This window comes from Erythrobacter sp. 'gip.4 top 5' (assembly GCF_056495765.1).
In genome coordinates this window covers 1-109,692 of sequence record NZ_CP200270.1, presented here as the reverse complement: position 1 = coordinate 109,692, position 109,692 = coordinate 1, and the positions used below count along the sequence as shown (strand labels likewise).

Genomic DNA, 109,692 nt, shown 5'->3' with positions numbered 1-109,692 from the left:
AACCGTCTGCGCACCGGTGAAGGTTATTTCAACCGCCAGCAAAACAGCTGGACCGACGACTATCCGATGTCCGGTGAAGAGCGCCGGATGTGGGCGCAAATGCGGATGATGCCCACCGACATCATGGACATCGGATCGCCAACCTACACCTTCCTCGCCAATGGCCGCGGGCCGACCGAGGGTATGGAATATCTCTTCCGCGCCGGTGAGCGTATCCGGCTGCGGATTATCAACGGGTCAGCGCAGAGCTTCTTCAACGTTCGGATTCCCGGCCTGCCAATGACGGTTATCGCCGCCGACGGACAGAATGTCCGGCCCGTCGAGGTTGACGAGTTCCAGATCGGCACCGCCGAGACCTATGACGTGATCGTCACGGCGGGCGACGCAGAGGCCTATTCGATTGTCGGCGAATCCATGGACCGATCAGGCATGGCGCTCGCGACGCTGGCGAGCCGTCCGGGCGCTCGGGCGGGCGTGCCAGCGCTGCGTGATCCGCCACTGCTGACGATGGGTGATATGGGCATGAACCACGGCTCCGGGGGTACGGACCATAGCGGCATGGACCATGGCGGATCTGGCGATGGCGCTGCGGCGGGCGGCGTTGCTGGAGCGGCGGCCATGGATCACTCGGCCATGGGCCATACCCCGCCTGCTGCGCCAGCACCTGCGGCCGATGACGCAATGGCCGGAATGGCGATGGGCGGCATGAGCATGGAGGGCATGAGCATGCGAGATACGTCGCTGTTACCGCCCGATGTCGCGATTGGCCCGGGCGTCGACATGGTATCGATGGCACCGGTCGACAAAATGGGCGATCCGGGCCTTGGGCTGCGCGATGTGCCGCACCGGGTGCTAAACTACCGCATGCTCTCCGCCCTCGAGCCCAATATCGTCACGCGCGAGCCGTCACGGCTGCTTGAACTGCACCTCACCGGCAATATGGAACGCTATATGTGGTCGTTCGACGGTCGGATGTATTCGGCCGTCAGCGATGTGCCGATCCGTTTTGCCTGGAACGAGCGGGTTCGGGTAAAACTCATCAACAACACGATGATGGCGCACCCCATCCATTTGCACGGCATGTTCTTCGAGCTGGTGAATGGCGAAACCGCTGCGCATCAACCGCGCAAGAATGTCGTCATCGTTCAACCGGGCGCCAGTGCGCAGTTCGACCTGACCGCCAATGAGCCCGGAGACTGGGCCTTCCACTGCCATTTGATGTATCACATGCATGGCGGCATGATGCAGACCGTGACCGTGGTCGGCCCGGAGGCAGCGTCGTGAACGGGATGGCTACTATCGCGCTGACGATGATTGCCGCTTCTGCGCTGACCACCCCGGCTTTGGCACAGAGCCATGACGACCACGCAGGACATGAGGGGCATGCGATGCCCACATCAACGCCTGCGCCCGTCAGCCCGTCCCCCGATGCTCCAACGCAGGCCGATCCGCATGCGGGCCACGCTATGCCTGCACCGACTGAAACTGCGTCAGTTTCGCAAGACGCTATGGACGGCATGGATCATTCGGCGATGGACCACAGCACGATGGACCACAGCACGATGGACCACAGCACGATGGATCATGGCGCGATGGATCATGGCGCAATGGACCACGGCGATGGGACAGCCTCCGCTTCACCTTCCGTTTCACCTGGGCCCACAATGGAAACCCCGCCGCCGCCCGAGGCGGGCAGCGGTCCGCCGCGTGCAGCCGATGCGATCTGGGGCGCTGATGCCATGCGGGCGTCACGGCGTGAAGCGCAGCAGACCCACGGCGATTTCCCGGTTTTCTGGTTTCAGGCCGACCGCGCAGAAGTTCAGGCGCGTGATGGGGCCGATGGCTTTCTGTGGGACGTACAAGGCTATTACGGCGGGACGACAGACCGGTTCTGGTTCAAGAGCGAAGGTGAAGGCAGTTTTGGCGAAGCGATTGAGGATGCGGAGTTTCAGGCCCTCTATTCACATGCCATTGCGCCCTTCTGGGACCTGCAGGTCGGTGTGCGGCAGGACGTTGCCGGCCCTGACACCACCCATGCGGTAATCGGTGTCCAAGGGTTGGCGCCCTATATGTTCGAGATCGATGCCGCGCTGTTCGCCTCGCACCGCGGCGACATCACCGCGCGGATCGAAGCCGAACTTGATCAGCGTATTACACAGAGATTGATCCTGCAGCCTCGCGGTGAAATCAGTCTGTCGGCGCAAGACGTGGCTGAACTCGGCATTGGAGCGGGTATCGACAAGGTCGAGGTAGGCCTGCGACTACGCTACGAAATCATTCGCGAATTCGCGCCCTATGTCGGCATCGAGCAGAGCTGGCGCGTCGGCGGCAGCGCCGATTTCGCGCGGTTGCGGGGCGAAGATCCCAGCGTGACAAATTACGTCGTCGGTATTCGCTTCTGGTTCTGAAATATTCACTCCATCCCCCAAAGGACACCACTATGAATTTCCGCAAAATACTCCCGATAGGCGCGATGATCCTCGCCTTGGTATCAGCTGCCGTGCCAACTGCCGCATACGCGCACGCGCGCGTCACGGCATCGACGCCGGGCGAGGGCACAACGGTCGCGCGCCCGCGCACCATAACAATTACCTATAGCGAGGCTCTATTGCCGCCGACCGCCGCTGCCAGCATCGTCATGACCGCAATGCCCGGCATGCCGAATCATGGCGAAATGACGATCCGAAATTTCACCACCGCCTGGTCGAATAGCAACCGGACCCTGACGCTCAACCTGCGACAGGCCCTGCGTGCCGGCACCTATGAAGTGCGCTGGCAGGCCGCAGGGTCCGACGGGCACCGCATGACAGGCACCGTGAACTTCACGGTCAGCTGACCGCAGCATGGGGGATTGGCTCGAGCCGGGTTTGCGGGTTCTCCACTATGCGCTGCTGCTCGGTCTGTTCGGGTGGACAGCGTTCCGCGTGATTGGCCTGCGCCAGCTAGACTGGCAAAATCAGACGGAGAACTGGATGGCCCTGGCAATATCGGGCGCGGTGTTGGTACCGCTTGTCTCGATCGTGCTGATGCTGACATCGATCGCCGCGATGATGGGCCAGCCCCTCGCTGCGCTCGACGAGCCAATCGTCGAAGCGATAGTCTTTGGCACGGATCTCGGCTGGGCTTTCCTTTTGCGAATGGCGCTGCTCGGCGCGGCGCTAATCGCGCTGTCGCTGCAGAACCGTCTGGCGTCAGCGTTACCCATTGCTGCCCTGTGTTACGCAGCCGCACTGATCACGCTCGCGTGGAGCGGGCATGCAGCTGCGACCGAGGGCGGATTGGGGCTGTTTCATCGCCTCAATGATGGGCTGCACTTGCTCGCAGCCGGGTTGTGGCTGGGGGCCACCGGCTGGTTCCTCCATCTTGTCATCAGGGCGCATCGCCGGGCTCAGAACGCGCAGGCTCAGACCCTCCTACGCGTGATGCATGGATTTGCGCCACTGGGGCTCACGCTGGTGTCAGTCGTGGCTGTTACCGGCCTGATCAATGCCCAACTTATCTTCGGGATCACGAACAGTGTCGCAGTGCTGACGACCGATTATGGCATATTGCTAGCGGGAAAGCTGGTTCTCGTCTGCGGCATTCTCGCTTTCGCGGCGCACAATGCCCGGATCGGGCGGCGCAGTGCTTCGCCAAATGAGCGTGATGACATCGATAGCCCCGCTTCGCTGGCAGCGCTGCGTCACAGTCTTGCCGGGGAGTTTGGGCTGGCGTTTGGCGTAGTTGGCCTTGTCGCAGTTTTGGGCATGATGTCACCGATGATCATGGAATAGGCTCCGCCCGATCGACTCATCGACTCTCTGCGCTGCCAACGATCCCAAATCTCTGACTTCTGTTTGTCTGTGAAAAATATCCGGCGGCGATACCCCATGGCTTACACTCCATCTTTCCTGAAAGACTAAAGTGTTGCGATGACCATTTGATCCCACCCCCAACAGCAGACACAGCTTCGCGCCGCAATCGTCGAAGCAAAACTTAGACCGTTGCACGAACAATGCTCGCCAGCTATCGACGCAAGGTGTTCCGGTTTCTCACCCTCATTCTGCTCGTCAGCGCGCTTATTGTGCCACGCGCGGCGTGGGGTGCACATTTAAGCGGGCATGACGATCTCTCCACCGCCGGAGCGGTCCATTCGCACCATGACGACGATTCGCATGAGCATGAGACCGGAAAATTTTTAGTAGGCGACCCTTCAATCGACACCGACAGTGAGGGTGAGCAGGACGGTCTGACGCATGACCATTCTCCATCTTTTGCTGTTTCTGCGGCAATTGTCCTTCCTGATGACGCAATATTGCCTGCCTTGAACGTGGTAGCTGCGTCCACCGAAAGCATGGAACGGTCCGGCACTTCGCTTTCACACCCGGATTCTCTTTTGAGACCTCCTCGCGCCATCTGATGCTCTCACCGGGCACGCGCCCGGTTTTCAGATTACGCGGAGGAATCAATGCCCAAAATCCGGATGCGCGATGCATCCCTATCCCTTGCCATGGCGCTTGCCTGCACTGTCCCGGTTTCGGCTTCAGCGCAGCAAAGTGTCAGCGAAGATGAAGCCATCCAGCGTGCGCTGGAGCGCGAGGATATATCCGCGCGCGACAATGCCGACCGTTCAGTCTCGCTAGCCGAGATCGACATCGTCGGGCCGCGCGATAACCCGTCAGTCTGTCCGTCGTCAGAACATTTGGCGCAATGTGCGGCGTAGATTAGCGGAGTGCGGGCCTCGTCTGGGGTTTGGTTTTAGGCGGCGAGCTTGCGGTGTTGCAAGCGCCGATGTTCGATGGTCTGTCGCTTGATCCTTTCGCGCTGTTTGATGATGGCCGGTGCCCTGCCGAAGTAGACGTCGGCGGGCGTCACGTTGCACAGCGCTTCATGGTAGCGCTGGTGGTTGTAGTGCTCGACGAACGTCTCGATCTGGGTCTCAAGGTCGCCGGGCAGGAAGTAGTTTTCCAGCAGGATGCGGTTTTTGAGGGTCTGGTGCCAGCGCTCGATCTTACCCTGGGTCTGCGGATGCATCGGAGCGCCGCGCACATGGCTCATCTTGTTGGCCTCGATGTATTCCGCCAGTTCGCCCGCGATGTAGCTGGGGCCGTTATCGCTGAGCAGTCTGGGCTTGTGCAGCACCGTTGCACTGTCGCATCCTGATGCGGCGAGCGCCATGTCCAGCGTGTCGGTCACATCTGTCCGTCGTCAGAACATTTGGCGCAATGTGCGGCGTAGATTAGCGGAGTGCGGGCCTCGTCTGGGGTTTGGTTTTAGGCGGCGAGCTTGCGGTGTTGCAAGCGCCGATGTTCGATGGTCTGTCGCTTGATCCTTTCGCGCTGTTTGATGATGGCCGGTGCCCTGCCGAAGTAGACGTCGGCGGGCGTCACGTTGCACAGCGCTTCATGGTAGCGCTGGTGGTTGTAGTGCTCGACGAACGTCTCGATCTGGGTCTCAAGGTCGCCGGGCAGGAAGTAGTTTTCCAGCAGGATGCGGTTTTTGAGGGTCTGGTGCCAGCGCTCGATCTTACCCTGGGTCTGCGGATGCATCGGAGCGCCGCGCACATGGCTCATCTTGTTGGCCTCGATGTATTCCGCCAGTTCGCCCGCGATGTAGCTGGGGCCGTTATCGCTGAGCAGTCTGGGCTTGTGCAGCACCGTTGCACTGTCGCATCCTGATGCGGCGAGCGCCATGTCCAGCGTGTCGGTCACATCCTCTGCCCGCATGTTGGTGCACAACTTCCAGGCGATGATGTAGCGCGAGAAGTCGTCGAGGACGGTCGATAGATACATCCAGCCCCACCCGATAATCTTGAAGTAGGTAAAATCGGTTTGCCACATCTCGTTCGGGCGGGTGGTCTTGGTGTGGAACTGATCGGCAGCCTTGATCACGACGTAGGCCGGGCTCGTGATCAGATCATGGGCCTTCAGCAGGCGGTAAACCGTGGCTTCGGACACAAAGTATTGGCGTTCATCGGTAAATCGCACGGCCAGCTCGCGCGGTGACAGCTCGGACTGCTCCAGCGCCATTTCGATGATCTGGTCCTGCACCTCGGGCGCGATGCGGTTCCACACCCGGCTCGGCGCTGACGGTCGATCCGCGAGCGCCTCCAGGCCACCATCGAGGTAGCGGTCATACCAGCGGTAGAACGTCCGACGGGCAATGCCGAGCTTATCCAGCGTCCGCTTGGCGGGCAGGTGCGACTGCTCGACGATCCTGATGATCTCCAGCTTTTCAGAAGCAGGATACCTCATTCGTCGTCGCCCCCATCCGCGATCATGCTTTTTTTAAGCAGGCGGTTCTCGAGCGTCAGGTCAGCTACGCATTCCTTCAAGGCGCGGGCTTCGCGGCGCAGATCCTGCACCTCGCCGGTGGTCGCGGCACGGGCGGTGTCGCCGGCCAACCGGCGCTTGCCGGCTTCCATTAACTCCTTCGACCAAGTGTAATACAGGCTCTGAGCGATGCCTTCCTTGCGGCACAGCTCGGCAATGCTGTCTTCGCCGCGCAGGCCGTCCAGCACGATGCGGATCTTGTCTTCGGCCGAGAAGTGTCGGCGGGTTGCACGCCGGATGTCCTTCACCACTCGCTCAGCAGGGGCCTTCTTGGGAGGGGATTTTTTCAAGGAGGATTGGGTCTTCATCTTCGTTCCTTCGTCACTACGACGAAGCCCCAACCCTCCTTAAATCACAACCTCAAATCTGTGCCATTGGTGCTGACGGGGGACAGGTGCACAACTTCCAGGCGATGATGTAGCGCGAGAAGTCGTCGAGGACGGTCGATAGATACATCCAGCCCCACCCGATAATCTTGAAGTAGGTAAAATCGGTTTGCCACATCTCGTTCGGGCGGGTGGTCTTGGTGTGGAACTGATCGGCAGCCTTGATCACGACGTAGGCCGGGCTCGTGATCAGATCATGGGCCTTCAGCAGGCGGTAAACCGTGGCTTCGGACACAAAGTATTGGCGTTCATCGGTAAATCGCACGGCCAGCTCGCGCGGTGACAGCTCGGACTGCTCCAGCGCCATTTCGATGATCTGGTCCTGCACCTCGGGCGCGATGCGGTTCCACACCCGGCTCGGCGCTGACGGTCGATCCGCGAGCGCCTCCAGGCCACCATCGAGGTAGCGGTCATACCAGCGGTAGAACGTCCGACGGGCAATGCCGAGCTTATCCAGCGTCCGCTTGGCGGGCAGGTGCGACTGCTCGACGATCCTGATGATCTCCAGCTTTTCAGAAGCAGGATACCTCATTCGTCGTCGCCCCCATCCGCGATCATGCTTTTTTTAAGCAGGCGGTTCTCGAGCGTCAGGTCAGCTACGCATTCCTTCAAGGCGCGGGCTTCGCGGCGCAGATCCTGCACCTCGCCGGTGGTCGCGGCACGGGCGGTGTCGCCGGCCAACCGGCGCTTGCCGGCTTCCATGAACTCCTTCGACCAAGTGTAATACAGGCTCTGAGCGATGCCTTCCTTGCGGCACAGCTCGGCAATGCTGTCTTCGCCGCGCAGGCCGTCCAGCACGATGCGGATCTTGTCTTCGGCCGAGAAGTGTCGGCGGGTTGCACGCCGGATGTCCTTCACCACTCGCTCAGCAGGGGCCTTCTTGGGAGGGGATTTTTTCAAGGAGGATTGGGTCTTCATCTTCGTTCCTTCGTCACTACGACGAAGCCCCAACCCTCCTTAAATCACAACCTCAAATCTGTGCCATTGGTGCTGACGGGGGACAGTCGCTTCACTTCCTGCTTCTCAGATCGAAGTCGGCGGTGAAGGCGGACAAGAAGCACTGGCGCGCCTTAAGCAAACTTTTTCGCGCGTGGAATCATCATGGCGTCCTGCGTCGCAGGAGGAGAGCTATGAGATCGTGCGTCGAAGGCTCTTCAAGGATATCCCCGGCGACAGGTATCACCACAAGGACAACACACTAAAGCAATTTGCCAAGCTATACCGAGAGAATTCAAACGACTTCCCACAAGGATGCTCGGACGAGGATTATCGACGTAAGCTTGATAAGGCTTATCCAATCCACCCCGAGCTGTTCGACTTGTTGTACACGAGCTGGGGCTCGCTTGAGAAGTTTCAGCGGACGCGCGGTGTGCTGCGGTTGATGGCGCAGGTCATTCACGAGCTTTGGATGAGCAATGATCCTTCGGTCATGATTATGCCGGGCAGTGTGGCGATCAGTTCTTCACGGGTGGAACCGGAGCTTCTGCACTATCTCGACGTGAACTGGCAGTCGATCATCGCGGGCGATGTCGATGGAGCCAGCTCGACGCCCTATAAGATCGATCAGTCCGCTCCAAACCTCAACCGGTATTCGGCAACGCGTCGCGTGGCGCGGGCTGTCTTCATGGGCTCGGCGCCAACGTATCAGGAAGAAAACCGAGGTCTCGACGACAAGCAAATCAACCTCGGGGTCGTACAACCCGGAGAGCGCCCCTCCATTTTCGGCGATGCTCTTCGCCGGCTGACCAACCAAGCCAAGTTCATGCACAGCGATCTTGGCCGCTACTGGTACTCGATGTCCGCGAGCCTCAACCGGCTGGCAGCAGATCGCGCAGGGCAGCTAGAAGACGCTTTGATCTTGGTCACGATCGATCAGGAGCTCACCAAATACATCAACGGGATAGCAGATCGCGGACATTTCGACGCCGTCCAAGTGGCTCCTGCTTCATCGGCAGAGGTGCCCGATGAAGCAGGAGGAGTCCGCGCTGTTGTGCTCAGCGTGTCCCATCCTCACACCGGGCGTGACGGGTCCGATGCGCAGATGGAAGCCAAAGACATCCTGATGCAACGCGGTTCAACACCGCGTGTTTATCGTAACACCCTGATATTCCTTAGCGCAGAGGCAAGGCAACTCGACGGCCTCAAGGATGCAGTTCGATCTGCGCTCGCCTGGGAATCGATCGTTAAGGACGACAAGCGCTTAGACTTGAAAAAGAGCGATATCGCCCTTGCGGAAGCAAAGCTGTCCGAAGCCAAGGATACGATGAAGACTCGTTTGCGCGAATCCTGGTGTTATCTCATTTACCCGCACCAAGAAGACGCGCAGTCAGACGTCGAGTGGTCGTCAAGCAAGATCCCTGCGCAAGACGGAGTTTTGTCGAGAGCCAGCAAGAAACTTGCGAGCGATGAAGGCCTAATGCCGGAACTCGGCCCCACGAGGCTGGACCGCGATCTCCAGCGCTATCTCTGGAACGGCAAACCACACTTGCCCTTGAGGGACCTGTGGGAATATTTGAACCGGTATACCTACCTCCCCCGACTGAAGGACCAAACGGTCCTTGTTAAGGCCGTCCAAGCGGCCGTCTCAGGGATGCTTCCAGGTCCGTTTGCCTATGCGGAGAAGTGGGATGAAAGCTCCGAAAGCTATCTTGGACTCTTGATTGACAAGGCGACAAGTCCGCACATTATTGTGGATCGCGACAGTATCATTATCAAACCGGATGTTGCCCAGGCTCATCGCCCCGTTCCGGCCAAGCCAGGCGAACCCGCAACCGAGGGCGGCACTCCTGGTGGCGAAGCTGATCCCACCACGGATGAAGGCAAAAAGACTGCCAAGACAGAACCCGATGACAAAGAAACACTCCCGACCCGCTTTGTCGGAACGGTCATGATTTCTCCGGATCGGCCGGCCCGAGACATCCACCAGATTGTCGAAGCTATTGTGGAGCAGCTTACCACAATCCCAGGTAGCGAAGTGACGCTGAAGCTCGAGATAGAGGCCGAGGTCGCAAGCGGCCTTGATCGGTCCAAAGTCCGGACTTTGATGGAGAACGCAGCAACTCTCGGCTTCATCGACAAGGACATACGCTAACCAAGATATCTTGAGGGTGTGGGCGCAAACCGCCGGGTCAGCCAGGTGTCCGTCGTCAGAACATTTGGCGCAATGTGCGGCGTAGATTAGCGGAGTGCGGGCCTCGTCTGGGGTTTGGTTTTAGGCGGCGAGCTTGCGGTGTTGCAAGCGCCGATGTTCGATGGTCTGTCGCTTGATCCTTTCGCGCTGTTTGATGATGGCCGGTGCCCTGCCGAAGTAGACGTCGGCGGGCGTCACGTTGCACAGCGCTTCATGGTAGCGCTGGTGGTTGTAGTGCTCGACGAACGTCTCGATCTGGGTCTCAAGGTCGCCGGGCAGGAAGTAGTTTTCCAGCAGGATGCGGTTTTTGAGGGTCTGGTGCCAGCGCTCGATCTTACCCTGGGTCTGCGGATGCATCGGAGCGCCGCGCACATGGCTCATCTTGTTGGCCTCGATGTATTCCGCCAGTTCGCCCGCGATGTAGCTGGGGCCGTTATCGCTGAGCAGTCTGGGCTTGTGCAGCACCGTTGCACTGTCGCATCCTGATGCGGCGAGCGCCATTGTCCCCCGTCAGCACCAATGGCACAGATTTGAGGTTGTGATTTAAGGAGGGTTGGGGCTTCGTCGTAGTGACGAAGGAACGAAGATGAAGACCCAATCCTCCTTGAAAAAATCCCCTCCCAAGAAGGCCCCTGCTGAGCGAGTGGTGAAGGACATCCGGCGTGCAACCCGCCGACACTTCTCGGCCGAAGACAAGATCCGCATCGTGCTGGACGGCCTGCGCGGCGAAGACAGCATTGCCGAGCTGTGCCGCAAGGAAGGCATCGCTCAGAGCCTGTATTACACTTGGTCGAAGGAGTTCATGGAAGCCGGCAAGCGCCGGTTGGCCGGCGACACCGCCCGTGCCGCGACCACCGGCGAGGTGCAGGATCTGCGCCGCGAAGCCCGCGCCTTGAAGGAATGCGTAGCTGACCTGACGCTCGAGAACCGCCTGCTTAAAAAAAGCATGATCGCGGATGGGGGCGACGACGAATGAGGTATCCTGCTTCTGAAAAGCTGGAGATCATCAGGATCGTCGAGCAGTCGCACCTGCCCGCCAAGCGGACGCTGGATAAGCTCGGCATTGCCCGTCGGACGTTCTACCGCTGGTATGACCGCTACCTCGATGGTGGCCTGGAGGCGCTCGCGGATCGACCGTCAGCGCCGAGCCGGGTGTGGAACCGCATCGCGCCCGAGGTGCAGGACCAGATCATCGAAATGGCGCTGGAGCAGTCCGAGCTGTCACCGCGCGAGCTGGCCGTGCGATTTACCGATGAACGCCAATACTTTGTGTCCGAAGCCACGGTTTACCGCCTGCTGAAGGCCCATGATCTGATCACGAGCCCGGCCTACGTCGTGATCAAGGCTGCCGATCAGTTCCACACCAAGACCACCCGCCCGAACGAGATGTGGCAAACCGATTTTACCTACTTCAAGATTATCGGGTGGGGCTGGATGTATCTATCGACCGTCCTCGACGACTTCTCGCGCTACATCATCGCCTGGAAGTTGTGCACCAACATGCGGGCAGAGGATGTGACCGACACGCTGGACATGGCGCTCGCCGCATCAGGATGCGACAGTGCAACGGTGCTGCACAAGCCCAGACTGCTCAGCGATAACGGCCCCAGCTACATCGCGGGCGAACTGGCGGAATACATCGAGGCCAACAAGATGAGCCATGTGCGCGGCGCTCCGATGCATCCGCAGACCCAGGGTAAGATCGAGCGCTGGCACCAGACCCTCAAAAACCGCATCCTGCTGGAAAACTACTTCCTGCCCGGCGACCTTGAGACCCAGATCGAGACGTTCGTCGAGCACTACAACCACCAGCGCTACCATGAAGCGCTGTGCAACGTGACGCCCGCCGACGTCTACTTCGGCAGGGCACCGGCCATCATCAAACAGCGCGAAAGGATCAAGCGACAGACCATCGAACATCGGCGCTTGCAACACCGCAAGCTCGCCGCCTAAAACCAAACCCCAGACGAGGCCCGCACTCCGCTAATCTACGCCGCACATTGCGCCAAATGTTCTGACGACGGACACCTTGTCGGGCCGACGGAACCTGGCTCACCTTGCGGAAGGTCGTGATGAGAATAAATCGTGAACAACTCGTAGTCAATCGAAAGTTTAGCCTGCAATTACAGAACATTAAAGACAAGTGAGTTCTGTGCGGATCAGCGCAAAGCCGCTCTACTCGCAGACGGGTTGATTCCGCCCAAAACAGAATTTCACAATAAAGTCAGAATGATACGTCCCGAATTCGCGGGGTAGGGTGTGCTCCCTTGTTCCCATATGCGCGAGGGAGGACCAGACAATCAGAGGTATTGATCTCGGATGCCTTTTTCCAACCTCTACGATGGAGCGCGAGCAAAGGTCGCCTGGCAGGTATTCGAGGGCAGTTCGGCCGCTCTTAGGTGCCTTCGCAAAGACAACTGCACCTGCGAAAGAGGCAGCGGCCAAGGGCGCGTGGCAAGCAGGCAAGCGGGACTTGTCGCGGCCATGCTTTTCGCCGCCCGACCTGTTGCCGGTTCGCAAGTGCATGCAGGGCCCGCGAACACATAGCGCCGCACCCTCAGGAGCGCATCGCATGATGCGCGGGACAGAGTGCGTCCATAGCCCTGCTCCTTTTTCGGGCGCCGGCGCACTGCGCACGGTGTCCGTCAGCGCCTCAATGCGTCTGCCATTGATTCGCTTTTACCCCAGGCGAACAAGAAAAAAGGGCAGGAACCGTTCCTGGTTCCCGCCCTGCGGATAGCATCAGAACTCGTCGAGCATTCCCCCGTGTACCGTGTGGACTACCCGCTCTGTGAGATACGCTGGTAATGCATTGTAGTCACCCTCATCGAGGGCAATATATCCAAGCTCATCATCCTCGATAACGTGCTGGTCGAAGAAGCTGTGCAGCGCCCTTTTCTCGGCGGTTTCAAGAGCCTCGAAGTAGCTGCGCGATGGTAGAGCGCAATGTGTAGAACAAGCCATGGTAATCCTCCTGATATCTGTCGTGAGACGACAGGAGGCGTGCGCGATGGTCTTGCGTATTTCGGGTCACAGGATCGCCCGAACGGGCGACCGCGCAAGCGGCGGCGGGGGTAACGATTTTGTCCGATGCCGGATGCAATCCGGTGGCGGTCAAAATGGTGGGGCCCCGCACGTCCTTGAGGCGGGATACGCAAGGCCATCATGCTGGGACAACCGTGAGCCAGGACCCACCACCTCCGCCCCAACTCTTAACGCATGCGAGCTTGGTACGAATGGCCTTTCCTACACCCCTATGACGCGTGCATGGAGTTCACCGGGGGAGCATATCCGAGGGGATGGAAGGACAAGAAAAATGCCCCGAAACACAAGCGCTATTGCCGCCCTGCAGAAGCTCGAAGCGGAGCGCGAGGCGCTCGATGCCAGGCAGTCAGAGCTCGAGGCAAAAGCCGCGAAAGAACTTGGGCAAGTCATTCTTGGCAGCGGCCTCGAGACCTTTTCCAAAAAGGGATTGAGGCAGGTCGCCGAGGCGCTTGGAAAGCTCGGCGAAACAGCTGCAATCGCGAAGCTGGAGGAGCGCAGTGCAGCACGCACGTCAACCGCCTCACCGAGTACCGAGTAACCACAAAAGAAGAGGCCCTGCCGCTTGCGGCAGAGCCTCTTCCAAATGGTGCAATCAGCTGCAGCTTCAGTCGATCGGGGGAGCGTCCTGGTTGTCGCTGCCAGTTGCGCGCGAGAGGAAGTCGACCTTATCAGCAAGGATCTCGCAGCCGTACCGCTTGATGCCGTCTTCATCTTCCCACTGGGTGTAGTGGAGGCGGCCCTGGACCGATACCATCTGCCCCTTGGAGCAGTATTCGCCGACGGTTTTGGCGAGGCCATTGAAGCAGGTTACCCGGTGGAATTCGCTGTCCTTGGCGGTGTAGCCGTTTTCATCCTTGTAGGTTTTGCCGTCCTTGTCCCGCGCTGGGCGGTCGGTGACCACGGTGATGCCGGTAACGCTGGTCCCGCCTTTGGTTTCGCGGGTCTCGGGATCGCGGGCGATGCGGCCGGTGAGGATAACGAGATTGGTCATGATTAATTCTCCTTTAGCTCTCAAACCGGAAACCACTTCCGGCTTGCGAACGTCGAAGAGAAACAGGGCATGGGAGGACTGCACCGCAGGCACTCAGGCAAGCCTGTGGGCCAAGGGAAACCTGTTCATGACGGGTGGTGCGGGCAGCCCGCGCAGCGGGCAACACGGCCGGAAAGGACCAGGTTGCAGCGCCTCAGCTGACCTGGTTCAGACAGGTTCGCAAGGAAAGCCGGAGTGGAGTTCGGTTGGGCATAAAGGTGACCCGGAGATCCAACGTGTCTTCACCCTTTCGCATCGCTTTCGCTTCCCGCGAGAAGGTCCATGAAATTGCGGGCCGCTTCACGGTCATCATCATCTTCGAACGCGACATCGAGGTCAGGGGCTGACCCAAGCATGTGGAGCAAGGCCCATAAGGCGAAGCGCTTTCCGCGATCCTGCTCAAGGCCGAGATTGACCAGGCAGCGTTCAATGCCCGAAGCGAGGGTGTCGGGGCTAACTGACGACACGTCGGTGTCGTAGAAATAGCGGCTGAGCAGGTCATCGAGTTGCAAGATTGTGATCTGATAAGGCCTCTTGTTGGTGGCAAACGTCAGCATCCCGAGAACGCCCCAAGGGACGATATATAATCCAGACATTTAGAGGAGAATTGGCGGACGGTCGCTCAAAAGCGACACAGGACCTGCGTCCCACGAAGGGAGAAGTACGATGCCAGGAAAGCAGCACAAAGCCACAAGGCGATTCGCCATTCAGCCATGTATCGCAACAAGGCCAATCCCGGAGCAAGAAGCGGTAAAACGAGCGGCCGAAGCCGCTCGCCTTTAAGTCGTCTATCAACCGTCAGTGGTGCACCGACGATCGACCACAGTAATCCGCTGAGCCTTGGCCTCGATGACCAGACGCTCGAGCACACCATTGCCGGGAAACGCAATTACGTAACGGGGCTTCAAGCTCAGCATCTGCTCATTGCGCTTGAACCCAGCGCGGGCACCAAGGCGCCTGTCGAGGGAAAATACCAGTTGCTGGATATCGCGTCGCTCGGCCCAGCTGGCTGCTAGCCGATCAACACCTTTGCTGTCGCCGCCATGGACAAGAAGCATGTCAGGAACTTGGTCGTGGACCTTGTCGAGGGTGCCCCAGACGGTTTCAGCGAAAGCTTTGGCTTCGTCGGTGGTTGCAAAGGATGATCGACCGCCTGCAAAAACGATTGGCGTACCTTCGGGTGAGTGAGCGGCTCGGCGCCGTTCGGCACGAGTGCGCAGGAAATCGCGGGCATCAACAACGGCTGATGTGAGCTTGGCGGAGTGGTTCGGCCGGGAGCCGGACATGGGCTTCCATGAGGATCCAATCTCGTCGAGATACAATGCAGCCGCGGTTTCCCGCATCTGTTCAAAAGCGATCATGCTGGCTTCAGCCGCCTGCGCACGTTCAACCTGCTCGTCGAGATTGCTCGAATGGATTTCCGATCCATCGGCGGAGGCAAGCAAGGCTCGGATTTCGTCACTCGCGCGGTCGAGCCGGGACGATTTGCGGCTGGCGGCGCGATGGAAAAGATTGACGAAACCCCAGGCGATATCCTCCGCATCGGCCTCAAGGGCGGTATCTGCAAACATCGCAAAGAGGTCTGACCAGGCTCCGGCAAGCGTCTGATTGATTGCTTCGTCACAGGGAAAGTCGGTCTGGGTAAAAGGCGCGGGCTTGATGCTGAAGCCTGAAAGGTCAAGGCCTGCGAGGTGGTCAATGAAGGTGTCATACATGGTCAAATCTCCTGATCTGTTCGAGGGATTGGAAGACGCGACTTGATTGACTCGCTCCCGATCCGCCGGAGCCCGATCAGGGCCGGGACAAGGGTGAAGGCGCACCGCGTGAGCGGGAAACCTGCGGGCCTAGGCTGGCGCGGGTAACACGGGGCCGACGGGCCGCAGGTTGCGCCTTCCCCCGACCGGCCCAGGGTCTCTCCCGGCGGAACGGGGCGAGACAAATCAGTGGCCCCTTCCCGAAATGGGCAGGAGTCTGACCGTTGCTGCAAATGTGAAACTGCCAGGCAAATATCACGGCGCAGAATTCGCGCGCTCGAAGATCGCCTCGCCATTGGAAAATCGCCCAACGAGATGGAGCTCTCCAAACACTTTGATGAATGTGTCAGACACCTGGGTGAGCCATTGCTGGGCACGGCCCGATCTCGCCTTTCGGTAGTCGGCCTCCCAATAGAGGCTATCGTCGCGTTCAACGATCCAGATAGCAGCGAGACCGCAATAGGTTGAAATCCCGCAATCCGCGAAGGCGTTGCGAAGGAGGATGCGATCTTCACGCCCACGCCAGCAATCAAATGGCTCGAGTGATGGAAGGCAGGATCTGGCCGTGTCGACGATATCCTCAACGAGACATTCATAGGCCCAATCCCAGTCGTCTTCCGCTTCGTCGATCATACGAAATGCGACGATGGCATCCGTCGGATAGCTCACAGAACGTCCCATGGTATGTCTCCTTCAGGCTGCCTGTTCGAGGTTATGGTCGTCTTCAGACGACTGACTCTGCTCAAGACCGCCAAGTCGCATGAGTAAGCTTGCCGCTTCTTCGGCTCTCGCTGCGGCTGTCAGGATATCCGACCAACAAATCCAGACGATAGCATTGCTCGCGTCGCGCCATGGTGACCTGCCATGGCGCGGCGTCGAGGAACAGCGCAACCGCAGTGTCGCCATCGACAGGGAGATCGTTAGGCCCGGTCCAGTTGACCAGCAGGCAGATACCGCCATCGGTCAGGCTTTCGCGGGCGAGCCGGGAAACGTTGCGGATTTCCTCGACGCTGAGGAAATAGAGCACTTCGGATAGGATCACCGAGTCGAATTGCCCATCCGGCCAATAGCTTGGCACCTCGGCGGCGACGAATTCGATACAGTCGGATCCCACTAGCCTTTGCCTCGCCAGTTCGAGCGCCTTTGGCGAAACATCCACCGCGACTATCGCATCGGTGCGGGTCGCCAGAGGTTCGGTCAGCGCGCCGCCCGCGCAACCCACTTCGAGCAGCCGGACAAAGCGCTGCTCGCCCAGCGCGGCGAGCACCGCCTCCCGCTTGCTGCGTTCGTAGTCGCTGGTGTCGATGTCCCAGGGGTCGGGATTGTCGGCGAACAGCTGGTCGAAGCACGCCCGCCGCTCGCTGGGGGTCTCAGCCACGGTAGAAGATCTCCGCATGCGCGGCGAAATGCGCCAGCAGCGGTGCGGGCATGAGAAAGGCCTCTGGGTCGGCGATGAGATCGGTGAATTGCGAGCGATAGGCCTCAAGCGCAAGGCGCTTGCGCTGCAAGAGCGAGGGCGCTTCAAATAGCCGAAGCTCGGTCTCGGGCAGCGCTCGCTCGCCGAAGCGGCCCCAGACCGGCGCGCTCCACAGCGCTGCCCGGCAATGTTCCGCCAGATCGCGCGCAATTGCATGCGCAGTTGCGTGGTCACAATGCGGATCGCTCGCCGAAGTGGTCCAGATCGCTTCCGGATCGGTGGCCTCGACGAAGGCGAACAAGGCATCCCAGCCACCATCGGTCAGATCGTCGCAATGGCTGCGCCCATCGGGAAGGCCGAGCCGATGCACCGCAACCGCCCGGTCCGGGCTGAGGATTTGTAGCGCCGCGTCCAGTTCTGCGTGGCGCACAGCGGCAATCTCGCCCGTGTCACACGACGGATGCGAAGCCTCGCCATCAGTCACCAGGACGAGCGCGATTTTCCTTCTCGCCTCAGCCGCCGCGGCCAGCGCCTGCCCGCAGCACAAAGTCTCGTCGTCGGGATGCGGCATTACCAGCAGCAATCCGCCTGGCGGCGACAGTTCCGCCAATTCCACCGCGGCCGCCCCCTCCGCAGCGCGCAGCAGGCTGCCTTCCGCGGTCGCAGGAACGCTCACAGATCCTCGGCCCGCAACCCGCTCCCGGACAGCGCCCGCGCGGCGCGCTGGCGCTTCGCGTCGGGTTGCGCCTGACACAAGAACAGTCCGAGATCGCGGCGGATCCGCTCGATCGACGTGCCCTCCTCATGTGCCGCCATCCCCAGCCCGCTCTCGACCAGTGCCAGCACCGTGCGGCAATTGTCCTCGGTCACCTGCCGCGCCAGCAGCGAGAGCGTGGCGGTGGCGGGGGACGCCTCGCGCGCCTCGACCGCCTCAGCCGCACGCCACAGCCACAGCCGCATAGTCTCGAGCGCGATTGCGCCGGTCGCGATCCGGTCGAGCTGGTGCGGATCCTCGATCCGGCCGCGCTCGAGCAAGGCCTCGCGGAACCGCGCGAACAGCGCCTCGGCGCCGCCGAAATGTGCGGCGGAATAGCGCCAGATACCGCCCTCGAAATGCGGCTCGCGGACATAATCGCCGAGTTCGCCGAGCACGGCATCATCGGCGAGTTCGACCCCGTTGAAATCGTAGCGCCCTGATCGCGTGGCGCGCATCCCCGAGACGGTCCAACCAGAGGGATCGCAGCGCGAAGGATCGTTGGTCGGCGCAAGTGCCAGCAATGCACCTTGATCACCGTTGATCGCCACCACTGCTTGGCGAACGAGCCAGAGCCCCGAAGCGAAGCGCTTGGCACCGCCGAGCACAAGGACTGCGGGATGGTCTGAGAGCGTCATCGGGCTGCCTGGATCGTCCGCACCCCAAACGCCGAGCAATTCTCCTGCATGGACGCTCTGCGCGAGGCGTTTCTGTGTCTCCTCACGGCCATAGAGCATCACAAGTTTTACCGCATTCATATGGCCTTCAAACAATCGCGCGACAGAAAGATTGACCCGTCCGAGGCCACGCAATGCTGCGAATGCCCCCGTCACACCTTCGGGGGCGCAACCCCAGCCTTCTCCCCCGCGCTCAAGCGGGAGACAGGAGGCCAGCCAGCCAGCGTCATGGAGCGCCGCAACATCCTGGGAGAGATCACCATCCTTTACGTCGCTGGCCGCCGCGCGGCCGCCAATGGCGCCGAGCAGTTCGGCGTGGAGGTCCGGCCAAGGCGCGGTCATGCAGCGGCCCGGAGTGAAAGCATCCGCTTGAGCTCGATTTCGCCGCGTTCGAATGTAACAGATGTGCTGGTAATAGGGGCCCCGTCATACTGACGTTCGGGTGCTTGCTCTTCGATAGCAGACTGAATGCAACTGGCCCGTAATGATTCGTCCGGATCTCTTAAGATGCCCGATTGGAGCTGTTCGATCGGAAATGGCAAGCTTCTCTCCAAGGAATCTCGTAAATCGCTTTGCAATGAAACCGTCACTCGATTGATACCAACGCCTGTCTCACGCTCGGTCATGCTTCGGCGCCCGCTGCGTAAAATTGGCTTGTTGTGTTATTTGGCCTCTCATCGCGAGCAGTGGTCAGGTTCACGACGACTTGGGACATGCGCATCCGGCGATGCTGCAAAGTAGGATCGCGCGCTATCGCATCCTGGAGCTGCGCATATTTTCCTGTGCCCAGCGGCAGACCCGTCCAGATATCCGCAAGGCGTCGCAGCAGAACGAGCGGGACCAGCTGTTCGTCGCAATATGGATCCTCATCCGTGGCCCGGGCGCGCAATGCATCGCCCATCCCGCCGGCTGCTCTTGCAAAAAGTCTTCCGGACGTTTCAACTGTCACGTCACCCGCCATTTTGATGGACCAGCCGCGGCGACGGGCAAGAACGGCCAACGCCTTGTCTTCGCCCACTTGCGGTATCGGCATGCCGCCGATCTCCCGGTAGCGCACGGTCGGCAGCGCCAGGCTGGCACCCATCGCGGCGATCTGGAAACTTGGCGCATCCCTACCGGTCCAACGCTGCCACAATCGTTCAAGCTCCGCTGAGTAAGCTGCTTCAACCTCGCCGCAATGACGAACAGAATGGGGCAGCTCAGCATATTCCTGCGAATTGATCGACACCTTGCCGCACACCAGATCGGCACCTTCGCGAAGATGCCGAAGGTTCGCCGCTGCCCATTCAGGGGCGACAAGTGTGTCGCCATCGGTTGTTAGCAGGGCGCCATTTCCTACCAACAGCGCACCGATATCAAGCCCGATACGCCGCGCATGCGGTGCGTCGGCGATGGCGGGCCGCAGCGAAACGCTTGCGATCACATAGCTGCATCCCGAAGCCTCGAGGAGACTGGAGGCCAACTGCCAAGAGCGGTCAGCGCTGTTGTTGATCAGCAGGACAACTGCCCCGGTTGCGCCGCTGCGTTCAACTGAGTGAACTAGTGATGCAAGAAAGGCTGGTAAAATCCGTTCCTCGTTTTGGGCGGGAACGCAGATGGCGAAATCCACTTCGGCGTGGAGCGACGACGCAATTGGCCCCAAGGAAATTTGATTTTTGAACGGCAAGACGGCAACGGCGTCATCGACAATTGACGAAGCGAAAATGCATTTGGTGCCGACCCGCTTGGTCAAAGAGCCGGCACCCATCGTTATGTCAGCTCTTGGCTTGCAAGTTGACCGATCGTTCCGCCAGATCGGTCATGTTTTCGTCCGCGCCATAGATATCGGCCGTAATGGCATCGAGCTTGGCGGCATGGTCATCCTTTCCGAGGGCTTCAGCAAACGCCTTGGCAGTGCCGAAGCCGCAAATACCGTAATGACACATGCGCTGATATTGCGAGACAATAATCACGTCGCGCACATCGTCATCCTCAATATTCGCTTCGATCACATGTTTTTTCGCTTCTTTGACGAGGCCTTCCATGCCCTTACAATGTTCCTTCTCGCTCTCGCCGCAATCTTTGAGCAGCTCCTGCAAGGTAGCGGTATGGCCCTTAATGCCCTCGGCAGACTTATTCAGCCGTTCCTTGAGCTTGGGATCGCTCGCTTTGTCGGCCAATTGGCCGACCATCTTTAACATTTGATCATTCGCGGACCAGTTGTCGGCCAGTTCTTCCTTGTAACAATCTTCCAGATTTTTCGGTGCAGACACAGTGCGTCTCCTCTTTTGGTCAATGCAAGCTCACGGCGGCTTACTGCTATGGAAACGCTGGGCGGACCGTTTAGTTTCGAGCTTTTCAAATTCAAATCAATCAAGCCGCTGATCGTAATTGAGAAACATATGCAGGAATGGCCCCTTCGGTCCTATTCGACGCCAAATTTGTTCGTCCGCCCAGCGATCCGGCCGAGCCAGTTCCGCCTTGCGCCTTCTTCCCTGCCATCACCGTGATCCAACCGCGTCCTAAAGACTGCCATTTATTCATGCGCGCAGCGGTTGTTGGAAAACCCCACGGAATAATGTCTCCGCCACGCTGGCGAGCACCGCTCCATTTGTTGGCGTAGAGGGTTGCAGCGGCTCACAATATCACGTGCATCAACTAGCTTTACCGCCTCGTCCGTTGGACGGGCGCGCTATCGAGGGTCCAAGGTCAGCGGTCTTCGCTCCCGCCTCGGCCTCCTTCACCACGCCGATGATCTGCTCTTCGGTAAACCTCGTTCTCTTCATCTCGTCCTTCCTTCTGTCAGGACCGGACCCTAATCGAGACTGGACGAAAATCAGGGGGTCACGTCACCGACAGCATCGATTTTACGGCAGCCTCCTGATCTGGTAGGCCGAGGTTAATTCAAGAAACATGGGGATTTACTTATCATGCGAATGGGGAATTACCGCTTCAACGAGGATCTGGCGATGGAGCTAGTCCAGAAGATCGGACTAGCCGTCCTGATCGTCGTCGTCACCTGGCTGCTCGCGCGGGCCGCCAAATGGGCCTTTGCCAAGCTGGTCGACAACGTCCGCTTTTTCCAGAGGGGCACCGGCAGCGGCAGCTCGCTGGGTGAATCGCTCGGCAAGATCGTCAGCTTGCTGATCTGGCTTCTCGGCCTGCTCGCCGTGCTGCAAGTGTTCGACCTTGGCGCGGTTGCCGGGCCGATCGACTCGCTGCTTAAAAACGTCGTGTCATTCATCCCCAATTTGATCGGAGCGGGGCTGATCTTCTTCATTGGCCTGATGGTCGCTAAGATCGTGCGCGATCTCGTCGTCACCGCGCTCCAGACGGTCAATTTCGACAAATGGGCCAATCGTGGCGGTGTCGACACCGTCACCGGCAATTCCACCATCAGCAACACTATCGGGACGATCGCCTATGTGCTGATCATCATCCCGGTCGCGATCGCAGCGCTCGAAGCCCTCAATATCGATACGATTTCAACTCCGGCCAGTAGCATGCTGCAGCTGATCTTCGATGCCATTCCGCGCATCATCGGAGCCGCGATCTTGCTTGGCATCGGCTACGTCATCAGCCGTTTCGTTGTGCAGATCCTCAAGGAGATTCTTGGCGGACTGGGCGTCGATCGCTCGCTCGCGGCGGCCGAGATCCTGCCCGACGGCACCTCGGCTTCGGACATTATCGCCCGCATCGCGCAGGTGGCGATCATCCTGTTCTTCGCGATTGCGGCGACCCGCCTGCTTGGCTTCCCCGAGCTTACGCTGCCCTCGTCATCGCTCATCGTTTCTGACCGCTGATTGCCGTCCTCGTCGGTGAAGACCTGCATCAGGCGTACGGGAAAGCTCTTGGCGAGATAGTCAATGACATATTCACGCGGGGACAAGTCGATATCGAGCGCTTCGCGTTCGTCGTCAGAAAGGTCGGCGAGACGCCGGTCAAGCATGGCCTCTGACGTTGAAACAAGCTGCACGACCACCGAATTCTCCTCGCTAAGCGCCTCTTCCATGGCCGGGATAAGGCTCGGCAGTTTCATCGAAAGCAGGAGCTGCGCAAAGAAGCGCTGCTTGGTGCCTTCAAATATCGAAAGTGCAGCAGATTTTGCGTTTCGGTTCAGCGTATCGCCGCTGTCCTCGTCGACCACCCGGGTCGCTTCAAGCGCTGCCTCTAGATTGCGATGGATGATCGCCCAGGCTTCCGCATAGGCATCGTAAATCTGCACCTGCGCATCACTCAGCCGGCGTTCGAGAATATCATACTCGACCCCGGCGAAGGACAAAGCGCGAGCAAGGTAGAGACCCTGTGCCTTGAGGTCACGGGCGACGAGTTCCATGGCTGCGACCCCGCCGGCCCGGATGTCGCTCATGAAGGCTTCGTGCGTCGGGAATGCGGTTTCCGGGCCCCACAAGCCAAGTCTGGCGGTGTAGCCAAGATTGGCGATATTCGACGCTCCCGTAGCAGATGCATAAAGGACGCGGGCGCGCGGCAAATTGTTCTGTAGCCGGAGGCCCGCCATACCCTGTTCTGAGCCCTTGAGCTTACCGCGCGTGCCCGATGAGCCGAGCGCGTTGGCCATGGCATGCGCCTCGTCAAAAGCAATCACACCATCAAATTCCGCAGCCGCCCAGGCGAGGATTTGATCAAGCCGGGTATCTTCGGCGCGTCCTGACCGCAGCGTCGGGTAAGTTACGAAGAGAATACCCTCAGGCATCGTAACGGGCTGTCCGATTTTCCAGCGCGAGAGCGGCTGGATGTCGAGCGCCATCCCGCCAAGCGCCTCCCAGTCGCGGCGAGCGTCCTCGAGCAATGCTTCGTTCTTGGTGATCCATATATGGCGGCGCTCGCCCGAGAGCCATCGGTCCATGATAACTGCGGCGATCTGCCGTCCCTTGCCCGCTCCGGTCCCATCGCCGAGGAAAAAGCCCTGGCGGTAGGAGCTGCCGTCCTCGGTGAGCTCAAGCATCGTGCCTTCCTGGCTCGGCCGGAATTGACCAGGCAGGTCGCGCGCAAACGCTTGCGCAGCATAGATGAGTGTCTCGCATTGCGCTTCGGACAGCAGGCAGTCTGCCTGCCAGTTTGCAGGAAGAAGTGGACACGCTTCGGGAATCGGGGCCGTGACCGATCCCATAGCGACCGATTCAACGAGGGGTGTCGGATGCGCCGGAGCATTGGCAAACGCAATGCGGCTGGGGCGATAGGGGAGATAGATGCCTGTTTGCTCGGGCACCGGCGCGGGTTCGGTGAGCGCGGTATAGGCCAGTTCGGCCACGTCGGTCGCGGAACGTGGCTGCGTAGCAAACGGCGCCGACGGCCTGATCGCTGAGTGACGCTTTGGCTCTTTGACTTGGGGGCGCAACGCGCTGCGCATCCCCGGATGATGGACTCTTGCGGAAATCGGTGCGCGAGGCGGTAGAAGTGTGAGAAGGTCATCGAGTTCGACAAGGTAAGAGGTATCACCTGTGATCTCCGGAACCGCAGCGCCCGGAATCTTGTCGAACACGACCAGGCGGACCGCAATGCCGGTGCCCGTTCGGGAAAACATCTGCTGCAAGCGGACATCGAGACAGAGCGAGGTATCGCTTTCTGCATCGTGAAAGCGCGATGCGTCGAAGCTGTCGGGCATGATCGCGATGATCCTGCCGCCGGTAGCGCAAGTCCGGAGCGCGCTGCGCAGATGGCGGTGGGCGGTTGCGCCGTCCTTGCCGCGCTCCTGGCTGCGAGCAAAGGGAGGGTTCATCAAAACTACGGAGGGGACCGGACCGCGATGCAAGTCTGCGATCAGCTCGCCATCGTGTGCGGTTATTTGAGCTACTGGAAAGATATGCCTCAAATTGTTCCGTCTGGCGAAATCGATCTCGTTGAGCTGCAAAGATGCCTGATGAGCATGCGTCCAAATCGCAATTGCACCATTGCCGGAAGATGGCTCGAGCACGGAGTCTTGCGGAGAAATGACGGCGGCCTTGGCCATCAGCCAGGCCAGCATCGGCGGAGTTGAAAACTGCTGGAGCTCGACCTGATCCACGCTTCGAACATGCCGGGGCGGCAGTGCCGCATCGAGCCAGTCGAAGCGCGCTTCGGCTTCGCGCATGCCCGTCGTCAGATCAATCCGCGAATGATCGCGCAGCCAAAGCAGAGCTCCGATCTCGGCGGCGTTGTTGTAGTCATCAATCGTCCATGCGCTTCCCCAGTCCTGCACTCCGGTCTTTTCTGAGAACAGGGACGAGATATCGGCACGCGTGAGATGACGGCCAGATGCGAGATGTTCGGCAATTTTCACGCCGACGGCATAGGCCAGCGGAATTGAATGCAGCTGTTGGCTGTCGGGAAATAGGTCTGAGTGAAACATGGCAAATTGTCCTCCTGATTGAGGCATCGGGACATGTGCCCTCTGCCGGATCAGAAATTCAAAAAGCCCTCTCTCCTCTCAATGCGCCGTCTTGCGGCGCAGCCATGCCCTCAGTTCGTCGTTCCAATCGGTATCGCTTGAGCGAGGTTTGCGGACCTGGATCGTCCGACAATCCCGGACATAGGCCGCGAAGCCACGTGTCGCAGCGAGCTCGCCGCCAGCGTCATTGTCCACAAACAGATGAAGCTCGGTCACGCTCTCAGGAATGGTCACGAGACCAAACCGCTCGTTGCCCAGTGTAGCCCAGCACGGAATGCCGGTAAGAGCATAAGCTGACATCGCGCTTTCTATCCCCTCGGCAAGTCCAAGCCTGCCAGCAGCCGGTGGAAAGAGGCGGACAGCCGCTTCGCCGAGAGAACCCAGCGCGCGTTTCGGTTTGTCGAAGGCAGCTTTCGCAGAGTACTGCTGCGACAGGAACGTGCGGTGGATGGCAATTGGCGCCTCATCGAGACTGACTGCAGCAATCATGGCTGGAAGGAAACGCGTGCGACCCTTGGGCCCAAGCGGTGTTCGAGGATGGAAGCGAAGCGCCGGGGACGCAGCCAAAAGCCCGCGACTTTCGAGATAGGCCTTTGCTGGACTGGCACGCAACGGATCGGCTTCGCGCCAGATTCTCAGCGCTGCTGCTGACGGCTTGCGAGACCTGTTTGGCTCGGAATGATCGGTATTCTTCGAGCCTGAAAATAATATTGCCGCGCCGAAACCTTCACGTGCCAGAGCGGAAAGCACAGCCTGCTGATCGCAACCCGCAAAACAATGGAAGAGAATAGCCTTTCGGCCGAGAGTCACGCCGAGCGAAGGTGTGCGGTCTTCGTGGGCGGGGCAGCAGGCCATCCCCTTTGTTCCCGACCATTTTCCGCCGCGTGATTCGCAAAGGCGGCGAGCAGTCTCGGCAAGGGACGAAGTGGGATGAGTTTGGACATACAGGGACATGCGAGCTCCTCAGCTTGCGAAGTGGCCCCCTCAACACGCCTCCTCTCCTCTCCGGTAGGCTAGCATCTGTCGCTTTCCTACAGGCACATGTTCTATGTATGTTCCATTTCGATTCGAAGCAATGGAGCAATGAACGAGATGACAGCCCCCAAACGTTTGACGAGATTAACGATCGCCATTGCGGGCTTGATCGCGACTTCGTTTCACCCAGCCAGTGCTCAGCAGTTCAGCCTCTTCGAACACGCCATCATGCAACCGAAGGCCGAGGAAGTGTCCGTCAGACAGCACCTCCCAGCAATCTATAAAAGTAATCGAGCAGATGTTTCCTACCGGGAAGGTTTGTACATGGCAGCGATCGCCGAGGCTGAACGCCAATACGGTTTGCCAAGCAACCTGCTGCGCGCTCTGATTTGGGCCGAGTCACGGTTCAATCCAATGGCTGTCAGTCCGGCGGGTGCGGCCGGACTTGCCCAACTTATGCCTGGCACTGCGCGGGAACTGGGTGTTCGGAACAGACATGATCCTATCGCTTCGATCGACGGTGGTGCGCGCTACCTGCGCGATATGTTGAAACGCTTCGAAGCGGTCCACCTGGCTTTGGCCGCTTATAATGCCGGTCCGGGTGCTGTGTCCCGATCACAGGGTATTCCGAAAAACGGTGAAACACCGCAATACGTCAGAACAGTGTTGGCAAGATGGCGCGCAATTGGCACATACAATTGACGAGATGGCCTGATTTCTGGCTATTATCTGAGGGCAATTGCACAGTGACATCGGACAGCCCCAGTGAGTGAAGCACCCGGTGATCCGTTCGACTTTCGCCAAGCGTTGAAAACAAAAAAGAGCCGCAAGTTGCGGAAGGAGATTATGTTGGGCTTTGGGGCATTCTCAATAGTAGTTGCTGCAGGGATGCTGGCGCTGAACTGGCCAGGCGGGAACGCGAGCGGTGCAGACGTCGAGCAGCAGCCCCAGCCGTTATTTCAACAAGCAAGCTCCCCACAATTTGCTATCTGCGACACGGTCCGGCGGACATGTGTCGTGGATGGCGATACTTTTTGGCTTGATGGGATCAAGATTCGTATTGCTGACATCGACACTCCGGAAATTGGCCAGCCCAGATGCGACTACGAATATGAGCTTGGAATGCGAGCGACATATCGATTGGTCGATTTGCTCAATGTTGGGCCCTTCGAGCTCAGGACCATCGGAAACCGGGATGAAGACCAGTACGGGCGCAAACTGCGGGTCGTGATCCGCGATGGTCGGTCACTCGGCGATCAGCTGGTCAGCGAAGGACTAGCGCGGACCTGGACTGGAAGACGCGCGCCTTGGTGCTGAACCGCGACCAAGAACTTTGGGCTGTGGCGCTGTGGGTTGAAAAGAACCACGGCGCAGCAGGGCCTGCTTACATGGCAGAGCAAGTCAAACGATTGGCAAACGAGGGCGATGCGGCAGGCGTAGAAACCTGGAAAACAATCGCGGACCGTTTCGATCAGCTCAAATGCCAGAACGCCACAAACTGAGGCCTTTTAGCGATGCGCAAATGGCTTGCAGATCTGGGCGTAAGGATTGAGTTCGGTTTGCTCGCGTCAGTCTCGCTGCTAGGGCTGCTCCTGAGCCTCCAATCCTGTTTTGGCTGACTAGCAATGCAATCCATTCGCTCAGCCTTTTGCAAATTTGGCCTTTATGACTTTTCCTCCTGACCGGAGTTCGTCGAGGTAGTCGCTCCACCACTGGGCCATGCGCACTCGCTCGTCCCAGTGCTTGCCCCGGTGGTAGATGCCGCGCACGACATTGCTATCGCCATGCGCTAATGCGCGCTCGATCGCGTCAGGATTCCAGAGCCCGGACTCGTTCAGAAATGTCGATGCGGTCGCCCTCAAGCCGTGCGCAGTAACTTCCTCCTTCGAGTAATCCATCCTGCGGAATGCTGCGTTCAGAGAATTCTCGCTCATCGGGCGCTGCGATGTGCGCGCAGAGGGGAACACGTAGCCATCTTGGCCCAGCAATTCAGCGAGGTCGGTTAGGTATCCGACGACCTGCGTCGAAAGCGGAACCGCATGCGTCCGGCGCGCTTTCATCTTGCCCGCGGGAATCTTCCAGACCCTGTCCACCAGATCGATCTCGCGCCATTCGGCATGCCGCAGTTCGCCCGGGCGAACAAAGACATGAGGCGCGATCTGCAACGCGAACCTTGTGATCAGATGGCCGGTGTAGTCATCTATCGAACGTAAAAGCCCACCAAGCTCCTTGGGCTCAAGGATCGCTGCGTAATGCGTAGCCCGAGGCGTGATCAGAGCACCTTTGAGCATGCTCGTCGGATCGGATTTGCACCGGGTCGTGGCGACGCCATAACGAAAGACCCTGCCTGCAAAGGAACGAGACTTCTTTGCAGTCTCATGCTTCCCGCTGGCCTCCAGACGCTTAAGCGGAGCCAGAACCTCAAACGGCTCAATCTCATGAATTGGCCGGTTGCCGATGGCCGGCGCAAGCTGATCGAGGAAGTAATTTGCCTTGATGATCGTTCCTTCGGCACGGCCATTCTGCACCATCATCTGTTCGATGTATTCGCGGGCAACGGCTTCGAAGGTCTGGGCAGACAGGAACTCCTCGCGGATCTTTTTCTTCCGCTTGTCGAAGGCCGGATCCCCGCCTGACGCAACGGTCTGCCTTGCTTCGTAGGTCGCGTCGCGCGCCTCTTTCAGGCTGACCTCGGGATAGCTCCCGATTACGAGCTTCTTCTCGAGCTTGCCGAGCCGGTATCGAAATCGCCAGTGCTTCCCACCGGCTGGGGTAACCTCGATATAAAGGCCTCGCTGGTCAGCGACCTTGTAAGGTTTGTCTTTCGTCTTGAGAGCGCGGAGCCGCGTTTCGGTCAGAGGCATTTGCGGGCCTTTTCCAAATGTGGTTTTCGCAAAGGCCCGCAAAAGGCCCGCAAAAATGTCTGGAACCCCCGAGAACAAACGGGACGATCCGGAACTACCAAAGGGCCAAATCCCTAGGGTTTCTGCGGGTTTTATAGATTATCTGGGAGAACAAGAGAAGAACAAATGGTGCCCAGAAGAGGACTCGAACCTCCACGCCCTTGCGAGCGCCAGCACCTGAAGCTGGTGCGTCTACCAATTCCGCCATCTGGGCACGGGACCCCCGACCATGACGGCCGAAGGTTGGGTAGGCGAGGGCGATTAGGCGGGTGATAAGGGGCTGTCAATGCAAAGATTGCCGCTTGTGCACCTGCGCTTTGGGCAAACCTGAGACAGCGAGGTGGAAGCGATGGGGCGTTTGAGATTTTTGGCCAAAGGGGTGCCGCAGCTTGTGGTCTGGATAACTCCGTCAACGATCTGCGCGGACTTGGCAGGGTCGAGGCGCCAGGCAAGGTCGGTCCAGGCGAAAGCGATCGCTTCCCTTCGGTCCTGTGCCGGCGCTTCGCCAGCTGGAACCCTTGCCTCCCCGCCCGCGTTAAAGCAAAGCCATCTCAGATTTTCCCAATGATCAAGAGCACCCACGTCATGCCCACTTCCTCTCCGCTTTCCGGCCAACTGGTTACGATTTTTGGCGGCACCGGTTATATCGGTAATTATGTTGCGCAAAGCCTGCTCGCGCGCGGGGCGCGTTTGCGGCTGGCCAGCCGCTCGCCTGGCAAAGCGCAGGATCTCAAGCCGCTCGCCAATCTGGGCCAATTGCAGCTGATGCCTTGCGACATCACCCGTGAGGCGCACGTTGCGGCGGCAATGGAAGGCGCGCATTATGTGGTGAACCTGGTCGGCGCGTTCGACGGCGATCTGGTCAAGCTGATGGGCGAGGCCCCGGGCACAATTGCGCGGCTGGCTGCTGCAAATGGGGTCAAGGCTTTCGTCCAGATCAGCGCAATTGGCGCGGATGCAAGCTCACCCACGCCCTATGCGCGCGGCAAGGCGCTGGGGGAGGAGCGCGTTCTGGCCGCGTTTCCCAAGGCAACAGTGTTGCGCCCCTCAATCGTGTTCGGCAAGGACGACAATTTCCTCAACCTGTTTGGCGGGATGATCGAGATGTTGCCCGTCCTGCCTGTCTTCGGGCCAGAGGCGAAGTTGCAACTCGTTTATGCCGATGACGTGGCCGAGGCGGTCGCAGTCGCGCTGGAGCACCCCGAACTGCATGGTGGCCGAACTTATGAACTGGGCGGGCCAGAACAGCTCAGCATGATGCAAATCCACGAGCGGATCGCCGCAGCCCAAAGGCGCAGGCGTACTTTCCTCGCTGTACCTGACGGAATCAGCGCGACCTTCGCCGCGCTGCCCGGCACACCGATGAGCCGTGACCAATGGACGCTGCTCAAGCCCGGCAGCACGGTTGCGCCGGGCGCCCTCGGCTTTGCCGAGCTGGGGATCGAGCCCAAGCCGCTCGGCCTTTTCCTCGATAAGTGGATGCTGCGCTATCGCAAGCACGGCCGGTTTGGTGCCGCCCATGAACGAGCGAAGGTGCACAAGACGAACTGAAGCCCGGACCGAATTCTACGCCAGCGCGGCTGCGTAAAGCGCCTTCAAATCCGCCTCACCCCGCGCAGCTGCGGTTGCATCGTAGGCTGGGCTGTCGGCTACCATCCAGCCGTGGTTGCCCGGGAAGACCGTTACGGTGGCGGGGACACCTGCCGTCTTGGCCGCTTCGGCGAATACGGTCTTGTCGGTCGGAGCTTTTGCATCGTCGTCCTGCGCCACCGCAATCAGCAGGCTGGCGTCGACCTTGCCGAGCACCAAGTGCGGGCTCATTGGACTGTCTGGGCGCACTAAGCCACCACCGTGGAAACTGGCTGCGGCCTTGATCCGTCCCGGCACAGCGGCTGCGCTCCAGATCGTGAACGGGCCGCCCATGCAGTAACCCTGCGTGCCGATCCCATGCGCTTGGTCGACCCCTTCCTGCCGATCAAGCCAGTCGACGATAGCGGTAGCATCGCGCATGATTGCTTCGGCAGTCAACTTGCCGCGCCATGGGCCCACCTTTTGGAAGCCTTCATCGGACACAAAAGAGGCGAAATCGGCAAATTGTTCGCCGGTGATGTCGCGGTAATAGGGGTTCACCACCAGCACGGCATAGCCAGCGCCCGCCAGTTTGCGTGCGATGTTGCGCTTGGCTTCGCGGATGCCGGCAATATCGGGCCACAGAATAACGGCAGGGTGCGTGCCATTTTCCGGCTGCACGAAGAACCCGTCAAGCGTTCCGTCGGCTGTTGCAAAGCTCACCGCGCGTTCTTTAAGGACCGATGCTGCTCCTTGTGCGATGCCTTCGCCTTCACCCGAGGCGCAGGCGGCCAATGCCGCTGCTCCAGTCAAGGCGCCAAATTGGCGGCGGCTGATGGTGGTTCGGGCCCATTCGGCCAGCTTGTTTTCTTCGCACATGATTGGCTCTCCTGCCTTCCCCTCGCTGTCCTGATAGGCGCGAGCGGCAGGCATGGACAAGCCCGCACTTACGCGTCAACATGCATCAATGGCGCATGACCCGGCAAAACGGGCAGCCACGCAACGGGGAGAGCGGGAAACATGGATATCAAGCGGTGGGCGTTCAGTGCAGCTGTGTTGCTGTCAGCAGGAACGCTGGCGAATTGCAGTGAAGTTTTCGCGAGCGCGGACGCAGCCGGTGCCGGGATCACCATGGCGATGCTGGTGGGCGCAGATGCCGATTCGGCCAACTGGATCAGCCACGGGCGTACTTATTCCGAACAGCGTTTCTCCCCCTTGGACAGCGTGAACCGCGAGAACGTTGGGGAATTGGGCCTCGCCTGGTTTGCCGACATGGACACGGGCCGCGGGCAAGAAGCGACCCCACTGGTCATTGATGGCAAGCTTTACCTGACCACCGCGTGGAGCAAGGTAAAGGCTTTCGATGCGACCACCGGGGCCAAGCTGTGGGAATATGATCCGCAGGTTCCGGGCGAAACAGCGGTCAAGGCCTGCTGCGATGTGGTGAACCGGGGCCTTGCCACTTGGGGTGACAAGTTATTCTTCGGCACGCTGGACGGGCGCTTGGTGGCGCTCGACCGCGACACCGGCACGGTGGCGTGGGAAACGGTCACGGTCGACCAGTCTAAAAGCTACACTATCACCGGCGCGCCGCGCGTGATCGACGGCAAGGTTATCATCGGCAACGGTGGGGCGGAGTTTGGCGTGCGCGGCTATGTCGCGGCCTATGATGCCAATGACGGCGAGGAGTTGTGGCGGTTCTACACCGTGCCGGAAGGCGGCGATGCGAAAGACCAGCCCGCTTATCTCCAGAAGGCCGCCGAAACCTGGAATATGGATGTGCTGGGCGCGTCCGATGCGATCGGTGGCGGCGGCACAGTGTGGGATTCGATGGCCTATGATCCCGAGCTTGATCTGCTGTATATCGGGGTTGGCAACGGCAGTCCGTGGAACCGCGCCTATCGCAGTCCGGGCGAGGACGGGACGGGTGAAGGCGATAACCTCTACTTGTCCAGCATCGTCGCGGTGCGGCCTTCGACCGGCGAATATGTCTGGCACTACCAGACCACACCGGGCGAAACCTGGGACTTCACGGCCACGCAGCACATTATGCTCGCCGATATGGAGATCGACGGTAAGCCGCGGAAGGTGCTGATGCAGGCACCCAAGAATGGCTTTTTCTATGTAATCGACCGCGAAACGGGCAAGTTTATCAGTGCCAAGCCCTATGTCAGCGTCAACTGGGCCAGCGGCATCGACCCTGTAACGGGCCGCCCGATCGAAAATCCCGAAACCCGCGTCGACAAGACCGGTAAACCCGCCCTAGTGACGCCCGGCGCGCTGGGCGGGCATAACTGGCACCCAATGGCCTACAGCCCTACCGAAAACCTCGTCTACATCCCGGCTTTCGAAGCGGGCATGATGTATGCGCCCGAGGCTGACTGGAAGCCCGATACCGCACGCGGGTTCAATGTCGGCTTCAATCTTGGTGCGGGCGATGTTCCAGCGGATGAGGGTTTCCGCAAACAGGTCGCCGGCTCTCTGAAAGGGATGTTGGTGGCGTGGGACCCGGTGGCGCAAAAAGCGCGTTGGACAGTCGAGCATCCCGGCCCTTGGAACGGGGGCTTGCTCGCCACGGGCGGTGGCCTTGTGTTCCAAGGCACTACCGGAAGTGAGTTTAATGCCTACGACGCGTCCAACGGCAAGAAGCTGTGGAGTTTTGCCGCGCAGACCGGAGTGGTTGCGCCGCCTGTTACCTATACGGTGAAGGGTGAGCAATATGTTGCGGTGCTGGCGGGGTGGGGAGGGGCCTATGCCCTGTCGGTCGATGGCGATCTGATCAACCGCAAGGCGCCGGTGCGCAATATCAGTCGCCTGCTGGTATTCAAGTTGGGCGGTACGGCCCAATTGCCGGCCGAGCCGGAACTCGCCGCGCTCCCGCTTGATCCGCCGCCAAGCAAAGCTTCGGCCGAGATCATCGCCATTGGCCAGACCAAGTATGCTCGATATTGCGCGGTGTGCCACGCGCCGGGCGCAGTGGGTTCAACCGTGCTGCCCGACCTTCGCCGCGCCGGATCGCTTGAAAGCGCGGCTGCGTGGAGCGCGGTGGTGCATGACGGGGTGCTCAAGGACAACGGCATGGCGAGCTTTGCCGGTTCGTTAAGCACAAAGGAGATTGAGGCGATCCGCGCTTACGTGATCCACCGTGCTAATGAGGACAAGACGATGGGAGCCAACCCGAAGGTCGCGCGGCGTTAGGCTTTCAACACCACGGTGCGCCCACCCTTTTGTGAAGACGCATTTCTGCGCGAACATGCTCACCGCGTCGCCCAGAACAGGGCATTTAATGTCGTGGCCCTTGCGCACGACGCCGTCGGGACGGTTAGAATGGGTAACGTGCTCGACAGCCTGACCAATAATCGGGCCTTCATCGAGGTCAGCTGTGAAGAAATGCGCGGTTGCGCTGATAATCTTGATTCCGCGCGCGAAGAAAGGCCCGTGACCTGCGCCGTGATTCCCGACCGGTCAGCACATGCGACGGTAAGGATCAGTGGCGCGGCCACGTCATCGGGTCAGCGCCGTTTCGCACTGGGCCATTAGTTGCGCGATGATGTCGGCGGCAGGTTCTTCCTTTGTCACCATGCCGACCGATTGACCCGCCATTACGCTGCCGTTTTCGACGTCACCGTCCACCACCGCGCGGCGCAGGGCGCCCGCCCAGAAATGTTCGATCTGCAATTGCGCCTCCCGCATGTCGACCGTGCCGGCATCGAGCAGTGCTGCGACTTCGCGCTGTTTGGCGGTGAACTCTTCGGTACCCTTGTTCTTCAAGGCGCGCACCGGGATCACGGGCAGACGCGGATCAACCTGCACGGATGCAATGGCCTCGCGAGCATTGGCGCGGAAGAAGGCTTTCTTGAAATCGGGGTGGGCGATGCTTTCGGTCGCGCAGGCGAACCGCGTGCCCAATTGCACGCCCGCCGCGCCCATTTCAAGGTAACTGGCAATCGCTTCACCCCGACCGATTCCGCCTGCGACGAAGATCAGATGATCCGCGCTTAGGTCGGGCAGGATTTCCTGGGCCAGCACGCTGGTGGAGACTGGACCGATGTGTCCGCCTGCCTCGCTACCTTCGATCACCATTGCATCCGCGCCAGACCGTAACAGCTTTTTGGCCAACGCCTGGGTGGGGGCAAAGCAGATCACCTTGGTGTCGCTGCCCTCCTTGATCGCTTCGACCGAACCCTTGGGCGGGATCCCGCCAGCCAGCACCACATGGGTCACGCCGTGCTTGCGGCACACGTCGATCAAATCGAAGAGTGCGGGATGCATGGTGATGAGATTGACGCCGAAGGGTTTGCTAGTGAGCGCTTTGGTTGCAGCGATTTCGCGGTCGAGAATGTCGGGTGTCATCGCTCCGCATGCGATCACACCAAAGCCGCCCGCATTGGAGATCGCAGCGACGAGGTTGCGTTCCGACACCCAACTCATTGCGCCGCACATGATCGCGGTATCGCAGCCAAGGAAGTCCGTGCCGCGCTGCATCATGGCAGCGGTGTTAGGGTATTGGGTCATGCTCGCGCTTTAGTCGGCGTTGGGAGAATAGACAATCCGCACAGCTTGGGCGGCCCGCTTGGCAAGGTCGACAGCGCCATCTGTGGTTTCAGAGCGCGCTATCGCAACGCCCATGCGGCGCCAGGGGCGGGTCATAGGCTTGCCGAAAAGCCGCACATCGACATGATTTGAAAGGGCGAGTGCATCGGCCAGCCCTTCAAAGGTGAAAGTGTCACTGTCTTGGTCGGCGAGGATCACTGCAGACGCAGCAGGTCGCGCGATAATCTGATCGGGCACCGGCAGGCCCAGAATGGCGCGGGCGTGTAGGTCGAATTCGTTGAGGTCTTGGCTGGCCAACGTCACCATGCCCGTATCATGCGGGCGGGGAGAGAGTTCGGAGAAGATCACCTCCTCGGTGCCGTCCTTGTTGCGGGCAACGAAAAACTCCACACCATACAGGCCCCACCCGCGCCCGCCGCCTTGCAGCGCCATGACCACTTGAGAAGCCATCTCCTGAGCCTTGGCGAGCGCTGCGGCGGACATTGCCGCCGGTTGCCAGCTTTCGCGGTAGTCGCCGCGCTCTTGTCGGTGGCCGATTGGAGGGCAGAAGCTGATGGCGTCCCCATCCTTGGCAGCGTGGCGCACCGTCAACAGCGTGATTTCGTAGTCGAACGAGATAAACTTTTCGAGGATCACCCGCGCGCGGTCGCCGCGCATGTTGGCGACGGCATACTCCCATGCGGCATCCAGTGCTTTGGCATCGTTGACCTTGCTCTGTCCCTTACCCGATGAGGACATCACCGGCTTCATTACCAACGGATAACCGATGTGCGTCGCCACGCTGTGTGCCTCTGCGAGGCTCTCGGCATAGCCATATTGTGAGGTGACGAGACCCAATTTGCTGGCCGCTAGGTCGCGGATTGCGTCGCGGTTCATGGTCAGCTGCGCCGCGCGGGCCGAGGGCACCACGCACCAGCCATCGCGCTCCAGTTCCGCCAGCATTTCGGTACGGATCGCTTCGATCTCAGGGACGATTAGATCAGGTCGGTGCTTTTCGGCTGCCGCGCGCAAGGCTGCGCCGTCGAGCATGGAAAAGACCTCTCGCCCATCGGCCATTTGCATCGCGGGCGCGTTGTCATAGCTGTCACAGGCAATTACCCGCGCACCCAGGCGCTTGGCGGCAATCACAAATTCACGGCCCAGCTCGCCCGAACCGAGCAGCAAGATGGTGGCAATATGGCTCATAGACGCGGTTTAGCCGCCTCCGATGCCAAGTCTAGAGGGAGCTACGCCGCCCGCCGATAACCCGCTGTGACTACCTGCCGTCCGCCGCCGGCCCGCGCCAGCACAAGACCCAATTCCGCTTCCCTCAAGGTCCAGTCAACGGTGCACTCCACGCGTGCCAGCCCGGCGCTGGCCGAAAGCTGCGGTGCCTTTGCAGACACTGGCGCGGCGAGGCCCGAAAAGGTCGTCACGACTTCTTCGGCCCATTCGCGCGCGCCGCGCGAGGTTATTTCGGGCAGCAACACGGCGAACCGCTCACCATCCAGCTGCGCCAATTCGTGGCCCGGCAGCGCCATGGTTTCGAGGAACTTGGCAAAGCCCCATAGCACCTCATCTGCCGTGCGCTGGCCGTAGCGCATCAACAGCGCGCGCATGGCATCGACGGCGAACACCGCAATCACCTGCCCACCGCCCTGCGCGAGATGGCGTCGCAGGTTGGCGCAGAAGGCCTGGCGGTTGGCGAGCCCAGTCAACGGATCCGTGACGGCGCGGGCGTGTAATTCGCCTTCGAGGCTGCGCACGTGCTGGACCGAACGCATCAAGCACATGGCACCATCAGGCACACCGCTAGAATCGATCATCGCCCGCAGATTGAGGGCATACCAGCGTTGGCCTTGGCTATCATAGCACGATTCCCGCTCGATGCAGGCGGTAACGGGAAATTCGGCCCAGCCGATTTGCGCCTGTCCGGCCAAAGCCGCATCTACATGGTCAGCCAAAAAAGCGGCATGATCCGGAGCAGCCAGGTCGGTGATGTGGGGCAGCAACAAGGCATCCGAAAAATCAAAACCCAGTTCAGCGATGTTGGCCGATGTGTGAATAATGAACCCATGGCGATCGAGGCGAATTACGATGTCACCGGAAGATTCTTCCAGCAGTCCGTGCAAGACGTGTCCTTCGACGTCACTCAAACCAATTTTCATGCCGACAGTGCCCCAGCGGTCTAACGATAAATTCGTCAACTTGCTCTCAGTCAGATTTACGTGGTAACTAACGAACTTCGGTTATGTGAAGAAAATTCACTATTTTTTCGAAAATAACTTAAGTTATTGTTAGCTAGGTAAACATACGCGACTAAAAAACGAATCGCCTCCTGATCTTGTTTACCATGTTTTCCGTGTTCGTCAGTCTGTCGAATACCTACCGCGCGCAGTACGTAGCCTCTTTCGGTGAATTCGAACCGAGTGGCGATTACAATTCAATCATGATTTTGACTGCCGCCGGGGAGATTTCACAAGCTTCGGCAATACGTACGCGGCAGGCGGTGATGATTGTCTCGATGTCGCTAGTCTCATGTGGGCTTGCGAGCAGCAGGTCAGGGGCGACATTCAACGTGGCGGCAATCGCTTCGAGCCGCTCGGGCAGGGGGCGGGCCTTGCCCTTTTCCCATGCCCACACGGTCGGCTTGCTAACCCCGAGGGCGGAGGCCACATCTGCAAGCGTCAACCCGGATTCACGCCGCAACCGATTGATCCGTGAACCGAGTGTCTCCCCGGAAAAAATCGACGATGTGGAGCGCGCAGGCTTAGCCAGCGTATCGACGCTGAGGCCCTGCAACTGAACCGCCGCCAACCCTGCCGGACTGATTGCCTGTTCGAAGGCACAGCCGTAAAGCCGGTCGCTGCGCCACACAATCACCGCTCCGACCGCGCCTGCTTGCGGCAGATGGAGTGTGAGCACTTCACCGATCGTCAGTCCTAATCCGGTTTCCAGCAGCAACCCGGCCGCTGACAGATTATGAATGGTGACATTCGCCTCGTGCCCGTTGGACAGTACGCCCTCGGTTTCAAGGAGCAGATTGCGTCGCGCAGTAGCACGCGCATCCGTTTGCCCGTCGGCAGTTTCGAGATGGGCTTCCAAGGCCATGAGGTGCGACTCCATTTAAGCAGAGTGCGCACAGTCAGTCGGGTAAGTTAATATGTCGTTATTACGGTAGGCCCGGCTGCGACAATTCGCCGGTTCGCCGGTAGGACGGAAAAGCGGGTCCCTTACAATTATGTTAGCGAGTTGCATCCAGCCCGTAAGCTGTGTGTAACACACGCACGGCAAGTTCGGTTTCGTCCTCGTCGATCATCACGCTGACCTTGATCTCGCTGGTGGAGATGGCCTGAATATTGATCCCGCGATCAGACAGCGCGCGGAACATCGTGCTGGCGACACCGGCGTGGCTTTTCATGCCGACGCCCACAACGCTGATCTTGGCGATTTTGCTGTCGGTGATGATGCGGTTGAAGCCGATTGCGTTACGGCGATCCTCCAGCAGCGCCTGCGCGCGCGCTAGGTCCGATTGTGGGACGGTGAAGGTCACGTCTGTCTCACCCTTGTCGCGGCCGACGTTCTGAATGATCATGTCGACATTGATGCTGGCCGCAGCGAGCGGTTCAAAGATGTTCGCCACCGCGCCAGGTCGGTCAGGCACGCGGGTGAGGATCACCTTGGCTTCGTTTTTGTCATGCGCGATGCCGGTTACTAGCTGGCGTTCCATCAGGCCATTCTCCACCAATTCGTCCATTTCCTGTTCGGAGACGATCATCGTCCCGGGCAGATCATCGGCGGGCGGGGCGCCTTCGCCGATAAAACTCGAAAGCACCTGCACCCGCACCTTTTCCTTCATCGCAAGCCCGACCGAGCGGGTTTGCAACACCTTGGCGCCGACCGATGCCAGTTCGAGCATTTCCTCGTACGTCACCGCCTTCTGCTTTCGGGCCTTAGCGACGATGCGCGGGTCAGTGGTGTAGACTCCGTCGACATCAGTGTAGATGTCGCAGCGGTCCGCCCCGATCGCTGCGGCGACAGCGACCGCCGAAGTGTCCGAACCCCCGCGACCCAGTGTCGTGATGCGGCCATCGCCTGACACGCCTTGGAAGCCCGGAATCACAGCGATCTCGCCTGCGTCCAACGCAGCAATCAGCGCCGGCACGTCGATTTCGTCAATGCGGGCCTTGGCATGGGCTTCGATGGTCTGGATCGGCAATTGCCACCCCAGCCAGCTGCGCGCCCTGCAGCCCAGCGCTTGAAGTGTCAGGGCCAGCAAGCCGCTGGTCACCTGTTCGCCGCTGGCCACCACGACATCATATTCCGCCGGATCGTAGAGCGGGTTCGCCTCGCGGCAGAAGTTCACCAGCCGGTCTGTCTCCCCTGCCATCGCGCTGACGACCACCGCGACCGAATCGCGGGTGCCATCGGGCTTGGGCGCGGCTTGTGCGCGCACGAGATTGGCGACGCGGCGGATCCGCTCCGTCCCGGCCATCGACGTGCCGCCGAATTTCATCACAATGCGGGCCAAGATGCAGCTCCTGCTGGTGAGTGTTCGCGCGCGCTGTTAAGGGGCGTTCATGGGAAACGCAAACGTATCAACCAAGAACCTGAATGTAACGATCCGTCCTGAAGAAGCCGAATTCTTTGCCGGCCTCGCACGCGACTGGTGGAATCCGAAGGGGCCGATGGCATCGCTCCATCAGGTCAATCCTGTGCGGATGGCGTTTATCCGGGACGCTATTGATGCGCATTGGCCGGATGCGGCGGTGCAGGCAAAGCCGCTGGCAGGCAAGTCGGCGCTGGATATCGGTTGCGGCGCTGGGCTGGTGTGCGAGCCTTTGGCGCGGCTCGGGGCGAGCGTGACGGGCGTGGACGCAGCGGCGGAGAATGTTTCGGCGGCATCTGCCCACGCGGATGGCATGGGGCTCGATATCCGCTACATGGCGGGGGAGGTCGCGGGGCTGGATATCGGCACCTTCGATCTGGTCACCTGCGTCGAAGTGATCGAACACGTCGCTGACAAGGCCGCCTTCCTGCGCGATGTTGCCGCGCGGCTTGCGCCCGACGGGTTGCTGGTGATGTCTACCCCCAATCGCACCGCGGCTTCGCGGGTGCTGCTGGTCGGCGCGGCCGAGGCGGTGGGGTATGTCCCCAAGGGTACGCATCGCTGGAGCGATTTCATCACGCCCGACGAGTTTGGGGCGCTGTTGGCCGAAGTGGGACTGATCGTCACCGCAAAGCGCGGGATCGCATGGCGGCCGGGCAAGGGTCTGCACCTTTCGGACGACATGTCGCTCAATTACATCCTGAGCGCGCGGCGGGCCTAGGGTTTTGTCACCCCGTTCGTGCTGAGCTTGTCGAAGCACTGTTCTTTTTTTCCGGCGGTGCGGCAGAAGGTGCAGGCCTTCGACAAGTTCAGGACGTATGGTGTTATCGGCAGTCGCGACCCTTCAACGCGCCATCACTGAACACGCCTGCCACGCCAGCTGCTTCCAGCATTGCAACCAACTTCAGATCGCCGCAGCCGCGTCCTTTGGGATCATCGCCGCTGCGCAAGCTAGAGGGCAGAAACTCATTTTCCGGGCGCAGTGTCCAAGCGTGCACTGAAAGGCCCAGTGTCGTGGCATCGCCCACCAGCGGCGTCGGTGCGCCGTCAGGGGAGAGGATCATCGTAATATTTGCGCCCACCGCATCGGCATATTTGGCCACTTCGACAAGGCCCGTAGGCGTCACCATCTCGGCATAACGCATCGCAGGTTCGTCCGCCGGACCACCTATAGGCGCCACCAATTGCACCAGCTTGAACCCGTCGCCGCGCTGTTTGAGCCGCTGCAAAGGCGCAATCTCGAAGCTCTGGATGAACACCGGATCAGCCGCCGTTATGCCAAGGATACGCAGTTCACGCAGCAACAAATCGACCATGTCGATGCCTTCGTTCTGCAACAGGAACGCGGGGTGCTTCAATTCCGGATACAGTCCGATCTTGCGTCCGGTCGCCGCCTCCTTGGCGCGCACCAGTTGCACGATCTCGGCCAAAGTTGGCACCTGATAAAGTTTGTCAAACCGCGCATTGGCGGGGCGCAGCGAAGGGATACGTTCCTTGGCCCGCAGGGTGCGCAGTTCGGCCAGGGTGAAGTCCTCGGCAAACCAGCCGGCCACCTTTTGTCCGTCAATGGTCTTGTCGCGGCGCCGATCCTCAAACTCTTCGCGGCTCGCGACGTCGGTGGTACCCGACAGTTCGTTTTCGTGGCGCGACACCAGCACCAGATCCTTGGTCGCCACGAGGTCAGGCTCAATATAATCCGCGCCCTGATCGATTGCGAGTTCATAGGCGGCGAGCGTGTGTTCAGGCCGATCGGCACTCGCGCCCCGGTGCGCGATGATCAGCATGTTTTGCGCCGCCAGCGGAGAAGCGGCTGCCAGCATCGCGGCGGCAATTAAAGCAAGGCTGCGGACCATTCGTCTTCCTTGAAACCGACCAGAACGCCGTCGGGATATTCGACGAGCGGCCGCTTGATAATGCTGGGCTGCTGAACCAGCAAAGCGACAGCTGTGTGACTGTCAACCGCCAGCCCCTGTCGGCATCTGACAGCGCACGATAGGTTGTGCCCTTGCGGTTGACGACCAGATCAACGCCCGCTGCGGCAATCCACGCGCCGACTTTGGCATGATCGGCGCCTACTTTTTTGTAATCATGGAAAGCGTAGGCAAGGCCGTGACTATCAAGCCACGTGCGCGCCTTTTTGACGGAGTCGCAATTCGAAATGCCGTAGAGGCTGATTTTTGTCATCGGTCTTCCTTAGTACACACGGCTTAGCGATGGGGGTGAAGCCAGATCCGCCGCTATGAGATGGTCAGGTCTGCTCCCTTTGCATACCGAAAAAAATTCAGGGAGGCCTTCTTCGCTACCGCGACTCTCTGTGCACAAATGACGGGAAAGCCAACTCATGCGATATACACTCTGATGACTATTTCACGGACGAGACGAATCCTCATGAAAAGGGATTTGTTTCCGTAAAAATAAAATATATATTTCAGATCAATGCGCTTGAACAGGCGCAGCATCGCTCTATATGACTAGGTAAGGAAGGTCCAAATCAGTCCTCCTCTTATTTCAAGTGCAAACCTGAAATGAAATATCCCTTAGGGATCAGTCATTCTGCTATTTTTTGGATAGACTGCCCTTTTTAATTGGAATACATAATGTCAAATACTCTTCACGACATCGTCGATACTGCAGTCGCAGCCGGAACATTTAAGACGCTGGTCGCCGCGGTAACTGCTGCTGACCTGGGCGCCACGCTCAAAGGCGAAGGCCCGTTCACGGTGTTTGCGCCGAGTGACGATGCATTCGCAAAGCTGCCCGCCGGTACGGTCGATGATCTCGTCAAGCCGGAAAACAAGGATAAGCTGACTGCGATCCTGACCTACCACGTGATGTCCGGCAAAGTGATGGCTGCAGACATCGCCGGCAAAACGCTGGAGCCGGCCACTGTCAATGGCGAAGCACTTTCTGTGGACGCAACTTCGGGCGTCAAGGTCAATGATGCCTCGGTTGTAACGGCCGACATCGAATGCTCCAACGGCGTCATCCACGTCATTGATGCGGTGCTGATGCCTAAGGGCTGAACGCATTTCAAACGATAAAAGATGCCCGGTGCGTGCGCCGGGCATTTTCGTGTCTGCGCCTTGTGGTGGAAATGTGGTGGAATGGTTTGGGATTATATGCCCCGCCCACCATAGAGCGCATCTCGCCTGGCTTGTGGTTTTCGCCAGCCATGCTGCTGGTCAATCAGAAATCTTCATATAGGGGTTGAACCGACCCAGACTTTGATGCGTGCGCCAGCACCGCGTGCTATTCCGCTTGCCCGCAATCAGCTTGTGGCGCCGTCAATAGCGCGGCGCCAAGTGAGCATCGGCAATGGCGACAGCAAGCGCATCGGCGGCATCGCTTCCGGCGATGATTGTGCCTGGCAGCAGCACCTTTACCATCGCGGCGACCTGCGCCTTGTCAGCCGCGCCTGTGCCGGTGACGGCTTTCTTGACCAAGCGCGCCGCGTGCTCATTGACTGTCAGCCCTGCCGCCCCGCACGCCGCCAATATTGCGCCGCGCGCCTGCGCCAGCTTGAGGGTGGATTGCGGGTTCTTGTTGACGAAGATTTCCTCCGATGCCGCACGCACTGGCCCGTAAGCGACGATCACCTCGCGCACGCCAGCCTGCAATTGTGCGAGCCGCTGGGCCATGGGTGCCGAAACATCAGTGGTTAACTGGCCATTGGCAACGTGGCTGATCCGCGACCCTTCGCAGCGGATCATCCCCCAGCCAGTGGACGTCAGCGAGGGATCAAGACCGAGGATGATCACCCGCCTAAAGCCCGATCCGGATACCGAACCGCCAAAGCATGGCGAGGACAAACGCGGCCCCCAGCAGCAGGGCCAACAGCCATTCCCAACGTTTCAGCCCAGCGTCTCCATCACATCATCAGGGATGTCGTAGTTGCCCCACACGGTCTGCACATCGTCATCATCGTCGAGCGCGTCGATCAGCTTCATCAGTGTGCCCGCCGTATCTTCATCGACTTCCACGGTGAGCGACGGCTTCCATGCCAGCTTCACATTGTCTGCCGGGCCAAGCACCTTTTCCAATTCGCCCGCAACGCCGTGCAGCGCATCGGCAGCGGTCCAGATGGTGTGACCGTCTTCCGAGGATTCCACGTCATCCGCGCCCGCTTCGATCGCGGCTTCAAGCATTTTTTCCTCATCGCCCGCGCCGGCGGGGTATTCAATCATCCCCTTGCGTTCGAACCCATGACTGACCGAGCCTTCGGAGCCCAAGTTGCCGCCGTTCTTGCTGAACGCGGTGCGGACATTGGTGGCGGTGCGATTGCGGTTATCGGTCAGCGCTTCAACGATCAGCGCGACGCCTGCCGGGCCATAACCCTCGTAGCGGATTTCCTCGTAATCCTCACCGCCCGCCATGCTCGCCTTGTCGATTGCGCGCTGGATATTGTCCTTGGGCATCGACTGCGCCTTGGCCGCGTTGACGGCGAGGCGCAGGCGCGGGTTCATGTCGGGATCGGGCATCCCCATCTTGGCTGCCACGGTAATCTCGCGCGATAGCTTGGAGAACATCGCCGAGCGTTTCTTGTCCTGCGCACCCTTGCGGTGCATGATGTTCTTGAACTTGGAATGGCCTGCCATTGGACGAATTTCACCGGAATGTTGGAAATATGAAAGCGCGCCTTACTCCGGCAGGTAAGGGCGATGCAAGGGTGCGTGTGGCGGGCGCGATGAGCCTGCGCGGGCGACTGGCGGACGTGGCGCGGTTTGCCACGCGGCCAAGCTATGTGTCACAGCCGATGGCATGGGGACGCGCAGCGATGCTGGCGCTGGCAGCGATCTTTGCGTTCGATCTCGTGCTTGATACCTTGGCATCGATGCTGACCGGGGTTTGGGATGCGCAGGGCCACTTCCTGCCAGAGCCGATCAACGAAGAAATTCCTCTGGCAGAGAATATGTTCAACGCGTTGCTGCTCGCTCCGCTGTTGGAGGAGGCGCTGTTTCGCGGCTGGATGCGCGGGCAAATCGCCGCGCTGCGGTTTGCGGCCTATGGTTTTGGCGCGCTTGCGCTATTTTCAGGAAACCTTCTGGTGCCGTCGGCTTACGCTGATGTCCTGAACCTTGCTGGGGCCGCGCTGCTGTTTGCAGGCCTCGTTCACTGGAGCCGAACAAAGCATCGCGACACGGCGGTGCCCGCGTGGTTTATTCGCCATTTCCATTGGTTCGTCTGGGGATCAACCTTGCTGTTTGGCGTCATTCATCTGGGCAATTACGAACCGCTGGTGCATCCGTTGGGCCTGCTGGTGGTGGTGCCGCAGACCCTTGGGGGGCTGCTGCTCGCATATAGCCGAACCCGTCTGGGACTTGGTCCAGCGATGCTCCACCACGCCGCCTACAACGCGCTATTCCTATTGAGCGACTACGGCTGGTGGTGAGACCCGCCTAGACCCGCACGGCGGTACCACTGGCACTGACCATCAGCATAGACCCGCGATCTCCGATGACTTCATAGTCGAGATCGATCCCGACCACAGCGTTGCCCCCGAGCGCGGCAGCTTCCGCCTGTAATTCCTCGATCGCCTGCTTGCGAGCGTCCGCCAGAATGCGCTCATATGAGCCTGAACGTCCGCCAACGATGTCGCGGATATTGGCGAACAGGTCGCGAAACAGATTGGCACCGACGATCACCTCGCCGGTCACGATGCCGAGGTAGTCCTGGATGGGACGGCCTTCGAGCGTCGGGGTGGTGCTGACAATTACGCCGCGCGAGTCTTTCCATGGGGATGCCATTAGCCTTATCTCCTCCCAAGCTGTCTTATCGACGTAAGACAGCTTGGTGCAATTTCAATGACAGAAAGACGCCGACGCTCCGACTTACGCCATGCCGAGCGCGGTCTTGTACGTCTCCAGCAGCATGTCCTGTTCGCTGCGATCGTCAGGTTTCATTTTTCGCAGACGCACGATCTGGCGCATGATCTTGGGGTCATAACCTACAGCCTTGGCCTCCATGTAAACGTCGCGAATGTCGTCAGCGATGCCCTTTTTCTCTTCTTCAAGGCGCTCGATGCGCTCGATCAGCAGGCGCAGGCGGTCATCGGTGGAATTGGCGTTATCGCTCATGGGGAAGGCTCCATCGGAATAAGAATCAGTTATGGCGTGCGATAGCTAGCCGCACGCCAAGGGTGAACCGCCGCGGCAAATTATTCCTGTGCGTTCTTCGCCACACTTGCTTTCATCCGTGCGATCTGCGCCTCTGTCGCGGAGGTTTGACGCGTTGCCTTCCATTCCGCACTCGGCATTCCGTGTATCATTTCGCGCGCTGTGTCTTTGTCACCGGGGAAGCCAGCATCGCGGATCCAGTCGGCCAGACAATTGCGGCAAAATCCGGTGAGACCCATCAGGTCGATGTTTTGCGCATCATGGCGGTGGCGCAGGTGGCGCACCAGTCGGCGGAACGCGGCCGCGGCCTGAGCATCGTCCAGCGAATCGAGCGGATCGGCATTGCTATTCATCACGGCTTTACCTTGAGTTGAAAAACGGGTGTGTCATAGCGCGCGGCAACCAAGGATACCCAAGAAATGTCACGACGCGATCAGGCACGGATCGACCCGCGCGGCCGCAAGGTCAAGATTCTCGCCACCATCGGCCCGGCCAGCCGCTCACCCGAAATGCTTGAACGGCTGATGCGTGCGGGCGCCGATGCCTTTCGTCTCAACATGAGCCACGGCACCCATGCCGATCACGAAGCGGCTGTCACGGCCATCCGCGCCCTGGAAAAGCAATTTGCGCGGCCGATTGCGATCCTGGCCGATCTTCAGGGCCCCAAATTGCGCGTGGGCACCTTTGCGACCGGGCAAGCGGTGATCCGCCATTCGGGTCACTTTGTACTCGATCGGGACGAAACGCCCGGTGACGAAAATCGCGTTTGCCTGCCGCACCCCGAATTGTTCGGTATCATGGAGCGCGGGCAGCGGTTGCTGATCAATGATGGCAAGATCCGCCTGAAGGTGCTCGAAGCATCGGGCAGTCGCATCCTCTGCTCAGCCGAAGTCGGCGGGGTGATTTCGGATCGCAAGGGCGTGAACGTGCCCGATGCCGAGGTGCCGATCCCGGCCATGACCGAAAAAGACCGCCGTGATCTGGCCTTTGCCACGGCACATGCAGTGGACTGGATCGGCCTCAGCTTCGTCCAACGGCCCGAGGATATTGCCGAGGCAAGAAAGCTCATCGGTACGCATGGCACGGCGATCTGCGCCAAGATCGAAAAGCCGCAAGCCATCCACCGGCTCGATGAAATCATCGAATTGGCCGATGGGATCATGGTTGCACGCGGTGATTTGGGCGTTGAGCTTGAACCCTATGAAGTGCCCCCGCTGCAGAAGCGCATGGTCAATGCTGCACGCCGGGCGGGCAAGCCGGTTATCGTGGCGACACAGATGCTCGAATCGATGATCGAGGCGCCGACGCCGACCCGCGCCGAAGTTTCCGACGTTGCCAACGCAGTCTATGACGGAGCGGACGCCGTCATGCTTTCAGCGGAAAGCGCGGCGGGTGCCTGGCCGGAAGAATCGGTCGCGATGATGGATCGCATTGCGGTGCAGGTGGAACGCGACGAAGGCTATAAAGAGCGGGTGCGCTTTCTTGACACGCCGCCCGATGCCACCACGTCCGACGCGCTGGCCCACGCCTGCATGACTATCGCCGATACCGTGCCAATCAGCGCGATCACGGTGTTCACCACCAGCGGTTCGACCGCACGGCGGGTGGCGCGCGAACGTCCGGCAACGCCTATGCTGGTGCTTACGCCCTCTCTTCGCACCGCACGGCGCATGGCGCTTTTATGGGGCGCTCATGCGGTAGCGACACAGGATATCGGTAGTTTCGAAGAGATGATCGGCAAAGGCAAACGCATGGCCCTGCGTCACAAATTTGCCCAAGCGGGCGCAAAACTCATCGTGCTTGCCGGGGTGCCGTTTGGAACTCCGGGGTCGACCAATCTGCTCCATGTCGTGAGCGTGACCGGCGATGAACTCGACAAGCATGAGAACGAGGTGTGAGAGCGGCTTTCACAGACTTACCCGCTGGGATTTCATGCGCGTCTAGCCCTGATAAGCCTTGGCTCCAAACGACGGGTCGGGCCCGGTTGTAAAGTGGAAAACTTATGCAGAACGAAGTGACAGCACGGATGTGTGTGTTCGCCGGAACAGCGATCATCATTCTGTCAGGTTGCGCTGTGGACAGCGGTGCCAATGGGACCGAACGCCCAGAGCGCGTGCAGCCGCCGTCCGTGGCAATGATGTGTAATTCCGCGCCTGTGCAAATTCACGTCGGCCAAGGCGCCAGCGAGGCGATTGGAGGGGTGATCGTCAAAGACAGCGGCGCGCGCAGTTTGCGCTGGGGTCCGCCCAACGCGGCATGGACAATGGACTATCGTGATGACCGAGTGAATGTTCGTTATGATGCGAAGATGACAATCGTCGAGATTACCTGCGGATGAATAGGGAAGGGCGGCCCGGTGCCAATTGCGCCGCCCGGATGGATCAGTTTGCAATCTTCGCCAACCGCCCCTCGATCAGCGTGGTCAGTGATGGAAGATCGGGGAGGGCATCAAGTTCTGCGGCGCTCACCAACACTTCAGGAACGGCGCTATTGTCGCCAAACAGGACTGCCGGAAGCGGCACGTCACGATCATCTATGTCGGCGCGGAATTCGTCTCGATAAAGAAACAGGCTACCGATCCCGATGCGGCTCAAAAATTCCCGCCATTCGTGCCGCATCGAAAATGCGCCATAGGTAAGCGCGCACAACGAACACGGATAGGTGCGAGGTGATACGATCTTGTGCACCATATCGCCGAGTGCAGACGGTAACCCGCCCTTGGCGTTGTACACGAAGATCAGCGTCGGCTTTGCAGGTGTCATCGTAATAATACGCCTGGCTTGCACCAGTGGATTTGGCAGAAAGACAACATCAGCAAATTTCTGCGCCTCGCAATCCTCCGACGCCCTTTTCGAGGACGCACAAGGTGGCTAGAGGGTCTGCCATGCATGGACAATTTCAACTCACCGATGATCAACTCGCCATCCGCGAAGTCGCTCAACGCTTCACCGCTGATAACATCACACCCCGCGCCGCCGAATGGGACGAGAAACACATCTTCCCCAAGGACGTGATCCAGCGCAGCGCCGAGTTGGGCTTTGGCGCGATTTATGTCTCCGAACAATCGGGTGGGATCGGATTGGGGCGCCTCGAAGCGGCGCTGATCATGGAGGCGATGGCCTATGGCTGTCCTTCGACATCCGCGTTCATCTCGATCCACAACATGGCGGCCTGGATGATTGACCGTTTCGGTGGGGATGCGGTCAAGGCGAAGTATCTGCCTAAGTTGATCACGATGGAGCACATCGCCAGCTATTGCCTGACGGAGCCTTCGAGCGGATCAGATGCTTCGGCACTTCGTACCACGGCGCGACGCGACGGCGATCATTACGTCCTTAACGGCACCAAGCAGTTCATTTCCGGCGCAGGCGCTAACGAAATTTATGCCGTGATGGTGCGCACGGGCGAGGATGGGCCGAAGGGCATTTCGTGCATCGTGATCGAAAAGGATATGCCCGGCGTCAGCTTCGGTGCGAACGAGAAGAAACTCGGATGGCATTCGCAGCCAACCGCGCAGTTGATCCTTGAAGATGTGCGTGTGCCGGTTGAAAATCGTGTCGGCGGCGAAGGCGAAGGCTTTGGCATCGCAATGATGGGTCTGGATGGCGGACGGCTGAACATCGGCGCGTGTTCGCTCGGCGGAGCGCAGCGGTGCTTGGATGAGGCGATCAAGTACACCAAGGAGCGCACGCAGTTCGGCCAGGCCGTGGCCGAGTTCCAGAATACCCAATTCATGCTCGCCGACATGGCGACCGATCTGGAAGCGGCGCGCGCGCTGCTCTATCTGGCGGCGGCCAAGGTGACCGACAACGCGCCCGACAAGACGCGTTTCTCCGCGATGGCCAAACGGTTGGCGACCGATAATGGTTCGTCCGTCGTTGATCGCGCGCTGCAATTGTTTGGCGGTTATGGCTATTTGCAGGATTACCCGATCGAACGCTTTTGGCGCGACTTGCGGGTGCACTCGATCCTTGAAGGGACAAACCAGATCATGCGCATGGTGGTGGGTCGGGACTTGCTGCGCCAGTGACAGGGCTGTGCCTAGCCATGGCGACATTGTTGGTGCCCGATTACGACGCAGGGATCACGTTTTGTGTGGATACGCTTGGCTTCGGTCTCATTGCGGACAATGATATCGGCGGCGGCAAGCGATGGGTCGTAGTCGGCGGCGCGCTAGGCGGACGACTGTTGCTCGCCAAAGCGGCCAATGCCAGACAATCCATAGCGATTGGAAATCAGACGGGCGGACGTGTCGGCTTTTTCGCCCATACAGATAACTTTGCAGGTACCCAGGCTCGCCTCATCGCGGCAGGGGTGGAGTTTTACGAGCCGCTGCGCCACGAACCTTACGGCACGGTGGCCGTTTTCAGCGACCCGTTCGGCAATCGCTGGGACTTGATCGAACCGAAAGAACCAACCTAATGACGGACGACGTCCTGATCCGCACCAATGGCCCGATCGGCCACATCAGCCTGAACCGCCCCAAGGCGCTCCACGCGCTGACGCTTGAGATGTGCCATGCCATGAGCGCGGCGCTCACTGACTGGGCGGATAATGACAGCATTAAGGCCGTAATTCTCGATCACGATGAAGGCCGAGGGTTCTGCGCGGGCGGCGATATCGCCTTCTTGCGCAATTCGGCGCTGAATGACGGTGGCGTATCGGGGCGCACGTTCTTTCACGATGAATATCAACTCAACCATCAGATGTTCAGCTATGCAAAGCCGATCGTGGCCTTCATGGATGGCATTACGATGGGGGGTGGCGTGGGCATATCGCAGCCCGCCAAGTATCGGGTCGCAACCGAAAACACCCGTTTCGCCATGCCGGAAACCGGGATTGGACTTTTTCCCGATGTCGGCGGCGGTTGGCATCTTTCCAGACTGGGGCGGCGATTGGGGCAATTCCTTGCGCTGACCGGAGCGCGGCTGGATGGGGCCGAGTGCCTTTGGGCGGGGCTTGCCACGCATTATGTGCCGCACACCATGCTCGAGGATATCAAAGCGCGAATCCATGACCACCCTGAGCGGATCGCGGGCATCCTGAGCGAACCCGTCGGTACCCCGCCCAAGGCGCGGATCGAAGCGAATGCCGACAAGATTGCCAAACACTTTGCGTCCGATTCCTATGAAGACATTCTAGCCAGCCTTGAGGCGGCAATCGAAGCAGGCGACGATTGGGCCATCAAGGAGCGTGACACGCTGGGCACCAAGAGCCCGCAGACCTGCAAGGTCGCGCTGCGACAGCTGGCGCAAAGCGCCGGACTCACCGATTTTGCCGACAACATGCGGATGGAATACCGCATTGCCAGCCGCGTTCTGACCCGCCCGGATTTTGCCGAGGGGGTGCGCGCGGTGATCGTCGACAAGACCAATGACCCCAAATGGAACCCGGCGACGCCCGAGGAGGTCAGCGAAGACCTGATCGACGCCATCTTCGCGCCACTACCTGTCGATGAGGAATGGAAACCGCTATGAGCTTTGAGACCATCACCGCCGAGACCGACGCGCAAGGGCACAAGGGCGTCACCCTCATCACGCTCAACCGACCGCAGGCGTTGAATGCGCTCAATTCCAAGGTGCTGGAAGAGCTGATCGCAGCCTTTGCGGCCTATCAGACGGATGGTTCGCAGCGGTGTGCGGTGCTGACCGGCAGCGGTGACAAAGCATTCGCTGCGGGTGCCGACATCAAGGAAATGAGCGATAAGGCGGCGGCCGATTTCTTTCTCGACGATTTCTTCAGCCCATGGACGGCCGAGATCGTCAAGAAGACCCGCAAGCCGTGGATTGCGGCGGTCAACGGGTTTGCGCTTGGCGGCGGGTGCGAGCTTGCGATGATGGCGGACTTTATCATTGCCAGTGACAAGGCGAAGTTCGGCCAACCCGAAATCAAGCTGGGCGTTGCCCCCGGCATGGGCGGCAGCCAACGCCTGACCCGCGCAATCGGCAAGTCGAAGGCGATGGAAATGTGCCTTACCGGGCGGATGATGGGTGCCGAAGAGGCCGAGCGCAGCAACCTCGTAGCGCGCGTGGTGCCGCATGAGGAATTGATTGCCGAGACGCTCAAGACCGCCGCGACCATCGCCGGAATGCCGCCGATGGCGGTGATCGCCAACAAGGAAATGGTCAACGCGGCATTCGAGATGACGCTCGATCAAGGCCTGGTCGTCGAGCGCCGGATCTTCCAGATCCTGACTGCGAGCGAAGATAAGGCCGAGGGCATGGCGGCCTTTATCGAAAAGCGCGAAGGGCAGTGGAAGGGGCGTTGATCTCCGCAATCTGGGTAGGTGTCGGGCTCGCTGGCCTGATCTATGCGCTGAGGTCTTGGCGCCGGTGGGCCAAGCGGGGGAGTGCTGCGCCGCAGCGGTTAGGGCTTTGGCCGCGGATGGCCATCCATGGTATTTTTGGGATGGGTTCGGCCGGGGCACTGGGATTGCTGATGTTTGGGATCGTGGGTGCAATAAGCTGATACGGAGAGTAACATGAAAATCGCCTTCATCGGCCTCGGCAACATGGGCGGCGGGATGGCTGCCAATCTGGTGAAGGCAGGCCATGAAGTCCGCGCCTTCGACCTTTCCGAGCCCGCGCTCGCCGCCGCGCGCGAGGCGGGATGCGAAACTTTCGCCACTGCTAAAGAAGCCTGCGCCACCGCCGAGGCGGTCGTCTCGATGCTGCCCAATGGCGCCATCGTGAGGCAGGTCTATTGGGACGACGTGATCGGCCATGCCCCCGAAGGTGCGATCCTGCTCGACTGCTCGACTATCGACGTTGCCACCGCGCGCGAAGTCATCGAAGTGACCGAGGCGCATGGCTACCACATGGTCGATGCGCCGGTTTCGGGCGGGATTGCCGCCGCGAATGGCGGAACGTTAACTTTCATGGTCGGCGGCACCCCGGAAGCCTTCGCTCGCGCCCAGCCCATCCTAGCTGCGATGGGCAAAGCGGTGATCCATGCAGGCGACGCGGGCAACGGGCAGGCGGCGAAGATCTGCAACAACATGCTTCTGGCGATCCAGATGATCGGCACCTGCGAGGCCTTTGCCATGGCCGAGAAACTGGGGCTGGACGCGCAGACATTCTACGATATTTCCAGCGTTTCATCGGGTCAGAACTGGTCGATGACGTCCTATTGCCCCGTCCCTGGCGTCGGCCCGGTCAGCCCTGCCGACAATGATTACCAAGGCGGTTTCGCCGCCGGGTTGATGCTCAAGGATTTGCGATTGGCGATCGAAGCAGCGCAAGGCGCGGGCGCCAAGGTCGACCTGGGTGAACACGCCCGAACGATTTATGAGGCCTTTGCAGCTGATAATCCGAGTACCGATTTCTCGGGCATTATTCGCAGCCTTTAGCGCGACGCGATCGCGCCACCGGCGTTTTTCTGCATTCTGGATTGCGGCGGTGGTGGCCTAGGCCGGACCCACCACGGTCTGCGTCTGCTTGCGCGGCCAACATTTAGTGAAAAAACGTGCCCCGCCGCTTGGTCAGCCAATTAGTGCGCGGCGGCAATCAGCCGCGCAATGCGCAGGCTGGCGTCTCCGTCACCATAGGGATTGTGGGCCCTCGCCATAGCATCATAGGCTTTCCGATCATCCAGCAACCGCGCTGTTTGCTCGACGATTTGGGCACAATCGGCTCCGACCAAGCGGGCCGTTCCAGCCGTGATGCCTTCGGGTCGCTCTGTGGTATCGCGCATGACAAGCACTGGTTTTCCCAAGGCAGGAGCCTCTTCCTGAATGCCGCCAGAATCCGTGAGCACGAGATCGCAGGCCGACATCATTGCCACGAAATCAAGGTATTCCAGAGGCTCGATCAGGGCGATATTGTCATGGCCTGAAAGAGCTGGGCGCATGACCTCAGCCACCTTGGGATTGGGGTGCATAGGGTAGATGATCGCGACATCATCGCGCTCTGCAAGAGCCTGTAAACCCTTCGCAATCTCGGCCATGCCAACGCCAAAATTTTCGCGCCGATGCGCTGTGACAGCAATGATGCGCCGCTGTGCAAACCGCGATTTAAGCGGGGCGATGGCCGGGGCAAGGGCCGGGTCGGCGGCGATCTTCCGCTGTGCGAACAGCAGGGCATCAATCACGGTATTGCCAGTGATGTGAATGGCGCTTTCGTCGACATTTTCAGCGCGCAAGGCTGCGGCCGCCGTTTGCGTCGGGGCGAAATGCAGATCGGCGATCACGCCGGTGACCTTGCGGTTCACCTCTTCTGGCCAAGGCGAATAGATGTCGCCGCTGCGCAATCCCGCTTCAACATGGCCCACGGGAATGCGCCGAAAATAGCACGCGAGGCTCGCCATCATCGTCGTCAATGTGTCGCCATGCACCAGCACCCGGTCAGGCTGTAGGGCGTCAAGCGCTTCGCCAAAACGTGTAAGCAAACGCGCGGCGAGCCCGTCCAATGACTGGTCTGGCTGCATCAGGTCGAGGTCGAGGTCGGGTCTAAGACCAGCCAAGGCGAGGACGGAATCGAGCAATTCGCGGTGCTGCGCGGTCACAACAACCTTCACATCGAAGCGCCCGGTTTCGCGTAGGGCGGCAACCACCGGAAACATCTTGATCGCTTCAGGCCGGGTGCCGAAGGTGACGAGGATGCGGGGCTTCCCGCGCGTTTCGCTCCCCAAACCGCTCACCGTCGCAGCATACCGCGTGTATCGAACACCAGTTTGCCCGCAAGGTCTTGCGGAGACAGGTGCCTGAACGCGGTGTGATCGACCAGCACCACCACAATCTCCGCTTCCCGCAGCGCCGCGTCAAGCGTCATCAGTAACGCACCGCTGCCGTCAAACGCCTGAGGCAGTTCATCGGTGAAAGGCTCGACAACCAATATGCGATCCCCATGCGTGTGGGAAAGGCTTTCCGCGATTTCGAGCGCGGGGCTTTCGCGGAAATCGTCGATGTCGGGTTTGAAGGCGAGGCCCAGCAAGGCGACCTTCCCGGCAGGCGCGGCATCAAGCAAGGCGCGGACCTTGTTTTCGGTATGGACCGCCTTGTGGTCATTGACTTCGCGGGCGGTCCTGACGAGGCGCGCGGCGGTTGGAGCACCTGAAACCAGAAACCACGGGTCCACCGCGATGCAATGTCCGCCCACACCGGGGCCGGGTTGCAGAATGTTGACGCGTGGGTGACGGTTGGCGAGGCGGATCACCTCCCACACATCCACCCCGATCACATCTGCGATCATCGAAAGTTCGTTTGCAAAGGCGATGTTCACATCGCGGAAGGAGTTTTCAACCAGCTTGACCGTCTCGGCCACGCGGGCCGTGGTGTAAAGGCAATCGCCTTTCACAAAGCTGGTGTACAGCACCGCGGCACGCTCGGCGCAGGCTGCGGTGACGCCGCCGATCACACGATCATTGTGGACCAGTTCGTTGACGATCCGGCCCGGCAAAACGCGTTCGGGGCAGTAGGCCAGCGCAATGTCTGCCTCGGCGTCGCAGCCGTCCCGCGGGACGACCAGATCCGGGCGCACTTCGGCGATGATCGCGGCGACGCGTTCGGTGGTGCCGACCGGTGACGTGCTTTCCACAATCACACACGCACCGGGCAAGATCTTGGGCGCAATCGCGCGTGCTGCGGCTTCGACATAGGTGATGTCGGGCGTGTTGTCCGGACCCAGAGGCGTGGGCACCGCGATCATGTAGAAACTGGCGGTCGGCACTTGCGTCGAGGCGACCAGCGTTTGCGCCGTGATGGCATCGTGGACCAGCTTGTCGAGATCGCGCTCCTCGATGTGAACGCCGCCCGCATTGACCGTGTCGACCACCTTTTGCGAAACATCCACGCCGCACACGCTCCAGCCGTAGCTCGCGAGCAGGGCTGCGGTCGGTAGACCAATGTAGCCCAGGCCGATCACCGCGACCTGATGGTCGGGCATAGGTTGGCCGAGTGCCTTGCGCTCAAGCGCGGCAGTGGCATCGAAAGGAGCGTTCATGCAATCATCGTCCCAGTGTTCTGCCGGGGTAATGGTCGCAAAGCCCTTAAAATCGCGTTAGGCTTGCTGTGGTTTTTACCTTTCGCCGCCTTTCGCGGCTACTTGGTCAGGGCCTGAGTATAGGCGGCCAGCAAGGGTGTGATCTGGTGCTGCCAGTTCAACTCGTTCACCACCCGCTCGCGGCCATAGGCACCCATGCTTTCCCGCGCGGCGGGATCATCAACCAGCGCGGCGATCTTTTCCGCCATGTCGACGGGATTGTTCGCCTCGGCATAGAGCGAGGCATTCTGCGCCGAGAACCGCCCTTCGGTGACATCAAACTGGACCATCGGCTTGCCCAGGCTCATATATTCCATGATCTTGTTCATGGTCGACTTGTCGTTCATCGCGTTCACCCGGTCGGGGTTCACACCGAGGTCCATGGTCGAGAGCACCTCGAACAACTCCTGATCGGGCGCACGGCCGGTGAAGGTGATGAAGTCCGAAAGGCCGCGCTGCGCAGTCATGTCCTTAAGCTCGGCCAGCGAAGGCCCGCCGCCGACGAGCACGAACTGGATGTCCTCGCGGTGCATGACGCGCACCAGATGCTCCACCGCATCGATCAGCAGGTCGATCCCTTCCTGCTCGCCCATCACCCCGACATAGCCGACCATGTGCGCCCGGCCGTTTTTCCAGCTATCCACCGGGGGCACGCGCCTGAGTTTCGACAGATCAGGGCCCGAGCGCACGACATGGACGCGATCGGGTGCCATGCCGCCGCGTTCAATCGCGATCTTGCGGTAGGAATGGTTGGTCGCGATCGAGACATCGGCGGCCTTGAAGGTCAGCTTCTCGAACAATACCATGAGCTGCCAGAAAAACCCGCGCTTGTTAAACTTGGCTTCGTAAAGCTCGGGGTTGATGTCGTGATGATCGAAGATGTAGCGTACGCCCAGCAGCTTGAAGGGCAGCGCGACAAGAAAGATCAGATCGGGCGGATTGCACCCCTGGATCACGTCGATGCGGCGCTTGAAATGGATCTTCCACGCCAGCACCGTCTCCCAGAACAGCGCCGCGCCATATTCCGCCAGAAAGCCGATCGCGCCCTTGGCTTCGAGCGGGAGCGGGTGGCGGTGGATTTCGATGCCTTCGATCACCTCGAAGCGGCTCTCATATCCCTTGCCGGTCGGGCAGATGATCGAAACATGCGCGCCCGCCGCCTTCAAGGTGCGCGCTTCCTGCCACACCCGCCGGTCAAACGGCAGGGGCAGGTTTTCGACCACGATCAAGACATGGCGGTCCTTCAGCGGCTCACCGGGGATGACAGCGGGGATGCCTTCTTCGGCAGACACGCTGGCTGCGAGCGCGGTGTTCATCGTCAGGCGATGGCGCTGGTGTCGACCAGCCGGGCGGTGTCAATGTTGAGCGTGTCGATCAGCCGGTTGGTGGCGATGATGCGCGCATAATCGCCGCTTTCGGCAACCTCCTTGGTCACCATCAACCCGTCAATGCGCGGCAGCACCGAATAGGCATAGCCGAGGTTCTGACCCACCAGATTGTCGGGCGCGACCTTGGGATCGTAAATGTCGAGATCGAAGCCTGCTTCCAACAGCTTGCGCGCCATGTCGACCGCCGGGCTTTCGCGCAGATCGTCGGTTTCCAGCTTGAAGGCGAGGCCGACCAACAGCACTTTGGCTCCCGGTTCCAGCCCTTGCGTGGCAGCGAGGAACTGGTGGTGCTTGTGCGCCTCGTTGGATCGGATCAGCGCATCCACCAGATGGGTGGCGGAACCTGTATCCGCCGCGATATATTGCAGCGCACGCACATCCTTGGGCAGGCATGATCCGCCAAACGCGCCGCCCGGGCGGGTGTAATAGGCCGACAGGTTCAATTTGGTGTCGCTCTTGAAGATCGCGTGGACTTGCTTGGCCGAGATGTCGAGGTTCTGACACACCCGGCCGATTTCATTGGCGAAAGCGACCTTCACCGCGTGCCACGAATTGTCGACGAATTTGGTGATCTCGGCCTCGCGCAGGCCGACTTCGAACACGGGCGCTTCGATCCCTTCGTTCATCCTTGCCATGTTGACCGAAGACCTGCCTCCGAGCGTGCCGATCACGATCTTGGGAGGGTTGAAGAAATCCTCGATCGCGGTGGCTTCACGCAGGAATTCCGGGTTGTAGACCAGTTCGACAGCAGTCTTGGCCGCTGCGCCCAGATGGCCCTCGATAATCGGCCAGATGATGTTCTCGCAACTTCCGGGGCGCATCGTCGAACGGTAGGCCAGGGTTAGCGGAGTGGCGCGGTCAGGCTTCAACCCGGCTGCGATCGCGCGGGTGACCTGCGCAATGTAGCTCATGTTGTGTGCGCCATCGACGCCGCTGGGTGTGCCGACGCAGACAATAGCAATGTCGCAATCGTCGAGTTCGTTGTTGAGAGTGGTGGTGGCGGTGATCCGGCCATCGGCATGGGCGGCGGCAATCAGATCATCGAGACCGGGTTCATAAACCGGCGCGCGCCCTTCGTTAAGGGCGGCAACCTTGGCATCGCTGACGTCGATTCCGATAATTGTGTGACCTTGGCTGGCGATACAACCTGCGGCCGTAGAGCCAACGTAACCCAGCCCGAAAATGGCAACTTTCACGAATATCCCCTAAAAGATGCGACCTTCAGTCCCACTTGACGCCTAGCAAGCGCCCTATGATGTTGCAATGCACAATAGCCAGTCTGCCCCACCCGGACGCTGGCGGGGTCAACGCTGCAGATTTGCTACCTCTGCAAGGACGCGATCAGCCCATTCGGCTCGGCAGATGAGGAGGTCCGGCATGTAGGTGTCGGCCTGATTGTAGATCAGCGGGCTTGCGTCGATGCGCGAACAATGCAGGCCATGCGCAAGCGCCACCGCCACGGGCGCGCAGCTATCCCATTCGTGCTGGCCGCCGGAATGGAGGTACACCTCGGCCTCGCCTCGGACGACAGCCATCGCCTTGGCTCCGGCGCTGCCCATCGGCACCAACGCGCCTCCAAGCGCTTTGGCCACCGCGTGCGCCTCGGGCGCGGGGCGGCTGCGGCTGACGAGAAAGCGCGGGGCCGTTGCCATCGGCAGCAAGGCGCTGGGCTGGTCGGAGCGTAGCACGATGCCGCCATCAAGATCCGGCAGCGCGACCGCGCCAATGGTGGCAACACCGTCCACCGCAAGCGCGACATGCACCGCCCAATCGGCACGTGCTTCACCATATTCGCGAGTACCATCGACCGGATCGACGATCCACACCCGGCTTTGAGTGCAGCGGCGGGTATCGTCTTTTTCCTCTTCGGATAACAGCCCGTCCGCAGGCCGCGCCGCGCGCAGCGCGTCACATAGTAGCCGGTTGGCCGCAGCGTCGCCCGCATCGCCCAACGCTTTGCCGGTCAGGCCCGACTCTGCGCGCACCGCACGCGCCAACCGTCCAGCTTTGGCGGCCAGATGCGCTGCCAGAGCCGCATCGTCGAGATCGGCAGGGCTCATTTGAGCGGCAGGATCTGCTGGATAATGTAGCGCGCCGCCTCATCGGGCGTCATGTCGACAGTGTTGACGCGGATTTCCGGGGCCTCGGGCGGTTCATACGGGCTGTCGATCCCGGTGAAGTTCTTGAGCTGGCCGGAACGCGCCTTCTTGTACAAGCCCTTCACATCGCGGGCCTCAGCCACATCGAGCGGCGTGTCGACGAAGATTTCCACGAACTCACCCGGTTCGAGCATCTCGCGCACCATCTGTCGTTCGGCGCGAAACGGCGAGATGAAGGCGGTGAGCACGATCAGCCCGGCATCCGCCATCAGCCGGGCAACTTCGCCCACGCGGCGGATATTCTCGATCCGGTCGGCCTCGGTAAAGCCCAGATCGCGGTTGAGGCCGTGCCGGACATTGTCCCCATCCAGCAGGAAGGTGTGGCGGTTCATCACGAAAAGCTGCTTTTCGACAGCGTTGGCGATGGTCGATTTGCCGCTGCCCGAAAGGCCGGTGAACCACAGCACCCGCGCAGTCTGGTTCTTCATGCCGGCGTGATCGGCGCGGGTGATTTCGGTGGGTTGCCAATGGACGTTGTCGGCACGGCGGAGGGAGAATTCGATCATCCCGGCCGCCACGGTGGCGTTGGTGAACTTGTCGATCAGGATAAACCCGCCCAGCTGGCGGCTGGCCGCGTAGGGTTCGAACACGATCGGCTTGTCAGTGGCAAATTCGGCCACGCCAATGGCGTTGAGGCCCAGCGTCTTGGCAGCCAGATGTTCGAGGCTGTTCACGTCGATTTCGAATTTGGGTGGCTGAACCGTGGCGGTGACGATCTGGCTGCCGATTTTCAACCAATAACCACGGCCAGGCTTCAGCGCCTCTTCGTCCATCCACACAAAAGTTGCGCAGAACTGGTCCGAGGCCTGCGGCGGATCGCCAGCAGCCGCGATCAGATCGCCGCGGCTGCAATCGACTTCGTCGGCAAGGGTAAGGGTGACAGACTGGCCTGCGACGGCTTCGTCCAAGTCCCCATCAAAGGTCGAGATTGCCCTCACCGTGCTGGTCTTGCCTGAAGGCACGATTCGCACCGCATCGCCAGGCCGCACCACGCCGCTGGCAATCTGGCCTGCAAAGCCGCGGAAATCGAGATTGGGGCGGTTGACCCATTGCACAGGCATCCGGAACGAAGCGCCTTGCGCAGCAGCGGCATCAACCTCGACCGTTTCGAGATGCGCAATCAGCGCCGAGCCAGAATACCACGGTGTATTGTCCGACAGGGCGGTAATGTTGTCGCCTTTGAACCCAGAAATCGGAATTGCAGTGAAATCGGTGATGCCGATACCGTCTGCAAAACCGCGATAATCGGCCACGATTGCATCAAAGGTTGCCTGATCGTAGCCTACCAGATCCATCTTGTTCACCGCCAGCACCACGTGACGGATGCCGAGCAGGTGGACGAGGTAGGAATGCCGCCGCGTCTGTTGCAGCACGCCCTTCCTCGCATCGATCAGGATCACGGCGAGGTCGGCGGTCGAGGCGCCGGTCACCATGTTGCGGGTATATTGTTCATGCCCCGGCGTATCCGCGACGATGAACTTGCGCTTTTCCGTGGTGAAGAACCGGTAGGCAACATCAATCGTAATGCCTTGCTCGCGTTCGGCGGCCAGACCATCGACCAACAGCGCGAAATCGATCTCCTCGCCTTGCGTCCCGTGCTTGGCACTGTCGCTTTCCAACGCCGCAAGCTGGTCTTCAAAGATCATCTTGGAATCGTATAATAGCCGCCCGATCAAGGTCGACTTGCCGTCATCCACGCTGCCGCAGGTGATAAAGCGCAGCAGGCTCTTGTGCTGGTGCGCATCGAGATAGGCGTCGATATCCTCGGCGATCAGGGCATCGGCTTGAAAAGAGGGGGGGGTCTGGAAGCTGGAGGGCGTGTTCATCAGAAGTACCCCTCCGCCTTTTTGTCTTCCATGCTCGCCGACTGCCCCTTGTCGATCGCGCGGCCCTGCCGTTCCGAACCGGTGGCGAGCAGCATTTCCTGGATAATGTCGTTCATCTGCGTGGCATCGCTCACCGTCGCGCCGGTCAGCGGGTAGCAGCCCAGCGTGCGGAAGCGGACGGAGCGTGTCACCGGTGCCTCGCCCGGTTTCAGCCGGAAGCGGTGATCATCCACGACGAGGATAAGACCGTCACGCTTCACCGTGGGGCGCGGTTTCGAGAAATAGAGCGGCACAATGTCAATATTTTCCAGCGCGATATATTGCCAGATGTCAAGCTCGGTCCAATTCGAGATCGGAAAGATGCGGATGCTTTCGCCCTTGGCTTTCTTGGCATTGTAGAGGTTCCACAATTCCGGGCGCTGGTTTTTTGGATCCCACCGATGCGCGGCGCTGCGGAAGCTGAAGATGCGTTCTTTCGCCCGCGCCTTCTCCTCATCGCGTCGTCCCCCGCCAAAGGCCGCGTCGAAACCATGTTCGGTCAGCGCGCGTTTCAGGGGATCGGTCAGCTGGGCCTGGCTGTAGAGCGCGCTGCCGGTGTCGAAGGGATTGATCCCCTGCGCCTCGGCGTCGTCGTTCTGGGCGATAATCAGCTTAAGCCCATATTCGCGCACGGTTTTGTCGCGGTGGGCGAGCAAATCGGTAAAATCCCAACCGCTTGCAACATGCAACATCGGGAAGGGCGGGGGCGCAGGATAGAACGCCTTGCGCGCCAGATGCAGCATCACCGACGAATCCTTGCCCACGGAATACAGCATGACCGGATTTTCCGCCTCGGCCACGACTTCGCGGAAAATATGGATGCTTTCGGCCTCTAGCCGTTCGAGATGGGTCAGATTGCGCATGGTGTGCAGGTAAAGCCTGCGTGCCTGTTCTCAAGCAACTTTGCCTTTGCAGCGCCAAGGCAGGATTTCACTGGTCGCGCTCAGGCGGCGCGAGTGAGCAAGGTGACTTCGGCCAAGCTGAAATCAAGTGCGGCGATCTCGCTCGCCACCAGGCAATCGCCTGCGCTGGCTTGCGCCGATCCGTCCTTGGCGCTGACGGTGCCAACCAGCGGCAACGCCAGCAATGCGCCCGGATAGGCAGTAGCAGTGGCCGCACGGGGCGCCCCTTCGATCCTGTCCAGCCGGAAATGTGGGCCATCGATCAGGACGGTCCCTTCGGCAATGTTCCGGCGGTTCTCGCTGGCGTAGGGTACGCCCGCCGCCACCGCGAGGGCGCGGTCGAAATGCAGTTCGCGCGGGCGGCCATAGTCGTACAGGCGGAAGGTGGTATCGCTGGTCTGTTGCACTTCCACCAGCGCAAGACCGGGGCCAATCGCGTGGACGGTGCCAGCGGGCAGATAGAACAGATCGCCCGCCTTTGCCGGGTGCCACGCAAGCAGGGCTTCAATCGTGCCGTCTTTTGCTGCGGCCGCGATCTCGGCCCGCGTAACTTCGCGGTTGAAACCGATCGCCAGACACGACTCCGGCTCGGCATCAATCACCAGCCAGCATTCTTCCTTTCCAGCCTCGCCTGCAAGCGCGGTGGCATCGGAAGGATGGACCTGAACCGACAGCTTTTCCGAGGTGAACAGGTATTTGACCAGCACCTGCGGGACTTCGGCCGGGGGCTCGAACCAGATCTCGCCGATCCTGTGGCCTGGCGGGGCGATGAAAGGGGCGGGAAGCCGGTCGCGCCCCCAGACCTTTTCGACCATCCGGGTCGGAATGCGGCGGACGGTCACTGATTGACGGCCCGTGGAAGCTTACCCACCGCTTGGGCGCCGTCACGTGTGGTGATGAGCACATCTTCACCCGAAACCACGATGCAGATGTCTTCCAAGCCCACTGCGGAGACACGCGGGCCATCGCTTACCACAAGGACGTTGTGGCATTCTGCCAGATCGGCATGCCCGCGCACGATATTTCCAGCCGCGTCGGCTTGGTCTGCCAATGCGTCGGCAAGGGCCGCCCAGCTGCCAATATCCGACCATCCCATGTCAGCGGGGACCATCGCGGCGCGGCGGGTGTTTTCCATCACCGCATAATCGATCGAATCTCCAACAATCTGAACGAAAGGCGAGGGGGCAGGGTAAAAGCGGGCGCCATCGCTGTGGCCTCCGGCAACCGATTCGGCGACCAGGCGCGCCATGTCGGGCCGAAAGGTTGCAAGCTGATTGAGCAGATGCCCGGTCCGGAAAGCGAAGATGCCACCGTTCCAGCTATATTCCCCGCTGGCAAGATAGGCCTCGGCCCGGACCCGGTCGGGCTTTTCGACGAACTCCCGGATGGCAAAGCCACCCGCCAGCGGCTCTCCGCGCCGTAAATACCCGTATCCTGTTTCGGGCCGATCTGCGGCAATTCCGAAGGATACGAGGTAGTCCTCGCGGGCAAGCGCGGTCGCGGCCAATGCGGCCGCGCGAAAAGCAGTGCTGTCGGCAATATGGTGGTCGCTCGGGCAAACCAGCATTACCGCATCACGAGGGAGCAGCGCTGCGGCCAGAGCAATCGCGGGGGCTGTGTTTTTCGCGGCCGGCTCGATCACCAGTCGCGCACCCGGAATATGGCCCAGTTGCGCCATCACCAGATCGGCATGCGCTGCGCCCGCAACAATGATGGGCGCAGCAAAGCGATCATCCTGCGCCACCCGGCGCAAGGCTTGCTCGAACAGGGTTTCCTCGCTCACCAACGGCAGGAACGGCTTTGGTATCGCTTTGCGGCTGACCGGCCAAAGCCGTGTACCGCTGCCGCCGCACAGGATTACCGGATGGATCGCGGTCACTCGATTATCCCTTCACATAGAGGCGCAGGGTATTAGCATCGCGGTGACAGAAGACCAGTTCGAGAATGCAAAGCTTAAAAAGCATAGCGGCGAAACGCGAAATGCCGGGGGCCTTAGAGCGTGCTGGCCGCAAGCATGTCTTTAGGCTGACACGTCCCCACAATAGGAATTGCAGTGGCGATGACACACAGGCACTGGCCAGGGCGGTCTCTCGTTCACGTGCTGGACGCCTCCGAGATCGCAGCATAAGCCATAGCATAAGGCCTGCGGCGATCCGGGGTTGACTGAAAAAATTGGAAAGCGATCTCACAATGTCTCATCATTTTCACCCGACTGTGCTGCGCGAATATGACATTCGCGGGATCATCGGGGAGACGTTGGGCGCCGATGATGCACGGGCGATTGGGCGGGCGTTCGGAACATTGCTGCGCCAAGCGGGCGGGCAGACCGTGGCGGTGGGGTATGATGGGCGGGTGAGTTCGCCAATGCTTGAGCACGCACTGGTCGAGGGGTTGGCCGCAAGCGGGTGTGATGTCGTGCGGATCGGCCTCAGCGCGACCCCGATGCTGTATTATGCCGAAGCGTCAGCGCAAGAGGTGGATGGCGGCATTCAGATAACTGGCAGCCACAATCCCCCCAATTACAATGGCTTCAAAATGGTATTTCTGGGGCGCCCGTTCTTCGGCGCCGATATCCAGAAGCTCGGGGAACTGGCAGCAGACGGGGCTTTCGCCAGCGGAGTGGGCGAAGTGATCACGCGCGACGTCATGAGCGCGTATATCGAGCGCTTGCTCGAAGGCCTCGCCGGGATCGATCCCGCCAAGCTCGATGGCCTGCGGGTCGGCTGGGACGCCGGGAACGGCGCGGCCGGCCCCGCGCTCGAAGCGCTGGCGGCCCGGTTGCCGGGGGAACATCATTTGCTGTTTACCGACGTTGACGGACATTTTCCCAACCACCATCCTGATCCCACTGTAGAGGCCAACCTTGCCGATTTGCGCAGCCTCGTCGCGGCGAAGAACCTCGATTTCGGAGTGGCTTTCGATGGTGATGGCGATCGGATCGGCGCGATTGACGGCACGGGCCGGGTGATCTGGGGCGATCAGCTGCTGATGATCTATGCCGAGGATGTGCTGAAAACCCACCCGAATGCGACGGTTATTGCCGATGTGAAGGCAAGTCAGGCGCTGTTTGACCGGGTGGCGCAGCTGGGCGGACAGCCGCTGATGTGGAAGACCGGCCATTCGCTGATCAAGTCCAAAATGAAGGAAACTGGCGCCCCACTGGCGGGCGAGATGAGCGGGCACGTGTTTTTTGCCGATGATTACTACGGCTTTGACGATGCTTTCTATGCGGGCGTCCGGCTGCTGGCGGCCTCGGCACGGCTGGGCCGTTCGGTAACGCAATTGCGAGATGTGATCCCGGCGATGCGCAACACGCCCGAGCTGCGGTTTCAGGTGGATGAAAGCCGCAAGTTTGCCGCGATGGCCGAGATTGTCGGGCGTCTGACCACCAACCCCGGCCCGGGCGTCCACAGCGTCAATGCGACCGACGGCGTGCGGGTCAACACCGCTGATGGCTGGTGGCTGCTGCGCGCATCGAACACGCAGGACGTGCTGGTCGCCCGCGCCGAAAGCGCAACACCTGAAGGCCTTGACCGCCTGCTCGCACAAATCGACGATCAGCTCGCGTTGTCAGGGCTCGAACGCGGGGAGAGCGTGGGGCATTGAATGGCCTCGGGCGCAATCTTGTGCGATCCCGTCCGACGGCACTGACGGTTAGCGGGTTGGCTAATATCGGGCTTTCGTGTTGCGTCGCCTGCAAACTTGCGCAAAGTCGCCGGGTGAGGAAGCTGAAGACAAGATCAAGGGCGGCAACATAGCCACGAGCCATAGCCTGCTTGTCTGCAAAAATGAGGTATTCATGAACCTACCAACCGGGCCGCTCGCCGGTCTTCGCGTGCTCGAATTCAGCGGTATCGGGCCCGGGCCGCACGTTGCCATGCTGCTGGCCGATCTGGGCGCGGACGTGGTGCGGATCGATCGGCCCGGCGCAGCGCCGGGCAACCCCGTGGTGGAACGCGCGCGGCACCGGCTGGCGCTAGATCTCAAGAGCGATGAGGGCAAGGCGCAGGTCCGCGCCGCAGCCGCTAGCGCCGACGTGCTGATCGAAGGCTTTCGCCCCGGCGTCATGGAGCGGCTGGGGCTGGGGCCGGACGTTTTGCTCGAAGCCAATCCGCGTCTCGTCTATGCGCGCATGACCGGATGGGGGCAGGACGGCCCGCTGGCGCAAGCGGCTGGGCACGATATCAATTACATTGCCATCACCGGAGCGCTGGCAGCGGTCGGAAAGCCGGGCGAGACAGCGACGCCACCGCAAAACCTCGTCGGGGATTTCGGCGGCGGGTCGATGTATTGTGCCTTTGGGATCATGGCGGCGCTGTATGAACGCGAAAAATCGGGCAAGGGGCAGGTGGTCGATGCCGCGATCGTGGACGGAGCAACCAGCCTGATGAGCTTCTTCTTCGGGGCGCGGCAGGTGCCGCACCTTTCAACCGAGCGCGGCAAGGGGATGCTCGGCGGGGCGGCGCATTTCTACCGCTGCTTCACGTGCGCCGATGGCAAAGAAGTTTCGGTGGGCGCGATCGAGCCGCAGTTTTATGCTGAGTTGCTTCAGCGCATCGGCGCACCAGAGGAACTGGCGCAAGGTCAGATGATCCCGGCCAATTGGGACGATTATGCCGAGAAGCTCGCGGCCTTGTTTGTTACCAGAACGCAGGCCGAGTGGTGCGAATTGCTGGAAGGCACTGATGCCTGTTTCGCCCCGGTGCTCGGCATCGAGGACGTGCGCGATCACCCGCACATGAAGGCGCGCTGCGCCTATGTGGAGTATGACGGGATCTGGCACACCGCGCCTGCGCCGCGTTTCAGCCGCACGCCTGGCGCTATCCGATCAAGCGAAGATGATGGCGCAGACGTGGTCGCCCGTTGGCAGGGAGCCGCATAATGGCGGGAAAGTTTTTCGATGCGTGGGTGATTGGCGAGCAGATCGAACACGAAATCCGCCGCACCGTGACCGAGACCGACAATCTGTTGTTTTCGACGATGACCCACAACCCGCAGCCGCTCCATCTGGATGTCGAAGCGGCCAAGGCGAGCGGGTTTGGGCAGATCCTGGTAAACTCCACCTTCACGTTCAGCCTGCTGGTCGGGCTATCGGTGGGGGACACAACGCTCGGCACGCTGGTCGCCAATCTGGGCTTCGATAAGGTGGTGACGCCCAAGCCGGTGTTTATCGGTGATACCCTGCGCGCCACCTCGCAGGTCAAGGCGTTGCGCGAAAGCCAATCTCGCCCGGACGCCGGGATCGTCACCTGGGTCCACGAAATGTGGAACCAGCGGGACGAGGTCGTGTGCCGATGTGAACGGTCTGCGTTAATTCGGCGGCGCGGCTGAGGCCATCACCTCACCGCCCAAGGCCTGCCACAACACGATCCGCGCACGCTGCGCCCGGCCCAGCGCGGCGGCGGTCCGTTCACCGCTGGCATCGGCGGCACGGCGGGCTTCGAGCACTTCGAGGAAACTGGCGAGCCCGGCGCGGTAGCGTGTATCGGCCAGGCTTGCGGCGCGGATGAGCTGATCGCGTTCACTGACGGAAAGCTGCGCTTCGGTGTCGGCAGCGGCAACCACGCCGTACGCGGCCTCGGCATCGCCCAGCGCTTGAAATACTGCGCCGCGATAGGCGGCAAAGGCTGCGCGCTTGTCAGCGGCGGCGGCGTCAATCCCCGCTTCCACGCGCCCGAAATCCAGCAGTGGTCCGGCGATCCCGGCGGCCAGCGTGCCGACCAAAGAGTCTTCGTCGAAGAAATCTTCGGGATCGAAGGCGAGCAGGCCGATCACGGCGCTCAGCGTAATGCGCGGGAAACGCGCCCGCGCGGCGGCGGCCAGATCGGCATCGCTTGCGGCGAGATTGGCAGCAGCGGCTGCCACATCGGGCCGGTTGGCCAACAACTCAGACGGCACGGCCGCTGGCGCGGGGGCCGGAGCCAAAGCTGGCGCAGGGTTTGCGAGCGCGGCGCGGACACTGGCGCCGTCCTGCGCGGTCAACGTGACCAGCCGCCCGATCAGACGCGCGCGCTCGCTTTCCAGCGCGGCAAGGCGCACAGCGGATGAACTCGCGGTCGCGTCGGCACGGACACGGTCAAAACCCGGAGCAATGCCCGCATCTTCGCGAACCTTGGCCAGCCCGGCGAGTTGGCGTGCGGCGGCGGCATCAGCCTCAATCGCGGCGGCGCGGGCATCGAGCACGCGCCAATCGGTGATACTGGCGGCGATTTCGGACAGCAGGCTCAGCCGCACGCCCTGCGCTTGCGCGCTCGCGGCGTCGATCCGGGCTATCGCTGCGCGTTCCTGCGCTTTCAGGCCGCCGAAGATGTCCGGATCCCAGCTGGCGATGATGTTCGCGCCATACGAGGTCTGTTCGGCCGGGATGAAACCTTGCTGCCCCGCCTGTCCGAACTGCGCGGTGTTGATGCGGTTGCGCCTAACATCGCCATCAGCGGCGATGTTAGGCAAACGCTCAGCCCCGGCGCGGCGGGCGCCGGCGCGCGCGCTGTCAATCCGCGCCACCGCTTCGGCAAGGCTCGGTCCGTTGGCGATCGCTGCCTCGGACAGCGTACGCCAGGCCGGATCGTCGGCGGGCATCAAAGCTGAAAGTTCGGCTCCGATGCTCCCATCGGGCGCAAAGAAGAACGTACGCGGCAGCTCCGGCGCCGGTGTCGCGATCTCGGGCGCAGGGTTCGCCATGCAGGCGGCAAGCGTCAGCGGCAGCAGCGCCACGGCGAGGGAAGGGGGCAGGCGGCGCATCGCCTCAGTTCTCCGGCTTGGCAGGCGTGGTTGGAGACTGGGTGGCTGCAGCACCGGGCTTGGCAGGGATAAAGGCATCGATCTGCTGGCCGACGCGGAAGGCATCCGAAGGGGGCAGAGCGTAGATCAACTGCAGCACGCGCACATCGACGCGCTCGGCCGCGCTGTTGGTCAGCGATCGCTTGGGCACCACCAATGGTTCGGCGCGCACGAAGGTTGCGTTGACATGAAGCTCGGCTGCACCGCGTGGGCTGATGACCGCCGGTTCGCCCAAAGCGACGCGCGCGACTTCGTTTTCATCAATATCGACGCGCACGTGGAGCGGGTTGGTCTCGCCCATCTGAATGAACGGCTGGCTGCTGCCACCCTGTGTGGCGACGAATTCGCCTGGACGGATGTTCACGGCGAGAATCTCGCCCGAAATCGGCGCGCGAACGGTCAGGCGCTCGATTTCGGTGCGGGCGGTAGCTGCAGCCGCTTGCGAGCCGGCCAGCCGCGCACGCGCAAGGCCGAGACGGCTGGCCGCAGCGGCTTCCTCGCCCTCGGCTCTGATGATTTCGGAGCGGCTGACTGCGGCAGGATCGGCAAGATCGCGGTATAAGGCGAGTTGCTGGCGCGCAGTCTTTTGCGCAGCGTTCGCCTCGGCAATGGAGGCGCGCGCTTCGTTGATCGCGGCATTGGCCTGATCGAGGCTGGCACGGGCAGCGCGGGCATCGACGAAGAACAGCACCTGACCCTTGGCCACCCGCTCGCCAGGGCGCACGCGAACATCGGTCACCAGGCCCGACAAGGCCGAACCGATGTCGATCACCTCGCTCGCCGGTTCCACGACACCTGCGCCTGCCACGCGCGGTTGGTTGGCGAGTTTGCCCACGGCTTTTGGCGGCTGCTCAGTCGGCTCAGCCAAAGATCGGTCAGGCTGGCCGCCGAAAATCAGCCAGGCACCGATGGCAAGACCGATGAGCGCGATAATCGGCAGGATCTGGCGGGCAAAGCTTAGATTGCGGAACATGGCGTCCTCGGCGGATTGAGGGAGGAGAGGGAAACAGCGTTCATGGCGGCATCAATGATCATCGGGCATTTCCTTGCCGTCATGCGTGATGCGCCCGTCTTCCAGCACGATGATGCGGTCAGCCAGATCGAAGATGCGGTTGTCGTGAGTGACGATGATGCAGGCGCGGTCCGGCGCAACGGCAACTTCGCGAAGCAGATCCATCACGCGGCGGCCCGAACTTGCGTCCAGCGCGGCCGTAGGCTCATCACACACCACCAGCCGCGGTTCGTGCACCAAGGCTCTCGCGATGGCGACGCGCTGCTGTTGTCCGCCTGAAAGCTGGCGCGGCAGCTTGTCCGCCTGGTCGCCGATATTGAGCTTGTCGAGCAGCACCTTGGCGCGTTCGCGGGCCTCGTCGCGTCGCATCCCTTGCGCGATCAACGGCACGGCAGCGTTGGAGGCAACGTCGATCGATGGGATCAGGTTGTACTGCTGGAAGATGAAGCCGATGTTTTGCAGCCGGAAGTTGACAAGTTCTGTGTCCGATAGCTTGTAAATGTCGGTGCCAAACACCTTCACCTCGCCCTCGGTCGGCCAGAGGATGCCGCACATGATGGAGATCAGCGTCGTCTTGCCCGATCCGCTTTCACCCACGACATAAGTCATCTCGCCCGAGCGGATCTCGGTATCAATGCCGTGGAGCACGCGGATGGTGGTCTGACCAGCCTCGAAATCGCGGGTGATTCCGCGCGCGAGGATCGCGGCATCGGGCGCGTTGGTTTCAACGACTGTCGTGTCTATGGTCATGCTATCGCTCACCGGAACACCGATGCCGGTTCGGTCTTGAGCACGCTGCGGATCGCGATCAAGCCGGTAATGGCAAGGATGATGACCACGGCAATCAAGCTGATCAGCGGGATCTGCCAGGGGATATAAAAGCCCTTGAAGAACGGATTGGCGCTGAACCCCTTGATGAAAACGACGGTGCCGATCACGCCGAGCGCATAGCCGATCAGACCAACCATCCCGGCTTGTGCACCGACCATCTGCACGATTTTGGCATTGGTGACGCCGATCGCCTTCAGGGCGCCGAACTGCTTGATGTTGTCACGCAGAAACAGGCTGAAGGTCAGGCCGACAATGGCAATGCCGACAACGAAGCCAAGAAACACGGTAATGCCGAAATTGGTTGGGATGCCGGTGTTTTCGATGATGAAATTGACCCCGGCTTGTGAAAATTCCTCTCGGGTTTCCGCCTTCAGGCCGGTTTCCGCTTCGATCCGCGCGGCGACTTCTTGGGCGGTTTGCCCCTCGCTCACGCCGACCAGCACGAAGCTCAGCCGATTGCGGGTACCCGGCACGAAGTTCAGCGCGCTGGAGTAGCGGGTGTAGAGCACCACGGTGCTCGTGAAGCTGGGGATGGAATCGGCAATACCGCGGATCACGGCGCGTTGATCGTTAAGCTCCAGCCGCTCGCCAATCGCGCTCGCCCCGTTGGAGAACAGGCGCGTGGTACCGACATCGTCGATCACGACGCTGTCGGGCGCGAACAGCACGGATTTGTCACCGTTTGTCATGCGTTCCGGCATGCCTATCAGCGTAGCATCGTCGACTCCGACGATCCCGACACCCTCTAGATCGCCATCCTTGGTGCGGACATTGGCCTGCGCGCGCAGATGCGGCACGGCCCATTCGACCCCGCGCACCGATCGCACCCGATCAAGCGCAGTGCCCGGCATCGCGTAGCTGACATCGGTGGTCCGGCTGACCGGGTCCATCACCCACACTTCGGCCTCGGGTGCGTTGTAGACGCCACTGGCCCCGCGTTCGACGAGGTTGACGAAAATCGTCATTTGCTGGGTGATAAGCAGAGTTGAAAACCCGATGCCGAACAACAGCCCATAGAATTTCTGGGCGTCTCCGGTGAGCATCCTGATGGCGATCCAAAGCACGTGAGCAGGAACCTTTATCAGCAGACAGGGTTGCGAAAACGGGCGGGCAGGTGCATTAGTGAACGGTATCGTTTAACTGAACGGAGCCGTTCAACTTGTCAATCTGCGGTTCATCTGAACCCGAAAAAAAATCCGCTCGTCGTAAAGTCGGGCGTCCGCTGGACGCATCAAAGCGCGCTGCAATTGTCGATGCGGCGGCGCACCATTTCTTTCATCACGGCTATGCGGCGACCGCGATTGAACAGGTTGCTGCCGACGCAGGTGTGTCAAAGGTCACGATCTACAACCAGTTTGGCGACAAGCGCGCTTTATTTGCAGCTGCGGTGGCGTTTGAATGTGAAAAGATGCGCGGACACTTCTCGATCGAGCATGCATCCGCAGGGCCGATCGGCGAACGTCTGACCGCAATCGGGCAGGCGATGTTTGCTTTCCTGTTCCGGCCCGAGATGATCCAGTTTGAACGCAGGATCGCCGCTGAAACTGAAGCGGAGCCAGCCATCGGAGCGGCGTTTCTCGAGGCGGGGCCGTGGCGTATGAAGCACGGCTTTGCCGCCTACCTTAGCCATGCAGTGGATGCTGGCGAACTGACAATTCCTGATCCGATGCTGGCGGCCGAACAATTCGTGTCACTGTGCAAGGGCATGGGCGATCTTGAACGTCGGTTCGGGGTCATCGTCACCCCCGAGCAACGCGATCAGCGCATTCGGGGAGCGGTCGATATGTTTCTTGCCGCTTACGGCAACGCGCCGCCGCCTCAGCCAATGGATCGATAATTCGCATCACGCTGTTCGAAAATTAGCATGACGCGCAAAGCGGCGCATTATCTTGCCATTCACCGCGCGTGTCCTACATTGTTCACTGACGAAAGGAATCCCCTGTAATGAGTCAGCAAAACGATCCCCAGCCGCAAAGCGATGGCCCCAATCCGTGGGTCAAACAGCTGATGATCTGGGGTGGGATCTTTCTCGCCCTGCTTCTTGTGGTAACTATGTTCAGCAACGCAGGCCAGACCACTGGCCCCGCGATCCGCTATTCCGATTTCCGTGCTGCCGTTGCCGAAGGTGAGGTGCAGGACGTGCAGATGGGTGCGGAACTGATCACCGGCACGCTTAAGAATGGCGAATCGTTCAGCACCGTTCCGGTGCCCAACGATGCCGAAATCACCAAGTTGATGGAAGATAACGACGTGCGCTTCACCGGCAAGCAGCGCGAAGGCCAGAATGTGCTGTTGTTCATCCTGCTCAATTCCCTTCCTTTCCTGCTGATCCTGGGCATTGCTTTCTTCGCCCTGCGTCAGGTCCAAAAGGGCGGCGGCGCTGGCGGGGCGATGGGTTTTGGCAAGTCCAAGGCAAAGTTGCTGACTGAACGCTCGGGCAAGGTGACGTTTGATGACGTTGCCGGTATTGATGAAGCCCGCGAAGAGCTGCAGGAAATCGTTGAATTTCTGCGCGATCCGCAGCGGTTCTCGAAGCTTGGTGGTCAGATCCCCAAGGGCGCACTGCTGGTCGGCTCACCTGGCACGGGTAAGACTTTGCTGGCCCGCGCGATTGCAGGTGAAGCGGGCGTGCCGTTCTTCACCATCTCGGGTTCGGACTTCGTCGAAATGTTTGTTGGTGTCGGCGCCAGCCGCGTCCGCGACATGTTTGAACAGGCCAAGAAGAACGCGCCGTGCATCGTTTTCATCGATGAAATCGACGCCGTCGGTCGCTCGCGTGGCAATGGCCTTGGCAATTCCAATGATGAGCGCGAACAGACGTTGAACCAGCTTCTGGTGGAAATGGATGGGTTCGAAGCCAACGAAGGCATCATCATCATTGCGGCAACCAACCGTCCTGACGTGCTCGATCCGGCGCTGCTGCGTCCGGGCCGCTTTGACCGGCAGGTCGTGGTGCCGATCCCCGATATTGACGGGCGCGAGAAGATCCTTGGCGTACACATGAAGAAGGTGCCGTTGGCGCCCGACGTCAATCCCCGCGTGATTGCGCGTGGCACACCGGGTTTTTCGGGCGCCGATCTTGCCAACCTTGTCAATGAGGCAGCGCTGCTTGCAGCCCGTCGCAACAAGCGGTTGGTGGCGATGCAGGAGTTCGAAGACGCCAAGGACAAGGTCATGATGGGCGCAGAGCGTCGCAGCATGGTCATGACCGATGACGAGAAGAAGATGACCGCCTATCACGAAGCCGGTCACGCGATCGTCTCAGTGTTTGAGGCAGCTTCGGATCCGATCCACAAGGCCACCATCATCCCCCGCGGCCGTGCACTGGGCATGGTAATGCGCTTGCCGGAACGCGACAGCTATTCCTACCACCGCGACAAGATGCATGCGAACCTCTCGGTCAGTATGGGTGGGCGTGTGGCAGAAGAGATCATCTTCGGTCACGACAAGGTCAGCTCCGGTGCTTCCTCGGATATCCAGTATGCCACCAATCTGGCGCGCAGCATGGTAACCCAATGGGGTATGTCGGAAAAGCTTGGCCCACTTCAGTATGAAGAGCAGTCTGATGGTTACCTCGGCATGGGGGCAGCGCAGCGGACCTTCCGTTCGGGCGAAACCAATCAGCTGATCGACAGTGAGATCAAAGGCTTGGTCGAAGGTGCGCATCAGCGTGCGACCGATATCCTCAAGACTAACGAGGACCAGCTCCATCTTCTTGCCCAAGCCTTGCTTGAATACGAGACACTGACTGGTGAGGAGATCAAGTCACTGCTTGAAAACGGCAAGATTGACCGTCCGGATGCGCCGCGCGGTGTCACTGTCCCGACGCAGGTTCGCGGCTCGACCATACCCAAGGCGGGCAAGCGTTTTGGCAAGGGTGATGAAGCCCCGCAGGGCGCCTGACACACTCGAAAAGTGCGTGATTTAAAAACGGGGCGCCAGAAGAAATTCCGGCGCCCCGTTTTCATGTTCGTCCGAGGGCTCTATCCCTGGGTTCAGAACGCGCCCAGGACGCCCAGGGCCATCAGGAACAAGGTCACGGCAATCTGCGTGCAGACCAGCAGGGCGCAGAACCGCCAAATAGCAGAAAAACGGCTGAGGCCGTATGCGTAGCGCAACTGCTTATCGAGGTGCACCGGCGCGGCTACGATGAACAGCAAGGCCGCCCATTCCGCCCCGCTTGGAACCATCACCATGATCGACATGACAATAAACAGCAGCGACATGAAGCTGAGCGAATAGGTGATGAAGACCGCGTGGTCGTATGCCTTGAACTGCCGCCGCCATGCGAACATCAGCCACAGGAACGGAAGGAATAGCGGGATCAGCAGCCAACTGAATTTGTACCCGTTGGACTGCAACTTATACAGCATGAGGCTGGGGTTTTTTTGCCATTTGGCGATGATGCCATCGTCCAGAAATCCAATCCCAGTCTTGGCCAAGCCGATGTTTTCGGTATCGCCGGTATTGGTTAGAATCCGCCGCAGCGCCTTCAGCTCTCCGTCAATAGCATCACGGCGCGGATCGTCCGTGGCAGGCTCATCACGTTCCTGTTCCAGCGCGGTGATCTGGCCCTGGATATTGGTCTGGAACTCGGATGCGCCGGTAGCGCCATCGATGAAGCCTTTACCAAAATCCGTAGGTGCAGTGACGCCAACCATCTGGAAAATTGCGAACATCGCAAAGACAGTGAAGAGGAACATCGACATCGGGCTGACGAACTTGGCGCGCTCGCCGGCGATATAGCGGCGGGTCAGATCGCCCGGCTTGAAGGCCAGCAGCGGCAGCGTTTCCCACAGCTTGCCGTCTAGGTGCAGCACGCCGTGCATGATATCATGCCCGATTGCGCCAAGGCTGCGGTGGAGGTGCGCTTTCTGACCGCATTCAGGGCAATAGTGGCCGGAAAACGGGGTTTGGCAGTTGGCGCAAACGCGCGGCCCGGCGGCGTGGTCGTGGGTCTCGCCGGAGACTGGCTCTGCAGCTTGACCTAGCAGCCCGCCCTCGATCACTGTGCCAATGCCGTCGCTTAGCCCGCTCATCATCCGCCCCCAGAAACCTATTTAAGAGTATAGGCACCTTTCGCGATGCTGCAAAAGCGCCGTTTTTTGCAACCGCTACTTGGTCGCCAGCTTGCGCTCGATTGCGGTCCACAGTTGGGCCATCGCGCGTGTTGCTGGAGAGCGCGGGGCAAAGGCGCCAACAGGTTTGCGCTCGACCGCGCATTGCTCAACCGCGCTGGCGAGCGGTATGATGGGCCATGTCGGGTTCGCATCCCGTACATCCTTGTGCAGGGCGCGGCGCAGATCGAGCATGGACAGAACGGGGAGGATCGGCGGGTGACCCTTGCCGCTTCCGCGGACTTCTTCAACGACCACGTCGAAGGCCCGGGCCGACAGGGGGGAGGGGGGAAGGGGAACGATGATGAGATCGGCAGCCCGGATGATCTGGGCGCTCAACTCATTGAGAACAGGCGGACAATCGAAAATAATCCGGTCGTATTCTCTGGCCAGCGCCGCAGTCAGTTTGGCCAGCCGTTTCTTCTTCCCCAACTGGTCAAGCTGACGATCGAGCGCACGGATGCTTTCGTCGGCAGGTAGCAGGTCGAGGGCCGGATAGGCAGTTGGCTGGATCAGCTTGAAGGGATCACTGCCATCTGCGAAGACACTGTCTGCGCTGCGTTTTTTCTTGGGATCGATACCCAGAAGAAAGCCCGAGCCGTTGGCTGCGTCGAGATCCCACAGCAACGTCTTGCGGCGCGAAATGCTGGCCGCGCACCACGCCAGGTTGACCGCCAGCGTTGTCTTCCCGACCCCGCCTTTGACGCTGTACACTGCAATCGATGCCATTTTTACGCGCTACCCTGCGATCTTACGCAATTGTTACAGCAGCGAGAAATAGCGGCGGTTCGTCCGATGGCAAGCGCTAGTGGACCCCGGTCAAGAAGCGATCAGGCCACGGTCGGGGCGGGTCTAGGCTCCGCCAAAAGCGATCAAGGATGGGGCTGGAACGATCAAGGGGCGCTCTAATCCCGGCCAATCCCGGTCTAGACCGCCCCTTATATCGGACAATTTTATATCAGACCACGATTAGCGCAAAAGCGCTTAGCCGTCGTAATCGCCACCGAGTGACGTTGTGCGGGCCGGCGCCGATGCCGTGATCCGCAGCGCTTCAGCCGACTGGCTGAGCGAGCCGATTTCATCAGCTTCGTCCTCGTCATCGGGCAGGATCTTCTGGAGGCTGGTGACAAGCGATTCATGCAGCGCGCGTGGTCCAACGGTTTCCTCGGCGATTTCGCGCAAGGCAACCACGGGGTTCTTGTCGCGGTCACGATCAATCGTCAGTTCGCCACCACCGGAAATCTCGCGCGCACGCTGAGCGGCAAGCAGGACCAGATCAAACCGGTTCGGGATCTTGTCGACGCAATCTTCAACGGTAACGCGTGCCATGGGCGGCCTTCAATCAGAATCGAAACGGGAATAAGCGCCTGCGGCTACGCGTGACGGGGGGCAAAGTCAAGGAAGCGGGGCCTGGCTGCGATCCTCGACCGCGTTACACGCCTGCGTCAGACCCCGCAGATTTCCGGTTGGTTCAGATCGACGGGCTGAAAGTGGAGCCATTTATTGACCCAATCGGGCAGCAACAGACGATCAATATCCTGCGCAAGACTGGCAGCACTGGCGTCTTCATAACGCTTGCCGTTCCGCGTGAAAGTTGCGGTCTGTTGCGGGTTGCGGTGCAAATATACGAGCACATCGTAATACACCTTGGCGTAGCGCCCGTCGTCAAATGTCACGACATCGTCCAGATAACGAAATGGGCGATGCGTGCCGTTGAAGACCAGATGATTGCTCACGCCTGCCTCAAGCCGCAGATTGGCAAACATGTTCACGCTCTGCGCAGTTTTCAGGCCCATGTAGGGCATGGCGCAATTGGCAAAGAAGATTGCTCCTACCATCAGGCCGATCACTGGTACCCGGCCGCGCCCCTCACCCGCCACTGCACCGTAACACAGGACAGCCCAGCAAAATGGCAGCACGAGTGGCAAGGCCACCAGCGTGACAAACGTGTATTGACCACCAAACGCCAGCGCGGCGAGCCAAACGCCGATGCCGATGATCGCCACCTTATAGATCGGCTCAGCCAGCTTACGGCGGACAAGGCACATGGTCGGCGAATCCAGCGATTTGCGGGCTGCCGCTTCGCTGAGAAACAGACTGTGAAGCGCGATCGAAAGCGTGGTGAACGATATATACATCGCATAGGCGCTCAGGCTCAAAAGCAAATGGAACGCGATGCCCATGGCAATTTCGTAATGCCGGAAACATTTGGTGAGCAACGCGGTGGCAATGGCGCCTTCGATCACGAAGGTCCCATAAATGGCGGCATAGTCAATCACCGGACCCTGCCAGGCGGATAGAGGCCAGGACATCAACCGCCACAAGGTGGTCGCGCAGCTGGTGACAGGATCGAGGAAATCGGCGGTGATCCTGTGGAAAATGCCGAAGAAATTCATCGCCAACAAAGCGGCGCATCCTGCCGGGGCGAAGCGGTCGAAGATCCGATCAAAGGAATCGTTGCGGACCATGGCCGTGACGAAAGACAGTCAGTGACCGAGCAGCGCGGCGGCGCGGACAATCGTGTGGTTCGAATTGACCGGTGCCTGCAAAACCGTGCTGGCCGTACTGATCACCATTAGCGCGAACAGCAATCGGCTGGAGGACGGTCGCAACAGCAGTGCCAGCGCCGTAGCGAGCACCACGAGCATGTCCTAAAAGTGCGGGGAAACCCCGTCCTCGAAGGTGTGGTTGAAGAAGTGGAACAGGGAAAACAGTGCGAAAAAAGCCGAGAAGATCTCTTGCCGCGCCGAATTGGCCGAAGCCTCGTTTCTGATAAAGTTGCGCCCCCTCAAGAACAGAATCACCCACTGGCCCGCCCGCAACACAGGATAAAGCAGCGCGGCGAGTGCAGGCTTGGCAAAGACCCAGCGGTTCAGCCAGTTGAACGCGTCGGACGGCGTGGTCAGCGCAGCGATACACGCCACCGCCTTGTCGCCGCCGTAGCGCGCGCCCGCATCTTCGACCACCATGCCGCCATCAAGATCAAAGCCTGCGGCGATGAGATCATGGCGAATGGTATCATGTTCGCGCAGGTTGACGAGCTGGACCTCGGCACTACGCCGCACTCATCCCACCTTTACATAGCGCGTGCAAAAAGGGCACTCACCATCGTAGGATACGTTGATCACCCACCCGCTCCGAACGCTGTCAGCGCACATTGCGGCGCGCTGTTGGTTTGGAATTAACCATGACAGCCTTTAAAAATGCTCAACATCTGATCGAAGTCAGGGAGCAATTCGCGAAGTCGCTTATGGCGCAACAGCGACTGTTCGCCGCTTGAGCCTGTTACTGTGCCCCGATTTGCCATCAAGGAACACTATGACCACCGCGAAAATCTCCGCCGAGACCCCCGATCCTGCCGCGGGCGCTCCCGATTATTGCGATCTTGACCCATTCAGCACCGCGGCGGCCGGGCACGAATTTACCTTTTACCCGCATGGACGCGATCGTCTCAAGTCGCTCATCGCTATGATCGACGGCGCGCAGGCCCAGCTCAAGGTGTTCTACTACCTGTTCGACAAGGACACATCGGGCACGATGGTGCGCGATGCGCTCGTGGCAGCGGCACGGCGCGGGGTTGAAGTGGCGCTGATTGTCGACGATTTTGGCAATGATGCTGGCGCGGGGTTTTTTGTGCCGTTGACCGAGGCGGGCGGGACTTTCGCGATCTTCGCGCCCAAGCTGTCCAAGCGTTACCTGATACGCAACCACCAGAAATTCGTCATCGCCGACGAGACGCGGGTCATGACCGGCGGCGCCAATGTTTCAGACCATTATTTTGCGCTTCCCGCTGATAATGGATGGTGCGACCTTTCTGTCGAGATCGAAGGCGCTGTTGTCGAACAATTCAGCCAATGGTTCGATCTGCTTGCCAAATGGGTCGCGAGTGATGAGGCTGGGCACCGGGGCCGGCTACGTAGCCTGCGCAAGACCGTAAAAGCGTGGGAGGGCGGCGAGGGCCCGGTGCGCCTGCTTGTCGGCGGTCCGCTGGTCCGCCATGGTCACTGGGCCTGGGTCTTCAAACGGGATTTGCGCACGGCCAAACGGCTTGATGCGGTGTCCGCGTATTTCTCGCCCCCGCGCAGTTTTCGCCGTTTGATCCGGCGGGTCGCCAAACGCGGCCAGGTGCGGCTTATCCTCGCCGGCAAATCGGACATTTCGGCCGCGATCGATATGGCACGGCTCCTTTACGGCAGGTTGCTCCGCGCCGGCGTCAAGATCACGGAATTCGGCGTGTGCAAGCTGCACATGAAGCTGCTCGTGGTGGACGATGCCAGCTATATCGGCAGCGCCAACCTCGACAAGCGGTCGTTCCGCATCAATGTCGAACTGATGGTGCGGATCGAGGATGCCGCCCTTGCGGCCAAGCTTCGCGAGTTGATCGATCACATGGAATCATCAAGCGATGCGATGACACTGGAACGCTACAAGCGCGAAAGCACGCTTTTCAACCGGCTGCGCTGGCGGTTGGTTCACTGGCTGTCACTGGCAGAGTACCGCCTGAGCCGGATGGGCGCGGGCTAGCCTATTCGTACCCGTAATCCGAATAATCCTTGTAGGCCGGCGAGGTGAACTTAGTGATGTCGCTCTGGAAGTGAAGCGGCACATTGCCGGTTGAGCCGTGGCGCTGTTTCGCAACGATCAGCGTGGCGCGGCCCTGAAGCCCTTCGAACTTTTCCTCCCACGCGCGATATTTCTCCTGCGCGTCAGGCGCGCTGCCCGCATCGGGCGTGTCGGGCTTGACCAGCAGGTGATAATAATCGCCCCGGAAGATGAACCACACCATGTCGGCGTCCTGCTCGATCGAGCCGGATTCGCGCAGGTCGGACAGCATCGGGCGCTTGTCCTCGCGTTGCTCGACGGCGCGGGACAGCTGCGAGAGCGCGATCACCGGCACCTGCAGTTCCTTGGCCAGCGTTTTCAGACCCCGGCTGATTTCCGAGATTTCGTTCACCCGGTTATCATTGGCGCGGCCCGAGCCTTGCAGCAGTTGCAGGTAATCGACGATGATCAGGCCGATGTCATGGCGCCGCTTCATCCGCCGCGCGCGGGTCCGCAGGGATCCGATGGTGAGGGCGGGCGTATCGTCGATATACAGTGGCAATTCGGCCAGACGCTGGCTGGCATAGGACAGCTTCTGGAAATCCTCGCGGCTCAGCTTACCGCTGCGCAACGCTTCGGACGAAATCTCGGCCTGCTCGGCCAGGATACGGGTGGCCAGCTGATCGGCGCTCATTTCGAGGCTGAAAAAGGCGACCGGCGCGCCGTAGTTGAACTCGCCCCCGTCGCGCTGCCATTCGAGATGTTTTTCCGCGCAATTGAAAGCAATGTTGGTCGCAAGCGAGGTCTTGCCCATGCCCGGGCGACCGGCAAGGATGATGAGGTCGGAAGGGTGCAGGCCCGCGGTTTTCTGGTCGATATTGGCAAGGCCGGTTGTCTTGCCGGACAAGCCGCCGCCTGATTGCATCGCCGCCTCAGCCAGTTTGATCGCGTGCATCGCGGCTTCGCGGAAGGTGGAGGCTTCACGGCCCGTCGCCGCGCCTTCGGCCACGCGGAACAGATCGGCCTCGGCCTGTGCGATGCGATCCAGTGGCGAGGTGTCTTCCGAGGTATCGAGCGCACCTTCCACCAGCCCGCGCCCGACGCTCACCAATTCGCGCAGCAAGGCGAGGTCATAAATTTGCTGTGCCAGTTCACGCGGGGCCAGCAGGCCTGCGCCGCTGGCGGTCAACTGCGCCAGATAGCTGGTGCCGCCCAGTTCCTTCAGCGCCTCGTCCGCCTCGAAATAGGGGCGCAGCGTGACGGGTGAGGCAGTGGCGTTGCGTTCCAGCAACGCCAGCACGCGGGTGTAAATGCGATCGTGCAGGCCTTCGAAGAAATGGTCGGCGCGAATCGGCACCTGCAATTCTTCCAGAACCCGGTTGTCGATCAGCACCGCGCCCAGAAACGCCGCCTCAGCTTCGAGATTATAGGGCAGCTTGCGCGTTACGACGTCGGCATCGGCGCCAGACGCTTTGATCGGGGTCACTTTTTCGGGTTCGGGCATCGCGCCAAATGGCCGCGAGTGGCGGTCTTGCGCAAGAGCGATCGCCGCCAATATTTATTTATGACGCTGTGGATAGTGGGGAGAGCGTGTCGAAGTGCTTGAAGTCCCGCCCCCCGATCTGCGAAGGCAGGAAAATGGCCGACCCGCCGCCCGATTCCCTGCCCCTTTCGCCTGCGCCCGGTGCCGCGGGATCGCATCGCATTGCCCAGGTCACGCTTGATGAAGCGACGATCCTGTGGCGCAACGCCGATGTCGAACAGGAACGCCGCGTTGCGATCTATGATCTGATCGAGGAAAACAGCTTCAAGCCGTTACGTTCGGCCGAGCGCGGAAACAGTGGGCCTTACCATCTGCATCTGTCTGTCACGGATGGCCGGCTGGGGATGGACATCCGCGATACCGGCGACGTGTTGCTGGAAACGCTGCTGATCGGCATGGCCCGCTTCCGCCGCCCCATCCGCGAATATTTCGCGATCTGCGATTCCTATTATCAGGCGATCCGCAAGGCCACCCCGAACGAAATCGAAACGATCGACATGGCCCGGCGCGGGATCCACAACAATGCGGCCGAATTGCTGCTGGAACGGCTGGACGGCAAGGTCGAGACTGATTTTGCCACGGCCCGGCGCCTGTTCACGCTGATCTGCGTGCTGCACATCAAGGGCTAAGGCGGGGGCGACGGAGGGCAACATGGTGGCATCGCGCGCAAAGGGCGCCAAGCGCCCGCGCACGGCTGCAGGCAAGCGCACGCGCAGCCGTGGCGCGCGTCGGCGGCGCTGGCTGCTGCGGCTGACGGCGCTTGCGGTGCTGGTCGGCATCATCTTTGCGGCATGGTTGTGGTGGGACATGCGCAGTTGGCGGCCTGACGAGTCGCGATACCCTGAGCAAGGTGCGATGGTGCCGGTGAGCGCAGGCGCGGTGGGTTTTGCTACGTTGAAAGCTGTGGGTGCGCAGTTCGTCTATTTGCCGCTGGCGACCGCTTCGCCTGCGGGCTTTGCCGAACGCTTTGCTCGCGCGCGTCAGGCCGATCTACAAGTGGGCGTGGTGCTCGATTTCGATCCGTGCCTAGGGGCTGACACGCAGAGCGGGATGTTTGCTCAGATGGTGCCGCGCGATGCCGATCTGCTGCCGCCCGCAATCAGTCTGACCCGGCTTGCCGATAGCTGCATCCCCACGGTCAGCGATGCGTCGGTTGAAAGCGAGTTGATGACTCTGATCAACCAGATCGAAACCCACGCTGGCCGGCCCGCAATTCTCAAGCTCGGGGCCGGTTTTCAGGACCGCCACAAAACAGCCCATACGATGGCACGCGATTTGTGGCTGGCCCGCGACCGGGCGCGGCCCGACTATGCAGGTCGCCCGTGGCTGCTATGGACGGCCAATTCCGCTTTGGTGACGGAAGCGGCGGAGGAACCAGTTGAATGGGTTGTGGTGCAAAAATGACCCCGGACGATGCGCAGGAACGCCGCCTGATTGCTGCTGCCTTTGCTGCGGCCGAGCACGCCTATGCGCCCTATTCCGATTACCCCGTGGGCGCGGCGCTGCTGTTTGATGACGGCGCAGTGATCACCGGCTGCAATGTCGAAAACGCGAGCTATGGTCTCGCCCTGTGTGCTGAGACGGTGGCGGTCGCCAAGGCCTTTGAAGCCGGGCGCCGTGGCGGGCTGGTGGCGGTCGCCGTGGTCGGGTTGAAGGCGGACCGCGAACCGATCACGCCGTGTGGTCGCTGCCGTCAGGTCCTGAACGAAGTCGCAGCATTGGGCGGCACCGATCCGCTGGTCTTATGCGTCAGCAAGGACGATGTGCGGCGTGTGACGCTATCGGCCTTGCTCCCGCACGCCTTTGGCCCTGCGCACCTGGGCTAAGCGTCCCGCGTTTCCAGCCATTCCACTAGCGCTGCCAAGCATTCGCGGCCCAGCATCTTGCAGCGTTCGGGCGACCAACCTTGTTCAGGCTCGGGAAAATCAGCGAGATCCTTGTACGGCATTTCCAGCGTCATCGCGACAGCGCCGAAACGTTCGGCCAGCTGGTTGGTGCTCATCGCAAGGTTTGCGCGCCCCGGTGAGGCTTTGGGATAGCCCAGCTTGGTCTGAAAATCGGGCGTGCGCCGGTCAAGGATGCCCTGATAGCGATCATAGCCTGCGCCCTGCTTTTCGGTCCAAGACGGAATGCCGTGAAAGCCCGCAATGAACACTGCCGGGATCGCTTCGTCAGCGTGGACATCCATCGCGAAGTCGACACCGGTCTGGTCCATGCGATTGCGGATTGCCAGCACTTCGGGCGACCGATCACGCGTCGGTTCAGCCCATTCGCGGTTGAGGTTGGTGCCGACGGCATTGGTTCGCAAGTGGCCCCTGCGCGAACCATCGGGGTTGCAGTTAGGAACGATGTGCAAACGGCAGTGCTTGCGTAGCGCGCGGGCGACCGGGTCGGCAGGATCGGTGAGGCAGGCAAGCGCGCCTTCCATCCACCATTCAGCCTGGCTTTCGCCGGGATGCTGGCGGGCATAAAGCCACACCTGCGTCGCGCCGTCGCCCATTTCGAGACAATCAATCGGCTGGCCATCAATCGTGGTGCCAAGCCTGACGTAATCGACGCCTTCGCACGTGGCAGCTTCCGCAATCAGATCATGGTGGCGTTCCATCGAATAGGGCGCGAAATAGGCGCACCAGAACACGCCGGTGGCCGGAAGATGGCGAATCGTCAGCGTGCCGCCATCCTCGTCCTTGTCGAAGCTTGAAGCCGCACGGCCCCAATAGGCGCGGTCTTCCGAGACGCAGGCGTCGTAGTCGGGCCAGCCACCCGGATAGGCGCTGGCATTCAGTCCGGTGATCTTGAGAACAACCTCTTCGCCAGCGGGGGCCGCGACGCGAAAGTGGAACCACTGGAAGAATTCGGAAGCCGTGTCGCGCCGGATTGCAAGGCGCGCGGTCCGCCCCTCAATCCCCAGCACATCGATATTCCCGCTGTCGAACTCGGCATCGATATAAAGAGAAGTCATTGGTCCGCCTGTAGATTTTTCACATTGATCGTCACGGTTTCGCCATTGCCACCGGGGAAGTCCTGGAACAACCCGGCAGCGAGCGTGCGGGCGCTGGCGTCAACCTGTGAATAGGGCGACTTGACCCCAGTTGCGAGCTGCGCGCGGCCTTCCCACAAAGTCGCACCGCCGGCTTGCGCAATGCGAACGGAAAGCTCCGTGACGGCGTTAGCCTGTTCGCGTCCGCCGCCCAGATTGATGCCGACCCCCGCGCCAAGGCCCGATCCGAAGCCGCCGGTCTGCCCGCCTACGCCAACACTGACCGGGCCACCACTGCGCACAGGTGCTGCGGCAATCGGAGCGCGGCTGGTGCGGATCGTGGCGGTCTGCCCGGCCTGCGCGCCTGCGGGCACGACTGTGTAGCCAAGCGCGGCGAGTTCACTGCCGACAGCCGCGGCAAAGGCCCGGCGTGCGCTTTCGTTGCTGATTTCGTCGGGGAAAGCGAGCGCGATGGTGCCTTGGCCCAGCCCGGCGGGGCTATCCGCCACGAACCGCGTGACTTCGACGGGGCCGGTGTAAGGCGACGTCGCACAGGCCGACAACGCTAGAGCAGTGGCGGCGGCGAGGGGAGCAAGCAGGCGGGGAGGCAGCATGGCACAGGTTCCTTTTGTGGAAGACCCAATATAGGGTGCGTCGCGCGATGTGCACAGACCCATGGGTATGTGATCCATGTTGAGAAATTGGAAATGGATGACGGGGTAGGGCGCAGCACATGACAACTTCTGGCAAACCCCCCGTACTCGTGACCGGCGGCGCGGGCTATATCGGCAGTCACGCCGTGCTGGCCTTGCGCGACGCAGGCTGGCCTGTCGCCGTGATTGACAATCTGACGACGGGATTTCGGTTCGCGATCCCCGATGGCGTGCCGCTTTACGAAGGCGACATTGCCGATGCGGCGTTGCTGGCGCGGATATTTGCAGAACAGAAAACGCGCGGCGTTATGCATTTCGCAGGCTCAATCGTGGTGCCTGAAAGCGTGGCCGACCCGCTTAAATATTACCACAACAACACCGCCAAAAGCCGTGCGCTGATTGCAGCGGCGGTCGCCGCTGGCGTGCCGCACTTCATCTTTTCCTCCACGGCCGCGACCTATGGCATTCCCGATGTCGCCGCGGTTGACGAAGATACGCCGCAGCGCCCGATCAATCCTTACGGCTGGTCCAAACTGATGACCGAGCAGATGCTGGCCGATGTCGCGGCGGCCCACCCGCTGAACTATGGCGTTTTGCGCTATTTCAATGTGGCGGGCGCCGACCCGCAGGCGCGCAGCGGGCAATCGACTGACGGCGCAACACATCTCATCAAGGTGGCGATCGAAGCAGCGCTGGGCCTGCGCGAATCGGTCAGTGTCTTTGGCACCGATTATGCGACGCCCGACGGGACCGGTGTGCGCGATTATATCCACGTCAGCGATCTGGCGGCGGCCCACGTGCAGACGCTTGAGGCGCTGATGGCGGAGCCGGCGCGCTCGTTGACCATGAATTGCGGCTACGGGCGAGGCTTCTCCGTGCAGGAGGTGCTCGACGCGGTCGACCAGGTGACAAATCACAAGCTCGATCGCCGGATCGAAGGGCGCCGGGCGGGTGATCCCGATTCGCTGATTGCGAACCCCGCGCGGCTGAAACAGACGGTGGGATGGCAGCCGCAGCACGCGCAGCTCGACACGATCATCGCCCATGCGCTGGCGTGGGAGCGAAAACTGGCGGATTTGCGCAAGGCCTGACCCCTGGTGCCGTGCAAGCGCATTGACGCACGCAATGGCCGCCGCTAACGGCCGTGTTCGACTATTCGCGCGTCGGGCTCGATCCGGCGCGTTTTCATTTGAAAGCTGAGAGCCATGAAGATCGTCAACAGCCTCAAGTCGCTTAAGGGTCGTCACCGCGATAACCGCGTGATCCGTCGTCGCGGCCGCACTTACGTGATCAACAAGACCGATCGTCGCTTCAAGGCCCGCCAGGGCTGATTGGCGCGGCTGCCCGGCATGGGCAGCTGATGGAATTGGCGGCCCGCCTCCTTACCGGAGCGCGGGCCGCACGCATTTGAGGAGCGGGCGCGGTGCAAAAGGCGGTGGTGTTTGATGTGGGCCGGGTGCTGTTTCAATGGCAGCTGGGCGCGCTGTTCGAAAAGCTGATCGACGATCCGGAGGAGCTGGCCTGGTTCTTGGCCAACGTGGTGACCGAGGAATGGCATTATGAACATGACCGGGGCCGTGCGCTGGCGGACATGGTGCCGGAACGGATCGCGCAGTTCCCCGCTTATGAATCGCACATCCGCGCCTATCAGTCGCGGTTCAACGAAACCGTGCCAGGGCCGATCGAAGGTTCCCACGCGATCGTGGAGCGGTTGGCGGGTGTGGGCGTGCCGCTGTTCTGCCTGACCAATTTCGGTGACGAGTTCTGGCAGGGCTTCCGCCCGACCCAGCCGATCTTCGATCACTTTGCAGATATTATCGTCTCAGGCGTCGAAAAAGTGGCGAAGCCTGACGCGCGGATCTACGAAATCGTCGAGCAGCGCAGCGGGCGCTCCGGCGCCAGTCTGTTTTTCACCGATGACAACCCCGCCAACATCGACGCTGCGCGCGCACGCGGGTGGGAAGCGCATCTTTTTATCGACGCGCCCAGCCTTGAAGCGCAGCTGCGCGCCGCCGGGCTGCTTTAAGGCTTTCGCCTTCGCCAAGGCGCTCTGCCCAAACCAAAACCCCCGGTCGCGCGCTGTGGGAACAGCGCGCGCCGGGGGCCATGGAGCTCTGTCACGGCTGGAGAGGGTAGCCGCACAGAGAGGGACATCGTCTCAGCCCGGGATCAGCCGTTGCACTTGGCCAGTTCTTCGGCAGCCATGTCCTGGCCATCGACCTTGAAGGTCGTGATTTCCCCGAACTTGCGGTTCAGGCCGCGGCACACGCGCAGCGGACGCGCAGTGGTCTTGTTGGCGACGCAGGTTGCGTCCTTGCAGGCCCATGCCACGCCGTCAGCGACGGCGCGGTTTTCGCTGGCCGGGGCCGAGAGCATCGCGGTGTAGTAAGGTGCGCCAGCCGCATTCGCGGGCGCGGCGCCACTGGCGACGCCAAAGCTGAGGCCCGTGTAGACCAGCGCCGATGCGAGAATCGCGAGCTTACCAGTGCGGGGAATCGAGAGGGTGTTGATCATGGGGGTTGTCCTTGCGTTTCGTTATTGGGGCCGTGGCCCTGTGGTCTCACTCACGACATTTTGCAATGCAACATTTCGATTCGAAACCGGTTGCTAATCGCCACCTACCTAACTAGGTTGTGACTTGCAACTCGAAATGGAAATTTTTTGTGAGGCCGTCAAAAAGCGGCTACACAAGCCTCCGACGGGGAAGGGACCACGGCACATGGGTGAACTGAGAGAACCGCTGCGCGAGCTGATCGAATGCGGCTTGCCGCAGGCGCTGGAGGTGATGGGCGAACGCTGGTCGTTCATGATCCTGCGCGCCAGCTTCAATGGTCTCAAGCACTTCGAAGAATTCCTGAGCGAGCTGGGAATTGCCCGCAACATCCTGTCCAACCGCCTCGCCAAGCTGGTCGAGCATGGCATTCTGAAGCGTGAACCCTGCGCCGATGATCGCCGCAAGATCGAATATCGTCTGACGGAAAAGGGCTTTGATCTGCTCCCCGCAATGCTGGCGCTGCGCCAGTGGGGCCAGAAATACGGCAGCGAAACCGTGGTGGAAGACCCGGTGCTGGTCGATGAGCTGGACCGTTTGCCGATCGGCCCCGTTTCGATCCTCGCGCATGATGGCCGCATTCTGGGCCACCAGGATTTGTTGCTGATACGCCCGAAGAACCTCGGCCAGCGCGCCGATGGCACCATCGCAACCCCCGGCGCGGCGCTGGGCGTCAGCCTGAGCAGGGGCGATGTGATCGATCTTTCCGCCATGAAGACAGCGGCAGCGCGATAAACGCCTGCCCTGTTTTTTGGGCGCCCGTTTTTCCGTCGATAGCGCACGTGCCGCAGGTGCATTGCGTCCGCGCCTTAGGCTAGGGCAGCGGCCATGAGTGTGGTCGCCCCTCCCCAATGCCATGATGTCCTTCGCCGCACCTTCGGCTTTCCCGCGTTTCGCGGACAACAGGAAGCTGTGATTGGCCGGGTGATGGCAGGCGCCCATACGCTTGCGCTTATGCCGACAGGGGCGGGCAAAAGCCTGTGTTATCAGGTGCCGGCCCTGGCCCGTGAAGGCACGGCGATTGTCGTTTCCCCGCTGATTGCGCTGATGCACGACCAGATCCGCTCCGCCAGTGCAGCGGGCATCCGTGCGGCCTCGATGACATCGGCTGATAGCGACAACGCCGCTACCGCCGAGGCGTTTCGGCAGGGCGCGCTCGATCTGCTCTATGTCGCGCCCGAACGCGCCGCGACGCCCGGATTTCAGGCGCTGCTTGAACGGGCGCAGATATCGCTGTTTGCCATCGACGAGGCGCATTGCGTGTCCGAATGGGGCCATGATTTCCGGCCCGATTATCGCGGTCTGCGGCCCATGCTGGATCGCTTTGCCGATGTCCCGCGCCTCGCGCTCACCGCCACCGCCGATCAGGCGACGCGGGCCGACATTCTGCGCCAGCTTGGCATTCCAGATGAAGGCCTGATCGTGGCCGGGTTTGACCGGCCCAATATCCGCTACGCGATTACGCCGCGTGACAATGGCGTACGCCAGATCAACGATGTGCTGGCGCGGCTGGACGGGGCGGGGATCGTCTACGCGCCAAGCCGCAAGGCGACCGAGGATATCGCCGCCCAGATCACCCGCACCGGGCGTGAGGCCGCGTTCTATCACGCCGGGCTTGATCCGGAACGGCGCCAGGCGGTGCAGGCGCAGTTCGTTGCGTCCGAAAGCATGGTGATGGTCGCCACGATCGCCTTTGGCATGGGGATCGACAAACCTGACGTGCGCTTCGTGATCCACGCGGGCCTGCCCAAATCGATCGAGGCCTATTATCAGGAAACCGGCCGTGCGGGCCGCGATGGCGATCCGGCCGAGGCCCATCTGTTCTGGGGTGTGAGCGACTTTGCCCGCGCGCGCCAATGGCTCGGCGATGTCGAGCCCGAACGGCTGGCGGGCGAACAGGCGCGGCTCAACACGCTGGCGCAGCTGGTCGAAGCGCCTGATTGCCGCCGCGCGATCCTGCTCAGGCATTTCGGCGAGCATCCGCCGGCGCGCTGCGGCAACTGCGACAATTGCGACAATCCGCCCCAAGTGCTCGATGCGAGCGAGCTGGCCCGCAAGCTGCTGTCGGCTGTGTACCGCACTGGGCAGAGCTTTGGCATCGGCCATATCGAAAAAGTGCTGACCGGGCAGAGCGACGATCGGATTACCACGCGTGGGCATGATCAGCTTTCCGTGTTTGGCATTGTCGGATCGGGCGAGGCGGCCTTGCTGCGCCCGTTGACCCGCACGCTGGTCGCGCGCGGTATGTTGGCGGCAACCGAACATGGCGGGCTGATGCTGGGGCCGGACGCGCGTGCCGTGTTGAAGGGGGAGGCTGGGGTGAGCATCGCCGAGCCGCCCGTGCGTGCGCGCCGCGCCCGCCGTTCGCGCAGCGGCAATGATGCGCCCAACCCGGTCGGCAGCCCGCTGTTTGAAGCCTTGCGGGCAAAGCGCAAGGCGCTCGCCAGCGAACACGGCATCCCGGCCTATGTGATTTTCCATGATTCGGTGCTGCGTGACATGGCCAATCAGTGCCCTGAAACGCTTGGCGAACTGGGTGCCATCGCCGGAGTGGGCGCCAAGAAGCTCGAAACCTGGGGCCCGGATTTCATCGCGGTGGTGCGCGATCACTTAAGCGGTTAGCGCAGGGCATTCCTGATCGAATAGTCGATCCGGATGCGCACCCAACTTCCGAACTGTTCGCGCCCGCCGATTCGGGCGGGGCGCACGCGAAATTGCCAGGATGCGGCGAGCACGGCGCGCCCCATCATCGACCCTTGCGGTCCCTCGCTCAACAGCTGGCAATCTTCGACATAGTAATCCGCCACGGTCTTGCAGGCGATCAGCGCATAGCCGGGACCATTGGCCGTCGAAAGATAGCCGCTGAGTTCCTGATCGGTTGGCTCGCGGTACCAGCGCGCGGCATAGAGCGGTTCGCCATTGGGCGCGGTGCCAACCTGCTCGCTATCGCCAGCGGTGCGCGGATTGCCCGTGTCGGCCGGCCCCATGGTGCGCCCTGGCCGAATGCGCGCGCCAATCTTGGGCGGCGTGCTGGCCTGCGGCTGGGGTTGCGCCTGGGGCTGGGGCTGGGGCTGAGACTGGGGCTGCGGCTGAGACTGGGGCTGCTGTCGCGCAGGCTCAGGCGCGGGGCTGGGATTGATCGTCAGCGGTGAGGGGCGCACAGGCTCTTCGGCGGGCGCGGTCGTCGGTGGTGTCGGGGTTGGCGGTGTCGGGGTTTGGGGCTGTTCGGGCGCTTCAGGGCTTTCACTGGCCGATTCGGCCTCGTCGGGCTCGGACGGGGCGGCGAACTCGATCGCGGTCATGGTGGTGACGCGTTCGCGCCCATCCTCGTCCCCTGCAAACTGCGTTCCAAGCGTCAGCAGCATCAACAAGATGAGCGCTTCGAGCGCCAGCGCAATGGCAAGGCTGGCCAGCTTGCGCCGCCGCGGCGTGTCGCGCACCGCCTGCCACAGGGCTGCGAGCCCACGCGGCTGCTCTGCCGCCAATACTGAAGGATCGTCCGAAATCGCCAGTGCGCCCTTGATCGGCCGGGAGGGGGAACCGGCCTCTCCGGCTCCTTAACCCGTCATCAGCCGATAGGATAGCGCCTCGGCAATATGAACGCGGCCCGTTGTTTCGGCTCCGGCCAGGTCCGCGATGGTTCGCGCAACGCGAAGCATCCGGGTGTAGCCGCGCGCTGACAGGCGCAGTTTTTCCGCCGCCTGCAACAGCAACTTCCGGCCTGCTTCGTCAGGGGTGGCACACGCCTCCAGCCGCTCGCCCTCAAGTTCGGCGTTGGAGCGCACGCCGCGTACCACCTGCTGCGCGCGTGCAGCGGCGACACGGGCGGCCACCTCGGCGCTGCCTTCGGCGGGCGGGGGCAGGGCCATATCGATCGCGCTGACCGCGCCAACGTGGACATGCAGGTCGATCCGGTCGAGCAGCGGGCCGGACAGCCGCGCCTGATAATCGCCAACGCAGCGGGGATACTTGTTGCAATTGCGCGCCGGATCCCCGGCATAGCCACAGCGGCACGGGTTCATCGCCGCGACCAACTGCACCCGCGCCGGGAAAGTCACATGGGCATTGGCGCGAGCAACATCGACGCGGCCGGTTTCCAGCGGCTGCCGCAGCGAATCGAGCACTGAGCGCTGGAATTCGGGCAGTTCATCAAGGAACAACACGCCCAGATGCGCCAGGCTGACTTCGCCGGGGCGCACTTTCAGCCCGCCGCCGGTCAGCGCCGCCATGCTGGCTGAATGGTGCGGTGCACGGAACGGGCGGGCGCGGCTGATACGCCCGGCCTCCAGCGTCCCGGCGACTGATTGCACCATCGAAACCTCCAGCGCCTCGCCCGGCGTCAGATCAGGCAGGATGCCGGGGAGGCACGAGGCGAGCAGGCTTTTGCCTGATCCGGGCGGCCCGACCATCAGCAGATTGTGCCCGCCCGCCGCCGCGATTTCCAAAGCGCGCTTGGCGGTTTCCTGCCCTCTGACCTGGCGCAGGTCATTGCCGCCCTCGATTTGCGCCACTTCACCACGAGCGGGTTCGGGCAGCATCTGCGAGCCTTTCAGATGCCCCAGCAGGCTGGTCAGATCGCGCGGGGCGAGCACCGGCACGCCGCTGGCCCAGCGGGCTTCCGGCCCTTGTTCGGCCGGGCAGATCAGGCCCGTGCCCGATTCGCTGGCGTGCAGCGCGGCGATCAGCACGCCGGGGCTGGCGACCACCCGGCCATCCAGTGACAATTCGCCCACGGCGATCCAATCGCCCAGCTGCTCGGCATCGGTCACGCCCATCGCCGCCAGCAGCGCGAGCGCGATCGGCAGGTCGTATTGCGATCCGTCCTTGGGCAGATCGGCGGGCGACAAGTTCACCGTGATCCGCTTGGGCGGCAGCGCCAGCCCCATGGCGGAAAGGGCCGATTGCACCCGTTCGCGGCTTTCGCTCACCGCCTTGTCAGGCAGGCCTACGACGGTGAATTTAGGCATCCCGGGCGCAACCTGACACTGCACCTCCACGGCGCGCGCCTCCAGCCCGAGATAGGCAACCGTTCGTACCAGCGCGACCATTTGCTTGCCCCACTACCGCCCCATGTGTGCGTTTGTGCAGGTTTCGCAAGCGCTTGTCGAGCCATTCGCGGCCGCTCGCAGGGTTGATGGAAACCAGCGCCTATCCGTCCCCTCCGCACGAATGCGAAGGATTTTCTAAAGCATAAATCTTTGCAAATTGGGAAAGGCCGCGGGGTCACAACTGCGGGCATGTTCCGTGCCGCCGCCCTCCTGCTTGCCGCCTTTGCGTTGCTGATCCCCGGCGGGGCAGTGTGGGCGCAGCAGGGCGCGCGCGTTGTTGAGCGGGTTAGCTGGGTTGAAGAATGGGATCCGGCCACGCGGCAATGGGTGCGCATCGCGGAGAACCCTGCCGCCATCGCGCCCACTGCCTTCACCTCTTCCGCCACGGTCATCCTGAATCGCGGCGAGGGCGCCATCATTACCGAGACGGTCCACCACGAGCCGACCCGTTTTATCGCGACTCCGCCGCGCCTGCCTGCGCAGCGCACCGGCATTGCCCGCTTCGGCCCGTTCCGCGTGATCGACGGCGCGCGCGCCGCGCTCGTCGCCTCGACCGATGCTGCCAGCCCGCAAGCCTTCGCGCAGATGCTGGCGGCTTATCCGGGTCTGGAAGTGATCGAATTCGCCGATGCGCCCGGCACCAGTCATGATCTGGCAAACCTGCGCCTGGGCCGGGCGATTCGGGCCGCCGGGCTGGCAACCCACGTTCCGACGGGCGGATCGGCGCGGTCTGGGGCGGTTGAGCTGTTTCTTGCTGGCACCCGTCGCACGATGGATGCCGGCGCGCTGTTTGCGGTTCATTCGTGGCGTGACGAAGCCGGGCGAGAGCCTGACGATTTCGCTCCGGATGCGCCGGAAAACCGTCTGTATCTCGATTACTATGCCGAAATGGGTATGAGCGATGCGGAAGCCCGCGCTTTTTATGCGATGACCAATTCAGTGCCGCACGCCGGCGCGCTGTGGCTTGAGGGCGCGCAAATGGCGCGTTGGATCGCGCCCGAGACTGCGCCGCGCACGCCTGCCAGCCGCGCGGTGCCGCAAGGGATTGAGACCGCCGTGCGGGTGGCGCTGGCCCGTGCGGGCCGGGACTGGGCCGATGCGCTGCGTGCGCCATGGCGCCTGCCGCGCGCGCTGCCGGCTGACGTTGCGCTTGCCCCGCGGCTGGCCTACGCCGATGTGAGCGCCGATATGCGGGCCGATTTGGTTCCAGGTTTGCTTGACTCTGTTGCGGCTTTCCCATAACCGCGCCGGTCTGATTTATGGTCGCAGGTGTGTGGCCACGGTGAGCGTGCGGGGATGATCCTGAACCCTTCGCCGGTAGCTTTCGAGGATGATATGAAGCGGACGTTCCAACCCAGCAATCTCGTGCGCGCCCGTCGCCACGGTTTCTTCGCACGCAAGGCGACCCCGGGTGGCCGCAAGGTGCTTCGTGCCCGTCGCAACCGCGGCCGCAAGAAGCTCTGCGCGTAATCCTGGGCGCGCCCGCCTGCGCGGGTGCGATTTCCGTGCTCGTGGGGCGTAAAGGCCCCATTGTTGCGAGCGGCCTGTCGGCCTTGCGGGCTCCCCTTGGGGGCCCGTTGCTGTTTACCGCTTGTGACATCCGGGGCCTGTATGCGCTATCGGCGTCTCCATGATTTCCGCTCTCAGCAAACGTGCCGATTTTCTTCGTGCCAATTCGGGCATCCGCAACGCGCGGGCCGGATTTGTGCTGCTGACCCGGCCCAATGGCGGGCCAGACGGCGGCAAGGGCGTCCGGTTTGGCATCACTGTGACCAAGAAGATCGGCAACGCGGTGGTGCGCAACCGCATGAAGCGGCGCTTTCGCGAATTGCTGCGCGCTTCGCTTCCGACCCAAGGTCTGCCTGATCACGATCATGTGCTGATTGGCCGTGCGGGTGGGGTGGAGCGGGATTTCCATCTGATGGCGGAAGAATTGGCCAAGGCGCTCGAACGGGCGCGTGAGGGCCGGGGCGATCCGTCCGGCGGGCGGCGTCCGCGCAAAGGCAATCGCGGCGCAAGCGGCAAAGGGGCAAAGGGGCGGTGAAGCAGATCCTCATCCTCATCGCGCGCGGTTGGCAGCTTGGCCCGTCGCGGATTCTACCGCTCAGTTGTCGCTATTACCCATCCTGCAGCCAATACGCGATCGAGGCGATCGGAACCTATGGTGCGCTCAAGGGTGGATGGATGGCATTTAAGCGGCTAATGCGCTGCCACCCTTGGGGCGGACACGGGCATGATCCTGTTCCCTGAAGGACAATTTGCGTCGGGGTGGTAACGGGACCGTACTATCCCCATAACACACCTATCGTTGCATCATCTCAAGGCATCACCACTTGGACAATCGCAATCTTCTGCTCGCTGTCGTGCTTTCGGGCCTGCTCATTCTGGGGTGGGACGTGGGGATGCGCTATTTCTACCCTGAAGCGGCGATTTCGTCGCAGGCCATTCCGACCGATCCGCAAGCTGACGGCACGATTGCCGGCGCCGCGCCGGTAGCGGGTGCCAGCAGCCTTGGTTCAGAAGCGGCCGCGACGCCACGCAAGGTCGATCTGGCGGCCGCGCTGACCAGTCCGAACCGCGTGATGATTGATACGCCGCGCCTCGCCGGCTCGATCAACCTTGTCGGTGCGCGGATCGATGACATCGTGCTCAAGGATTACCGCGAAACGGTGGAGAAGGATTCCGGCCCCGTGCGCCTGTTTGCGCCCGAAGGCACGCCGGGTCAGTATTTTGCGGAATTCGGCTTTGTCAGCGGCGGCGCGCGTCAGCCGTCGAACCTCGTATGGCAGGCCGATGGAACCAAGTTGACCCCGGCCACGCCGGTCACGCTGACCCGCACCGATGCCGCAGGCGTTTCCTATGATATCCGTTTTACCGTTGACGCGAATTACATGATCACCGCCACGCAGACCGTGCGCAATGCCAGCACGGCGGCAGCGGTGGTCCAGCCGTTTGCTTTGATCAAGCGCACCAGCACTAACGCCACGATCGATCAGTTTGTGGCCCACTCCGGCCCGGTCGGCGTGTTCGGCGGTACGCTGTGGGATCCGCATTCCTACGATGAGCTGGCTGAACTGGGCGGCGAAACCCCCGAGGGCGCGACCAGCTGGCTTGGCTTTACCGATCAGTACTGGCTTAGCGCGCTGGTGCCCGGTTCCAGCGCCAATGATGGCAAGGGCAATGTCAAGGTCGACAATGCGGCGTTCCGTTCGCTGGGCGATACGCTGTTCCGTGCTGATCTGCTCTATCCTGCCACCACCATTCCTGCCGGCGGCACGCTGACGCAAGCATCGCGTCTGTACGCCGGTGCCAAGGACAGCCAGATCCTCGATCTTTATGAGGATGCCGGCATCACCTATTTTGGCAAGGCGATCAGTTGGGGCTGGTTCGAGGTTGTCGAAAAGCCGATCCTGTGGCTGCTGCGCACGCTGAATGGCTTGGTTGGCAATTTCGGCGTGGCGATCATTCTGCTCACCGTGGTCATCCGCGGCCTGATGTTCCCGATCGCCCAAAAGGGCTTTGCTTCGATGGCCTCAATGAAGGCCGTTCAGCCCAAAATGAAGGAAATCCAGGAACGCTTCAAGGACGACAAGCCGCGCCAGCAGCAAGAAATCATGAAGCTTTACAAGGATGAAAAGGTCAATCCGCTAGCCGGCTGCCTGCCGATGGTGATCCAGATCCCGGTGTTCTTCGCGCTGTACAAGGTGCTGGTGCTGGCGATCGAGATGCGCCACGAACCCTTCGCGTTGTGGATCCGCGATCTGTCCTCGCCGGACCCTGCGCATATCCTCAACCTGTTCGGAATGCTGCCGTATGAAGTGGTTGGCTTCCTTGCCATCGGCCCGCTGGCGATCCTTCTGGGCATCACGATGTGGCTGACTTTCAAGCTCAACCCGGCGGCAATGGATCCGATCCAGCAGCAGCTGTTTTCGATCATGCCGTGGATCCTGATGTTCGTGATGGCGCCGTTTGCGGCAGGCCTGCTTTTGTACTGGGTCACATCGAACGTCCTCACGCTGGCGCAGCAAAAGTACCTGTATTCCAAGCATCCGCAGCTCAAGGCAGCGACGGCGGCGGCGGAACAGAAGGGTGCGGTGTAGGCACGTGACTGACGAAGACGATTATCTGGCGCGCGAGGAAGCCGCATCGAAGCTCTTTTCAGGGCCGGTGGACTTCCTGCGCTCTGCCCCGCAGCTGCAGTTTCTGCCCGATCCGGTGGTGCCGGAGATTGCGTTTTGCGGGCGCAGCAACGTGGGCAAGTCCTCGCTGCTCAACGCGCTTACCGGCAGGCGTGCAATCGCGCGGGCTTCAGTGACGCCGGGACGCACGCAGGAGCTGAACTTCTTTGATGTGGGCCGCCCAGAGGATGAGGGCGCCTTGCCGCTGTTCCGGCTGGTCGACATGCCGGGCTACGGCTTTGCCAAGGCGCCCATCAAAGTGGTCGACAAGTGGAAGGCGCTGGTCAATTCCTACCTGCGCGGCCGTGCGGTGTTATCGCGTACCTTGGTGCTGGTGGACAGTCGCCACGGGGTCAAAGACGTGGACCGGGTGATGATGACCATGCTCGATGAGGCCGCCGTCGGCTACCGCGTGGTGCTGACCAAGACCGACAAGATCAAGGCCAGCGAACTCGACAAGGTTGCCCAGGCCACTGCCGCCGAAATCCGCAAGCACGTGGCCGCCTATCCCGAATTGCACCTTACCAGCAGCGAGAAGGGCATGGGCATCGCCGCCCTGCGCGCCGCCGTGGTGGCTGACGCGTTGGGCGAAGGCTGGGAAGGCTAGGCGGCCGTCCGGGGAGCAGGCCTCGTTGGCCCGGCGTCCCATGAGCAAACGTCTTAGCCAGCGGCTCGCGCGGCGTCGCGGAAACTCACCAGTTTACGCTGGTCTTCATCCCACAACGTGAGCCACAAGGTGCTCCACGCGCTCGTTGCCGTGAAGCGGTTGAGATCATGCAAGGCAGGATGGTGGTCCAGCACCTCGGGCAGGCGGTAGAACGGGATCCGGCTCGCCAGATGGTGCACATGGTGGATCCCGATATTGCCGGTGAACCAGCGCAGCACAGGGTGCAGATCCAGATGCGAACTGCCATGCAACGCCGCATCGTGGAATGACCAATCCTTGGCGCTGTTCCAATGCGCATCGGGAAACTGGTGCTGCACATAGAACAGCCACACGCCCAATGATGCTGCCGTTAGCAGCACGGGAAGGAACACCAGCGCCGTGATGCCCAAGCCCCAGAAATAGGCGGCGGTCCCCAGCAGCAGCGCGGTGACCAGATTGGTGGCAAGCGCGCTGATCCAGTAGATCGAACCTTCTGTCATCAGGCCGATTGGCAACCGGTGACGCAGCAGAAACAGGTAGGCCGGGCCAAAGCCCAGCAGCACCACGGGGTGGCGATAGAGGCGGTAGAGGAATTGCTGTACCGGCGTGCGGTCGCGGTATTCCGCAACGGTCAGCGTATCCACATCACCAATCCCGCGCGCGTCCAGATTGCCGGTGGCTGCGTGATGCAGCGCGTGCGAACGGCGCCAGCAATCATAGGGGGTCAGCGTAAACACGCCCATCGCCCGGCCAACCCAATCATTGCCGGCCCGCGAGCGCAGAAACGCGCCATGGCCGCAATCGTGCTGGATGATGAACAATCGCAGCAGGAACAGGCCGGCCAGCGGCGTCGCCGCCAGCACCCAGACATGGCCTGCACTGACCGCACTGCCAATCAGGGCAAACAGGGCAAGGAAGGGGATCAGCGTGATGGCAAGCTCCCATCCGCTGCGCACAGGCTGCGGATCGCGGAAAGCCTGCAAATCGCGCATCAGCCGGCGGGGATCGATCGGCGTTGTGGCCGTGCTTTGGAAACCGTCAATGAAGGTTTGCTGGTGTTGAGGTGCATTCACGCTTTGACAGCTAATTGGCTCCGACGGGTTTGTCACGCGCGATTGCAGATTGTTGGGAATTGGTCGCCAAACACCGGCGAAGGCGCAGCGGCCGGTCAGGTCGCGAACAGCTTGCCCATGTCGGCAAAGGCTTTGAACTCCAGCGCGTTGCCAGCGGGATCGCGCAGGAACATGGTGGCCTGTTCGCCCGGCTGGCCTTTGAACCGGATGGTCGGTTCGATCACGAAATCTGCGCCGCTTTCACAAAAGCGGGCGGCCAGTGCGTCCCACTGTTCCATACCCAGCACCAACCCGAAATGCGGCACCGGAACGCCGTGCCCATCGACATGATTGTTTGCGCGGTCGCCGGCCTGTCCCGGCGCGAGGTGCGCGACGATCTGGTGGCCGTGGAAGTCGAAATCGATCCATTCGTCGCTCGATCGTCCTTCGGCGCAGCCCATCACCTCGCCGTAAAACGCGCGCGCAGCGGCCAGATCATCAACCGGGAAAGCGAGGTGAAACGGAGGAAGGTTCATGATGGACATATAACGCCCAACACCCAGGCTGAGAAAGGATTTTCCTACGCCGGGCCAATTTGCCAGCACTGCGGGCGCCATGCCACGCCGTATCTCCCGCGCCGAGTTCGATGCCATGGTGGCGCGCTTTTGCCGTACGCCAGTTTCAAACCCTGAACAGTGTCTCATGTGTCTCACTGTTCAGCGTCGACACCGCCGGGATGAACGCCTAGGGCGGCTTGCGAAAAGCGGTCCCGGCAAGGTGGAGCAGGCGGACATGAAAATCATCATCGGCAACAAGAACTATTCCAGCTGGAGCCTGCGCGGCTGGCTCGCAGTCAAGCAATCGGGCCTGCATTTTGACGAATTGACCGTTCCGATCATGGGAGAGGAATGGGATCGGCTAAAGCAGGACATGGGCGAAGTGCAGCCGTCCAGCGGCAAGGTTCCGATCCTGTGGGATGGCGATGCGGTGGTGTGGGACAGCCTGGCCATTCTCGATTATTGTGCCGACAAGGTTGGGCGCGAGCGGTTCTGGCCCAAGGATAATGCCGCGCGCGCGATGGCGCGGGCGATGGTGGCGGAAATGCACTCGGGCTACCTTGCGCTGCGGCGCGAACTGCCGATGAACATTCGTCGCCGCATGGAACTGCCGGGGCTTTCGGATCAGACCCAGCACGACATTGTCCGCATCCTGACGCTGTGGGCCGAAGCCCGCGCCCGCCATGGCCGTGCCGGGCCCTATCTGTTTGGCACCTTTGGCGCGGCGGACATCTTCTATGCGCCCGTGGTCACGCGGTTCGTAACCTACGGCATTGGCGTTCCCGGCTTTGCCCAGGCCTATATGGAGGCGATCCTCGAACATGACTGGATGCGGGAATGGACCGATGCCGCAAGCGAAGAGGAATGGGTGATCGAACAGTACGAGACGCTGGCATGACGCGTTTGATCGCCATGCTGGCCGCGCTGATGACGCTGGCCTTGGCGCTCGCATCAACGCCCGCGCACGCCTGGGGCTTTTTCGCGCATCGCCAGACCGCCGCGATTGCCGAGGCCAATGTCACGCCAGAGGTCCGCGCCAAGATTCGCGCGCTGCTGGCCAAGGAAAAGGCATTGGGCACGCCCGATTGCCCGCTCACAACGCTGGAGGATGCCGCCGTGTGGGCCGATTGCGTGCGGGGCGAAGGCTGGCGCTGGGGCTTCACTGCGGCCTGGCATTATCGCACCGCGCCGATCTGTCAGGCATTCAACCCGCGCGCCAATTGTTCGGGCGGCGCCTGCGTCACCGCGCAGGTCACCCGCGCGCACCGCGTTCTGGCGGACGAGAGCCTGCCCGCTGCGATCCGGTTGGAGGCGTTGGCTTTCATGGTCCACTTTGCCGGCGATGTGCACATGCCGTTGCATTCAGGCGACAACGAGGATCGCGGCGGCAACGACCGCGAGGCCGATTACGGGATTCGGCCAGGCTACAACCTGCATTCCATCTGGGATGGCCCGCTGGCTGAACGCGCCATCACCGATCCCGCCGATCCGGTGGTACGGCGCTACGCGCCCGCCGAACGCGCCGATCTGGGCGGCGGCGGCCCGGACGACTGGGGCCGCGAAAGCTGGGAAATTGCGCGCGACTTCATCTATCCCACCGCCTTTGACACCGATGATGTCTGCGCCGCGCCGCTGCCGGACAAGACGACGCTGAGCCAGGATGACATTGCGCGCGGTGTGCCGATTGCCAAGCGGCGGGTGCAGCAGGCCGGGGTGCGGATTGCCGATCTTCTCACCAGCGCCTTTGCGCCGGGGCCGTTGGTGGTGCCGGAGCCCGATCGGCAACGCTAGGGCGGGCGCTGATCGCGATGAAGGTGCAAGGCGTGTCCGAACGGTTGTGCAGGTGATGGCCATTAACTTCGCCCGCCGAGAAGGCCCCCGGCAACAGCGTGGATGTAGCCCGTTGCCATCAGCGTCAGCCCCGCTGCCGGTTCAAGGCGGCGATACCTGCGCCTTTCGACTGCTGTGTCAAAGGGCGCGGGATAACCGGTCGCATCGGTCTGGGGGATCGCCTCACAATCGCGCTTGGGCATCGCCGGAAACTCCTGCTAGGCATGCAGGATGATCGACCCGCTCGACCTTGCCACGCGCCTGATTTCCGCGCCTAGCGTGACGCCTGCGACAGGCGCCGTGTTCGATGAACTCGAAGCGATGCTGACGCCGCTCGGCTTTGCCGTGCACCGCTTCACACGCGGTGAAGGGCCTGAGGGAAGCGACGAGGCACCGGTTGAAAACCTGTTCGCCATCCGCCAAGGTCCGGCTGGTTCTCGCCATTTCGCCTTTGCCGGGCATCTTGACGTGGTCCCGCCGGGCGAAGGCTGGCTTTCCGATCCCTTTACACCGCAGGTGCGCGGTGACCTTCTGCACGGGCGCGGGGCGGTCGACATGAAGGGCGCAATTGCCGCGATGGTGGCTGCGGTGGCTGAGGTCCCTGCCGAAGCGGGCACGATCAGCTTCATCATCACCGGAGATGAGGAAGGCCCCGCACTCCACGGCACCCGCGCGCTGATCGAATACATGGCGGCAAACGGCCATGAGCCCGATCTGTGTCTGGTGGGTGAACCCACCAGTGTCGCCCGGTTGGGCGATATGGTGAAGATCGGGCGGCGCGGTTCGGTCAATATCTTCATCGAAGTCCAAGGAACCCAGGGCCACGTCGCCTATCCGCATCTGGCCGACAATCCGTTGCCCAAGTTGGTCGCGATCCTTTCGGAATTGGACGCGCTGACGCTGGATACCGGGACCAAATGGTTTCAGCCCTCCAATCTCGAAATCACCGACATCACTGTAGGCAACCGCGCACACAACGTGATCCCCGCTGCGGGCCAGGCGCGCATCTCGATCCGCTTCAACGATCTGCATACTGGCCACAGCCTGTCCGAACGGGTCATGGCGATTGCCGAAACGCACGGCGGGCGCGCGCGCCCGGTAATCTCAGGCGAGCCGTTCCTGACCGAGCCGGGCGCTTTTTCCAAATTGGTAGCAACGGCCGTTGAGGCCGAAACCGGCATTGCGCCCGAACTCAGCACCACCGGCGGCACGTCCGATGCACGCTTTTTGCGTGAGCTATGCCCGGTGATCGAATTCGGTCTGTGCAACGCAACCATGCATAAGCGCGACGAAGCCGCGGCAATCCCCGATCTTGCCGCGCTTGCCCGCATCTACACCCGCATCGCCGTGCAAGCACTGGCACTGGACAAAGGATAACGAATTGGGCGTTTGGCTGCGCATTCCTCTATGGCAGCGCGTCATCGCCGCGTTGATCCTTGGCATCATCGTCGGACGGTTGTGGGGGCCGGAGGCGGAAAGCATCAAGATCTTCGGCGATATCTTCGTCGCTTTTATCAAGATGTTGGTGGTGCCGCTGATTTTCTTCAGCCTTGTCGCTGGCGTCGCCAGTATTGGTGATTTGAGAAAGCTGGGGTCTGTCGGCTGGCGGGCGATGCTCATCTTTGTGGTGACCGGACAGATGTCGGTCTGGCTTGGTCTGACCCTTGGCACCTTCATCGCGCCGGGTTTGGGTGTCGATACCTCGGCGCTCACCTTGGGCGCAGCGCCCGAACCCACCGAGACCAGCTGGCGCGAAATGGTGCTGGGCATGATTCCGCAAAGCCCGGTTCAGGTGATGGCGGACGTCAACGTGCTGCCGCTGATCGTGTTTTCGATGCTGGTCGGGATCGGCATCTTGATGGCGCAGGAAGAAGGCGAGCCCGCTCTCAAGATTTTCGAAAGCGGAAGCGTGGTGATGCAGAAAGTCACCATGATCGTGATGGAACTGACCCCGTTCGGCGTCTTTGCGCTGATGGCGTGGGTGGCAGGCACGCTGGGCTTTGATGCGCTCGCCGCGCTCGGCAAGCTGGTGTTCCTGAACTATTTTGGCTGCTTCCTCATCATCGCGCTCATCTATGGTGGGATGATCAAGTTTATTGCGCGCCTGCCGGTGATCGGCTTCTTTCGCGGCATGGTGGATGCGATTGCGGTGAGTTATTCCACCGCTAGCTCCAACGCGACGCTTCCGGTCACGCTGCGCTGTGCAGAGCGTAACCTTGGCGTGTCGCGCTCGGTCGCCAGCTTCGTCATCAGTCTTGGTGCGACGGTGAACATGAACGGCACCGCGATGTATCTGGGCCTGGCCACGCTGTTTGGCGCGCAGATCTTCGGGGTGGATCTGAGCTGGGGTGATTACGGCATGATCGCGCTGCTGGGCACGTTGGGCGCAGTGGGTGCGGCCGGCATTCCGGGTGCGGGCCTCATTATGATGGCGCTGGTGTTCAGCGCGGTGAACGTGCCGCTGGAAACCATTGCCTTTGTGGCCGGGGTCGACCGGATCATGGACATGATGCGCACCACCACCAACATCACCGGCGATGCGGCCGTGGCGGTGACCGTGGCGAGCCTGACGGGTGAGCTTGACCGGGCCGAACTGATCAGCGCCGACGACATTTAAGCGGCGCTATTCCTTCACATATTCCACCGGTACGAACTCACCCAACGAACAGCCAGCCCCGCGCCGCGGTACGCCGCCGATGTTTTGCAAGGTGTAGATGATCTGCTGCGTGCAGAGCTGGTTGATCGATGTGTCATAAGTGATGGCTCGGTCCCAGCCCAGGCCCGGGCAGCGGTTTGGCAGGGTGCTACGATAGACCTTGGTGCCGTTCATTTCGAAATCGATCACCCGGTCGCTGCGCACCACGGTCTGGCGCACCTGCGAGCGATCAATGCAATTTTGTCCCGGTCCGGACACCGTGGCCTCAGGCGCGGCTGCGATGGCCGCAGCGGCGCGGGTGACGTCCGCCGCAGGATCGTTCGGCGCACAGGCAGCCAGAACGAGGGGCAGGGAGGCTAGGGCAAGGAAGCGCGCGGTCATGGCATGTCCTTCCACAAGGGATGCTGGTATCATCGCCGGCGCGTTTGAACAGCGCCTTAATCCGGGACAGTTTCCGGCGATGCCCGCCCCTTGGGTGGCGCCATCACTTTCTTGCGGAAAGAACACAGATCGGCAACCTGGCAGCGCCAGCATTCCGGCGTGCGCGCCTTGCAGACATAGCGGCCGTGCAGGATCATCCAGTGATGCGAATCGCGCCGAAACGGGGCGGGAACCCGATTTTCCAGCTTGGCTTCGACATGATCCGGGGTCTTGCCCTTGGCCATGCCCGTGCGATTGCCGACGCGGAAGATATGCGTATCGACTGCAAAGGTTTCCTGCCCGAACCAGCAATTGAGCACCACGTTGGCCGTTTTTCGCCCGACGCCGGGAAGCTGTACCAGCGCTTCGCGGGTTTCGGGCACTTCGCCACCGTGTTGGTCCACGAGGATCTGCGAGAGCGCGATCACGTTCTTGGCCTTGGAATTGAACAACCCGATGGTTCTGATATGCGCCTTCAGCCCTGCCTCACCCAGATCGAGCATTTGCTGGGGGTTGCTGACCTTGCCGAACAGCGCGCGGGTGGCCTTGTTCACGCCGACGTCAGTGGCCTGCGCCGACAGCGCGACTGCAACGAGCAGCTGATAGGCATTGCCATATTCCAGCTCAGTCTGGGGTGCGGGGTTGTTTTCGGCCAGACGGCGGAAGAACTCGAAGATCTGATCCTTGGTCATATCAGCGGCGTATCACAGGCCCAGCACGTCGTTCATCGAGTAGCGCCCAGGCTCCTGGCCGACCAACCATTCCCCCGCCCGCACTGCCCCGCGGGCAAAGATCATGCGGTTTTCGGCCGAGTGGGCGATCGTCAGGCGCTCTTCGCTTCCTGCGAAGATCACTGAATGCTCGCCCGCCACGGTGCCACCGCGCAAGGTCGCAAAGCCGATCGCGCCGTGGCCCCTTGCGCCGGTCATGCCGTGCCGCCCGCTTTCCATGTTGTCGGCCAGCGCGATTCCACGCGCCTCAGCCGCCGCTTCGCCCAGCAGCTTGGCGGTGCCCGATGGCGCGTCGACCTTCATACGGTGGTGCATCTCCAGCACCTCGATATCCCAGTCCGGCCCCAGCCGCGCCGCCGCCTCGCGTACCAGATGCGCCATCAGCGTCACACCGAGTGAGAAGTTGCCTGATTGCAGCACCGGCACGGCGCGCGCGGCGTCGGCCAGCATCACGAAATGCGGGTCATCTAGGCCCGTCGTGCCGACCACGATGGGCTTGCCCGCCGCCTGCGCTGCGCCAAGATTGGCGGCCAAGGCATTGGGCGCGGAGAAATCCACCAGCACATCGCATTGGCTGGCGTGCGCAGCGATGTTGCCTCCGGCATCAATGCCCACGCACAGGATGTGGCCCGCGCCCGCAATCGCATCCTCCAGCGCCCGTCCCATCCGGCCCTTGTGCCCGATCACCCCAAATTGCAGCTGTGCCATTGCCTCGCCTCTGCCGAATATGCTTGAAGGCCTCATGGCAGAGTTCAAACGCATCGTCATCCTCACCGGCGCAGGCATTTCGGCCGAGAGCGGCATTGACACCTTTCGCGCCGCTGAGGGCCTGTGGGAACAGCACCGGGTGGAGGATGTCGCCACGCCCGAAGGCTTTGCCCGTAATCCCGATCTGGTTCTCAGCTTTTATGACAAGCGCCGCGCGGCGCTCGCCGCGGCGATGCCGAACCCGGCGCATTTGGCGCTTGCGCGGTTGGAGAGGGCGTTTGCCGGCGATCTGTTGGTGGTGACCCAGAATGTGGACGATCTGCACGAGCGCGGCGGCAGCGCCCGCGTGTTGCACATGCATGGGCAATTGCAGTCTGCGCTGTGTAGTTCCTGCGAGATGCGGGTCCGATGGGACACCGCAATGCTCGATCGCCCCGCCTGCCCGGTCTGTCAGGCGCGAAGTCTTAGACCCGACATCGTCTGGTTTGGCGAGATGCCCTACGAGATGGAGCGAATTTATGCGGCGCTCGAAACGTGCGACCTGTTCGTCAGCATCGGCACATCGGGCGCGGTCTATCCTGCTGCGGGCTTCGTGCAGGAGGCCAGAGCCTCAGGGGCACGGACGCTCGAGCTGAATCTCGAGCCAAGCGAAGGCTCCCGCCTGTTCCATGAAAGCCGCCTCGGCCCGGCAAGCGAGTTGGTGCCGGCTTGGGTTGATGACGTGCTGAGCGGCGCGGGGGCGTAGGGGTGGGATATTTAGGCGCGGGCGAATGGCACCGCACGTCTGCATCAGGTGCGGCCCGCGTTCAGGGACTTCACAATGCCGTAGGGTTACGCGTTTGACCCGCACGCCTTGCAAGTCTGATCCTTCGCGATGCGGATTGTGCGCAAGCCCGGTTCCAGGCCATCCATGATGTGAAGCCTACCCCAGCCCGGTTGGCCCAAGGTGCTCACGCCGCCCAGCAGCACTTTCACCGCCTGAAGCGCAGCAAAGGTGCCCGCCCATCCGGCCATCGCGCCCAGCATCCCGTCATCGGCGCAGGTATCGCAATCTTCAGCGTCGAAGGCGTCGCCCACGAAGCAGCGATAGCACGCCTGGTCGGGCAGATGGCCGGCAAAGGCGCCGACCTGTCCCTGAAAGCGCCCTACTGCGGCTGAAAGCAGCGGGATACCTGCGCCAACGCAGGCGTCTGATACGGCGAGCCGGGTCGCAAAATTGTCCGTGCCGTCGAGCACCAGATCGCATCCTGCGATCAGACCTGCAACATTATCAGCCGTGATCCGCGCATCGGATACGTCAACCGTCAACGAATCATCGAAGTTGGCGAGCCAGCGGCGGGCGGAAACCGCCTTACCATGGCCAACATCGCGGATCGTGAAGATCGTCTGGCGCTGGAGATTGGACAGATCGACTACGTCATTATCGACCAGCGTGAGCCGCCCGATCCCGCTTGCAGCGAGGTATTGCAGCGCGGGGCTGCCGATCCCGCCAAGCCCCATGATCGCCACCTGTGCTTGGGACAGGCGCACTTGCCCCGCACCGCCGACTTCCGGCAGAACGATATGCCGGGCAAACCGATCAAGCCGGGCAGAAGACAACGTCACTCGGGATCCTTGGGCGCCACGCTGCGCCGCTCCTGCCGGAAAGCGCCGATGCCGTTCCACCACAGAAAGCCGATCACCGCGCCCTTGACCGGCTGCAGCGTGACCAGCAGCAACACCACCGCCACCGGCAAGATGATCGCCAGCGTAAGCCATGCGGAAAGCCCAAAGGTGCCGATCATCGCGATCACGACCGGCGCGAGCAGGTGGCCGACTACGAAGATGCCGATATAGGCGGGAAAATCATCGGCCTGTTGGACCGACCAGTCCTGCCGGCAATGCGCGCAGTGTTCCACTGGTTTCAGCCATTTGCGAAACAGCCCGGTTTGTGCGCAGCGCGGACACCGGCCCGTGAGGCCGCGCACCAGAGCCGTCAGTCCCGCGGAAGGCAGATCGATCCGGTCGGAAGAAAGCGGGGTGGATGGCATGGAAAGGCTGTTTACACCCTGTGGAACACCTGTCGACAGATCTGTGGAAAGGCCTGTCGTAAAGGTGGTGCAAAGCTGATGGAAATCCTGGGCGCAAACGCCTTGGGCCGATCAGCTTTCCAGTTGGCGCAACAGGCTGCGCACATCGCCGTCCATGTCGGCATCGCGCTGGCGCAGATCCTCGATCAGACGCACCGCGTGGATCACGGTGGAGTGATCGCGCCCGCCGAACTTGCGCCCGATTTCAGGATAACTGCGCGGGGTCAGCACCTTGGACAGATACATCGCCACCTGCCGCGGGCGGACCACGGCGCGCGCGCGGCGCTTGCTGCTCATTTCCGACCGGTCGATTCGGTAAAACTGGCAAACCGTGCGCTGGATCTCGTCGATGGTGATGCGCCGGCGATTGGCTGACAGAATATCGGTGAGCTGCTCTTCGGCCAGCTGGAGCGAAACCTCCTGCCCGGTCAGCTGGGCATAGGCGATCAGCTTGTTTAGGCCGCCCACCAATTCGCGCACATTGCGGGTGATGGTGCGGGCCAGGAACTCGACCACGTCTGCTGGCACGCTGAGCGGCGCAAAGCGGGTAAGCTTGGAGACAAGGATCTTCTTGCGCAGCTCGATATCGGCGGGCTGGATGTCGGCAACCAGACCCATTGACAGGCGGCTGAGCAGGCGCGGCTCTACACCGTCCAGCGCCTGCGGGGCGCGGTCGGCGGCAAAGACGAGGCGCTTGCCCTCGGCCAGCAGCGCGTCAATCGTGTAGAGCAGTTCTTCCTGTGCGCTCGCCTTGCCGATGATGAACTGGATGTCGTCCACCAACAGCAGATCGAAACTGCGCAGCCGCGCCTTGAATTCGATCGTCTGGCTAGACTTCAGCGCCTGCACGAACTCGACCATGAAGCGTTCGGCCGAACAGTAGAAGATCCGCGCGCGCGGGTGGGTCTGTAAATAGGTGTGGCCGATGGCGTGCATCAGATGTGTCTTGCCCTGGCCGGTAGCGGCCTTGAGATAGAGCGGCGAGAATTGCGGCTGCTCCAGCGCAGCCATGCGCTGCGCTGCGTTGCACGCAAGAATGTTCGCCTCACCAGTGACGAAGGCGGCGAAGGTCAGCGATGCATCAAGGCCCACTGATGAGGTGAAGCTCGCTTCGCCCATGGCGCCGACGGCCATTGCAATGGCGCTGGCGCCGTCATTGGCAGCACGGCGGCCATCATCAAGACGGATGTCAGGCAGTTGACGGCGTCCGGGATGGACCACGATGTTGATCTTGCGCACTTCGCTGCGGGCGATGCTCCAGGCCAACTGAAGACGGTCGTGAAACCGGTCGCGTACCCAGGTCGCGGAAAACTCTGTCGGGAGGTAAAGATCAAGTGCGCCGCTTTCGCGGTTGAGCGAGCCAAGCTGGATGGGCTTGATCCACTGGCTGTGAAGCTGGTGTCCCAGATCCTTGCGGAGACCCTGGCTAATATCGGACCAATCGGCGGCAAGATTCACAGCTTCGGAATCTTCCATCAGATGCTCATCGGCCTGGCGGCCGCCCGTCCGCGCTTTGTCAGTTTTGTGCACAAGATCTTCCCCAATTCACTCACGGCCTGTCGAACCGGATGGTTTGCAGACTCATATTCATCCGATGCAGCAGACAGCAGTTCTCCCGCCCGGAATCGCAACTCCGGGGGACCTCCCTGTCGGCAAGTTCGTAAAGTCACACCGGACTGTCCCGTGCCGGGTGAGAACGATGTAAAGAACGCCGAGGCCCTTTGCGCAAGCGCGGACTTTTAAAAAAAGTGAAATAATCCGATTGACTCGCCCCTGACCCGCAGGCTTGCGTTGAAGTCATTGATTGGCAATGAAAACGCCGGTTTTTGCGACGCGAATCGCGGAAAATCCTGACATTTATGCGGCACACCATTGTCGCATTTGTTGCAAACAAAACGGGCCGCGCTCGTGGAGCGCGGCCCGT

The 109,692-nt window shown here is 61.2% G+C and carries 113 protein-coding genes, 1 tRNA gene and 5 pseudogenes (1 of these 119 only partly in view); 51 read left to right on the top strand and 68 right to left on the bottom strand.

Features of this window, described 5'->3' with window-relative positions:
- From ACRANW_RS00595 to ACRANW_RS00570, 6 genes are all read left to right on the top strand, one after another.
- Positions 1–1,284, top strand: the 3' portion of a protein-coding gene (locus ACRANW_RS00595; protein ID WP_479432649.1) for a copper resistance system multicopper oxidase. 594 nt of this gene lie to the left of the window's left edge; 1,284 of the gene's 1,878 nt are visible here — the last part of the coding sequence; its start codon lies beyond the left edge, outside the window; it ends in the stop codon at positions 1,282–1,284.
- Positions 1,285–1,289: 5 nt separating this feature from the next.
- On the top strand, positions 1,290–2,408 hold the full coding sequence (locus ACRANW_RS00590) for a copper resistance protein B (RefSeq protein WP_479433972.1): 1,119 nt from the start codon (positions 1,290–1,292) through the stop codon (positions 2,406–2,408).
- Between the two features lie 32 nt (positions 2,409–2,440).
- Positions 2,441–2,836 carry a copper resistance protein CopC gene (locus ACRANW_RS00585; RefSeq protein ID WP_479432648.1) on the top strand — a complete coding sequence of 132 codons (396 nt, stop codon included), beginning with the start codon at positions 2,441–2,443 and terminating at the stop codon, positions 2,834–2,836.
- Between the two features lie 7 nt (positions 2,837–2,843).
- The gene (gene copD, locus ACRANW_RS00580) at positions 2,844–3,773 is read left to right on the top strand and encodes a copper homeostasis membrane protein CopD (protein ID WP_479432647.1); all 930 of its coding nucleotides are present in this window, start codon (positions 2,844–2,846) and stop codon (positions 3,771–3,773) included.
- Between the two features lie 221 nt (positions 3,774–3,994).
- The gene (locus tag ACRANW_RS00575) at positions 3,995–4,399 is read left to right on the top strand and encodes a hypothetical protein (RefSeq protein ID WP_479432646.1); all 405 of its coding nucleotides are present in this window, start codon (positions 3,995–3,997) and stop codon (positions 4,397–4,399) included.
- 63 nt (positions 4,400–4,462) lie between these two features.
- On the top strand, positions 4,463–4,702 hold the full coding sequence (locus ACRANW_RS00570; protein WP_479432645.1) for a hypothetical protein: 240 nt from the start codon (positions 4,463–4,465) through the stop codon (positions 4,700–4,702).
- A gap of 35 nt (positions 4,703–4,737) precedes the next feature.
- On the opposite strand, the pseudogene ACRANW_RS00565 reads toward ACRANW_RS00570, so the two are convergent.
- From ACRANW_RS00565 to ACRANW_RS00555, 3 genes and pseudogenes are all read right to left on the bottom strand, one after another.
- Positions 4,738–5,187 (bottom strand): annotated as a pseudogene (locus tag ACRANW_RS00565) (integrase core domain-containing protein); the annotation flags it as partial.
- A 65-nt stretch (positions 5,188–5,252) separates the two neighbouring features.
- Positions 5,253–6,619, bottom strand: a protein-coding gene (locus ACRANW_RS00560; protein ID WP_479432644.1) for an IS3 family transposase whose coding sequence is annotated in 2 segments (ribosomal slippage) — positions 5,253–6,266 and positions 6,269–6,619 — 1,365 coding nt in all. Because the reading frame shifts where the segments join, the coding sequence is not laid out codon by codon here.
- An 85-nt stretch (positions 6,620–6,704) separates the two neighbouring features.
- Positions 6,705–7,615 (bottom strand): annotated as a pseudogene (locus ACRANW_RS00555) (helix-turn-helix domain-containing protein); the annotation flags it as partial.
- 172 nt (positions 7,616–7,787) lie between these two features.
- Between ACRANW_RS00555 and ACRANW_RS00550 the strand changes: the two are divergent.
- The gene (locus tag ACRANW_RS00550) at positions 7,788–9,788 is read left to right on the top strand and encodes an ATP-binding protein (protein WP_479432643.1); all 2,001 of its coding nucleotides are present in this window, start codon (positions 7,788–7,790) and stop codon (positions 9,786–9,788) included.
- Positions 9,789–9,908: 120 nt separating this feature from the next.
- Here the strand turns inward: ACRANW_RS00550 and ACRANW_RS00545 are convergent.
- Positions 9,909–10,328: pseudogene (locus ACRANW_RS00545) on the bottom strand (integrase core domain-containing protein); the annotation flags it as partial.
- An 85-nt stretch (positions 10,329–10,413) separates the two neighbouring features.
- Here ACRANW_RS00545 and ACRANW_RS00540 point away from each other — a divergent pair.
- A protein-coding gene (locus ACRANW_RS00540; protein WP_479431339.1) for an IS3 family transposase occupies positions 10,414–11,780 on the top strand; the annotation gives its coding sequence in 2 pieces (ribosomal slippage) (positions 10,414–10,764 and positions 10,767–11,780; 1,365 coding nt in all).
- Positions 11,781–12,569: 789 nt separating this feature from the next.
- On the opposite strand, the gene ACRANW_RS00535 is transcribed toward ACRANW_RS00540, so the two are convergent.
- On the bottom strand, positions 12,570–12,791 hold the full coding sequence (locus ACRANW_RS00535) for a hypothetical protein (protein WP_479432642.1): 222 nt from the start codon (positions 12,789–12,791) through the stop codon (positions 12,570–12,572).
- A 352-nt stretch (positions 12,792–13,143) separates the two neighbouring features.
- On the opposite strand from ACRANW_RS00535, the gene ACRANW_RS00530 reads away from it, so the two are divergent.
- Positions 13,144–13,410 carry a DUF6437 family protein gene (locus tag ACRANW_RS00530; RefSeq protein ID WP_479432641.1) on the top strand — a complete coding sequence of 89 codons (267 nt, stop codon included), beginning with the start codon at positions 13,144–13,146 and terminating at the stop codon, positions 13,408–13,410.
- Between the two features lie 66 nt (positions 13,411–13,476).
- On the opposite strand, the gene ACRANW_RS00525 is transcribed toward ACRANW_RS00530, so the two are convergent.
- From ACRANW_RS00525 to ACRANW_RS00475, 11 genes and pseudogenes are all read right to left on the bottom strand, one after another.
- Entirely contained in the window at positions 13,477–13,863 is a 387-nt protein-coding gene (locus ACRANW_RS00525) for a single-stranded DNA-binding protein (RefSeq protein ID WP_479432640.1), read from the bottom strand.
- Between the two features lie 281 nt (positions 13,864–14,144).
- Positions 14,145–14,414, bottom strand: a complete 270-nt coding sequence (locus ACRANW_RS00520; RefSeq protein ID WP_479433971.1) for a hypothetical protein — start codon at positions 14,412–14,414, stop codon at positions 14,145–14,147.
- A gap of 279 nt (positions 14,415–14,693) precedes the next feature.
- Entirely contained in the window at positions 14,694–15,617 is a 924-nt protein-coding gene (locus ACRANW_RS00515) for a DUF2493 domain-containing protein (protein ID WP_479432639.1), read from the bottom strand.
- 294 nt (positions 15,618–15,911) lie between these two features.
- Positions 15,912–16,337, bottom strand: a complete 426-nt coding sequence (locus tag ACRANW_RS00510) for a hypothetical protein (protein ID WP_479432638.1) — start codon at positions 16,335–16,337, stop codon at positions 15,912–15,914.
- A 61-nt stretch (positions 16,338–16,398) separates the two neighbouring features.
- Complete coding sequence (locus tag ACRANW_RS00505; RefSeq protein ID WP_479432637.1) at positions 16,399–17,034, bottom strand: class I SAM-dependent DNA methyltransferase; 636 nt, start codon at positions 17,032–17,034, stop codon at positions 16,399–16,401.
- The gene (locus ACRANW_RS00500; protein ID WP_479432636.1) at positions 17,027–17,749 is read right to left on the bottom strand and encodes a PIG-L deacetylase family protein; all 723 of its coding nucleotides are present in this window, start codon (positions 17,747–17,749) and stop codon (positions 17,027–17,029) included. Before ACRANW_RS00500 ends, ACRANW_RS00505 begins: the two co-directional genes overlap by 8 nt.
- Complete coding sequence (locus tag ACRANW_RS00495) at positions 17,746–18,846, bottom strand: acyl-CoA dehydrogenase (protein WP_479432635.1); 1,101 nt, start codon at positions 18,844–18,846, stop codon at positions 17,746–17,748. Before ACRANW_RS00495 ends, ACRANW_RS00500 begins: the two co-directional genes overlap by 4 nt.
- On the bottom strand, positions 18,843–19,130 hold the full coding sequence (locus ACRANW_RS00490; protein ID WP_479432634.1) for a hypothetical protein: 288 nt from the start codon (positions 19,128–19,130) through the stop codon (positions 18,843–18,845). Before ACRANW_RS00490 ends, ACRANW_RS00495 begins: the two co-directional genes overlap by 4 nt.
- Complete coding sequence (locus ACRANW_RS00485) at positions 19,127–20,251, bottom strand: glycosyltransferase family 2 protein (protein ID WP_479432633.1); 1,125 nt, start codon at positions 20,249–20,251, stop codon at positions 19,127–19,129. The genes ACRANW_RS00490 and ACRANW_RS00485 overlap by 4 nt, the downstream gene beginning before the upstream one ends.
- Before the next feature lie 7 nt (positions 20,252–20,258).
- Positions 20,259–20,756, bottom strand: coding sequence for a YciE/YciF ferroxidase family protein (locus ACRANW_RS00480; RefSeq protein WP_479432632.1), 498 nt, complete (start codon positions 20,754–20,756; stop codon positions 20,259–20,261).
- Between the two features lie 432 nt (positions 20,757–21,188).
- Positions 21,189–21,269: pseudogene (locus ACRANW_RS00475) on the bottom strand (transposase); the annotation flags it as partial.
- 144 nt (positions 21,270–21,413) lie between these two features.
- On the opposite strand from ACRANW_RS00475, the gene ACRANW_RS00470 reads away from it, so the two are divergent.
- The gene (locus ACRANW_RS00470; RefSeq protein ID WP_479432631.1) at positions 21,414–22,286 is read left to right on the top strand and encodes a mechanosensitive ion channel; all 873 of its coding nucleotides are present in this window, start codon (positions 21,414–21,416) and stop codon (positions 22,284–22,286) included.
- On the opposite strand, the pseudogene ACRANW_RS00465 reads toward ACRANW_RS00470, so the two are convergent.
- Positions 22,250–23,746: pseudogene (locus tag ACRANW_RS00465) on the bottom strand (strawberry notch family protein); the annotation flags it as partial. The gene ACRANW_RS00470 and the pseudogene ACRANW_RS00465 overlap by 37 nt on opposite strands.
- 1,164 nt (positions 23,747–24,910) lie before the next feature.
- Positions 24,911–25,825 (bottom strand): DUF7146 domain-containing protein, encoded by a 915-nt coding sequence (locus ACRANW_RS00460; RefSeq protein ID WP_479432630.1) that lies wholly within the window; start codon positions 25,823–25,825, stop codon positions 24,911–24,913.
- Between the two features lie 138 nt (positions 25,826–25,963).
- Here ACRANW_RS00460 and ACRANW_RS00455 point away from each other — a divergent pair, with 138 nt between their 5' ends.
- The 3 genes from ACRANW_RS00455 (at position 25,964) to ACRANW_RS00445 (ending at position 27,348) form a co-directional block, all read left to right on the top strand.
- The gene (locus ACRANW_RS00455) at positions 25,964–26,548 is read left to right on the top strand and encodes a lytic transglycosylase domain-containing protein (RefSeq protein ID WP_479433970.1); all 585 of its coding nucleotides are present in this window, start codon (positions 25,964–25,966) and stop codon (positions 26,546–26,548) included.
- A 63-nt stretch (positions 26,549–26,611) separates the two neighbouring features.
- Positions 26,612–27,163, top strand: a complete 552-nt coding sequence (locus ACRANW_RS00450; RefSeq protein ID WP_479432629.1) for a thermonuclease family protein — start codon at positions 26,612–26,614, stop codon at positions 27,161–27,163.
- Positions 27,157–27,348, top strand: a complete 192-nt coding sequence (locus ACRANW_RS00445) for a DUF6961 family protein (RefSeq protein WP_332872437.1) — start codon at positions 27,157–27,159, stop codon at positions 27,346–27,348. Before ACRANW_RS00450 ends, ACRANW_RS00445 begins: the two co-directional genes overlap by 7 nt.
- Before the next feature lie 138 nt (positions 27,349–27,486).
- Here the strand turns inward: ACRANW_RS00445 and ACRANW_RS00440 are convergent, their stop codons facing one another.
- On the bottom strand, positions 27,487–28,710 hold the full coding sequence (locus ACRANW_RS00440; protein WP_479432628.1) for a tyrosine-type recombinase/integrase: 1,224 nt from the start codon (positions 28,708–28,710) through the stop codon (positions 27,487–27,489).
- A gap of 166 nt (positions 28,711–28,876) precedes the next feature.
- Positions 28,877–28,963, bottom strand: a tRNA-Leu gene (locus ACRANW_RS00435).
- Positions 28,964–29,334: 371 nt separating this feature from the next.
- Here ACRANW_RS00435 and ACRANW_RS00430 point away from each other — a divergent pair.
- On the top strand, positions 29,335–30,300 hold the full coding sequence (locus ACRANW_RS00430; protein ID WP_479432627.1) for a complex I NDUFA9 subunit family protein: 966 nt from the start codon (positions 29,335–29,337) through the stop codon (positions 30,298–30,300).
- 15 nt (positions 30,301–30,315) lie between these two features.
- Here the strand turns inward: ACRANW_RS00430 and ACRANW_RS00425 are convergent, their stop codons facing one another.
- The gene (locus tag ACRANW_RS00425; protein ID WP_479432626.1) at positions 30,316–31,251 is read right to left on the bottom strand and encodes a dienelactone hydrolase family protein; all 936 of its coding nucleotides are present in this window, start codon (positions 31,249–31,251) and stop codon (positions 30,316–30,318) included.
- A gap of 87 nt (positions 31,252–31,338) precedes the next feature.
- Between ACRANW_RS00425 and ACRANW_RS00420 the strand changes: the two genes are divergently transcribed.
- Both ACRANW_RS00420 and ACRANW_RS00415 read left to right on the top strand, forming a co-directional pair.
- Positions 31,339–33,516, top strand: a complete 2,178-nt coding sequence (locus ACRANW_RS00420) for a PQQ-dependent dehydrogenase, methanol/ethanol family (protein ID WP_479432625.1) — start codon at positions 31,339–31,341, stop codon at positions 33,514–33,516.
- A 129-nt stretch (positions 33,517–33,645) separates the two neighbouring features.
- Positions 33,646–33,858 (top strand): hypothetical protein, encoded by a 213-nt coding sequence (locus ACRANW_RS00415; protein WP_479432624.1) that lies wholly within the window; start codon positions 33,646–33,648, stop codon positions 33,856–33,858.
- Here ACRANW_RS00415 and ACRANW_RS00410 read toward each other — a convergent pair.
- The 5 genes from ACRANW_RS00410 to ACRANW_RS00390 form a co-directional block, all read right to left on the bottom strand.
- On the bottom strand, positions 33,823–34,833 hold the full coding sequence (locus tag ACRANW_RS00410; RefSeq protein ID WP_479432623.1) for an NAD(P)H-dependent flavin oxidoreductase: 1,011 nt from the start codon (positions 34,831–34,833) through the stop codon (positions 33,823–33,825). The two genes, ACRANW_RS00415 and ACRANW_RS00410, sit on opposite strands and share 36 nt — an antisense overlap.
- Positions 34,834–34,842: 9 nt before the next feature.
- Positions 34,843–36,057 carry a formate-dependent phosphoribosylglycinamide formyltransferase gene (purT, locus tag ACRANW_RS00405; RefSeq protein ID WP_479432622.1) on the bottom strand — a complete coding sequence of 405 codons (1,215 nt, stop codon included), beginning with the start codon at positions 36,055–36,057 and terminating at the stop codon, positions 34,843–34,845.
- A 41-nt stretch (positions 36,058–36,098) separates the two neighbouring features.
- The gene (locus tag ACRANW_RS00400; RefSeq protein WP_479432621.1) at positions 36,099–37,019 is read right to left on the bottom strand and encodes a GGDEF domain-containing protein; all 921 of its coding nucleotides are present in this window, start codon (positions 37,017–37,019) and stop codon (positions 36,099–36,101) included.
- Positions 37,020–37,287: 268 nt separating this feature from the next.
- Positions 37,288–37,962 (bottom strand): helix-turn-helix domain-containing protein, encoded by a 675-nt coding sequence (locus tag ACRANW_RS00395; RefSeq protein WP_479432620.1) that lies wholly within the window; start codon positions 37,960–37,962, stop codon positions 37,288–37,290.
- Between the two features lie 133 nt (positions 37,963–38,095).
- Positions 38,096–39,382 (bottom strand): aspartate kinase, encoded by a 1,287-nt coding sequence (locus ACRANW_RS00390; protein ID WP_479432619.1) that lies wholly within the window; start codon positions 39,380–39,382, stop codon positions 38,096–38,098.
- Between the two features lie 49 nt (positions 39,383–39,431).
- On the opposite strand from ACRANW_RS00390, the gene ubiG reads away from it, so the two are divergent.
- On the top strand, positions 39,432–40,181 hold the full coding sequence (gene ubiG, locus ACRANW_RS00385; RefSeq protein WP_479432618.1) for a bifunctional 2-polyprenyl-6-hydroxyphenol methylase/3-demethylubiquinol 3-O-methyltransferase UbiG: 750 nt from the start codon (positions 39,432–39,434) through the stop codon (positions 40,179–40,181).
- A gap of 103 nt (positions 40,182–40,284) precedes the next feature.
- Here ubiG and ACRANW_RS00380 read toward each other — a convergent pair whose 3' ends face one another.
- Together ACRANW_RS00380 and ACRANW_RS00375 are read right to left on the bottom strand one after the other, a co-directional pair.
- Entirely contained in the window at positions 40,285–41,313 is a 1,029-nt protein-coding gene (locus ACRANW_RS00380) for a glycerophosphodiester phosphodiesterase family protein (protein ID WP_479432617.1), read from the bottom strand.
- On the bottom strand, positions 41,292–41,396 hold the full coding sequence (locus tag ACRANW_RS00375; protein WP_479432616.1) for an arsenate reductase family protein: 105 nt from the start codon (positions 41,394–41,396) through the stop codon (positions 41,292–41,294). Before ACRANW_RS00375 ends, ACRANW_RS00380 begins: the two co-directional genes overlap by 22 nt.
- Positions 41,397–42,057: 661 nt before the next feature.
- Between ACRANW_RS00375 and ACRANW_RS00370 the strand changes: the two genes are divergently transcribed.
- Positions 42,058–42,483 carry a fasciclin domain-containing protein gene (locus ACRANW_RS00370; RefSeq protein WP_479433969.1) on the top strand — a complete coding sequence of 142 codons (426 nt, stop codon included), beginning with the start codon at positions 42,058–42,060 and terminating at the stop codon, positions 42,481–42,483.
- 261 nt (positions 42,484–42,744) lie between these two features.
- Here ACRANW_RS00370 and ruvC read toward each other — a convergent pair whose 3' ends face one another.
- Both ruvC and ACRANW_RS00360 read right to left on the bottom strand, forming a co-directional pair.
- Entirely contained in the window at positions 42,745–43,218 is a 474-nt protein-coding gene (gene ruvC, locus ACRANW_RS00365; protein ID WP_479432615.1) for a crossover junction endodeoxyribonuclease RuvC, read from the bottom strand.
- Between the two features lie 93 nt (positions 43,219–43,311).
- On the bottom strand, positions 43,312–44,055 hold the full coding sequence (locus tag ACRANW_RS00360) for a YebC/PmpR family DNA-binding transcriptional regulator (RefSeq protein WP_479432614.1): 744 nt from the start codon (positions 44,053–44,055) through the stop codon (positions 43,312–43,314).
- A gap of 29 nt (positions 44,056–44,084) precedes the next feature.
- Between ACRANW_RS00360 and ACRANW_RS00355 the strand changes: the two genes are divergently transcribed.
- The gene (locus ACRANW_RS00355; RefSeq protein ID WP_479432613.1) at positions 44,085–44,849 is read left to right on the top strand and encodes a CPBP family glutamic-type intramembrane protease; all 765 of its coding nucleotides are present in this window, start codon (positions 44,085–44,087) and stop codon (positions 44,847–44,849) included.
- 7 nt (positions 44,850–44,856) lie between these two features.
- Here the strand turns inward: ACRANW_RS00355 and ACRANW_RS00350 are convergent, their stop codons facing one another.
- From ACRANW_RS00350 to ACRANW_RS00340, 3 genes are all read right to left on the bottom strand, one after another.
- Positions 44,857–45,204, bottom strand: a complete 348-nt coding sequence (locus tag ACRANW_RS00350; protein ID WP_479432612.1) for a heavy metal-binding domain-containing protein — start codon at positions 45,202–45,204, stop codon at positions 44,857–44,859.
- A gap of 84 nt (positions 45,205–45,288) precedes the next feature.
- Complete coding sequence (locus ACRANW_RS00345) at positions 45,289–45,534, bottom strand: DUF2312 domain-containing protein (RefSeq protein WP_479432611.1); 246 nt, start codon at positions 45,532–45,534, stop codon at positions 45,289–45,291.
- Positions 45,535–45,614: 80 nt separating this feature from the next.
- Positions 45,615–45,926 (bottom strand): DUF1244 domain-containing protein, encoded by a 312-nt coding sequence (locus ACRANW_RS00340; protein WP_479432610.1) that lies wholly within the window; start codon positions 45,924–45,926, stop codon positions 45,615–45,617.
- Between the two features lie 66 nt (positions 45,927–45,992).
- Between ACRANW_RS00340 and pyk the strand changes: the two genes are divergently transcribed.
- Both pyk and ACRANW_RS00330 read left to right on the top strand, forming a co-directional pair.
- Positions 45,993–47,471 (top strand): pyruvate kinase, encoded by a 1,479-nt coding sequence (gene pyk, locus ACRANW_RS00335; RefSeq protein WP_479432609.1) that lies wholly within the window; start codon positions 45,993–45,995, stop codon positions 47,469–47,471.
- 104 nt (positions 47,472–47,575) lie between these two features.
- A complete protein-coding gene (locus tag ACRANW_RS00330; RefSeq protein WP_479432608.1) occupies positions 47,576–47,911 on the top strand; it encodes an I78 family peptidase inhibitor in 336 nt (111 codons plus the stop codon).
- 43 nt (positions 47,912–47,954) lie between these two features.
- Here the strand turns inward: ACRANW_RS00330 and ACRANW_RS00325 are convergent, their stop codons facing one another.
- The gene (locus tag ACRANW_RS00325) at positions 47,955–48,335 is read right to left on the bottom strand and encodes a hypothetical protein (RefSeq protein WP_479432607.1); all 381 of its coding nucleotides are present in this window, start codon (positions 48,333–48,335) and stop codon (positions 47,955–47,957) included.
- Between the two features lie 122 nt (positions 48,336–48,457).
- Between ACRANW_RS00325 and ACRANW_RS00320 the strand changes: the two genes are divergently transcribed.
- The 5 genes from ACRANW_RS00320 (at position 48,458) to mmsB (ending at position 52,921) form a co-directional block, all read left to right on the top strand.
- A complete protein-coding gene (locus ACRANW_RS00320) occupies positions 48,458–49,603 on the top strand; it encodes an acyl-CoA dehydrogenase family protein (RefSeq protein ID WP_479432606.1) in 1,146 nt (381 codons plus the stop codon).
- A gap of 17 nt (positions 49,604–49,620) precedes the next feature.
- Positions 49,621–49,995, top strand: a complete 375-nt coding sequence (locus ACRANW_RS00315; protein WP_479432605.1) for a VOC family protein — start codon at positions 49,621–49,623, stop codon at positions 49,993–49,995.
- Complete coding sequence (locus ACRANW_RS00310) at positions 49,995–51,050, top strand: enoyl-CoA hydratase/isomerase family protein (RefSeq protein ID WP_479432604.1); 1,056 nt, start codon at positions 49,995–49,997, stop codon at positions 51,048–51,050. The genes ACRANW_RS00315 and ACRANW_RS00310 overlap by 1 nt, the downstream gene beginning before the upstream one ends.
- Positions 51,047–51,841 carry an enoyl-CoA hydratase-related protein gene (locus ACRANW_RS00305; protein ID WP_479432603.1) on the top strand — a complete coding sequence of 265 codons (795 nt, stop codon included), beginning with the start codon at positions 51,047–51,049 and terminating at the stop codon, positions 51,839–51,841. The genes ACRANW_RS00310 and ACRANW_RS00305 overlap by 4 nt, the downstream gene beginning before the upstream one ends.
- Before the next feature lie 213 nt (positions 51,842–52,054).
- Complete coding sequence (mmsB, locus tag ACRANW_RS00300; RefSeq protein ID WP_479432602.1) at positions 52,055–52,921, top strand: 3-hydroxyisobutyrate dehydrogenase; 867 nt, start codon at positions 52,055–52,057, stop codon at positions 52,919–52,921.
- Positions 52,922–53,061: 140 nt separating this feature from the next.
- On the opposite strand, the gene wecB is transcribed toward mmsB, so the two are convergent.
- The 9 genes from wecB to ACRANW_RS00255 form a co-directional block, all read right to left on the bottom strand.
- Complete coding sequence (wecB, locus tag ACRANW_RS00295) at positions 53,062–54,210, bottom strand: non-hydrolyzing UDP-N-acetylglucosamine 2-epimerase (protein ID WP_479432601.1); 1,149 nt, start codon at positions 54,208–54,210, stop codon at positions 53,062–53,064.
- A complete protein-coding gene (wecC, locus tag ACRANW_RS00290; protein WP_479432600.1) occupies positions 54,207–55,511 on the bottom strand; it encodes a UDP-N-acetyl-D-mannosamine dehydrogenase in 1,305 nt (434 codons plus the stop codon). The genes wecB and wecC overlap by 4 nt, the downstream gene beginning before the upstream one ends.
- Before the next feature lie 98 nt (positions 55,512–55,609).
- Complete coding sequence (locus ACRANW_RS00285; protein WP_479432599.1) at positions 55,610–56,866, bottom strand: glycosyltransferase family 4 protein; 1,257 nt, start codon at positions 56,864–56,866, stop codon at positions 55,610–55,612.
- 2 nt (positions 56,867–56,868) lie between these two features.
- On the bottom strand, positions 56,869–58,134 hold the full coding sequence (locus tag ACRANW_RS00280; protein WP_479432598.1) for a nucleotide sugar dehydrogenase: 1,266 nt from the start codon (positions 58,132–58,134) through the stop codon (positions 56,869–56,871).
- 108 nt (positions 58,135–58,242) lie between these two features.
- Positions 58,243–58,998 carry a 3'(2'),5'-bisphosphate nucleotidase CysQ gene (locus ACRANW_RS00275; protein ID WP_479432597.1) on the bottom strand — a complete coding sequence of 252 codons (756 nt, stop codon included), beginning with the start codon at positions 58,996–58,998 and terminating at the stop codon, positions 58,243–58,245.
- On the bottom strand, positions 58,995–60,923 hold the full coding sequence (cysN, locus tag ACRANW_RS00270) for a sulfate adenylyltransferase subunit CysN (RefSeq protein ID WP_479432596.1): 1,929 nt from the start codon (positions 60,921–60,923) through the stop codon (positions 58,995–58,997). Before cysN ends, ACRANW_RS00275 begins: the two co-directional genes overlap by 4 nt.
- On the bottom strand, positions 60,923–61,825 hold the full coding sequence (gene cysD / locus ACRANW_RS00265; protein WP_479432595.1) for a sulfate adenylyltransferase subunit CysD: 903 nt from the start codon (positions 61,823–61,825) through the stop codon (positions 60,923–60,925). Before cysD ends, cysN begins: the two co-directional genes overlap by 1 nt.
- A gap of 80 nt (positions 61,826–61,905) precedes the next feature.
- A complete protein-coding gene (locus tag ACRANW_RS00260; protein WP_479433968.1) occupies positions 61,906–62,679 on the bottom strand; it encodes a class I mannose-6-phosphate isomerase in 774 nt (257 codons plus the stop codon).
- A gap of 23 nt (positions 62,680–62,702) precedes the next feature.
- Positions 62,703–63,743: a mannose-1-phosphate guanylyltransferase gene (locus ACRANW_RS00255; protein WP_479432594.1), complete on the bottom strand. Its 1,041-nt coding sequence runs from the start codon at positions 63,741–63,743 to the stop codon at positions 62,703–62,705.
- 311 nt (positions 63,744–64,054) lie between these two features.
- On the opposite strand from ACRANW_RS00255, the gene pgmG reads away from it, so the two are divergent.
- The 3 genes from pgmG to ACRANW_RS00240 all read left to right on the top strand — a co-directional run bounded on the left by pgmG (position 64,055) and on the right by ACRANW_RS00240 (position 67,195).
- Positions 64,055–65,470: a phosphoglucomutase/phosphomannomutase PgmG gene (gene pgmG / locus ACRANW_RS00250; RefSeq protein WP_479432593.1), complete on the top strand. Its 1,416-nt coding sequence runs from the start codon at positions 64,055–64,057 to the stop codon at positions 65,468–65,470.
- Positions 65,471–65,663: 193 nt separating this feature from the next.
- Entirely contained in the window at positions 65,664–66,746 is a 1,083-nt protein-coding gene (locus ACRANW_RS00245) for a CaiB/BaiF CoA transferase family protein (protein ID WP_479432592.1), read from the top strand.
- A complete protein-coding gene (locus tag ACRANW_RS00240) occupies positions 66,746–67,195 on the top strand; it encodes a MaoC family dehydratase (RefSeq protein WP_479432591.1) in 450 nt (149 codons plus the stop codon). Before ACRANW_RS00245 ends, ACRANW_RS00240 begins: the two co-directional genes overlap by 1 nt.
- On the opposite strand, the gene ACRANW_RS00235 is transcribed toward ACRANW_RS00240, so the two are convergent.
- From ACRANW_RS00235 to ACRANW_RS00220, 4 genes are read right to left on the bottom strand one after another with little or no spacing between them, the layout of a single operon-like run.
- Positions 67,175–68,605 (bottom strand): efflux transporter outer membrane subunit, encoded by a 1,431-nt coding sequence (locus ACRANW_RS00235; RefSeq protein WP_479432590.1) that lies wholly within the window; start codon positions 68,603–68,605, stop codon positions 67,175–67,177. The two genes, ACRANW_RS00240 and ACRANW_RS00235, sit on opposite strands and share 21 nt — an antisense overlap.
- Before the next feature lie 4 nt (positions 68,606–68,609).
- Positions 68,610–69,617 (bottom strand): efflux RND transporter periplasmic adaptor subunit, encoded by a 1,008-nt coding sequence (locus ACRANW_RS00230; protein WP_479432589.1) that lies wholly within the window; start codon positions 69,615–69,617, stop codon positions 68,610–68,612.
- Between the two features lie 51 nt (positions 69,618–69,668).
- Positions 69,669–70,406, bottom strand: a complete 738-nt coding sequence (locus ACRANW_RS00225; RefSeq protein ID WP_479432588.1) for an ABC transporter ATP-binding protein — start codon at positions 70,404–70,406, stop codon at positions 69,669–69,671.
- Positions 70,407–70,414: 8 nt separating this feature from the next.
- Positions 70,415–71,551, bottom strand: a complete 1,137-nt coding sequence (locus tag ACRANW_RS00220; protein ID WP_479432587.1) for an ABC transporter permease — start codon at positions 71,549–71,551, stop codon at positions 70,415–70,417.
- Between the two features lie 95 nt (positions 71,552–71,646).
- Here ACRANW_RS00220 and ACRANW_RS00215 point away from each other — a divergent pair, with 95 nt between their 5' ends.
- Complete coding sequence (locus ACRANW_RS00215) at positions 71,647–72,324, top strand: TetR/AcrR family transcriptional regulator (protein ID WP_479432586.1); 678 nt, start codon at positions 71,647–71,649, stop codon at positions 72,322–72,324.
- Between the two features lie 107 nt (positions 72,325–72,431).
- Entirely contained in the window at positions 72,432–74,390 is a 1,959-nt protein-coding gene (gene ftsH / locus ACRANW_RS00210; protein WP_479432585.1) for an ATP-dependent zinc metalloprotease FtsH, read from the top strand.
- Positions 74,391–74,482: 92 nt separating this feature from the next.
- On the opposite strand, the gene ACRANW_RS00205 is transcribed toward ftsH, so the two are convergent.
- The 6 genes from ACRANW_RS00205 to ACRANW_RS00180 all read right to left on the bottom strand — a co-directional run bounded on the left by ACRANW_RS00205 (position 74,483) and on the right by ACRANW_RS00180 (position 78,669).
- Entirely contained in the window at positions 74,483–75,316 is an 834-nt protein-coding gene (locus ACRANW_RS00205) for a DUF3667 domain-containing protein (RefSeq protein WP_479432584.1), read from the bottom strand.
- Positions 75,317–75,601: 285 nt separating this feature from the next.
- Positions 75,602–76,333, bottom strand: a complete 732-nt coding sequence (locus ACRANW_RS00200) for a ParA family protein (RefSeq protein WP_479432583.1) — start codon at positions 76,331–76,333, stop codon at positions 75,602–75,604.
- Positions 76,334–76,588: 255 nt separating this feature from the next.
- The gene (gene rpoZ, locus ACRANW_RS00195; RefSeq protein ID WP_479432582.1) at positions 76,589–76,933 is read right to left on the bottom strand and encodes a DNA-directed RNA polymerase subunit omega; all 345 of its coding nucleotides are present in this window, start codon (positions 76,931–76,933) and stop codon (positions 76,589–76,591) included.
- A gap of 116 nt (positions 76,934–77,049) precedes the next feature.
- Positions 77,050–78,072: a hypothetical protein gene (locus tag ACRANW_RS00190; protein WP_479432581.1), complete on the bottom strand. Its 1,023-nt coding sequence runs from the start codon at positions 78,070–78,072 to the stop codon at positions 77,050–77,052.
- 18 nt (positions 78,073–78,090) lie between these two features.
- Positions 78,091–78,246 (bottom strand): hypothetical protein, encoded by a 156-nt coding sequence (locus ACRANW_RS00185; RefSeq protein ID WP_479432580.1) that lies wholly within the window; start codon positions 78,244–78,246, stop codon positions 78,091–78,093.
- 9 nt (positions 78,247–78,255) lie between these two features.
- Positions 78,256–78,669, bottom strand: a complete 414-nt coding sequence (locus tag ACRANW_RS00180; protein WP_479432579.1) for a DUF393 domain-containing protein — start codon at positions 78,667–78,669, stop codon at positions 78,256–78,258.
- 253 nt (positions 78,670–78,922) lie between these two features.
- Here ACRANW_RS00180 and ACRANW_RS00175 point away from each other — a divergent pair, with 253 nt between their 5' ends.
- Entirely contained in the window at positions 78,923–80,128 is a 1,206-nt protein-coding gene (locus ACRANW_RS00175; protein ID WP_479432578.1) for a phospholipase D-like domain-containing protein, read from the top strand.
- 1 nt (position 80,129) lies between these two features.
- Here the strand turns inward: ACRANW_RS00175 and ACRANW_RS00170 are convergent, their stop codons facing one another.
- A complete protein-coding gene (locus ACRANW_RS00170; protein WP_479432577.1) occupies positions 80,130–81,650 on the bottom strand; it encodes a replicative DNA helicase in 1,521 nt (506 codons plus the stop codon).
- Between the two features lie 134 nt (positions 81,651–81,784).
- Between ACRANW_RS00170 and ACRANW_RS00165 the strand changes: the two genes are divergently transcribed.
- The 3 genes from ACRANW_RS00165 to ACRANW_RS00155 are packed head-to-tail and all read left to right on the top strand — an operon-like array spanning position 81,785 to position 83,515.
- Positions 81,785–82,318, top strand: a complete 534-nt coding sequence (locus ACRANW_RS00165) for a UPF0262 family protein (RefSeq protein WP_479432576.1) — start codon at positions 81,785–81,787, stop codon at positions 82,316–82,318.
- Positions 82,319–82,340: 22 nt separating this feature from the next.
- The gene (locus tag ACRANW_RS00160) at positions 82,341–83,093 is read left to right on the top strand and encodes a glycoside hydrolase family 25 protein (RefSeq protein ID WP_479432575.1); all 753 of its coding nucleotides are present in this window, start codon (positions 82,341–82,343) and stop codon (positions 83,091–83,093) included.
- Positions 83,090–83,515 (top strand): cytidine deaminase, encoded by a 426-nt coding sequence (locus ACRANW_RS00155; RefSeq protein ID WP_479432574.1) that lies wholly within the window; start codon positions 83,090–83,092, stop codon positions 83,513–83,515. The genes ACRANW_RS00160 and ACRANW_RS00155 overlap by 4 nt, the downstream gene beginning before the upstream one ends.
- On the opposite strand, the gene ACRANW_RS00150 is transcribed toward ACRANW_RS00155, so the two are convergent.
- Both ACRANW_RS00150 and ACRANW_RS00145 read right to left on the bottom strand, forming a co-directional pair.
- On the bottom strand, positions 83,512–84,651 hold the full coding sequence (locus tag ACRANW_RS00150; protein ID WP_479432573.1) for a M14 family metallopeptidase: 1,140 nt from the start codon (positions 84,649–84,651) through the stop codon (positions 83,512–83,514). The genes ACRANW_RS00155 and ACRANW_RS00150 overlap by 4 nt on opposite strands.
- Positions 84,648–85,283, bottom strand: coding sequence for a hypothetical protein (locus tag ACRANW_RS00145; protein ID WP_479432572.1), 636 nt, complete (start codon positions 85,281–85,283; stop codon positions 84,648–84,650). Before ACRANW_RS00145 ends, ACRANW_RS00150 begins: the two co-directional genes overlap by 4 nt.
- 119 nt (positions 85,284–85,402) lie before the next feature.
- Between ACRANW_RS00145 and galE the strand changes: the two genes are divergently transcribed.
- The 3 genes from galE (at position 85,403) to ACRANW_RS00130 (ending at position 87,348) form a co-directional block, all read left to right on the top strand.
- Positions 85,403–86,413, top strand: coding sequence for a UDP-glucose 4-epimerase GalE (gene galE / locus ACRANW_RS00140; protein ID WP_479432571.1), 1,011 nt, complete (start codon positions 85,403–85,405; stop codon positions 86,411–86,413).
- Positions 86,414–86,527: 114 nt separating this feature from the next.
- Positions 86,528–86,653, top strand: coding sequence for a type B 50S ribosomal protein L36 (gene ykgO, locus ACRANW_RS00135; RefSeq protein ID WP_017666014.1), 126 nt, complete (start codon positions 86,528–86,530; stop codon positions 86,651–86,653).
- Between the two features lie 92 nt (positions 86,654–86,745).
- Entirely contained in the window at positions 86,746–87,348 is a 603-nt protein-coding gene (locus ACRANW_RS00130) for an HAD-IA family hydrolase (protein WP_479432570.1), read from the top strand.
- A 143-nt stretch (positions 87,349–87,491) separates the two neighbouring features.
- On the opposite strand, the gene ACRANW_RS00125 is transcribed toward ACRANW_RS00130, so the two are convergent.
- The gene (locus ACRANW_RS00125; RefSeq protein ID WP_479432569.1) at positions 87,492–87,836 is read right to left on the bottom strand and encodes a DUF8200 family protein; all 345 of its coding nucleotides are present in this window, start codon (positions 87,834–87,836) and stop codon (positions 87,492–87,494) included.
- A 205-nt stretch (positions 87,837–88,041) separates the two neighbouring features.
- Between ACRANW_RS00125 and ACRANW_RS00120 the strand changes: the two genes are divergently transcribed.
- Together ACRANW_RS00120 and recQ are read left to right on the top strand one after the other, a co-directional pair.
- Positions 88,042–88,608 (top strand): winged helix-turn-helix transcriptional regulator, encoded by a 567-nt coding sequence (locus tag ACRANW_RS00120; RefSeq protein WP_479432568.1) that lies wholly within the window; start codon positions 88,042–88,044, stop codon positions 88,606–88,608.
- Positions 88,609–88,701: 93 nt separating this feature from the next.
- Complete coding sequence (gene recQ, locus ACRANW_RS00115; RefSeq protein ID WP_479432567.1) at positions 88,702–90,495, top strand: DNA helicase RecQ; 1,794 nt, start codon at positions 88,702–88,704, stop codon at positions 90,493–90,495.
- Here recQ and ACRANW_RS00110 read toward each other — a convergent pair.
- Both ACRANW_RS00110 and ACRANW_RS00105 read right to left on the bottom strand, forming a co-directional pair.
- Complete coding sequence (locus ACRANW_RS00110; RefSeq protein ID WP_479432566.1) at positions 90,492–91,358, bottom strand: hypothetical protein; 867 nt, start codon at positions 91,356–91,358, stop codon at positions 90,492–90,494. The two genes, recQ and ACRANW_RS00110, sit on opposite strands and share 4 nt — an antisense overlap.
- A gap of 72 nt (positions 91,359–91,430) precedes the next feature.
- On the bottom strand, positions 91,431–92,921 hold the full coding sequence (locus tag ACRANW_RS00105) for a YifB family Mg chelatase-like AAA ATPase (RefSeq protein WP_479432565.1): 1,491 nt from the start codon (positions 92,919–92,921) through the stop codon (positions 91,431–91,433).
- Positions 92,922–93,110: 189 nt separating this feature from the next.
- Here ACRANW_RS00105 and ACRANW_RS00100 point away from each other — a divergent pair, with 189 nt between their 5' ends.
- From ACRANW_RS00100 to yihA, 6 genes are all read left to right on the top strand, one after another.
- The gene (locus tag ACRANW_RS00100; RefSeq protein ID WP_479432564.1) at positions 93,111–94,163 is read left to right on the top strand and encodes a hypothetical protein; all 1,053 of its coding nucleotides are present in this window, start codon (positions 93,111–93,113) and stop codon (positions 94,161–94,163) included.
- Between the two features lie 93 nt (positions 94,164–94,256).
- Positions 94,257–94,391 carry a 50S ribosomal protein L34 gene (gene rpmH / locus ACRANW_RS00095; RefSeq protein WP_036801591.1) on the top strand — a complete coding sequence of 45 codons (135 nt, stop codon included), beginning with the start codon at positions 94,257–94,259 and terminating at the stop codon, positions 94,389–94,391.
- 160 nt (positions 94,392–94,551) lie between these two features.
- Complete coding sequence (gene rnpA / locus ACRANW_RS00090) at positions 94,552–94,965, top strand: ribonuclease P protein component (protein WP_479432563.1); 414 nt, start codon at positions 94,552–94,554, stop codon at positions 94,963–94,965.
- Positions 94,962–95,171 (top strand): membrane protein insertion efficiency factor YidD, encoded by a 210-nt coding sequence (gene yidD, locus ACRANW_RS00085; protein ID WP_479432562.1) that lies wholly within the window; start codon positions 94,962–94,964, stop codon positions 95,169–95,171. The genes rnpA and yidD overlap by 4 nt, the downstream gene beginning before the upstream one ends.
- Positions 95,172–95,254: 83 nt before the next feature.
- The gene (gene yidC / locus ACRANW_RS00080) at positions 95,255–97,021 is read left to right on the top strand and encodes a membrane protein insertase YidC (RefSeq protein WP_479432561.1); all 1,767 of its coding nucleotides are present in this window, start codon (positions 95,255–95,257) and stop codon (positions 97,019–97,021) included.
- A gap of 4 nt (positions 97,022–97,025) precedes the next feature.
- Positions 97,026–97,706, top strand: a complete 681-nt coding sequence (gene yihA / locus ACRANW_RS00075; protein ID WP_479432560.1) for a ribosome biogenesis GTP-binding protein YihA/YsxC — start codon at positions 97,026–97,028, stop codon at positions 97,704–97,706.
- A 53-nt stretch (positions 97,707–97,759) separates the two neighbouring features.
- On the opposite strand, the gene ACRANW_RS00070 is transcribed toward yihA, so the two are convergent.
- Positions 97,760–98,818: a fatty acid desaturase gene (locus ACRANW_RS00070; protein ID WP_479432559.1), complete on the bottom strand. Its 1,059-nt coding sequence runs from the start codon at positions 98,816–98,818 to the stop codon at positions 97,760–97,762.
- Between the two features lie 95 nt (positions 98,819–98,913).
- Positions 98,914–99,333: a VOC family protein gene (locus tag ACRANW_RS00065; RefSeq protein ID WP_479432558.1), complete on the bottom strand. Its 420-nt coding sequence runs from the start codon at positions 99,331–99,333 to the stop codon at positions 98,914–98,916.
- Positions 99,334–99,589: 256 nt separating this feature from the next.
- Between ACRANW_RS00065 and ACRANW_RS00060 the strand changes: the two genes are divergently transcribed.
- On the top strand, positions 99,590–100,252 hold the full coding sequence (locus ACRANW_RS00060) for a glutathione S-transferase family protein (protein WP_479432557.1): 663 nt from the start codon (positions 99,590–99,592) through the stop codon (positions 100,250–100,252).
- A complete protein-coding gene (locus tag ACRANW_RS00055) occupies positions 100,249–101,145 on the top strand; it encodes a S1/P1 nuclease (RefSeq protein ID WP_479432556.1) in 897 nt (298 codons plus the stop codon). The genes ACRANW_RS00060 and ACRANW_RS00055 overlap by 4 nt, the downstream gene beginning before the upstream one ends.
- Before the next feature lie 62 nt (positions 101,146–101,207).
- Here the strand turns inward: ACRANW_RS00055 and ACRANW_RS00050 are convergent, their stop codons facing one another.
- Positions 101,208–101,387 (bottom strand): hypothetical protein, encoded by a 180-nt coding sequence (locus ACRANW_RS00050; protein ID WP_479432555.1) that lies wholly within the window; start codon positions 101,385–101,387, stop codon positions 101,208–101,210.
- 28 nt (positions 101,388–101,415) lie between these two features.
- Between ACRANW_RS00050 and dapE the strand changes: the two genes are divergently transcribed.
- On the top strand, positions 101,416–102,561 hold the full coding sequence (gene dapE, locus ACRANW_RS00045; RefSeq protein WP_479432554.1) for a succinyl-diaminopimelate desuccinylase: 1,146 nt from the start codon (positions 101,416–101,418) through the stop codon (positions 102,559–102,561).
- A 4-nt stretch (positions 102,562–102,565) separates the two neighbouring features.
- Positions 102,566–103,801: a dicarboxylate/amino acid:cation symporter gene (locus ACRANW_RS00040; protein ID WP_479432553.1), complete on the top strand. Its 1,236-nt coding sequence runs from the start codon at positions 102,566–102,568 to the stop codon at positions 103,799–103,801.
- 6 nt (positions 103,802–103,807) lie between these two features.
- Here the strand turns inward: ACRANW_RS00040 and ACRANW_RS00035 are convergent, their stop codons facing one another.
- Genes ACRANW_RS00035 through dapB form a run of 3 tightly spaced genes read right to left on the bottom strand, consistent with a single transcriptional unit; the run spans position 103,808 to position 105,699 of the window.
- Positions 103,808–104,221 carry a hypothetical protein gene (locus ACRANW_RS00035; RefSeq protein ID WP_479432552.1) on the bottom strand — a complete coding sequence of 138 codons (414 nt, stop codon included), beginning with the start codon at positions 104,219–104,221 and terminating at the stop codon, positions 103,808–103,810.
- A gap of 56 nt (positions 104,222–104,277) precedes the next feature.
- Positions 104,278–104,952: an endonuclease III gene (nth, locus tag ACRANW_RS00030; RefSeq protein WP_479432551.1), complete on the bottom strand. Its 675-nt coding sequence runs from the start codon at positions 104,950–104,952 to the stop codon at positions 104,278–104,280.
- Positions 104,953–104,964: 12 nt separating this feature from the next.
- Positions 104,965–105,699, bottom strand: coding sequence for a 4-hydroxy-tetrahydrodipicolinate reductase (gene dapB / locus ACRANW_RS00025; protein WP_479432550.1), 735 nt, complete (start codon positions 105,697–105,699; stop codon positions 104,965–104,967).
- Between the two features lie 34 nt (positions 105,700–105,733).
- On the opposite strand from dapB, the gene ACRANW_RS00020 reads away from it, so the two are divergent.
- Complete coding sequence (locus ACRANW_RS00020; protein ID WP_479432549.1) at positions 105,734–106,444, top strand: NAD-dependent deacylase; 711 nt, start codon at positions 105,734–105,736, stop codon at positions 106,442–106,444.
- Positions 106,445–106,530: 86 nt separating this feature from the next.
- Here the strand turns inward: ACRANW_RS00020 and ACRANW_RS00015 are convergent, their stop codons facing one another.
- The 3 genes from ACRANW_RS00015 to dnaA all read right to left on the bottom strand — a co-directional run bounded on the left by ACRANW_RS00015 (position 106,531) and on the right by dnaA (position 109,244).
- Positions 106,531–107,304 carry a HesA/MoeB/ThiF family protein gene (locus ACRANW_RS00015; protein WP_479432548.1) on the bottom strand — a complete coding sequence of 258 codons (774 nt, stop codon included), beginning with the start codon at positions 107,302–107,304 and terminating at the stop codon, positions 106,531–106,533.
- The gene (locus ACRANW_RS00010) at positions 107,301–107,729 is read right to left on the bottom strand and encodes a DUF983 domain-containing protein (RefSeq protein ID WP_479432547.1); all 429 of its coding nucleotides are present in this window, start codon (positions 107,727–107,729) and stop codon (positions 107,301–107,303) included. Before ACRANW_RS00010 ends, ACRANW_RS00015 begins: the two co-directional genes overlap by 4 nt.
- Before the next feature lie 111 nt (positions 107,730–107,840).
- The gene (gene dnaA / locus ACRANW_RS00005; RefSeq protein WP_479433967.1) at positions 107,841–109,244 is read right to left on the bottom strand and encodes a chromosomal replication initiator protein DnaA; all 1,404 of its coding nucleotides are present in this window, start codon (positions 109,242–109,244) and stop codon (positions 107,841–107,843) included.
- Positions 109,245–109,692 lie beyond the last annotated feature (448 nt).

Coding starts and splice junctions, on each gene's coding strand:
- ACRANW_RS00035 (WP_479432552.1), bottom strand. CDS start 104,221: ATGACCGCGCGCTTCCTTGCCCTAGCCTCCCTGCCCCTCGTTCTGGCT.
- ACRANW_RS00275 (WP_479432597.1), bottom strand. CDS start 58,998: ATGAGCCCTGCCGATCTCGACGATGCGGCTCTGGCAGCGCATCTGGCC.
- ACRANW_RS00325 (WP_479432607.1), bottom strand. CDS start 48,335: ATGACACCTGCAAAGCCGACGCTGATCTTCGTGTACAACGCCAAGGGC.
- ACRANW_RS00485 (WP_479432633.1), bottom strand. CDS start 20,251: ATGGGTGCCGGCTCTTTGACCAAGCGGGTCGGCACCAAATGCATTTTC.
- ACRANW_RS00530 (WP_479432641.1), top strand. CDS start 13,144: ATGCCCCGAAACACAAGCGCTATTGCCGCCCTGCAGAAGCTCGAAGCG.
- ACRANW_RS00370 (WP_479433969.1), top strand. CDS start 42,058: ATGTCAAATACTCTTCACGACATCGTCGATACTGCAGTCGCAGCCGGA.
- galE (WP_479432571.1), top strand. CDS start 85,403: ATGACAACTTCTGGCAAACCCCCCGTACTCGTGACCGGCGGCGCGGGC.
- ACRANW_RS00585 (WP_479432648.1), top strand. CDS start 2,441: ATGAATTTCCGCAAAATACTCCCGATAGGCGCGATGATCCTCGCCTTG.
- cysD (WP_479432595.1), bottom strand. CDS start 61,825: ATGCGCAATCTGACCCATCTCGAACGGCTAGAGGCCGAAAGCATCCAT.
- dapE (WP_479432554.1), top strand. CDS start 101,416: ATGATCGACCCGCTCGACCTTGCCACGCGCCTGATTTCCGCGCCTAGC.
- ACRANW_RS00065 (WP_479432558.1), bottom strand. CDS start 99,333: ATGAACCTTCCTCCGTTTCACCTCGCTTTCCCGGTTGATGATCTGGCC.
- ACRANW_RS00345 (WP_479432611.1), bottom strand. CDS start 45,534: ATGAGCGATAACGCCAATTCCACCGATGACCGCCTGCGCCTGCTGATC.
- ACRANW_RS00240 (WP_479432591.1), top strand. CDS start 66,746: ATGGCGGGAAAGTTTTTCGATGCGTGGGTGATTGGCGAGCAGATCGAA.
- ACRANW_RS00060 (WP_479432557.1), top strand. CDS start 99,590: ATGAAAATCATCATCGGCAACAAGAACTATTCCAGCTGGAGCCTGCGC.
- ACRANW_RS00305 (WP_479432603.1), top strand. CDS start 51,047: ATGAGCTTTGAGACCATCACCGCCGAGACCGACGCGCAAGGGCACAAG.
- ACRANW_RS00150 (WP_479432573.1), bottom strand. CDS start 84,651: ATGACTTCTCTTTATATCGATGCCGAGTTCGACAGCGGGAATATCGAT.
- ACRANW_RS00010 (WP_479432547.1), bottom strand. CDS start 107,729: ATGCCATCCACCCCGCTTTCTTCCGACCGGATCGATCTGCCTTCCGCG.
- ACRANW_RS00145 (WP_479432572.1), bottom strand. CDS start 85,283: ATGCTGCCTCCCCGCCTGCTTGCTCCCCTCGCCGCCGCCACTGCTCTA.
- rnpA (WP_479432563.1), top strand. CDS start 94,552: ATGATTTCCGCTCTCAGCAAACGTGCCGATTTTCTTCGTGCCAATTCG.
- cysN (WP_479432596.1), bottom strand. CDS start 60,923: ATGAACACGCCCTCCAGCTTCCAGACCCCCCCCTCTTTTCAAGCCGAT.
- ACRANW_RS00575 (WP_479432646.1), top strand. CDS start 3,995: ATGCTCGCCAGCTATCGACGCAAGGTGTTCCGGTTTCTCACCCTCATT.
- ykgO (WP_017666014.1), top strand. CDS start 86,528: ATGAAGATCGTCAACAGCCTCAAGTCGCTTAAGGGTCGTCACCGCGAT.
- copD (WP_479432647.1), top strand. CDS start 2,844: ATGGGGGATTGGCTCGAGCCGGGTTTGCGGGTTCTCCACTATGCGCTG.
- ACRANW_RS00340 (WP_479432610.1), bottom strand. CDS start 45,926: ATGAATAGCAATGCCGATCCGCTCGATTCGCTGGACGATGCTCAGGCC.
- ACRANW_RS00525 (WP_479432640.1), bottom strand. CDS start 13,863: ATGACCAATCTCGTTATCCTCACCGGCCGCATCGCCCGCGATCCCGAG.
- ACRANW_RS00100 (WP_479432564.1), top strand. CDS start 93,111: ATGTTCCGTGCCGCCGCCCTCCTGCTTGCCGCCTTTGCGTTGCTGATC.
- ACRANW_RS00495 (WP_479432635.1), bottom strand. CDS start 18,846: ATGACCGCGCCTTGGCCGGACCTCCACGCCGAACTGCTCGGCGCCATT.
- ACRANW_RS00190 (WP_479432581.1), bottom strand. CDS start 78,072: ATGGTCCGCAACGATTCCTTTGATCGGATCTTCGACCGCTTCGCCCCG.
- ACRANW_RS00415 (WP_479432624.1), top strand. CDS start 33,646: ATGGGTAACGTGCTCGACAGCCTGACCAATAATCGGGCCTTCATCGAG.
- ACRANW_RS00235 (WP_479432590.1), bottom strand. CDS start 68,605: ATGCGCCGCCTGCCCCCTTCCCTCGCCGTGGCGCTGCTGCCGCTGACG.
- ACRANW_RS00360 (WP_479432614.1), bottom strand. CDS start 44,055: ATGGCAGGCCATTCCAAGTTCAAGAACATCATGCACCGCAAGGGTGCG.
- ACRANW_RS00400 (WP_479432621.1), bottom strand. CDS start 37,019: ATGAAAATTGGTTTGAGTGACGTCGAAGGACACGTCTTGCACGGACTG.
- ACRANW_RS00355 (WP_479432613.1), top strand. CDS start 44,085: ATGAAAGCGCGCCTTACTCCGGCAGGTAAGGGCGATGCAAGGGTGCGT.
- ACRANW_RS00205 (WP_479432584.1), bottom strand. CDS start 75,316: ATGCACGGCGTGCTGCACCTAGACGGCAAGCTGTGGGAAACGCTGCCG.
- ACRANW_RS00165 (WP_479432576.1), top strand. CDS start 81,785: ATGGCCGACCCGCCGCCCGATTCCCTGCCCCTTTCGCCTGCGCCCGGT.
- ACRANW_RS00230 (WP_479432589.1), bottom strand. CDS start 69,617: ATGTTCCGCAATCTAAGCTTTGCCCGCCAGATCCTGCCGATTATCGCG.
- ACRANW_RS00260 (WP_479433968.1), bottom strand. CDS start 62,679: ATGGTCGAAAAGGTCTGGGGGCGCGACCGGCTTCCCGCCCCTTTCATC.
- ACRANW_RS00310 (WP_479432604.1), top strand. CDS start 49,995: ATGACGGACGACGTCCTGATCCGCACCAATGGCCCGATCGGCCACATC.
- purT (WP_479432622.1), bottom strand. CDS start 36,057: ATGAGCCATATTGCCACCATCTTGCTGCTCGGTTCGGGCGAGCTGGGC.
- ACRANW_RS00055 (WP_479432556.1), top strand. CDS start 100,249: ATGACGCGTTTGATCGCCATGCTGGCCGCGCTGATGACGCTGGCCTTG.
- ACRANW_RS00515 (WP_479432639.1), bottom strand. CDS start 15,617: ATGTATGACACCTTCATTGACCACCTCGCAGGCCTTGACCTTTCAGGC.
- ACRANW_RS00380 (WP_479432617.1), bottom strand. CDS start 41,313: ATGGTCCGCAGCCTTGCTTTAATTGCCGCCGCGATGCTGGCAGCCGCT.
- ACRANW_RS00105 (WP_479432565.1), bottom strand. CDS start 92,921: ATGGTCGCGCTGGTACGAACGGTTGCCTATCTCGGGCTGGAGGCGCGC.
- dnaA (WP_479433967.1), bottom strand. CDS start 109,244: ATGGAAGATTCCGAAGCTGTGAATCTTGCCGCCGATTGGTCCGATATT.
- ACRANW_RS00470 (WP_479432631.1), top strand. CDS start 21,414: ATGCGAATGGGGAATTACCGCTTCAACGAGGATCTGGCGATGGAGCTA.
- ACRANW_RS00420 (WP_479432625.1), top strand. CDS start 31,339: ATGGATATCAAGCGGTGGGCGTTCAGTGCAGCTGTGTTGCTGTCAGCA.
- wecC (WP_479432600.1), bottom strand. CDS start 55,511: ATGAACGCTCCTTTCGATGCCACTGCCGCGCTTGAGCGCAAGGCACTC.
- mmsB (WP_479432602.1), top strand. CDS start 52,055: ATGAAAATCGCCTTCATCGGCCTCGGCAACATGGGCGGCGGGATGGCT.
- ACRANW_RS00225 (WP_479432588.1), bottom strand. CDS start 70,406: ATGACCATAGACACGACAGTCGTTGAAACCAACGCGCCCGATGCCGCG.
- ACRANW_RS00160 (WP_479432575.1), top strand. CDS start 82,341: ATGGTGGCATCGCGCGCAAAGGGCGCCAAGCGCCCGCGCACGGCTGCA.
- ACRANW_RS00050 (WP_479432555.1), bottom strand. CDS start 101,387: ATGCCCAAGCGCGATTGTGAGGCGATCCCCCAGACCGATGCGACCGGT.
- ACRANW_RS00395 (WP_479432620.1), bottom strand. CDS start 37,962: ATGGCCTTGGAAGCCCATCTCGAAACTGCCGACGGGCAAACGGATGCG.
- ACRANW_RS00440 (WP_479432628.1), bottom strand. CDS start 28,710: ATGCCTCTGACCGAAACGCGGCTCCGCGCTCTCAAGACGAAAGACAAA.
- ACRANW_RS00490 (WP_479432634.1), bottom strand. CDS start 19,130: ATGACCGAGCGTGAGACAGGCGTTGGTATCAATCGAGTGACGGTTTCA.
- ACRANW_RS00330 (WP_479432608.1), top strand. CDS start 47,576: ATGCAGAACGAAGTGACAGCACGGATGTGTGTGTTCGCCGGAACAGCG.
- ACRANW_RS00155 (WP_479432574.1), top strand. CDS start 83,090: ATGACCCCGGACGATGCGCAGGAACGCCGCCTGATTGCTGCTGCCTTT.
- ACRANW_RS00170 (WP_479432577.1), bottom strand. CDS start 81,650: ATGCCCGAACCCGAAAAAGTGACCCCGATCAAAGCGTCTGGCGCCGAT.
- pyk (WP_479432609.1), top strand. CDS start 45,993: ATGTCACGACGCGATCAGGCACGGATCGACCCGCGCGGCCGCAAGGTC.
- ACRANW_RS00315 (WP_479432605.1), top strand. CDS start 49,621: ATGGCGACATTGTTGGTGCCCGATTACGACGCAGGGATCACGTTTTGT.
- ACRANW_RS00590 (WP_479433972.1), top strand. CDS start 1,290: ATGGCTACTATCGCGCTGACGATGATTGCCGCTTCTGCGCTGACCACC.
- ACRANW_RS00320 (WP_479432606.1), top strand. CDS start 48,458: ATGCATGGACAATTTCAACTCACCGATGATCAACTCGCCATCCGCGAA.
- ACRANW_RS00425 (WP_479432626.1), bottom strand. CDS start 31,251: ATGCCTGCCGCTCGCGCCTATCAGGACAGCGAGGGGAAGGCAGGAGAG.
- ACRANW_RS00460 (WP_479432630.1), bottom strand. CDS start 25,825: ATGTCCCTGTATGTCCAAACTCATCCCACTTCGTCCCTTGCCGAGACT.
- ACRANW_RS00020 (WP_479432549.1), top strand. CDS start 105,734: ATGGCAGAGTTCAAACGCATCGTCATCCTCACCGGCGCAGGCATTTCG.
- pgmG (WP_479432593.1), top strand. CDS start 64,055: ATGTCTCATCATTTTCACCCGACTGTGCTGCGCGAATATGACATTCGC.
- ubiG (WP_479432618.1), top strand. CDS start 39,432: ATGGGAAACGCAAACGTATCAACCAAGAACCTGAATGTAACGATCCGT.
- ACRANW_RS00430 (WP_479432627.1), top strand. CDS start 29,335: ATGCCCACTTCCTCTCCGCTTTCCGGCCAACTGGTTACGATTTTTGGC.
- ACRANW_RS00245 (WP_479432592.1), top strand. CDS start 65,664: ATGAACCTACCAACCGGGCCGCTCGCCGGTCTTCGCGTGCTCGAATTC.
- nth (WP_479432551.1), bottom strand. CDS start 104,952: ATGACCAAGGATCAGATCTTCGAGTTCTTCCGCCGTCTGGCCGAAAAC.
- recQ (WP_479432567.1), top strand. CDS start 88,702: ATGAGTGTGGTCGCCCCTCCCCAATGCCATGATGTCCTTCGCCGCACC.
- rpmH (WP_036801591.1), top strand. CDS start 94,257: ATGAAGCGGACGTTCCAACCCAGCAATCTCGTGCGCGCCCGTCGCCAC.
- ACRANW_RS00350 (WP_479432612.1), bottom strand. CDS start 45,204: ATGGCATCCCCATGGAAAGACTCGCGCGGCGTAATTGTCAGCACCACC.
- ACRANW_RS00200 (WP_479432583.1), bottom strand. CDS start 76,333: ATGGCATCGATTGCAGTGTACAGCGTCAAAGGCGGGGTCGGGAAGACA.
- ACRANW_RS00455 (WP_479433970.1), top strand. CDS start 25,964: ATGACAGCCCCCAAACGTTTGACGAGATTAACGATCGCCATTGCGGGC.
- ACRANW_RS00175 (WP_479432578.1), top strand. CDS start 78,923: ATGACCACCGCGAAAATCTCCGCCGAGACCCCCGATCCTGCCGCGGGC.
- ACRANW_RS00120 (WP_479432568.1), top strand. CDS start 88,042: ATGGGTGAACTGAGAGAACCGCTGCGCGAGCTGATCGAATGCGGCTTG.
- ACRANW_RS00285 (WP_479432599.1), bottom strand. CDS start 56,866: ATGAACACCGCGCTCGCAGCCAGCGTGTCTGCCGAAGAAGGCATCCCC.
- dapB (WP_479432550.1), bottom strand. CDS start 105,699: ATGGCACAGCTGCAATTTGGGGTGATCGGGCACAAGGGCCGGATGGGA.
- ACRANW_RS00535 (WP_479432642.1), bottom strand. CDS start 12,791: ATGGCTTGTTCTACACATTGCGCTCTACCATCGCGCAGCTACTTCGAG.
- ftsH (WP_479432585.1), top strand. CDS start 72,432: ATGAGTCAGCAAAACGATCCCCAGCCGCAAAGCGATGGCCCCAATCCG.
- ACRANW_RS00125 (WP_479432569.1), bottom strand. CDS start 87,836: ATGATCAACACCCTCTCGATTCCCCGCACTGGTAAGCTCGCGATTCTC.
- rpoZ (WP_479432582.1), bottom strand. CDS start 76,933: ATGGCACGCGTTACCGTTGAAGATTGCGTCGACAAGATCCCGAACCGG.
- ACRANW_RS00570 (WP_479432645.1), top strand. CDS start 4,463: ATGCGCGATGCATCCCTATCCCTTGCCATGGCGCTTGCCTGCACTGTC.
- ACRANW_RS00410 (WP_479432623.1), bottom strand. CDS start 34,833: ATGACCCAATACCCTAACACCGCTGCCATGATGCAGCGCGGCACGGAC.
- ACRANW_RS00510 (WP_479432638.1), bottom strand. CDS start 16,337: ATGGGACGTTCTGTGAGCTATCCGACGGATGCCATCGTCGCATTTCGT.